The sequence below is a fragment of the Coleofasciculus sp. FACHB-542 genome (genome assembly GCF_014695825.1).
Lineage (GTDB): Bacteria > Cyanobacteriota > Cyanobacteriia > Cyanobacteriales > FACHB-T130 > FACHB-T130.
Window position 1 is genome coordinate 57,672 of the sequence record NZ_JACJPB010000057.1, and the last position, 115,343, is coordinate 173,014.

The window sequence follows — 115,343 nt, forward strand, 5'->3', positions numbered from 1 at the left end:
CTCGACGAATACCCGCCGATCTCCTCTTTGCCCTCCCTGACCACCGAGGGATTGAGCGATCGCGGCGTCGTTTCGCTCCCGCCTTGCCTTTTGGTAGGGTGCAGCGGCTCTGAGCGTCGCATCAACGGCAATTCGCCGCACCTTGCCTTTCGGCAACATTGGCTTGACGTAGCGCCCTCGATCTTCTGAAATGATCAGACTGCGACTGCCCGACTTGCCGTGACGTTGCGCCATCTGAGCAAAGTAAAGCACGGTGGGGTCGAGGATGACACCCTCTGGATCGAAGACAAATTCTTCTGGAATACTCGACTGATCCTCCTGGGGTTCTTCCGGTTCCTCTTCATCCTTCTCATCCGGCTCATCTTGCTCTTGCTGAGATTCATCTTGGGGCGGTGGCGGTGGGGGCGGCGGCGGCGGCGTTTCTTCTGGTGGCGTCTGCACAACTGTAGCGCGGGGCACGATAACTAATTCCACTGCACGGCGCAAGTCTTCCGCCGTCACGTTAGTGCGCCCCTCTAAAGCAGCCGCAGCCTTGGCAACTCGCACCGCAAAGAGTTCGGCTCGATGTCCCTGCACTCCGCCTCGAATTGCTTCATCAACTAGATAAGCAATTTGCTCGCGGGTGATGCGAACATCCTTCAGCCATTCCCGCGCTAAGACGATCTGAGTTTTCAGGTTGTCGATGTCTTCGGTATACTGTTCTAGAAATTTTTCTGGGGATTTAGCGTAGGCGAGAGCTTGTTCTACTGCTTGCACTCGTTCATCTAAGCCGAGTACACCATCAGCGGAAAGCGCGATCGCAATTCTATCGAGCAAATGTTCTCGCAGTGGCCCTTCTTCCGGGTTGTAAGTGGCAATAAATAAAGGCTTACAAGGATGCTGAAAGCTAATCCCTTCCCGCTCAATCTGGTTGCGTCCTTCCGATAAAACAGTCAACAGTTGGTTAGCAATTTGCTCATCAAGTAGATTAATTTCGTCTACATAGAGGACACCCCGGTGTGCTGTCGCCAGTAACCCAGGCTGAAATATCGTGTCTCCCTGTTTAACGGATTGCTCGACATCCACAGAACCCAGCAGTCGATCTTCTGTGATTCCCAAAGGAATTTGCACAAATGGAGCCGGAATCACCTGTGCGTCAATCGGGGCATCTGGCTGGGCATTCGCTTCTGCCAATAGTTTGTCATCCCACTCGCTGGGAGAATCAGGATCGCAATTGCTAATCGATCCTTTGACGACTTCAATCGGGGGCAGGAGAGAGTGCAAGGCGCGTGCCATGACCGATTTAGCAGTCCCGCGACGACCCGCGATCGCTACCCCTCCCAGTCCGGGATCAATTGCTGCCAATAGCAGCGCCATTTTTATTGCTTCTTGCCCCACAACAGCAGCGAGGGGGAAGGCGGGGTTAGCTACAGATGCAGGCATATTTTTAAAGCGATGCAAGTCCAACTTTTCAGCATAACGCAAAGTTTGTCGCCTTCAACTAAGCCCCCGCTTCAAATCAACCTAATTAATCTTGACATCCAAGTTTTTCCAATGCTAGATTTAAACCATACATTGCAGACAGTACAAAAATCTCGCATTAATGAAGTTTTGAATGCTGTCTCAGGTACACGGTTTTTTAGTTTCCTACTGAGCGTCTAGTCAACCATTTGGCTGAACAGTATGTCCGGTCAAGTGGTTGACTGCACGCTCAGCAGGAAGTTTAAAATTCTGTACCTGAGACTGCAACTTCAATACTTCTCAGGCAAAAGAGTTGATTCAGGCTATTAACTTAGTCGGGGTTTATTATTATCTTTTTTAAATCCCTTACCTCGGCTTTTTTCTAAGGCTAGATGCGCGGTTTGTTGATGCTGTCCATTCAACCCGTATTTTGGACGTATCAAAATGAAAAGTATTCTTGGATCTTCACAAACAAAAATCAACAAGCAGAAACCGTTAGTTTCAATTTACTGGGATTCTCAAAACGTCTATTTAACAGAAGAAGAAGCAAAGTCATTGGTGGCTTTTGCCAAGTTGAAAGGACGTTTAATTAGCCAAAAAATCTACTATAATTCAGGCTGCAAAAGCCAAGTTCCTACCAAAGTAGCTCTAAAAAGCATTGGGTTTATCTTTGTTGATGTTCCTTGTCCTTTGAAAAACAGTGCTGACAATCAATTGATAGCTCACTGTATTAAAGATATGAACAGCAAAAATGCTCCTGATGTGGCTATCATTGTATCAGGAGATGGTGATTTTGAGGATTTAGTTTTGAATTTAAAAAAGTTGAGCAAAAAAGCGATAGTTATTGCTCAACGAGGAAATGTGAAGCAAAGTCTCAAAATTGCTGCTGATGAATTTAAATTTGTAGACGAACTACCTAACTTAGTTAGCAACAAGGCAGGGCTTCAGAAAGATGATAAATTGCCTTATATCACCTACAATGATGCTGTTAACTGCTTTATTGAAGCTATCAAAACTGCGATTCAAGAAGGTAAGAGTACAACATATTCCATCATTGCAAACCTGATGTGTCAAAGTCAGCGGTTTCCTAACTATAAAGGGGTTTCTACGATTCATAAACCTGATGGAACGAAATTTTCAAGCTTCAAAAAATTTGTTGCTGCTGTCGTAAAACAGGGCAAAATAAAATTGCAAAATGAAGAAATGTTGTTAGTATAGTTAAGCAGATTGCTAAAAGCTAGATAATCAAGCGATCGCTACTTATCAAAAACTCGGTTTGATATAGAAACCGGGTTTATCCAAAAACCGCTATTGAGCGGTTTTTTCGTGTTCACCTAGTTAATAGCCATCAATGACTTGTACTGATATTTCCATGCAATTAATTTACCCAAAACCAGGAGAAATAAAAATGGAATTTCCAAATTTTCAGAATGAAAAACTCTTGCTTCATGCGCTTACACACCGTTCTTATGCCAATGAAAATCCCGGAGAGTGCGAAAACAACGAACGTCTAGAATTTTTGGGTGACGCTTTGCTAACTTTCTTAAGTGGCGAATATCTCTATCGTCGTCACCCACAAATGGGAGAAGACCAAATGACTCGTAGGCGTTCCGCGCTGGTAGATGAAAAGCAGCTAGCAAAGTTCGCTACCGAGATAAATTTAAACTTCAAAATGCGGTTAGGTCAAGGTGCCATTCGTGAGGGAGGCTACTATAATCCAAATTTACTCAGCAGCACCTTTGAAGCCGTCGTCGGCGCTTATTATCTAGATAACAATTTAGATGTTGAGAAAGTCCGCGATTTTGTAGAACCACTATTTGATTCCGTTCCGGAGGATATTGTAGTGTCTCTCTCCAAGGTGGACTCGAAAAATCGGTTTCAACAATGGGTGCAAGCAAATCCTGACCTTGGCTCAACACCACCGAAATATGTCACCAAACAAGCAGGCGGAACACCCCACGCCCCAGAGTTCATCGCCACAGTGCTTGTGGGCGACAAAGCCTACGGGGAAGGTAAAGGACGCAGCAAAAAAGATGCTGAGAAAGCTGCTGCTGAAGATGCACTGTCCAAACTGAAAAAACGAGGGCTGGTGTAAGCCGGAATTCGGAGAAACTCTAACTTTCGGGTCTTTTAACTTCTTGACAAGGCGCTGCAAACTCAAAGATACAGTGGTAGCGCAGACTAGAAGTTAAGTTATGAAGCCAAAAGATATAGTAGGACTCCTTAAAGACACATTTGCAGAGTGGCAAGAAGATAAGGCATCGCGGTTAGCGGCGGCGCTGGCGTATTACACCGTATTTTCTCTGGCACCGCTAGTTATTATTGCGATCGCGATCGCGGCTTTGGTATTTGGACAAGAAGCCGCTGAGGGGGGAATTGTTACGCAACTTCGAGAATTGCTAGGCAAGCAGGGTGCTGAAGCTGTCCAAGAGATGATCCAAAATTCTCGCAAGGCAGAGGAAGGCACAATTGCCACTCTGATTAGCGTTGGTCTCCTCCTGTTCGGTGCCTCCGGCGTTTTTGGTCAGCTGCAAGATTCACTCAACACCATCTGGGAAGTCGCCCCCAAGCCTGGACGCGGCATCAAAGGCTTTATCAAAGACCGATTTTTGTCCTTTGCAATGGTACTGGGCATCGGCTTTTTGCTCTTAGTTTCGTTGATCTTGAGTGCCGGCTTGACATCAGTAGGCGACTATTTGGGTCACTTGATACCCGGTTTGCCCTTCCTGCAAGCCCTAAACTTTTTCATCTCCTTCGGCGTCGTGACGGTGCTGTTCGCGCTGATGTTTAGAATTTTGCCAGATGCCAAAATTGCCTGGGGTGACGTGTGGATCGGTGCCGCCATTACCTCTTTACTATTTACCATTGGTAAGTACTTACTGGGGTTGTATCTAGGCAATGGCAGTGTCGGCTCAACCTACGGCGCAGCTGGCTCATTTGTAGTGCTGCTGTTGTGGGTAAATTATTCCGCCCAGATTCTCTTTTTCGGTGCCGAATTTACTCAAGTCTACGCCAACAAGTACGGCTCTCGAATTGTCCCCTCTAAGAATGCCGTACCCCTTAGTGAAGAAGCGAGGGCAAAGCAGGGAATACCGCGCACTGACGACATCAAAGCCGCTGCCGCACAAGACCAAGGCGATCGCTCCTCTGGAACCTCTACCAGCACCATACAACGGGTAGATCCGCCAAAGTCCAGACACCCGATGGTAACAGTCCTCGCCTTAATGATTGGCGTTTACCAAGGCTTTGCATCTCTAGTGGGAGCCAAGGGGAAGAAGAACAAACAAAAATGATGTATTCTGAGGAATTTTGCAGAGATTTATTAGGTGAGTTTTCTTAGGGCGCAGAGGCTATCAATATATGTTTTGGTTTGTTACAAGTTTCTCATAAGTATTGACTTTCTTAGGCAAGATAGCAGTAAAGGCAGAAACAACTTTAGCTTGTGCCTTGTCCACCCCTTACGGAAATGGTAACGGAAGATGCAAAAGGCTAGCCTTCCGTTCTTTGCAATATAGATTTTTTTATACTTGTGGCAGTCCTTTTAGCCCTTGCATTTACTGACGCTGACCTTTAGGGTAAAGTCTTAATGTACGAAAAGCGAGGTTTTTGCGCTCTAGAAGACAACTCGATTTACTGGTTTGCCGCCATAAACCACTTCTTCCTTGCCTAAAAAACAAGAAGATAAGACAATAATAAGTCTCTTTAATAAAGGATTAAATTTATGAGTTCTTCGGAAGAAAATTCCATCAATTATATAGAATTGGAATCCGCTCAAACAAATCCAATTCAGTCTAAAAGTGATTCCTCGCTTCCTAGTGTAAATGGGACAGAAAGTGGAAATCTCGATAAAGTCAGAGATATTCTTTTTGGGAATCAGACGCGAGAATACGAAAAAAGGTTTGCTCGTTTGGAAGAACGTTTAGTGAAAGAATCCACTAACTTACGCGATGACACGAGAAAACGTTTAGATAATATTGAAAACTACCTCCGAAAAGAACTTGAATCTATAACTGACCGATTAAAAACTGAGCAATCAGAACGAGACGAATCAGTAAAAGGGCTTTCTCAGGAATTAAAAAACTTGATTGGTTCTTTGGAAAAGAAGATCGCGCAACTAGATGAACAAACTACAACGAAAGAGCGAGAGTTACGTCAGCAGATTTTAGAGCAATCTAAAAATTTGGACGATGAGATTAGGCAAAAATATGAAGAACTTTTGGCTGCGCTTGAACGAGAAGCCCAAGAACTTCGTAAGGATAAAACAGACCGTTCAACTCTGGCATCTCTGTTTGCAGAACTAGCAATGAGACTTAACACTCAACCGGGAATTTCTCGAAATGAATAATTTTTCTACAAAAGAGATTTTTAAGGGGGGAATCCAAAATTATCCGTCCATAGACTACTAAATCGCTCTAGCTCCCTCATCTGATGTCGGCATAATAATTTAGTTGTGAATAGGGGGATTTGAGCAATGGCTGACTCTTCTACCCATGATTTATCTAGCAATACTCCAGAAAATAATCTTTCAACGAACGAGGATCTCTCAGAACTTCGGAGTTTGCTTCTTGGTTTTGAGCAAAGCGAACTTGATAAACTGCATGAGCGACTAAATAATCCCAATATTCATGCAGAGGATATCAGCCAACTGCTTCCAGAGGCGATTATCCTACGGACAATGCGAGATAAGCAGCTAAGCGAAGCAATCGTGCCAACGGTTGAAGAAGCGATTCATTTATCGGTCACAAAAGACCTGAATATCCTGTCAGAGGCGATTTTCCCCGTAATCGGCCCTGCCACGCGCAAAGCGATCGCTACAGCTCTGGAAACTACAGTCCAGTCCCTCAATCAAACTGTTGAACACAGCTTGTCTCCACAAGGCTTTAAGTGGAGATTGGAAGCTTTACAGACAGGAAAATCATTTGCCGAAGTTGTTCTTCTCCGCACTCTTCTCTATCGAGTTGAACAAGTTTTTTTGATTCATAAAAAAACTGGATTGTTACTTCAGCACGTAGTAGCGCCAAACGTAGCCGCTCAGGATGCAGACTTAGTTTCAGCGATGTTAACAGCGATCCGGGATTTTGTCCAAGACTCTTTTAGCGTACAAACCGGCGATTCCCTAGAAACGTTGCAGTTTGGCGAACTCACTATCTGGATTGAACCTGGTCCGCAGGCAATATTAGCAGGGATTATCCGGGGAAATGCACCCAAAGAATTTAAGTTAGTTTTCCAAGAAGTAATAGAAAAAATTCACCTCAAATACGACCAAAAATTTAATTCGTTTGAGGGAGATACTGCTCCCTTTGAAGGCAGCACGCTTTATCTTGAAGATTGCTTTCAGGCCCAGTATCAACCCAAAAAGACAAAACCTTCTCCTGTTCTATGGATTTTATTAAGCTCTATATTAATAGCTTTGGGTAGCTGGTTCTTTTTTGACTTCACAGAGAAACAGCGATGGACAGCGTATTTGGAAAAATTAAATGCCCAGCCAGGAATGACCGTAGTTACTTCCGAGAAACGTCGGGGAAAATATTTTATTTCCGGAATTCGAGATCCTTTGGCGGCAGATCCAATCAAGATCATGAAAGAATCAAATATTAATCCCAAAATAGTTATTAGCCGCTGGGAGCCTTACTTATCTTTTTATCCAAAATTTACTGAAATTAGAGCGAAAAACTTGCTTCAACCTCCGGCAACTGTATCTTTAATCGTTGATGAAAAGGGCACTCTTCGTGCTGAAGGTTCTGCTCCTTATCAATGGATTATTGAAACCAGAAAACTGGTGCGAGCAATTCCCGGAATTAATAAATTTGACGAAAAAAACCTTATTGAGATGGAACTTAAAGAACTTGAGCTTAGTGAAACCAAGATCGAAAAGCAGTTACTCTTTTTTACAGAGGGAAGTACACAACTTGAACCTGACCAGGAGATCATGATAGAGAACCTTATAAAAGAAGTTAAAAAACTTACAAATGCCGCGCCTTATTTAGGTAAAAATGTCCAAATTGAAATTTTAGGACACGCTAACAAAATAGGCTCAGAGCAGAGAAATATGATCCTAAGCCAAGGGCGTGCCGATGCCATCCTTTCTACTCTAGTTTCGCAAGGAATAAAGAAAACCAATCTTTCTGCGGTGGGTGTAGGCACAAAAGAAATTTTGGATAAAGAAACGACCCAACAGGATCGATCATTGAATCGCAGCGTCTCTTTCAAGGTAAAAATAACTGATACCTCCGGGAGAGAAATAACTCAGTAATGATCCAGAAAAAAATGTGTATGGTGGGTGCATTCGCCACCGGAAAAACGAGTTTAGTCTCACGTTTTGTTAAAAGTATTTACTCTGATACTTATCAAACAACTGTTGGAGTAAAAATTGATAAAAAATCACTCAATATTGGAGGGAAAGAATTAAATCTCATTCTTTGGGATCTTTATGGAGAAGACGAATTTCAAAAAGTTCGGATGTCCTACCTGCGGGGTTCGTCAGGCTATTTCCTGGTAGCTGATGGAACCCGCCGTACTACCTTAGATAAAGCTTTTACACTTCAAAAAAGAGTAGAAGATACGATTGGCACCCTTCCCTTCATTTTGGTACTCAACAAATGGGATTTGACGGAGGAATGGGATATTGATGATACGGCAATGGACGAAATAGTAGAAAGAGGTTGGCTAGTCGTTAAAAGCAGCGCAAAAACAGGTTTAGGTGTAGAAGAAGCTTTTCTAACGCTTGCGAAGAAAATGATAGAGGCATAGATGCTTGACCTCCCTTCGCCAATTCTGAATTATATTCACACTTTGGCTGTTGAAAATCGTTCTCCAGCCTATCTCCTGGTAGAAAAAGATGGTCGCTTGTCAGATTGGGGTGGGAAACTGGAAGCCTATGGAGTGAATGATTTGCAAAAAGGAGAATATATCGGGAAACAAGTCTTTTTTCTAGAAGGTCTTTTTCCCCTGAACGGTTCTCCTATTTGTATCCCTTGCATGAAAACGGAATATGGACTTTCCGCAGATGTCCATCTTGTACCTGGAGAAGAGAGAGACTGGGTATTGCTATTAGATGCAACTTTGGAAGAAAGCCAGCACCGTCTGATGCAACAACAAGGAAACGAATTGAACCTTTTGCGAGAGGAACACTGGAAAATATTAAATCAATATTTTGGAAAGGACATTACCCAATTGCCACAAGCAGTTCTAACCTTTCAAGACAGAGGAGAACGACGGGATGTTACTATTCTTTCCATCCATATTTGTGGACTCACTTCTTACAGTGAAAACAACCCTCCTGAAGTAGTTTTTAAAACATTAAATCTATGTATTCCTATTATGATGCAGATACTTATTGATGAAGCTGGGATAGTCAATAAAATAACTGGAGATGTAATAACGGCTTTCTTCGGGGTTATTGCCTCAACGGGATGTCCTAAAAATCAGGCAATAAAAGCTGCACGAGACATAATTGAGGCCATTGCAGAGATAGGTGAAGCGAGGAAAGGCGAGCTTGGTTTAACTCTCGAAATCGCTATTGGTATCGCTTCGGGACCCGTTACTTTCGGTATTTTGGGTAGCAAAGGTAGCAGAATGTTCACTGCTATTGGCTACTATGTTAATTTAGCAGCTTGCTTGGAAAGTCAGGCACGTCCCAGCGAGATTCTCATCGACGAAAATACATTTCAAGAGCTTGATGAGATGAAAAAATATTTTTTAGAAAGTTTCCTTCTATTAAAAGGAATTGTTGAACCTATACGAACTTATTCTTGCCTGGTGAAATGATGAATGAATCGATTACGGACGACCTTTTTGCTGCCCTTAATGTTGTAGTTTTAGAACGTCTGGATAATGGCTATTTTGCAATAGTTGGTACAAAACCAGATTGGTTTAATTATTTCTATGTAGATATTACGCAGGAACCAGATAGATTAAATTTGGGTCAGCAATTTCCTTTTCTAGACAATTTTCTCATTGATGCTGAAGATTTCTGGGCGACAAAGGGTACAGAACCTCTAAGATCGGGGCTTTGGACAGAGATAAATGTATTGGGAAACGAATGCCATCTAGAGGCATCAGCGGTTTGCCTGAAAGATAAGAAAATACTCTTGATTGAGTGTTTGGGAATTGCTTATGAAGAGAAACAGTCTCTGATCCAGAAAGCTAGACAAAATAATCTAACTTATCAACATCTTATTAAAGAAATACAAAAAAAAGAAATTTTACTTCACTGCTTTGTACACGACATAGCAGGACAACTAACGGGACTTAACTGCTGCTTTGCACTTCTTGCTTTAGACAATCTGACACCCAAAGGCAGAGAACGTCTAGAAATTGGGAGGAAGCAATGTACCAAGCAAGAGATGTTGATTCAGGAAATATTGAAGGCATTTTCTGCCGAGGTAAAATCACTAGAGGCTTTTTCACTCGATCCTGCTCACGCTCCAGATGCAATGATTTGTGCAGTGGAAGTGGTGGATGCTTTATTACCAACTTTTACATTCCATAAAATGCAGTTGCAATTGGCTGCTGACATTAATAGCTCGAAAGATTGGAAGGTAGTTGGGGAAAACTCGCGTTTGGAGAGAGTTCTTTTTAACTTAGTAGAAAATGCTCTTAGACATAGTCCATCTGGTTCTACTGTGACAGTTAATCTCAAAGAAGATGGAGAATTTATTTTGGTGAGTGTGGACGATGAGGGTTTTGGTGTACCGCCGGAGCTTTCAAAAAATTTGTTTCAAAAATTTTCTCAAGGTACAGAGAAAGTTGGAAAAGCCGGTTTAGGACTTTATTTTTGCCGGATTACGGTTGAACGCTGGGGTGGCAGTATTGGTTATTCACCCCGTAGCGAACGAGGTTCTCGATTTTGGTTTCGGCTTCCTAGACCCATTGTGCAGCCATAGATTTTGATTTTAACTCTCTACAAATTTTCTGTTCGGAGAAGCTGGATGGTTTATTGCTATGAACCGCGAACTATCAAGAGCCTACGTTTATTTACACCTACTTACGTAGTATGGGTGATGGTAAAAAGCGATCGCTCTTAGTTTTTTGCATTCAAAGTGATTTCAATCTGGCAGCAATATCGTAAAATCTGAGTAAGATCGTGCGGGAGAAAGCGTAAAATGGACAGTCGAGTGTACGAATTTGACCAGACGCAGAACCAGCTGATTCGGGATCTTGCTCAGAAAATGCGCTTTGTTAGCTACTTTCTGATCGCTTTAGGGGTGCTTCTGGTTATAGATGGGATTGTCAGTATCGCAAAAGGTGAAATTGGCGGCATTATCACTGGCGTTGTTCAAATCTTCATTGGTTTATGGACAAGTAAAGCAGCCTCTTCTTTCCAGCTTATTGTCGATACTCAGGGAAGCGATATGGAAAATTTGATTGGTGCCCTAGGGGAACTTAGAAAACTTTATACGCTCCAATACTGGCTGATATTGATAGCGGTCTTCTTTGTTGCTGTTGCACTAATTATGACAGTGATTTTTGGAACATTCCAAGTCACTCGATGACAGACGGTTGAGCGTTTCTTGGGATGGGAAATAAGTTCAGAAATAGGCAATATATCGCTTTTTTCACCTATTTTTGAATCTTTAATTCTTAATTCCTCGCTCGCCATAGCGCAGTAGCCTTTCCAAAGTTGCCAAACGGTTATCCCAAACTTGAATTTGGTAGGGCTGCTCTATACCTTCCCGTTTCATCCATTGATTGAACTGAAATTTAAAAGCCTGGAGTGAAATTTTCGCCTTTGCCAGGTTATTCGCAGAAGGATTCGCAGCCAGCTGATTGAGCGTATTTGAGAGAGTCTCTGATTGTTTGCGCCATTCCGAGAGTGCTGGTTCCTTAATCCCAAACTGGTTAGTTTCTAAAAGAAAATCCCATTCTTTTTGGAGTGCCGCGTAACGAGTCGCAGCGGCTAGGAAAGGTTGGCGATAAGGCAGCGGTTCTGTGGATGATTTTATTTCCCTCCCCTGAGTGCGGCGGAAGATTCCTTGCAGATTTTCGTTGAGATTTTCGGCGGCAAATAGAGCGTAACCGCTGGCAGGAAAATTCCGCAGCGCTTGTATTTGATCGATTGCCACAACATCTGGCAGATTCAGTAAACGAATCGAGGGCAAAACTAGAGTTGAACCCAGTAGAGCCTGAGTAAGTAAAGGCTGTGCCAAACTCTGGAGTTTGTTAGTATCTAAAGCGTAAGTCATCGGCACCAGCAAATCTACATCTCCGCGCTGCGCCCAGACTTCCCAATGTTGTTGTAGTTTTTGCAAGCGCTCAGTTTCAGGAAAAGGAAACACTGCCGCTGACACAATCAGGTTCGGTTTTAAGGCGCGTAGGCTTTTCGATGCATCTGCTACAAAACTGTTAATGGCATTGGTGCGAAATTGCGTCCACTTTTGCCATAAATTGCGGTCTTTCGGCGAAATCTTTGCCGGATCGACCCCGTGTAACTGCTGAAATTGCTGACGAGCCGCTGTACCGTAGCCAAAAGCATAACCCGCACGGGGATCTTGAAAAGGATAGCGAATGTAATCGAACTGAATGCCATCCACTTGATAGTTTGTGGCAATTTCCCCCAACATCTGTATTAAGTAGCGCCGTACCTCCGGATTCGCCGGATCGAGAAACGTTTTTCCCGAACCCAAGTGGAATAAACGCCCCCGGTTATCGTAGCCTGCCCAGGTGGGATGCAGATCGAGTACCGGGCCGGGATACTCTTTCGGAAGCTTGACTAAGGTGTTATGACGCTGGTTGCCGACGGCGAAAATCCACACCCAGGCGTGCAACTCCATGCCGCGCTCATGAGCGAGTTTGACTGCGCTAGCTAGGGGGTCCCAGCCGCGTACCAAGGGATTCTGAATCTGAGCGACGCGACTGGGATAAATGGGATATCCCGCATTGACTGTTTCAAAAAAGACCGTGTTAAACCCTGACGCTGCTAGTCGGTCGAAAATTTTTGCTAATTTTTGCTCCGAACCAGCGCTGACAATGGTACCCCGATCTAACCACATCGCCCGAATTTCTGACTGTCCTTGGGGTCGGTCGGTGGGATAGTTGTCCCAGAGAGTTCGTCGCGCCTGGAGCCATTGCTGTCGGGCAGCGCTGTAGTCTTTTTGGTCAACTAGCTGAAGAAATTTTTGCAACCCTGTCCGGGCAGTTTTGAGTGCTGATTCCTGATTAGAGCGTGAAGAAGTTTGAGCGATGAGCTTGGTTTGGGTTGAGGAATTATTTCCGTTTGCCGTTCCCACCTTGTTCGTGGCGTTGGCAGTTAACATTGCACTCTCAAAGCGTCCGATGAGCGCTTCCAACTCCTGGCGCATGGCGGTTGCTTGTCCGCTTGTGATGAGCTGGGAGCTTGGTTTTACTTCGAGTCCAGGTGGAGCCACTAAACCATCGGCGTTGACGTCTGCGGCTTGGGTTGCTGGGGCAGGAGGGAAAAGGATAGGGGTTCCCGACTGGGTGCGGGAAGCGGCAGGCGTCCGATCTGCCGCAGTCCCTTGAGAAACGGAATTCGTTGAATTTGGCTGCCCGTTTGGCGGGCGTGGTGTGGCAGCCGCAGTGGTTCCGGCTGGGGAGGAACACTGCTGGGGCGCATTGGTTGGTGCATTTTTGGCTGTTCTCACTCCCCCGTAGCGGTTCAGGGATGCCCGCAACCATGCGCTATCCAGGTTTGGGCTAGAGGCAGTATCGACGCCCCAACGCCAGCCCAGAAAGACCGAGCGATCGGTGGTTACGACCGCCGGTGGATTCTCAACCGACTTCCAGACAGCAGCGGTTTGACTGGTCAATCCAGCGGGAATGATTACACCCCCCTGGGCGGTTCCGGCAAGTCCGTTCTGTTGCACCCAACCCTGATTTTTAGCGGGTGCGGGTGCCAAGGTGGAGGGGCTTTGTAAACCGAATCCCCAGTAAGCGCCAAAGAGCGATCGCAATTGCGATCGCACATTCGCTTGGGAAAGCGTGCCTAAAGGCCCAGTAGCGATCGCTCGCCCGCCTTTCCCCATCCATTCTTGGATTGCTTGTACCTGTACGGCACTGAGGGTTTCAACATTTGGTAAAAATAAAACCTGCGTCCCGGCTAAATCTGCCGCCTGCCGGACTTGTTGTAAATCCACCACACAGTAGGCAACACCACTTAGTCCCAGGCGGGTTGTAATCCCCTCCCATTGGTTGGCATTGTCCTGGGTTTTCACGACTCCCAGTACACCCGGTGCAGCACTGGCAGGAAAAGAACTAAAAAATAAACAGGAAAAATTTACAACTAAAAATACCCAATTCCAAGCCTGAGATTTTTCCTTTCCCTGGCGTTCCCGCTTCAAACCAAAACCACTCCTCAACACAAGCTGCTCCTGAAATAGCTGTTAGCGATTAGCTTTTCATCCTTAGCCATCAGTTATCAGTCATTACCCACAAACTAACGACTCATGACGAATCACCAATGACTTCTTTTAACAGCCAAGGGCTAATCGCTCATTCTAAGCAACGACCTCAGTTAGTCGCAACAAACTAATGACGAATGGCTAAGGACAAATCACAATGACCTTTTGACAGCGAACCGCTGGTTCTAAGCAACGACTTCGTTCACTGGAAAGCGGTCAATTAGATGAATTGCCCGATAGGCATTGCGCTGTAACGAATCTGAAATGTGAGGCACATGAGGAATTTGAGATAAGAAATCCACCGTCCGTCGCAATACTCGGACGACATCCCCTTCATCTAAGCTGGTGTTAGAGCAGAGTTGATCCCATTGAACCCCTAACGCCCACTGTTCCACCAAACCTGTTAAGTCATATTCCATCCAGACTGGTAGCGCTACGCGATACCGCCGCTGTAGTTGGAAGAGGTTGCGCCGCAAGCCCCGCAAACCTCCCAAAGCTTCGTCCATCTCAGCCGGTGCATCGTAGTGCGTCCAGCTATCCGGTCGCATCGTTTCGGTCACAAAGGAGGCACAAGCAGCGGCTAAGTGGTGGGGATCTAACTCGTCGAGTTTACCCGACATCAGGGCTAAAGCCATCCACAGCTCGTTGTCACCCCGAATCGCAGCAGCGGCTTCTCCTAGGGGTGTCGGCATCACGCCCTCTAACCCGCCCATGCGTTGCAAAATTTCAATCAAGTCCATAAATTCTTCCCAGTGGCGTGCCAGGCTGTCTTGGAACAAGCTCTGAAGCTGGGAAATTTGGTCTAGTAATCCCTCTCGGCGCTGCTGGCGCTTGAGGAGGGCGGCGGGATTGCCCCATTGATGGGCAGGGTGATTTTGCAGTTGCGCTTCCACTGCGGCTACTTGCTGCTGTTGCGCGACCACTTCTGGGGCGGTATCTTCTTCGAGATCCGCGTCCGGACGACCGCAAGCGTCGTTCCGACAAGCCCAGCCAATTTGACGGGCAATGACCTCTGTGGATTCGGTGCCCTTTTTGCAATGACCGGGTTTTATCGGCATTTCCGGCGGGGGCTGTACGGATTTAACATTGGACACGCGGGGTAATTGGCTGCAAGCGACGACATCGGCAGCAGTGACTACATACCAGCGGTTATCTGCACCTAAGCAAATTAGGTAGGGCGATTGACCGGAACCGCGTGTTTTGGTGACTAAGACAGCGGGTACAGGAGAAGACACCGGAATGTGTTTCCCTTTTAAACTCAGCAGCGTACCGGGTTCTACAGAAGCGATCGCCATCGCAATTTCCCGCGATCGCTCGGCTTCGGCTTGGGTTTGTAAAATTTTCAGTAATCGGCGTTCTTCTCTAAGACGTTCCTGAAGCTTTTCATACTGTTGCAAGCTCTTATCGTCTACTGATGCCAGATCCGCTTCGATTTTTGCCAGTTCCTCGGATAAGTCAGCGATCGCTTTCCGAGTGGGTTCGAGATGCACGGTTGCCAAATACTGTCCGAAGCTGCGTTCTACTAACTCTCTCGCTTCTTCCAGACTATGAGTTTGCAGCAAGTTCAAAACCATGCCGTAGCTGGGTGTAAACTGGCTCACCAGTGGGTCAGGCCCGTTGGTTGCCAAATAAGCCGCTTCCTTTGAGCCTTCAAAAGGCGTCTGCAAGGTCACTACATGACCCGTGGTGTCCATCCCCCGGCGTCCGGCGCGACCCGACATTTGCATAAATTCGCTGGGCGTCAGCAGTCGGTGTCCCCGGTCGGTGCGTTTGGAAAGGCTAGAAACTACGGTTGTTCGTGCAGGCATATTAATCCCCGCAGCTAAGGTTTCGGTGGCAAATACCACTTTTACCAAGCCCTCTTGAAACAGTTCTTCGACCAAACCTTTCCATGCTGGTAAAATTCCGGCGTGGTGAGAGGAAATCCCGCGCAGCAACGGTTCAACCCCGCCGCTACGGGCTGCTTCTGGATTGTGGGCTAAAAATGCTTCAACTTTCTGTTTTAAAAGTTTTGCTTCTTGTTCGTTTACCAGCGTCACTTCCCGCAATTCATCCACCGCCTTGTCACAACCCCGGCGGCTGAAGATAAAGTATATCGCTGGCAACATATCCCGTTTCCAGAGATGGCTCAGGACATAAACTAAACTTGGGCTATCTTGCTTTTTGCCTTTTTCTTTAGTTTGCGGGCGCTTGGGCTTGAGTCGCGGATTTATTTTTTTTTGCGAGTCATCAAGGAGGGGAAACAGTCCTTTGGGATTGCAGAAATGAAACTGCAAGGGAACGGGACGAAAATCGGAGTAAATCAGCTTGGTGGGGCCATGAACCCGATTTAACCAGTCGGTGAGTTGATCGCTGTTGGCGACCGTTGCCGAAAGCGCCACCAACTGTATTTCGTGGGGACAATAAATAATGGATTCTTCCCAAACCGTGCCCCGCTGTCGGTCGTTCATATAGTGGCATTCATCCAACACCACGGCTTCTACACCCGTGAGGGAGGTGCCGACTTCGCCGATGCGGGTGCCATAGAGCATATTCCGGAAAATTTCCGTGGTCATCACTAAGACTGGAGCATCCCGGTTGATGGACGTATCGCCGGTCAATAACCCTACCCGGTCAGCCCCAAAGCGATCGCGGAAGTCCCGTAATTTCTGGTTTGATAGCGCTTTCAGGGGTGTAGTGTAAAATACCCGCTTTCCGCGACTCAGGGCGCGGTAAATGGCGTATTCCCCAATCAGCGTTTTTCCCGACCCGGTAGGGGCACACACAACGACCGAGCAATCGGCATTTAACGCAGCGATCGCTTCCTGCTGAAACCGATCCAGTTCAAAGGGAAATAAGGTCTTGAGGTCTAGCTCTGGTATGGTAGTGGGCACGGTACGGTCAAATAGTTCCATTAAAAAATTGCAAACAGAATTCAGCCAAATCTCGCCATCAACTGTCTTCTTGTGCTTCCTTTAATTCTAAAGGACTTCCCAGGAATAAATTATCTTAACAATGGCTCTAGGGACGCGGTATTCAATGGCTCCCAATGATGGCACATCGCTATTTTTTTAGGGAATTCCTTTCAGTGCAAATTAGCACCCAATCGGCGGGATGCACCAGATTACCGAATTATCGATTTCGATAATGACGCTTGCCCTGAGAATCGTGACGCTATTTGCTTTTCTAGGTGCCCTTTCCCGAAGCTAGTCTCTCAAGTCACTTGAAACCGCTTTACGAAACTTCAAGTTTATTCGTAGCGGCAGAATAATAGAGCAATTGTCACTATAATAAATAATATAGCTAAAATTCATGGAAAATCTCGCTCGAAAAGCCTGAATTATCGCCAATACCTGTCTGTTTCTATTTAAATCTTTCTTCTGCTTTCTCTGGCAAATTTGACGCTTTTTAAATATTTTCTGAAAAGCCTCTCAATCGCGATCTAAGTTAGCCTTTTCCATCGTCGGCAATTCCTACATCTTCTGATGAAAAGGAACTATAGGGTAGAGGATGTAACGAGCGATACAGTGATTGGCAGCAGAGCTACGGCTATGCGAAATTGCGATCGCTCAAAAAGATGAAATCTAAAATCATCCTTTTGGCGGATAGATAAAAGCTGCGTTTAATCCTGACCCAGGCAACTGGAATGGGAAGAAATGGGTATCCACTTCTCAAAAAAGGCAGAAGTCGGATTCAAGATGATAGGCAAGAATTTTTATCGGTACTGATTCAGCAGTCAATTTGCCGTGTTGGGTTTCGTACCTCACCCCTCCACGCCCCCAACCGACAAAATGACACCGACAAAATGACATAGTTGAATTCGGTTCTCCTACTAACTGAATTGGTTTTCTAGTACCCAGTCCGAATGGGCGGGTTCCAAACCCCCCCAAACAGCCCTCAGTCCCTTATTTATCCTTCCTAAACGTCGGTGCCACAAGCCAACGGACACTACCCTGCCAGCATGACGGTGACGGATACCGCTCACCGAAAAATTTCCGATGGAAACCGGATCATCTATCAGCGATTGAAACAGGCGCTGAGTCTTGGTTTGCGTCGCCAAATTTTTGTGGCGGTATGCGACGACCTCACCCTGAGAAATCGTCTGGCTGCCCGATTACACGCAGAATTGGCGATTTCGGAAGACGGAAGAAGAAACAAGTCCAATCGCACTCATTCGTCTTTCCTGCCGAATCCTGGCTCCTTCCAAGGCTACCCCCGACTGGTTAGCCTGAACTTAAACTTGAGCCAGCCGCATCCCATCGCTCAGATCAATCGCTGGTTAGCCAAACACCCACCCCCTGACAACAACCCACCCGGATTTCAAATTTTGGGGGTGGAACTATTAACCAAGCAGCCAGCAACGGTACAGGGATTATTTCTGCGCTCTCTCAGGGGTATTGAGCGCAGTTTGCCGCGCTTAGAATCTAGCTTGTTGCTGTGGATGCCTCGCCCTTGGTTCCGGGCGATTCAGCAGTCGGCACCTGAGTTTTGGCGGTGTCACACCGGCTTATTTGAGTTTGAAGGGGAACCCACGCCTGTATCAGAAGAGACGTGGTATCCGTCTCTACAATTCTCAGCGCCCCGCGAACAAGCTGCTGAGCAAGAGACGGCTGTACCTCAAGAAAATCTGTGGCACATTCTGAACCGCGACTTCGCGAAATATAGCGAAACCCGTTCGGAAAATCCAGTTTCAGGCAATGATTCTGGTAAGGAAGAGGTAGAAGCGACGCCTCCGGGAGACGAATCTCAGCATCCGGCGACAAGTTCGCCAACTGATGCTTCTCCCCTACAGGAATCAGAAGAAAAGAGCGATGAATCAGCATTCATTCATCCTTCCCAATCTGAAGCCCCTCATCAGGCGATCGAGAATTTGCTTCAGGTGCAATCGTTGCAGGAAATTGCTCAATTACAGCAGCAATCCTGTCCGCCAGAGGCACTTGCTGAAGCTTATCTGAGGCTGGGGAATCATTACCGCGATCTGATTGAACTCGAACAATCAAATACCTCGCAAGAAAACCTGATCGTTGCCATCCAAGCTTACGAACAGGCATTGAGTTGGCTAGAGGCAGATTCGCCGCTGGTACCCGATACCCTCAATGACTTGGGCAATCTCTACTGGATGCTAGCTCGCTATCCAAGCAAAGTCGAGGAGATGCTTGTCTATCTGGAGCAAGGGATTCAAGCGTATCAAACCGCTTTAACCACCTTCAATCCCGATGAAGCGCCCCACACCTATGCCATGATTCAAAATAATTTGGGGGCAGCATACGGGGAAGTGGCTCGTTATCGAGATGCTGCCGAGAACTTGCAATACTCGATTGGCGCTTATCAGGAAGCTTTGCGCTATCGTCCTTCCCAGATGGAGCCGCTCAAATATGCGGCGACGCACAATAATTTGGGTACGGCTTACTGGCATTTAGCGCAGCAGCAGCAGCCGGTGACAAACTTGCAACAAGCGATCGCATCTTATACAGAAGCGCTGTTGTATTACAATCCGGAGCAAGAGTCGCTTAGCTGGGCAATGCTGCAAAACAACATCGGCACCGCCTACTGGAATCTCGCCCAGTACGAACAACCCGCAACCTATTTAAAACTTGCTATCGACGCTTACTTGAATGGACTAAAATATCGGACGCCAGATGTAGTCCCGGCAGCTTGCGCGGCGACGCAGAATAATTTGGGTACGGCTTACTGGCATTTGGCAAGCCAGGTAGAAACTAAGGTGGAGGCGCGACAGGAATATTTGCAGTCGTGTATTACAGCCTATGAAACTGCGATCGCGCTTGTCCACCGGCTGAGCCAAAACACGCCCCCAGTGCCGGTTACGTTTGATGCCTCTGCCACCTACAATAATTTGGGGCTGGCTCACTACCAGATGGCGACGGATAAGCAGTTCGCTTTGGCTCAGGGTTCCCTGTTAGAGCATCTAGAGGCAGCGTTACACAACCATTTACAAGCGTTGCGGGGCTTTAGCGCTCAACCCGATGCCTACGAATCCACTTTGTCTTATGTTGTGCAGACAATCCGGGCGTTTTTCCGCGAACGTGGCTTACAAGGTCAAAATCTCGCCCTTTCCAAGGTTCCAGGTAAGCTGTTGCCAGAATTACTGCGGCGGTTGTAATTTTCCAATGCACTGAATCAATCTGCTTGTGTAGAAATCGCAATCCATTTGAGCTGTGAGACGTTAGCCCTTCAGATCCTCGACTTCAAGAGAAGTCGGGGATTTCTTCTTTGGAAATCATTTAGCAGTGCTAGAGCTTGGAATCTAAAGCAAAATCGCGATCTTGCTAACGAAAAATTATTTTCATTTATTCCAAGATATTGAAGAAAATGAAGCTTTCCCAGACTCCTGCTACACTATTGTGGGGAATGAAGCTATGAAAATTTTCTGGAGGCTGAATTAGTTACTGACTTGTTAATAATGACTTTCAAAAGTTTTAATGAGTTATTAATTGCCTAAAGCTAATTGAAACCATTTTTATGAATGGTGGAAGCCAGTTTATTCTTCTTAGCGGGGGCACTGCCATGCCGTGTCCCTAGCGCTCCCTCCATCAATTTGCCGTCACCCAATATCCCTAAATCTATACCGTGCAGAACATACCTCAAGATGATTCACCGAATGTTCCTGTCCAAAGAAATTGGTATTTAGTGACATTAACTCAGGTGTCGAAGCGTGAATTATTTTGCAAGCAAATCTTACACGCGATAGAACAAGAGAAACTACAAGATGTGATTTTAAGAGTGGAAATGCCAAAAGAATCTGTATATCAGAATTTGGTATTGCTGGAAACGACGAGTTTCAAAGCTCTACGCGATCGCTTGCGACAGCTAGACTACGATCCCAAAATTTCGCCTAAACCCTTAACTTCCGAGCAAGTTAACCGGATGTTGGGCTTATAAAAAAGCAGTAGGGGCAGGAAAACAATCCTGCCCCTACGTTTATGGATTAGCGGAGAAAATCGGTAACTTTAACGACCGGAAACGGCTAAAGCGCCAGCGATCGCGGAAACGATTCCAGACACAGTTGCCGTACCAAACAGCCACCAAGCGGCAGAGGCAGCAGCTTTGCGAGTTTCTTCTGCCTGCCGCTGCGCTTGATACTTCACTTCGTCTAAGCGGCGTTGCGCTTCCTGTTGGAGGCGATCCACCCGTTGCAGGACGCTGTTGCGTGCGCCTTCAATTTGATCGACGAGCCGGTTAGCATCTTCCTCGGAGATGTCCTCGCGGGAAGACATGATGGCAACCAGAGTATTGCGATCGAAATGGGAGAGGCGATCGCGCAACGCATCAAACCCAGCTTGCGGATCGTCAAACAACTTGCGAACATCTTTCTTGATGCTGTCATAGTTGAGTTCTGGGCGATCCAGCGAGTTGAGGTAGTTGCGAATTTGAGCAAAAATCCCGTCAATCGTCTGTTGAATTCGCCGTTGAATGCTGCGAATTTGCTCCACAAATTGATCGCGTACCGAGAGGACTTGATCCACAATTCGGGCAGCTTCTTCCTCAGAGATATCCTGCCGTTGCGACAGCAGAGAGATCATCGTGTCGCGGTCGATGTGAGATAGGCGATCGGTCAGACTCTCAACTCCGGTGCGCGGATCGTGCAGCAACAACTGCAAATCGCGCTTAATTGCTTCTGGGTTGAGTTCGTCTTTGCCAGTATTCCGCAGGTAGTCTTGTAGCGTGCTTTGGAAATCTTGGATTTGTGCCTGCGTCCGGGTGGCAAGGCGACGAGGCGCTCTGACGATGTTTTTGATCGTACCCTGCACCTGATCGATGACCTGATTTACTTGCTCTTCGCTTAGGTCTTGCCGTTGACTCAGTAGCTTCACCAGGGTATCGCGGTCTACTTGAGATAGCCGTTGCCGCAGTGCCGTCGCACCTTCTCTGGGATCGGAGAGCAGCCTGGTCAAATCCCGCTGGATGCCTTCGGGATTCAGTTCGTCTTTACCAGTGTTCCGCAGGTAATCTGCTAGAGCCGTGCTGGTTTTGTCTACCTGCTCTTTGGCTTTATCTACGACCATTTGCGGTGCTTGGACAACGCTGCTCCAAGAATGTTGCACCTGATCGATGATTTGATTTACCTGGTCCTCGCTCAAGTCTTGTCGCTGACTCAGTAGCTGAACTAAGGTATCGCGGTCAAAGCGAGAAGCTCTCGACCGAAGAGCCCACATTCCTGCCTGCGGGTCGTTCAGGAGAGTTTTGATATCTCGCTGGATGCCTTCAGGATTCAGTTCGTCTTTGCCAGTGTTCCGCAGATAGGACTCTAAATTGACCCACACTGCCTCGGTTTCCGATTGAATTCGGTCTCGGAGGGCTTGGGATTCGATCAGCACCCGATCGCGTGATTGTTCTAAATTCGTAGCGATCGCGTCAGCTTCTGTCTCGCCGATGTCTTCGCGTCCCCGCAGCAATTGCATCAAGGCATAGCGATCGTACAAAGCAAGACGACGCTCAAGGGTGTCATGGTCGGCATCTGCGTCTTCTAGCACCTTTTTGAAATTGTCGTTAACGCCTTCTGCGCTCAGTTCTGTCTTGGGTGCTGTTCGGATATAATCTTCAACTCGGCGGCGCAGGTCTTGCGTCCTTTCTTCTTCTTCAGCCGCCCGCACTGTCACCAAAACTTCTTGCCGGATGCCTTCCAATTGATCGGAAATGTCGTTGATTTTGTCTTGGGTAAAGACGCCCCGTTGTTGCAACAGGTTGGCAAAATATGACTTGTCTAGTTGCTCCAATTCCCGGCGAATTGTCCCCGGATCTCCTTGGGGGTCGTAGATGACTTCTTTGAATTCCCGGTTAAGTCCTGGTCGGGTAATCTGCCAGGAGTACGTGTTGAGCAGGTAGTTGTCTACATCTGCTCGAATGGTGCTGTAGGGGAGTTCTGGTTTAACTCCTGCTTGAGTCGCTAGTTTGTCGGTTTGCTCGGTTACTTTGTCTTTAGCTTTAGAAAGGGAACTTAAGATGGTTTGCACATCTAAATCTGAGAGATCCGTGCGTCCCATTGCTAATCCCATGAGGGTCGTTAAACCCTGTTGAACGCTTAGCTGAATTGGACCAGGAGCTGCGTCGTCGGCTGCTTTTTGATCGGCTTTTTTAGAGTCGCGCGTCTCTGCAATCAGCTGGTCGAGTTTGGCGTTGATATCATCTGACTTCACTTGACCCGGTTGTGCAGACTTGAGATAGTTGAGCAGTTCGCCCATCCGATCGGTTTGTTGTTCTCGCGATCCCACGGCTTGCCGCCATACGCCTTCGAGTTGGTCTACGATGCGGTTAAGGTCTCGTTTCGAGAGGTCTGTGCGATCGCTTACCAAATTTACAAATGTTTGGCGGTCGATGTTGCGAAGATTATCGGTGTTAGCGATCGCTTTTAGTTGCGGGTCACTCAGCAATCTTTCAAATTCACCCCGAATCTTTTGTATATCGAGTTCAGGGGGACGCAAGGACCCTAAATAATCCTCCAGCGTCTCGCGGATGCTGGCAGGATCGATTCCCGATCCCAGTTCTCGCCGCACGGCTGCTGCTGCTGCCTCTGCGGTTGACACAACTTGATTATTTACAGCTTGTGCGCCGATTGCTGCGGTTGCTGTGCCGACAATTGCTTGGAAGCCGCTGGTTGCAGTATTAACAACTGAACCCACTAACGATCCCACTGTCGTTGAACTTACCCAGAATAGCAGGCAGAAGTAGGTTGCCCAAATTACCAGACCGATAATGGCACCCAAGCCGCCACTGCTAATCAAGCTCAGTTTCACTGCCAGGAAACACGCGATCGCTAACGCAATGGTGACTGTCACCAGCGTCCAAATTCCGACTGCTGTCCCTATTTTGCGAATTGTCCCTCCCAAACTTCCAGATTCATCCCGATCGGAATCTGAATCTGATTGATGACCCAAGTAAGAGATCCCGGCGGCGACTGAGAGGTTGGTTAACAATAATTGCAACGCAAAAGCTAACACTATCCCAGAAATCAGCGCTACAAAAAATTGAGGCCCTGAAAAGACAAGTGCCGCTTCTTCTGGAGTATTCACCGTTGGATCGACTGGTGTAACTTGAGCGAGCCAAAATAGGGTTTTGTACATTCCCATGAGTATTCCCGTACTCTCAAACATGATATTTTCTTCCTCAAAGCAAATCCCGCGCAAATTATAAATTAAGGTATGTTGAGTGGTCAAAATCTGCAAAAAAGACCACACTCTGAAACACCCGTTTGTCAAAAAAACGAGTGATTATCTTTCTGGTTTCTTTGTACTCATCTACTTAAGTAGTTACTCTGTATGTATCGCCTAACTCCTCTCTGTACGCCAGAATCGTCGAATCGGTCACTACAAAGCATCCTCCTGAGGTCTGAAATGTATACCTGTGGCAGGATGGAGAGAGTAAGGGAGTAAGCCGCGAGCAATAAAACTACATTTGCAGACCTTTTCCTAAAACACGCTGCTGCTTCTTTCCCTAAGCACCATTATCTAGGCGATCTGCTCCGAAACCATGACGTACAGTTTAACTTAAGGAGTGGAGCAATAACCTTTAATGAAAGTTTATCTTCTATCCAAATTTTAGGAACTGAATCAGAAGCTAGAGATACTTAGCTCAGGGCTTAGACTGAACGAATAAAATAATATATCAGATGCTTTTATGCAAGCCCCTATCGGTGTAAAATCGTTAAATATCTGAGAAAACACCAGGAATTCATTGTTACAGGATTGTTTCTGATTCGTGAAGTAACCGCCCATTTTCTGAGATTTTTTTGAGAGAAGGTGCAAACGGAGCTTGCAAAAGTAACAGGTATTCTCCATATCTTTAGAACTATAATGCTTGATTCATTCTTATCATAAATATCAAATTTAAATGCAATATGGTCATTAAGTAGAATTCCCTTAAAAGGTATAACTTAATTTTTAAGCTAATTATCCAATATTGCCAGCACCTATATTATCAGTTATTTCGATTTGGTAATTTTAGTAGATGTATTGAAATTTTCAATTGTATTTGTAAATAAAGATTTAACTCTTGTTAGTTTTGATGTTTATAAACGTCAAAATTAACTGATAACCTTGGAACTTAACGAACATTTTAATATCAAAGGAATAATTTTATATTCCTTGAAGTGAAAGCTGGTGAGGGGTAATACGGTTTGGTTAGAAAAAGAACGTGAAAAAGTGCTATGTCTCTATATCTATAGCGTTTCTCAGATGGCTGGAACATATTGTGGTTCTCACGTTCGGTAGCAGATTTTTGATTGCCATTCCCGTGTCGATGTATCTCATAGCAATTCTCTGTAAAGATGCGCTTAATAATAGAGCTTCCGTGGCAGGCGAGCGGGTGAAGTGGAGTGAGGACTTTGTGGGAGGCATCTTGATGGCAAGCTGTTGACGAGCGCATCGGACTAGTTAGTGCTTGCCAGCCTGTTTTCAACGCTTGCCTTTGCTCGTTTGCGATCGCTCTTGACACGCAAAACACTATCTATTTATTAAGCGCATCTTTAAAAAGAATTGGTATCACCTCTTTTTTCCTCAGCCCTTTTTTCCTCACCTCTCAGTCCTCAGTCCTCACCTCTCAGCCCTCAGTCATCTCTCCTCCCTTCTCTTACCAAGGGTTGCCAATCAACGTGAAAGCTGCCCAGTAGAAAGGATGCTCAAGACTTCTATTTCCCAGTCCAGCCATTGAGGGTGGCAAGGGAAAGCTGCCATTGAGGGTGCGGAGTTGACCTCCCTCTAAGCGCACTTTGCCCTTGAGCATTGCCACCTGTGCCTGACGCACCGCCTCCGCCTTGATGGGCGCTTTTTTCAATTGTTCGTAGAACTCTGTCATCAACCCCAAAGTCCCTTCATCGCTGACGTACCAGAGACTCGCTAGAGCTGACTTAACGCCTGCCTGCACTGATAACCCGGCAAAGCCTAATTCTGCCTGTTCATCTCCCAAGGCTGTGCGACAGGCACTTAGCACCAGCAATTCTACAGGAGGGTCATTCCAACCTAACTCCCGCAGCTGATCCAATCTCAGCTTGGTGTCCCACAGCTGAATATAGGAATTGCTTGGTTCTCCTGACTTAAATTCCCCATGCGTGCCTAGGTGAACAATTCCGAAAGGTTCTTGCTGACGCTGCGCCTTAAGATTTTTCAGAGTGAAGGCATCGTTGAGGAAAGATTTACCCGACCATAGGGAAGAGGCGATAATGGACAATTCCACGGGCACGGCGGGTAAGGGGTTTTGGTTAGTAAATTTGGCTGCTCCCATTGCCAGGACTTGGGTTTTTTTAATATCCCGGTAACGAGTATCGGTTAGGCTGAGACTCGGCATGAGTCCGACGCTGTATTTTTCCACTAGGAATTGTTGACCGTCATGGAGGGCAGCAACCGGAAGACTCCGCAACCCTGTATCCATGAGGAAAACCAAATTATCGATCTTGCTAGCTTCTAAATCAGCTTTTACGGGTGCTATCAACCACTTATAGAGTTGTTGGGAAGAATTGAGGTAACGGTTTGTTTTAAGCGGCTTAGTGATTTCTGAGCGAAATTCCTGGGCGACTTTGAGAACTTGACGGCGTGTTACCCCTGTGACTCTCCTGCGAATTGGTGGCTTTTTAGCTGTCACAATGACGAGTTCGAGTTGGTCGTTATCCTGCGGTAGGGGATTGTTTGACGATTGAGCTGGAAGTTGAGCTAGCTGATTTAGGGCTAATCCCTGAGAGTTGAATTGCCAAAGAATATCTAATTGTGGCGCGGGATAAGGGAGTTGACTTTTATCTGCTGCTGTTCCTGGTGTAACTGTTGCAGGCACAAAAGCAACATAAATGAGTGCCGGTTTCACTCCAGTTGCTTTCTCAATTTCGTTAAGAATTTCACGCGCCTCATCCAAGGTTTTTAGGGGAAGATCGGGAGCGAGTCCCAAATATTGCTGGAATTGCCGTGTAAACTCTTGGTCGATTTGAGCAACAACCGGATCGATTTCAACTGAGGCAAGATTTCTTGTTGCCGGTATTCGTGTCAGCGGCGTCTCCTGCGGTGGTGATAATTCGCTAGAAAGTGGCGTTGGGGAAGGTGTGGGCGTGGGGATTGGCGTGGGGATTGGCGTGGGGATTGGCGTAGGAATTGGTGTGGGGATTGGAGTTGGAATTGGCGTGGGAATTGGTGTGGGGATTGGCTCAGCTACATTGATGGTGAGCTGTTGCGGGGCGGAGAAGGAAACGCGATCGCTCGCACTAATTGTAAAGGCATTGAGCAAACCAGTCGCACCCGTAGGCGGTGTGTAAACTAAAACATCGCTCAACGACAAAATGGTTCCCGGTACGATGACGGTACCATCTTGTTTGGTCAGCGTTCCCCCATTAATGGCATCAATGCGTATTGAGGTAAAATCGCTATTTGCATCGGTTATAGATGGATTTAAACTCGCAACAGTGAATGTAATCGACTGATTTTGTTGAGTATCCGTTAGCAGAGTATTTGCGGTCAAAGTCGGTGCTTGGTTAATAAAGGTTATCTGAATACCATCGGCACTAGGATTACCCACCTCAAAGGTATTGTTATTGGGAATCAGAGTATCGATAGATGGAATGGTTTGTGCAGGAGAAATCAGCTCCCCATTCCCACTACTTCCACCCGTATCAATCGCTCCCGCCGTACCGTTGTTAGTCGCATCGCCGACGATAAATTGAAAGTTATCTTGCCCCCCATCATGTTGGATGATAACAGAGCCTCCTTTATTCACTCCACTGGTGAGGATAGTTGTCGGAGAGGCAAGACCCAAAATTGTACTCTTTCCCTTAACGACTCCTAGGGAAGCTATTGTGACATTGCCACCAATGAGAGAGCCATCTAGCCCATCTCCTGCTTCTTGGATAGCTTGGGTATTTATCGTATTAAAGGTAATATTGCCATCTGTTGTTAAGGTAACAAACCCGCCTAATGCATTAGTAACCAGATCGGAAAAATCTGGATCGGGAGGGGGGGGATTAACAGTAGCAGAGGAATTAATGTTGCCGGCGATTATATCGTCCTTAGCTGTGAATTTGACCGCACCCCCTGTAGCAACGATGGGGTCAGTAGCAGAGGAATCAATATCGCCGGTTTGAATACTACCTTGGGCATCTAAGGTAACTGAGCCGCCTATCGCATCGAATAAAGCGGCACCACCACTTGTTTGGCTAACAACAGCAGAGGAATTAATGGCATCTGTTTTAAGATTGCCTCCAGATGTTATCTTGACGTCACCCCCTGTAGCTGCTGGATTATCTCCAAGGAAAAATATGTCAGCTTTTGCAAAAGAATTAATTGTGCCTGTAGTGATGTTACTGCCAGCTTCTAAAGTGACTGCGCCGCCTGTAGATTGAAAATAAGAGGTGGAGGAGGAATTGATATCGCCATTAACTGTAATTGTGCCGGTGTTAGTAGTTAAACTCACCAGACCACCATCATTATTATTATTAGAGGAAGTAATATCACCTGTAAGAATGTTCCCATTAGTGGCATCCAGGATGATACTTCCACTGTTCGCGTATAAGTTAGAGGTGTCTAGATTGCCGGTAGCGATCGCGCCGTTGCTACTGGTAAGTTGGATATTGCCACTATTGGTATTGATATTTCCAACATTGATACTTGCTCCTGAAATCGAGATATCTTTTCCATTAGTCTGAATGGTGTTCGCCGTATTTTGCATCACAAAAGATCCAACACCATCTTTATTAGCATCCGCAGTAAAAGTAATTGACGTGCCAGACGCGTCGTACAAGGGTTGGAAGTTCAGAACGCCGTCACTTGTAAGATTATTTATGGTGATGTTGTCAGTCGCTTCCAAAATCACCTTGCCATAAGTAATTGCTCCCTCCAGTTCGGTTTCCGAGATCGTCAAATTTTCACCAAGGCTGTCACTAACAAGGATTTGACTATCTCCTACACCGAATTGACCGGAGGGCGGTGTAGGAGCACTTTTATCCGTTATCGTGATATTGAGTGGATCGAGTAGTAAAGTTCCCGCCTTACCTTGTGGCGCAAGCGTATCCACCTTCCCTTTGAAAGTTAAGCTTTCCTTGCCCGAAACTTCCACAAATCCGCCATTGCCGGAATTATTGCCACCACGGGCACTAATATTGCCGTAAAATTCAGTTGCCTTGTCAGACCAAACGATCGCACGACCCCCATTACCGTTGTTCTTGCTATCGACATCGATCGAAGAATCTGGACTGACATAAGTTCTAGAGGCATTCGGTACCGTCCCCTTTCCTTGATAATCGCCGCCAATTAGCACCGTTCCACCGCCAAGACTGCCGGAAGCGTTGATATTGGCACTCACCAAACCTACTTTGTCACCCAGAACTTGGACTTTACCGCCAGTCTGCCCAGATGCGTCAAGGTTTCCAGCTACAATCGCAGTCCCTGTATCGGTAGGGATGGCAACGCCAGATCCCGTGAGTACCACTTGACCTTTGTTATTAACGGTGAGTTTAGTGGCATTCCCAATTTTTCCGCCCGTCAGCAGCTGCGGTACGGATTGAGGATTAGGGATGGGGGATTGGGAATTAAAATTCTGAGTCGCTACCTCCAAACTGAGTATGTTTCCGGGTTGACTAATCTGCACGGATTTTCCGCCGGGAACCGCTGCCACGGTAATATTTCCTTCCGGTGCCAAAAGTTGCCCGGTATTAACGATAGTGCCACCGAGTAAGGTGAGATTTTTCCCCTGTCCTACTGCTAAGTTTCCAGCGTTAACGATGGCACCCGGTTGAGGAGTCGTGAAAGCAAAAGTGCTGGGATTTCCTTCTAAAGCGGCATAATTATTGTTACCAATCGCATTAAACCAATTATTGCCAAAGCCGATACTGTTGGCGGTGGTGGCAGTGAAAGATGCAGGCACATTTAGACTAGCGTTGTTGCCAAAGACAATTCCGGCTGGATTCATCAAAAATAAGTTGGAATTGCCGCCAGTTACTTGAATTAAGCCATTAATGACGGAGACATCTCCACCCACAACTCGACCGAGAATATTCTGAATGCTGGGGGTGGTTAAGAAGTTGGCAATCCCACCTTGATTGAGATCGAATTGGTTAAAGCTGTGGAAGAGATTCTCGCCTTGGCTTGATAGCTTACCGCCGGTGATGTCGAAGCGATCGCCATTGACGTTGACAAGGGTACCAGTGCCATCAGCAGCCGGAATGATGGGTTGTGCCAATGCTTTTTCTAAGCTGATGACTCCTGCTAGAGGCAAGGCTGCCATCACTAGGCTAACTTTTCTCACTAAGGGTTTCATAATTGCTCTCTCTTCCAGATATTAAGAAATATTGAACAACCAATCGCAGTTCTGCTTTGCCGAAGTCACTACGTTTTTGTTTACACGGGTTGTTCCTTTAACCAATCGCTAACTGTGATGTACTTTCTGGACAGTTATTATACTGTTGTTATAACTTATCTCAACCAGGATTGTCTTCAGGAACTAAAAACAACCAAGTCTAAGAAAAAAGTTTTTTTAGAAGAATTTGATGAGACTTATGGATGAATTTAATTTTATCGGAAAATACTGACACAAAAGCGTCTATCCCCACCTTAGTATTTTGAAAGGAATTTTCTGCGAAAATAAAATCATAATCGTCAAAAATGATCGTGCCGCCAACTTTAACAAGCGCCCAAGTTAAAACTGCATCTTCCAGAACATCGCTGGCTAGGTGGGAGCCATCAATGTAAACTAAATCATAAAAACCCAAGGGTAACAAACGCAATATTTGTTGAGATTTACCTACTATTTTTCGTACCTTTTCCGCTGCACCCGTACGATTTATATTAAAGTCAAATCGCTCTTCTATAGAGCTTAGATAGTCACAATCATATCTTTGATGTTCTAAGCTACCTGCAAAGGTATCTATACAGGTAATTTGGCTAGAACTATCTATTAAAATATTTTCTAAAAACCAGCAAGTAGATCGCCCCTCCCAACTGCCTATTTCTAAAATATTTAATCCAGGTATTTTAGATAAAGGTTTAAGATGCTCATTCAAAATATCAAGGTTGCGGCTAAACCAGTCTGTAGAAAATTGATAACCTTTCAATATTGTCTCAATTTGATAACGAGCTTTTGAAAATTCAGGCTTGATTGTTAAGAGTTTACGGTAATAGCTCATTGCCTCGGCAACTCTACCCTTTTGCTGGAAAATCATGCCTAAATCGTAGTAGGCTTCAGGAAAGTCAGGTTTAACTTCCAGCGCTTTCTGATAACAAGCGATCGCTTGTTCAATCTGTTCTTGCATCCACAATCTTGCTCCCATTTTAAAATAGGCTTCAGCTAAGAGGTTTTGCAATCCCTGGTAGTTACTTATATACCCTTGAACAGAGAAAATTTGAGCAGATGTCTGCAAATCGGCGATTGCTTCTGGATAGTTACCCAATTTAGAATGGGCATTCCCCCGGTTATTGTAGGCGGCGGCAAAGTTAGGATTAAGCTGCAATGCCAGAGTATAATCGTCAATTGCTCCTTGAGTATCTCCTAAATCGAAGCGTGCGACACCTCGATTAGTGTAAGCTTCAGGAAAATTAGGATTGATATTCAGCGCCTGAGTGTAATCCTCAATTGCTTTTTGCCCATCGCCAAGTCTGGAGCAAGTATTACCCCGATTGTAATAAGCAACAGCATCATAGGGATTGAGATGCAAGATTTTGCTATATTCCTCGAAAGCTTTTTGATGGTAGATTTGCCAAATTCTCTGTACTGTTAAATGCCTTTCCTGGTGGTGATGTCTGTAAGTTTGGGCTTCGTGCTGTCTCCAGATAATCACTTGTTCAGCAACAGAAATCCCGGTTTGACCAGAGAGGAATAAGCTTAAAAATAAAGTGCCAGTTGAGAGATATTCGGTTTGCACTAGGTTGAAGATGCGGGGCAAGTCTTGTACCCAGTCTCCAATCTTGAGGCTGAAGCAGGGAGGGCAGAATTTTAAATTAGCGATCGCTTCTCGAAATAATTCATTTCCCTGGGCTTGATAAATTGGGGAAGGCACATCCTTGAACTGCCCGATAACCGCTGTATAAGGTAATGCTAAGGATGCATTGAGAAAGCTTGGTAAACTCTCTAGCGCCTCATCATCCCCATCTAGAATAAATACTTGTTTTACATTTTCTCTTTTTGCATCAGCCAGAGCCTGTATCAGCGTAGAAGCTGGCCCTTTATGCTCTAGTCGTCTAATTTGGCATCTATTTTTAACAGCAGCCAAATTAGGAAAAATATTGCTTCCATCATCGTATACAACAATATCAAAATCTCCCTGAATCGAACGGATAGCCCGTTCTAGATAGGGATAGCTAGGATCGTAATATCGAATAATGATCCGTGTCATCGCCGTCAACTTAAGAATACAGAACAGTGTTCATCCCACACCAGTCGCTCAAAATTTCCCTAGTCTGAGTCATGATGCTTTCGTTGCCACACTCCAAGTAATTTTCGTGTATCTGTCATAAGGAGTAGGGAAGCCCTGCCCTTACTGGCATCGGAAGACTCTAGAGATTGTGAAATTTAATTGTCTCCAATGATACTTTGCAACTTTTGGCAGTAATCTGGGATCTTCAGCCCAGAGTCTTTGCAGCACCTAGTGATGTTGTAGGCGATCGCGCATCAAGAGGGCGATCTGCTCACATCTGCGACTCTAATTGTTGTAACTAATTGGAAAATTCAGAAAATTCTATCAATCGCGCCATTTTCCGGCTGATAACCTTAAGCAGTAGGCTCTCTGGGGTTCTCTCTGTCTTAGGTCTTCTTGCTTATTTGTTAATATTTTGTTACAAACAAGAGAGTAAGCACTCTTATGGACGCGAAACATTATGTTAGGCGGCCTTACTGGTTTCACAAACAATACTGGCACTGATTGGGGAGAACGCCTCCTCAATACAGTCGCTAGCAAGACTATTCGCCACATGTTTACCCAGAGTGAGTCTGTGGAAGTTGCTGTTCGCTGCTATCCCTCCAGCAAGCTTTTGCAGGGCAGTATTGACAGCTTCAAAATGAGCGGTAGTGGTCTTGTGATTCGCCGCGAGTTTCGCACCGAGGAGATGTCGTTTGAGACAGACGCCGTCTCGATTGACTTCAGTTGTGTAATGCAAGGTCAGATTCGCCTTAAGCAACCCACCCAGGCAGTTGTACAGGTGACGCTAACCCAGGCAGATATTAACCAATCCTTTCAGGCAGAACTGGTGCAGAAGCGCCTGCAAGATATTTCCACACCAGCTTTGACAGATTTATCTGGCGGTCAGTCCGTTTCCTTTACCGAAGTCCAAGTACAGCTGCTGCCCGAAAACCAAGTGCAAATTTTTGCAAAGGCAGATTTGGGCGAAAAAGGATTGGTGCCACTCAGCATGAAATCAACCTTAAGCGTGGAACGGCGGCGTCGCATTCGGTTTAAAGATCCCCAATTTCAACCAGAGGCGGTTCCAGAAGAATCACGGGAAATTTCTCAGACCTTGACATCGGCGTTTGCGGAAATTTTAGATAACATGGTCGATTTGGATCGCTTTAATCTCGACGGCGTAACCATGCGAATTAACCGCTTGGAAACCCAAGGAGATAAGCTAATTTTCAGTGGCTATGCCCAAATCGAGCGCGTTCCCAATAACCCTTGATTTTAGTCAATCGTCATCGGTTAGTAGGCAATCGCAGGGTCAGAACCGCGTTAAAAGGAAAAGGGATAAGGAGCGGTGGTTGAACACCCCTTTTCTATCCTTAATTCGTAAAGGTCAGCGATCGCACAACTGTGTCTTAACCTCTCAGCCTTAGGATAACAGTAGTGTTATCTGGGAGATATCTTGTGACTGCTGGAACCTCACCCCCGCAGCTTCAGAGAGAGTTAGGGGTTTTGGGTGCCACGATGATGGGTTTGGGTTCGATCGTAGGCACGGGCGTGTTTGTCAGCATCGGCATTGCCGCCGGAATCGCAGGACCGGCGGTAATTTTGGCGATCGCGATTGGAGCCGTTGTGGCAACCTGCAACGGTCTCAATAGTGCCCAGTTAGCAGCGAATCACGCCGTCAGCGGTGGCAGCTACGAATATGGCTACAAGTATCTCAATCCGAGTCTGGGTTTTACCGCAGGCTGGATGTTTCTCTTGGCAAAAACTGCTTCAGCAGCAACGGCAGCTTTAGGTTTTGCTGGCTACTTGCTGAATGCGACGGGTTTGTATGGGCGGGGATTTCTGATTCCCACGGCGCTAGCTGCGGCGATTTTAATGACTTTAATTGTTTTGAGCGGGATTCGCCGCTCTAATCGCGTCAATATTGCCATCGTGTCGGTGTCGCTGCTCTCTTTAATTTTCTTTGTCCTTATCTGTTTACCCCGCGCCACAGAGATTGGTACAGAAAATCTCACGCCATTTTTCAAAGGTTCTCCGGCGACGGTACTCCAAGCCAGTGCGCTGATGTTTGTGGCTTACACGGGTTATGGAAGGATTGCCACGTTGGGCGAGGAAGCACGGGAACCCCGGAAGACAATTCCAATCGCGATGATTGTTAGCCTGGGGGTGACAATGCTGCTTTACATGGCAGTGGCAACGGTTGGCATTGGGGCGGTCGGGACAGAAATTTTGGGCAAAGCAACCCAGGCACAGGCAGCACCCCTCGAGGTGGCAGTTCGCAGCGTTGCCGGTTCAAGAGGTGCGGCGATTTTATCAATTGGTGCGATCGCGGCGATGCTGGGGGTACTATTAAACTTGATTTTGGGTTTGTCCCGCGTGCTGCTGGCGATGGGAAGACGCCGGGATATGCCCAGAATTTTGGCACGGCTAAATCGGCAAGGAACGACACCCGATTTAGCGGTGGTCGTGGTAGGAATTGCGATCGCCCTTTTAGTTCTGCTTGGCAATGTCAAAACGACTTGGTCATTCAGTGCCTTTAACGTCTTGATTTACTACGCAATTACTAATCTGGCAGCATTAAAAATGCCAGATTCAGAACGGCTCTATCCCAAATGGATAGCCTGGGCAGGTCTAGGATCTTGCCTGTTCCTGGCTTTCTGGGTAGAGCCGCAAATCTGGCAAATGGGTCTGGGATTAATTGTCGCTGGTCTAATCTGGCACCAAGTCAGGCAAAGAGTTAGGGAGTTATGAGTTAATAACTCATAACTCCCTAACTCAAAACTTTTCCTAGCGACCAACACCGATGTATTGGAAACCGGCGCTTTCTATTTCCTTCCGGTTGAGGAAGTTACGACCATCAATCATCACCGCGTTGTTCATCAGCTTAGACATTTTGCTGTAGTCTAGGGTCTGGAACTGCTGCCAGTCTGTCACCAACACAAGGGCGTCACAGCCATCAGCCAGCCGTTCGGGATCGGTTTCCACCATCACGCCGGTTAACCCATGACGCATCCCAGTTGAAGAAACAATTGGATCGTAGGCTTTCACTTTCGCCCCCAGCCGGTTGAGTTGCTCGATGAGATTGAGCGCTGGAGCATCGCGCATATCATCGGTATCGGGTTTGAAAGTCAGACCTAGCAATCCCACCGTTTTGCCTTTGAGGATTTTTAGCGCCTGTTGCAGTTTTTCGATCGCAATCACGCGCTGGCGCTGGTTGACACTCACAGCAGATTTGAGCAGTTGAGCTTCATAGCCGTAGTCGTCCGCGGTATGAATCAAAGCCGAGACATCTTTCGGGAAGCAGGAACCACCCCAGCCAATCCCAGCTTGCAAGAACTTGTTCCCAATCCGAGAATCCAAACCGATGCCCTTAGCGACTTGGGTAACATCAGCACCCACGCGATCGCAAATATTGGCAACTTCGTTGATAAAGCTGATTTTGGTTGCGAGGAAGGCATTCGCGGCGTACTTAATCATCTCAGCAGAGTTGATGTCTGTCACCACGACGGGCACTTGCGGTAAGGATTTGTCTTCTGCCACCTGGCGCTCGACAATGGGAGCATAGAGTTCCTGCATCATGGTGATCGCTTTCGGATTGGTGCTACCCAGCACAATCCGATCCGGGTTAAAGGTGTCGTAAACCGCTGAACCTTCGCGCAAAAATTCTGGATTGCTAACAACATCAAACTGAGGAGTTGTTTCTAGTGTCAACTCCTCGGTAACAACGCCACCAGCTCCCACTAGGGACTTTTGGCGTTCCAGAACGCCATCAAGTACAATCATCCGCACCCAGTCCCCAGAACCAATTGGCACTGTGGATTTATTCACAATGACTTTGTAACCACCGTCAAGATGAGCGCCAATTCCACGGGCAACGGCTTCAACATATCTGGTATCGCTTTCACCATTTGCCAAAGCGGGCGTCCCTACTGCGATGAACAAAATTTCTCCATGAGCCACTCCAGCACCCAAATCGGTAGTGAACTCAAGATGCCCCGACTGGGAAGCCGATTGCATAATTTCTGACAGTCCTGGCTCATAAATCGGGGACTGTCCCGCCTTCATCAACTTGACTTTTTCTTCGTTATTGTCAACGCAGATGACATGATGTCCAATATGAGCAAGACTGGCACCCGTGACCAAGCCAACATATCCAGTGCCAATTACGCAAACACGCATAGGAGTAAACCTCAAAAAAATTGGAATGACAGTTCTGGGGGTACGATTCTGTTGGGTAGTCCTTTGTTAAAAGTCATTGATAATTAACTTTTGACAAAGGACTCTAATTCACGAATCGCTGGGGATGCGATTCTCCGGCAGAGAAGCTAAGCGATCGCGAAAATCTTCTATAGTCAGTTGTAACCCTTCTTGCAAGGGTATTGTTGGCTCCCAATCCAGCCAAGTCTTTGCCCGCGTGATATCCGGACGCCGTCGGCGAGGATCGTCTTCTGGCAGTGGCTCAAGCTTAATCTTCGAGTCTGGGTTCACCATCTTTTGGACAGCCTCAGCCAGCTCTAAAATCGTATATTCATCGGGATTCCCTAAATTAATCGGTCCCGTATGCTCGCCATTCATCAGCCGCATCAGCCCTTCCACTAGGTCTGAAACGTAGCAGAAACTTCGGGTTTGCGAACCATCACCATAAACGGTTAGGGCGGTACCCCGCAGAGCTTGCACTACAAAGTTGCTAACCACTCGACCGTCATTTTCTAACATTCGAGGGCCGTAGGTGTTGAAGATTCGCGCGACTCGAATTTCTACATGATTCTGGCGATAATAGTCAAACGCCAGTGTTTCTGCAATTCGCTTGCCTTCGTCATAGCAGGAGCGAATTCCTATCGTATTGACATTACCGCGATATTCTTCAGTCTGGGGGTGGATTTCAGGATCGCCGTACACTTCTGAGGTGGAAGCCAAGAGTAATCTCGCCTTCACCCGCTTTGCCAGTCCTAACATATTCAGTGTACCCAGGACATTCGTTTTCACGGTCTTTACTGGGTTGAACTGGTAGTGTACTGGAGAGGCGGGGCAAGCTAGGTGATAAATTTGCTCCACTTCCAAGCGTATCGGTTCGGTGATGTCGTGACGGATGAGTTCAAAATATGGATTATCCAGCCACTTCAGGATGTTGCGTTTGTGTCCGGTATAGAAGTTATCGAGGCAAATGACTTCATGCCCTTGCGTCATTAGCCGGTCGATCAGATGGGAACCGATAAAACCAGCACCACCTGTGACTAAAATTCTCATCTGGCAATTGAGTCTTTTAAGAGTTGGAATCCATCTTAGACTAACCTTGCCATGCGACGGTGTCCAGATGTACCTGCATTTTCAATAAATCTATAAAGATATCGATGAAGATATCGTAAAGATTAGCGATCGCTCCTCGGCATTCATTTCTTCGCCTCAAGTTCGTTCCTTTCCCACTCTCAGCCTGGAATAGTACCCTATGTAAGACGCCAAGCTATGAAAATACGCTGGATTTCCAAGCTAAGCTTAAAAATCCAGCGTAAGTCTCAATTCAGTAGTCTCAATCCAAGCGCTACTCTTGATCCAGGCGCAACACTGCCATGAAAGCTGATTGCGGTACATCAACCGTCCCAATCGACTTCATGCGCTTCTTCCCTTTAGCCTGCTTCTGCAACAACTTTTTCTTTCGAGAAATATCACCGCCGTAGCACTTGGCAAGCACATCTTTTCTCAAAGCGGGGATATGTTCGCTGGCGACAATCTTACTGCCAATCGCGGCTTGAATCGGAATCTTGAACTGATGCCTGGGAATCAGTTCCTTCAACTTTTCTGTCAAACCACGTCCTACGTTGTAAGCCTTATCCCGATGCACAATCATCGCCAAGGCATCAACGGGGTCGTTGTTGATTAAAATATCTAGCTTAACCAGGGGATTTTCCTGATAGCCAATCAAATGATATTCCATACTGGCATAGCCGCGAGTTCTGGACTTCATTTGGTCAAAAAAGTCCGTCACCACTTCCGCCAGGGGTAACTCATAAGTCAGCGTGGTTCGCCCCTGCGTTAAATACTTCATATCTTTGAAGACACCACGCCGATTTTGACATAACTCCATCAAAGTCCCTACATAGACTTCTGGGGTAATCATGTCTACCTTGACATAAGGCTCCTCTATTTTTTCCCGTTCGTTCGGCGGCGGTAGGTGGCTGGGATTATCAATGTAAACTTCCTCTCCCTTATTGGTGATCACACGATAGACCACCGAAGGAGCGGTGATAATCAAATCTAAATCGTATTCCCGCTCTAGACGCTCTTGGACGATCTCCATGTGCAGCAAGCCCAAGAAGCCGCAGCGGAAGCCAAACCCCATCGCGCTGGACGTTTCCGGCTCGTAGTTCAACGCCGCATCATTTAATTTCAGTTTTTCCAGGGCTTCCCGTAAGTCTGGGTATTGGTCAGCATCGGTGGGGAACAAGCCGCAAAAGACCATCGGCTTCGCTTCGGTGTAACCGGGCAATGCCTCGCTAGCAGGGGCATTCGCTAGGGTAATGGTGTCTCCTACGCGAGCATCTTCCACCGCTTTAATTGCCGCTCCTAGGTAGCCCACTTCTCCGGCGTGCAGTTCGTTTACCGGCTTCTGAGTCGGGGAAAGGATACCCAATTCGTCAATTTCATATTCTTTGCCGGTCGCCATCAGACGAACGCGATCGCCTTTTTTGACCGTACCATCCATCACCCGGAAGTATACAATTACACCCCGATAGCTGTCATAGTAACTATCAAAAATTAAAGCTCTCAGCGGTTGGGACACCGTATCTATCGGCGGCGGGACTAAGTGAACGATCGACTCCAGGATCTCGTCAATCCCAAGCCCTTCTTTTGCAGAAGCGAGAATTGCACCGCTACAATCCAGTCCGATAATTTCTTCAATTTCTCCCTTTACCCGATCTGGCTCAGCTCCAGGGAGATCGATTTTATTTAATACTGGAATAATTTCCAGATTATTCTCAAGGGCAAGATAAACATTGGCAAGCGTTTGCGCTTCCACCCCTTGAGAGGCATCCACTACCAAGAGTGCGCCTTCGCAAGCAGCCAGAGAACGCGACACCTCGTAGGAAAAATCTACGTGACCAGGTGTATCAATTAGATTTAGAACGTACTGTTGACCATCCTTGGCGGTATAGTTCATTCGGGCAGCTTGCAGCTTAATCGTAATGCCGCGCTCCCGTTCTAAATCCATATTGTCCAGGAACTGTTCCTTCATCTGCCGATCTTGCACCGTGCCCGTAAACTGCAAGAGGCGATCCGCCAGAGTGGATTTTCCGTGGTCAATGTGGGCAATGATCGAGAAATTACGAATGCGAGAAACAGGTACGTCAGTCATAGCCAAACAAAAAGGCACGAACGGCAATTGAAAAGTTTAGCGGACTTCAAATATTGTAATGTTTCCGATGCCCAGGCAGTTAGGACAGCCGCAGATATGTCCTAACTGTCAACGTGAAACAATTCTTTAACTTTGAGTAGGACAGTTACCGCCTTCGATGACTATACAGTAGAAAATCTGCGCGGTTTACCTAAATCAGAGACAGCGATAAAAATAGATGCAGGACTGAGGACTGAGGGTTGAGTAGGGAGGACAGAGGACTGAGAGTTGAGGAAGGAGGACTGAGGGTTGAGGAAGGAGGACTGAGTAACTGTCAAACAGTCAGTCAAGCGAAGCGATAACCATTTAATTTGGCACGGGAGGGTGATGAGAACACAGCAAAAGGTATTGTGAATCTAAAGACTTAAAAAGAAATCTTGTGTATTCAAGTAGATTAGGGCACATTGGAATTAAATCCATGCAAAAACTGCTCTGATGAAAAACCTTTAAAAAAAGGGTAATTTTCTGATGAGAGAACGACTTCTCTACCGAAAAGTGGCAATGCTTCAGGAGCAGCCGCCCTCACCAGAAAATAGAGCGCTATTGCCAACTAGCAGTTAGCGCCCAGAGAATGTCAGAATGCATACTAGGGATCGGAATTGCAAAATTTTGTTGCCCATTAGGATAGGAGCGGCATTCTACTGACTGCGTTGCTTGCATCAGCAGTTAGCATGGAAAGACGGCGCATCCTCTTCCGCGTTGGTTTTGCTTGGAAATGTCATCACTGCACTGATATGAACGATCGGGCCAGATATTCTCAGGGTTCAGCCGAAAAGGTGGAAATTTCTATCCACCTTGATTCTGAACTGTTAGCACAAATTAAGCACCTGACCAACGATCCGAGTAAGGTCATTGAGACGGCAATTCGGCAGTGGCTTAGAGGTGAACGAGATCGAGATGATGAACTGACTCGGAACCTAGAGAGGAATCCGCCCGTGCCTCCAAGAGGGGAATGGAACGATTAATGCAAAATAAAGAACACTCTAGATGTAGACTTTAGCCGCAGGGCAAGTCTTTTGAGGTTGTATCTATCACAGAAAACGGCTGGTAATCATTAGCTTCTTCTCCTTTTGCAGTTTACAGGTATACTCTGATGGCGGCTCCTGTTAATGTCTCACTGCCAACTTTCGAGTCAACTGTGTCAAGTCCAGATCAGTACCAAAAACTGCTGAGTCAGATTGCTAGGAATATCCGTCGCACGCTCGATCTAGATACCATTTGGCAGCAAACGGTTAGAGGGCTAGGAGAAGCGCTTAACGTTAGTCGCTGCATCATCTGCAACTACGAAAGTTCTAAGCCCAAAGTGCAGGTGGTGGCGGAGTATTGCCAGGAGACGTTTCGGTCGATGCTGGGACAACAGTTACAGCTTGCCGAGCAACCCTATCTAAGGCAAGCACTGGAGACACAAGGCGAGCCAGTTGTGGTAGAACAGGCTGGGGTGAATGCGTTTGGGCAACAATCGGTATTAGTCGTTTCTACCTGCTATCAAAACCAGCCAAATGGCGTCATCGCTTTGCAACAGTGCGATCGCACTCGGCGATGGAACGATGCCGAAGTTGAGTTAGTTAGAGAACTGGCAGATCAGGTGGGAACCGCGATCGCTCACGCCACCCTGTATAAAGAATTAGAAGAAGCCCGCGAACAAGCAGAAGAAGCTTCTCGCCTTAAATCAGAGTTTCTGGCAAATACTTCCCACGAACTTCGGACACCGCTAAACGGCATGATTGGCTCCCTGAAGCTGATCCTAGATGGGACGGTAGACGAGCCAGAAGAGCAACTGGATTTTATCCAAGATGCTTACCGTTCAGCTTTACATCTCCTCAACCTGATCAATGACATTCTCGATGTCGCCAAAATTGAAGCAGGCAAAATGGAGCTGGAACTGGGACAGGTGAAGCTGGAAGAACTATTCGGGGATGTCGAGGAATTTACCCAGAATCAGGCGCAGCAGAAAAACCTGAGCTTATGCATTCAAATGCCATCTACCTACGATGAAATTATCCTGTATGGCAACTACCAGCGGCTGCTCCAGGTGATGTTAAACCTGATAGGGAATGCAATCAAATTTACCCATGAAGGCGGCGTCACGGTCAGTGCCGAGGTCAGTAAAAAGAAACTTAAGTTTGGAGGACAGGAATGTCCAGGCGTCGTGAAAGTCCAAGTCGCCGATACGGGGATTGGTGTCTCCCTTGACAAGCAAGACAAACTATTTCAATCATTTAGCCAGGTGGATGGCTCTCGCACTAGACAGTACGGTGGTACCGGATTGGGATTGGCAATATCTCAAAGGCTGGTAGAAGCAATGGGTGGGGTCGTAAACTTCTACAGTATGGGCGAAGGTCTGGGTTCAACAGTTACGTTCACCGTGCCTCTGTATCAAGAGCCGGTAATGATTTCAACACAACAGACAGGTTCGATGGATTGTTAATGTAGGTGCCACTTTCGGGGATTGATGAAATTGGGTTGAGTTGGCTCTACCAGTTGAAAGCACAAACAAGCTGCTTGCTGGTAGTTTCAGGCTCTACGATGAAATTTTGAGAAAGCAAGCACGCCAACATCGCCTGCGAGGTCAACAGGATTCTATGACTGAGCCAATTTCCGAACCGTACCAAAACTTTGAACCAAATTGCTAACAGGAGCGATCGCACACTCAATCTAAAAGCGATTTTCAGCAAACGGTTGAAAGTTTGGGAAAAGAATTGGACATAAGCCGGTGCCTTAGTTTCAATTGTTCGGTAAAGTGAATGGATCTCACACAACTCCCGATGCGGGGACGAGACTCGGACTAACAATCTCTCAAAAACTGCTTGAAGCAATGGCTGGCAATATTCATGTTCATCGTTACGGCGAAGGACTCGGCTCAACAGTCATGGTCACTGTACCCCTGTATCAAGCTTCAGTGATGATGACTACGCCACAGACGGGTTCAATAGGGCTATTAATCTAGGTGGGTACAGCGACGCTATCGGATTTTTCTGCTAACCCCAGTTTTCAGCGAATTGTGTCGCCAAAGCGTGTCACTACTCTGCAAACATTTTTACACTAGGAAAGAAGTTGATTAAAGTAAGAGTCTATGACTGAGCAAGCAAATGCTCGTGACTTGTTTCGGGCTGCCTACGAAAACCGCTACACCTGGGATACTAATTTCCCAGGATATAGTGCTGATGTAGAACTCAAGCAAGGTGATGAAGTCTACAAAGGCAAAATTCGCATCAACAGCGACATGACTGTTGAAGTTACCGGCATCGAAGACGAAACGGTGCAAGAGAGCATCTATACTCAGCTCAGGGATATTGTCACCCACCGCAAGCGGGGGTCTTTTGACAAAGCTCACGGCAAGAACGAATTTAACCTGGGGGAAACGGACGCCAGCGGCGCTACGGAAATTCTGGTTAAAGGCGATGCGATGGGATCTAACTACAAAATCCGAGGCACTGAAATTTGCCAGGTGAGTCGGGTAATGGGTCGAATGGCATTTGTCATCGATACCGCTGAAAGTTTAGACACCGGAGAAGGCTACGCCGCCAGTCGCTACGATGTTGTCTTCCGGAATCCTCAGACAGGTGAATTGCTCAGAGAAATGCAATTTGAGGATACCTTCGAGAAAGTCGGCGATTACTACGTGATGACCAAGCAGGTAATTCACGCGAATGAGCAAGGTCAAAAAACGACCACCGAGTTCAACTACGCGAACGTCAAGTTACTGGAACCAGCAGCGGTATAGGCGGTCCGCGTTACGATACCCTCTCGGCTGTCCCCAGTGTTCTCCATTTTCGCGATGAGTTTTTATCTCTGCGTGAACTAGGATCAACATAGCAGCAATAGAAAGAAAGATTCGATAAGGTAAACTAACCATGTCACAAACACTGGCACTGACTTCAGAAAACGTCGAACAAGTTTTGGATGAACTGCGCCCTTACCTAATGTCCGATGGTGGTAACGTTGAGCTGGTAGACATCGACGGTCCAGTCGTGAAGCTACGCCTCCAAGGAGCCTGCGGATCTTGCCCTAGTTCAGCAATGACGCTGAGAATGGGAATTGAGCGCCGCTTGCGTGAATTTATCCCCGAAATTGCCGAAGTTGAGCAAGTCCTTTAAAGGCAAAAGGTAAAAGGCAAAAGATTTTTTCTGATTTCTTTTGCCTTTTTAGTTTAATTGAACCAGTCTTTTCAAAGCCAAAGGCAAAAGAAATAGAACAGATATTTCTTTTGCCTTTTTAGTTTCTACTATTTACTTTCCCTATGCCCCATCCTCTCTATATCTCTTTCATCTGGCATCAACATCAACCTCTGTACAAAAGCCGCGCAGTCAATCAGTATCGTTTACCGTGGGTGCGGCTGCATGGGACGAAAGATTACCTAGATTTAGTGCTGCTGCTGGCTCGTTATCCGAAGCTGCATCAAACGGTTAATCTCGTGCCATCTTTGATTTTGCAGTTAGAGGATTATGTTGCTGGCACGGCGATGGACCCGTACTTAGCAGCAGCTTTGACGCCGGAACAGCAACTGAGTGATGAACAAAAAAGATTTATTATTGAGCATTTTTTTGATGCCAATCACCATACTTTAATTGACCCTCATCCTCGCTACGGAGAACTGTACGGGCAACGTCAAGAAAAGGGGGAAGAATGGTGTTGGACAAATTGGAATCCGCAAGATTACAGCGATTTGCTCGCTTGGCATAATCTGGCGTGGATCGATCCTTTGTTTTGGGACGATCCAGAGATTGAGGGCTGGTTGAAGCAGGGAAGAAACTTTACTTTAAGCGATCGCCAGCGAATTTTCTCTAAACAACGAGAAATCTTGAGTCGCATCATTCCGCAGCACCGGCAGATGCAAGAAGCAGGGCAACTGGAAGTATCGACAACGCCCTACACGCACCCAATTTTGCCCTTACTGAACGATACCAACTCCGGTCGGGTGGCGGTGCCCAACATGACCTTGCCGAAGCAGCGCTTCCAGTGGGCTGAAGATATCCCCAGACATCTCCAAAAAGCTTGGGATATGTATAAAGATCGGTTTGGGCAAGAACCGCGTGGTTTGTGGCCGTCAGAACAATCGGTTAGCCCCGAAATTTTGCCTTATATCGCCAAGCAGGGATATAAGTGGATCTGCTCCGATGAAGCCGTCTTAGGTTGGTCTAAGAAGCAATTTTTCCATCGCGACGGCGCGGGGAATGTCTACGAACCCGAATTACTGTATCAACCTTATCGGCTGCAAACCGAGTTCGGCGACTTAGCGATCGTGTTTCGGGATCACCGATTATCAGATTTAATTGGCTTTACTTATGGAGCGATGGAACCGCGCCGCGCCGCCACCGACTTAGTCGGGCATTTGGAAGCGATCGCTCGCACCCTGAAACACCGCCAGAAAGGAGGCGGTACAGCCCTAGAACAACCGTGGCTGGTCAACATTGCCCTTGATGGCGAAAACTGTTGGGAACACTACCATCTGGATGGTAAGCCCTTCTTAGAAGCTCTTTATCAAACGCTGAGCGACCACTCAGAGCTGAAATTGGTCACGGTTTCGGAATTTCTAGACCAGTTCCCTCCCAAGGCAACCATCCCCGCCGAGCAGCTGCACAGCGGCTCTTGGGTCGATGGCAGCTTTACAACTTGGATTGGCGATCCCGCCAAAAATCGCGCCTGGGATCTCTTAGAAGATGCGCGGAAAGTCTTGGCTAGCCATCCAGAAGCAACCGAGGAAAACAATCCAGAAGTTTGGGAAGCTTTGTACGCCGCAGAAGGTTCCGATTGGTTCTGGTGGTTTGGCGAAGGTCATTCCTCAAACCAAGATGCCATGTTCGACCAGCTGTTCCGGGAACACCTGTGTGCGATTTACCAAGCTTTAAATGAGCCGATCCCGTCGAACTTGCGCCAACCCGTAGAAGCTCACGAAGCGCGGGGAGACCATCGACCCCAAGGCTTTATTCATCCCACCATCGATGGACTGGGTGACGAACAGGATTGGGATCGCGCTGGTCGGATTGATGTGGGCGGATCGCGGGGTACGATGCACAAGAGCAGTGCCATTCAGCGTCTTTGGTACGGCGTGGATCACCTTAACTTCTATCTACGGCTGGACTTCCAGACCGGCATTCAACCGGGTAAAGGCTGTCCGCCTGAGTTGCATTTGCTGTGGTTCTATCCCAACCAAACAATGCACAATAGCCCCATTCCGCTGGAAAATTTACCTGACGAAGCGCCACTGAACTATCTGTTCCACCACCATTTAGGGATTAACTTACTGACTCACACGATTGAGTTTGAGGAGGCTGGGGAACATCTCAAGTGGCATCCTCGGTTTAGCCGCGCTCAAGTGGGTTTAAATAAGTGTTTGGAAGTGGCAGTTCCTTGGGCAGATTTGCAAATCGGTCCAGATTTTCCGCTGCGGATGGTAGCTATCTTAGCGGATGGCGAACGGTTTAGTAGCTATGTGCCTGAAAATGCCTTGATTCCGATTGATGTTCCTTAAGAATTCAATCGCAAAAATCAGGGATTTTTGTAAAATCCCTGATTTTTCTAACTTTGATACCGCATAACTGTCCAAACATTTCCACTAATTAGGGTATCTAGTTGGAAAATGTGAAAACTTGATTTGAGAGGCTGTGAGATTTCTTGCCAAGGAACAATCGTAAAGCCAAGTTGCGAATAAAATCGTACTAATTTAGGCTTACAGACTAAATAGAGGGGGTGGGTCGCTTCTTGAACAAGACGCTTCACTAGATAGGAACCCAGGTGCTGGCTGCGCCAAACAGGTTTCACAAATAAGTAATACAGCATAGAGTGCGTACTGTAACCGTTTATTTCACCGCAAGCTACTAAGCTTCCATTACATTCAATGACCCAGAACCGCGACCAATTGACAAAAGCATAGGTAAAAATTGAGAAGAAAAATAGAATAAAGGAAGCTGCTAAACAAAGAGTAACAATAAAAAGAAGTGCAAGGATAAGAAACAAAAGAATTCCGAGCAAGAAATTAGAAGCAAGAATTTTGATAATTTGTATGATTGCTAGCATGAAAAAAGTCAAGGCAATCAAAATTAGGAAATTGAAAGATAAAACTCTCAGATCAAATTTTAAAGCCTCAGATTTTGTAAATTCTAATAATAATTGCTGAATTAACCATTTTTCTTCCGCACGGGCTGGTCGGAGAACACACCCTGGTGGCAATGAAGGAGGTAGGTCAGCCATTAGTCCATTTTGTTGCAGCAGTGAACATCAAAGTCTGCGGCGATGAGGGCAATATTAGCAGTATGGGAGCCGTTGTCGTGTTTAAATTAACTGGAAATTTAGAAGCGATCGCTAACTATCCCTACTCATCTATCGGGGTTGGGTGTTACCGTCACCCGACGATCGACTTCATCAATCGTTATTGATGCCAACCCAAACTGCTCAATCACCCACGCATTGGTCGTTAGGTGGGTGCTAATCTCCGCCACTCGGTATTGACTCGTCGAGTCAGCTAAAGCCGCTGGCAATAGCAACTGATCCCCCAGGTGTACATCGACGGGTGCGCCAGTGTTATGAAAATCCAGCAACTCCTGACAAGCCATATCGGCAACTTTATCGGCTGGCAGTCCCAGACGTCCCAAAGCACCAAAGAAAGCCTTGCTATTCTCGTACTCAGCGGTGAGGAAAATCCCCGCCCCCGGTGCGATACCCCTTTCCCGTAAGGGTTGGACAGTGGCTTTGAGATCTGCCTGATGCAACACATTCTCGGCGCGGCTAGCCATCCGTTGGGGAATGTGGGAAGGAAGTTGTGTCACCACAGCAATCCCCCGCACCTGCTGAAATTCTCCAGGTTCCAGAAGGCTAATCCCTCGCAATGGTTGGATTTCCCTGTTCTTACCCCTAACGCCCCTACCGCTAACGCGAAGTTCCACTTCTCCTTGGCCTTGGGGATACCACCCCCAACTGCGTATCCTCACCTCAGCTTCCACTCCCATCTGACGTAACAGAGGCAAGTAGACTTGCTCGATGTAGGTATAAGCGGGACTATAGGCGACATGGGTGCCGCCGCGCAGCGTCACCTGCGATTCTCCCTGCGCGATCGCTAAAGGCAGCAAAATTGTCTGCAAAACCAAAGTGACAGCACCCGCCGAACCGCCTTCTTGTGCTTCGGTGACATCAAACGTGTATTTTCCCGGTTGGATTGAATCACCCGGAATAAACTCTAAAGCCGTTGAACCTAACGTATCCCCCTGCACTTTCGCTCCGCAGATGGCAGCAGCGGCACGCACAGCCGTTAAGTGTTGGGCAGCGAGTCCGGGCTTTTTGCGTCCCGCCCGAACCCGCCCGATTCGGATCGGATGACCTGCGATCGCCGCCAGGCTGAGGGAAGTCCGTAAAACCTGTCCGCCGCCTTCTCCGTAGGAACCGTCGATGTAAATCATGAGTAAAAGGATGCTTCAAACGTATTATGAAGGAAGTGACCAGATTTTAACGGCGCGGCATGGGAACAGTTTGGGAATTAGATTTTTATTCGCGTCCAATTTTGGACGAACAACAGAAAAAGATTTGGGAATTATTGGTGTGCGAAAGTCCGTTGGATATCCGCACCAAACCTGAGTCCCTGTTTCGTTACGCCGAGTTTTGCCCCAATAGCACGGTAAATTCGATCTGGCTGCGAACGACGTTGGAAGAAGCGATCGCTAGAGCAGCTGAACCTCCTCAAAAAATCCGCTTCTTCCGCCGCCCGATGACCAAAATGATTGTGAAAGCCTGCGATGAGTTGGGCATTTCCGCTCAGCTGAGCCGTCGAACTTTTACACTGTATCGGTGGCTGCAAGAGCGGATGCAGGACGTTTATCCCCAGCAACCAGGCTACCAAGGAGTTGCCCCGAATCCCTCTGTCCAATACCAACCCCAGCCGCCCCAACCTTTACCGGATGCGCTGGTTGGGCAAAAGTGGGCATTTGTAACCTTGTCAGCGGAAGCCTTTGAGGAAATGCACGAGTGGGACATCGGCTTTCGAGAAGCTTTTCCACTTATTGGATTAGGAGATTTCGCGCCTTTGCCACCGGAGACGCAGATTCCAGGGGTGGTGATTTTCTCTCCCAGAGCAGTACCGATGGCTGGCTGGATGTCGGGAATTGAACCGGCGTTCCTGAAATTTAATCGGAACACACCGCCTAGATTGCTTTTAGAGACGGGTGAGAGTAATAGCTGGATTTTGGCAAGTATCAAAGATTCAAAAACTTTGACGGAAGCCGAAAACTTTGAGGACGCCAAGCGAAAAGCTGGGATGTTGCATTTTTTAGCGATTCAGTCCGATCCGCAATCAGAATCCTTTGCGGGTTTTTGGCTAATGCAAGAATTGCCTCTAAGTTAAATTGATTCCAAAGTAAATCTTTCGGTTTCGCAACCAGACTGGGAGAATAGAAGACAAAGACATAAAAAAAGGCTCTCAGACAAGCATAAAAGTCGGAGTAAAAGCGCGGATGTTGAGACTGAGCGACAGAATTTTGCACTTTTGACTTTGACTTTATGAGGGCGTCTTGGCGGTTCCATCAATAAATTCCACGGTCAGAATATGGGTTTTAACGATTTACCACAAGAGACGCTAGCAGAGCAGTTATTGGAGTTAGCCACTCGTTCTGGAGCCGAGGAAGCGGAGGTTTATCAAGCGCGATCGCTTTCTCGCCCAGTTTTTTTTGAAGCCAACCGGCTCAAACAACTGGAAAGTGCCCAATCAGAAGGGACGGCGTTGCGGCTGTGGCGAGAAGGGCGTCCGGGTTTAGCCGTTGCTTATGGCCCTGTGGAACCGCAAGCACTGGTAGATCGAGCGATCGCTTTGTCGGCACTCAACGGAGTGGAAACCGTGGAATTGACTGAGGGACGGGCATCTAAGTATCCCGACTTGGGCGAGTTTATGCCCGTCGAGGAGCTGATATTAATGGGCAAAGAAGCGATCGCCCTCGTCCGAGATGCCTACCCAGAAGTCCTCTGCACCGCTCAATGGGAATGCGAAGCAGAAACGACGCGCCTTGTCAACACCAAAGGATTGGATTGTCGCTATACCGATACGACCCTCAGCTGTTATCTGGCAGCCGAATGGGTACGGGGGGATGATTTCTTGAGCGTTGGCGATGGACAAACCCAGCGGGATAGCCTCGATCCGGTCGCCTTGGCAAACCAAATTTTGCAGCGGTTAGCGTGGGCGAAAGAAAACATTTCACCCCCCATCGGTCGCGTGCCCGTGTTATTTACCGCCAAAGCAGCGGATATGCTTTGGGGAACCCTCTCAGCTGCACTGAATGGGAAACGAACCCTTGAGGGGGCTTCGCCGTGGAGCGATCGCTTGGGCGAACCCGTGACTTCAAAAGCCCTCACCATTACCCAAAACCCAGAATCTGGGCCGTTTAGCTGTCCTTTTGATGATGAAGGCACGGTCACGCGGAATCTGGAATTTATCAAAGACGGCATTTTGCAGCTGTTTTATACCGACCGCACGACCGGACGCCAGCTGGGTAGCGGGACTACTGGAAACGGGTTTCGTCCCGGTTTAGGTAGTTACCCGACACCGGGGCTATTTAATTTGCTGATTCATCCGGGAACTGGGGATCTGCTGAGCTTAATGCAGCAGATGGGTGATGGGCTGGTAGTAGATCAGATGCTGGGAGGCGGTTCTGGGATTTCGGGGGACTTCTCGATTAACGTTGACCTGGGCTACCGGATCAAGAACGGTCAGGTGGTCGGCAGGGTAAAAGATACGATGGTGGCAGGTAACGTATACGCAGCCCTCAAGCAGCTAGTGGCATTGGGAGGCGACGCCGAGTGGAATGGTTCGGTCTATACCCCATCTCTGATTGTGGAAGGGCTGTCTGTCACCGGCAAAATGCTGAGTTAATCCGAATCGAAGACTGGCTAATTGCCCGTTAGCCGTTAGCCATTAGCCATTAGCCATGAAATGAGTTGAGGGCAAAATGTTGAATGACTTATGAATTATTTGAGAGTGTTAAGTTCTCAAGTTTTGTCTTTACACTCAAGACTCAAATTTCCCAAATCCAAGGTCAAAGCTTTCTTACAACCCAGACGGCGTTTAGCGATCGCTGAAGCTTGTCTAATTGGGTTAGTATCGGGACTCGCCGCAGTTCTGTTCAAAGTCGGCGTCGGGACCTTGGGTGCATGGCGAGTTCATGCTTCCCACTTTCTCCCTGCATGGTTCGCATTACCCGCCATTGGTTTATCCTTTGGACTCCTCTCCGGCTTCCTAGTCGAACGTCTGGCACCAGAAGCAGCGGGGAGCGGCATTCCTTTTGTTAAAGCTGCCCTTTCTCAATTCCCCATCGCCCTGAATTTACGAGTTGCCCTCGTGAAGTTAGCCAGCAGCATTATTGCTCTGGGTTCCGGACTCACCTTGGGGCGTCAAGGGCCAACCGTGCATATCGGTGCAGCCGTTGCTGCTCAATTCAGCCACTGGGTTCCTACTTCGCCCGACCATCGCCGCCAGATGATTGCCGCTGGTGCGGGTGCTGGGTTAGCGGCTGGTTTCAATGCACCGATTGCCGGTGTGCTGTTTATTGTCGAAGAACTCCTCCAAGATTTATCCGACCTCACCTTGGGCACAGCCATTCTCGCATCCTTTATCGGTGCGGTTGTGTCGCGGCTGCTGGGCGGTCGTAGCCTTGACCTCAACCTCGATATTAGCCAATCTCAGACTAGCTTTTTTGCCCAAGAGATTCCTTTTTACCTGTTGTTAGGAGCCTTGGCTGGGGTGCTGGGGGCAATGTTTGGGAAAGGAATTTTTACTTCCCTCGCCTTCTATCGCCGCCTCAAACTTTCTCTACCGCTGCGAATTGGGCTGGCTGGATTAATTTCTGGTATCGTGACCGCCCTTCTCCCCTCAACATTTCGAGACAACACCGGGCTGCGAGAGTCCCTGCTGGCAGGTGGAGTGAGCTGGGAAATGGCAGCGATCGCTTTTGTGGCTCAGTATATACTGACGCTTGTCGCCTGTGGTTCTGGTGCCCCTGGCGGGTTATTCGCGCCTTCCCTGATTCTGGGGTCTGGGCTTGGCTATCTGGTCGGGTTCGTGCAGGAGGTAACCTTGGCAGTGGGTTCACCGACCACCTACGCCCTGGCTGGCATGGGGGCATTTTTTAGTGCCGTCTCCAAAGCGCCCATCACCGCTATTGTCATCGTTTTTGAAATGACAATGGACTTCAATCTTGTTCTGCCGCTGATGATTGGGTCTGTTGTTGCTTACCTGGTGTCGGAAAAGATAGTCAGGGGGTCGCTCTACGATCGCCTGCTGAAGTGGAATGGGATTGAACTAGAGAAAAAGCCAACTACCGATGGACTCTTATCGATGCTGAAGGCGGCAGACGTGATGCAGCGCCGAGTCGAAACCTTAACCAGCAATATGACCCTTGATGAAGCCGTGCAAGCCTTCTCTCGCTCCCATCATCGCGGCTTTCCGGTTGTGTATAAGGAGAAACTGGTTGGGATTATTACCCAAACTGACCTTGCTGGAATTGCCCAACGGGGATTACCAGGGAATGCCCCTTTGAGCAAAATCATGACGCCGAAGCCGATGGCGGTAAACCCTACCGACTCCTTGGGTGATGTTCTCTATTTACTCAATCGCTATCAACTCAGTCGGTTGCCAGTGACGGAAGGGCGCAAGCTGATTGGGATTATTACCCGTGCTGATATTATTCGGGCGCAAGCAGATAAGCTGAACGGTCAATCGGTGAATATTGGCCCGCGTCCGGAGCCTTCTTACTGTGTTTATCAAACTCGTTCTCCGGCAGTGGGAAGCGGACGAATGCTCGTTACCATCGCCAACCCGCAAACTGCACCTGCATTGTTGCAGATGGCAGCGGCAATTGCCCGCGATCGCAACTACGAAATCGAATGTCTTCAGGTTATCTCGGTTCCCCGCAACAGTGCCCCTGCTCAAACGCCCGTCAGCACTACCAAAAGTCGTCGGCTGCTCCGTCATGCCGAAAAACTGGGGCAAGATTGGCAAATTCCCGTCCACACTCAGATCCGCGTGTCTCATGATGTTGCTCCAGCCATTCTGGAAACCATTAACGAGCGTCACATTAATTTGCTGCTGATGGGCTGGAAAGGCACCAGCATCACGCCCGGTCGAGTTTTTGGCGATGTGGTAGACACGATCATCCGGCAGGCTCCCTGCGAGGTGGTGCTGGTGAAAATGGGCGAAGAGACTCCAGGTGTAGAAGAGCCGAGAAGCAGAGGCATCAGGGCGCATATCGCTGCCAATTCTCCCCGGCCCCCCCGAATCCTGGCACCCCGGCATCGCATCGGGGCACACTCACCCACCGTGTCCCTCTGCTTCAATCGCTGGCTGGTTCCGATTGCTGGTGGTCCTAACGCCCAGCAAGCTTTGCAACTCCTACCCGCTTTGATGTGTCTGAGTAAGACACCCGCAATTGAGCTAGCCCAAGTTTTCCATCCTTCCACCCTCTTGCCGGACACCGCCATGTTAGAAAAATCAGCCTTGTTCCTCAGCCGCCAACTGAGTGCAAGCGTGACGGCGATTCCCCTTCGTTCCAGTTCTGTCTCGGATGCCGTGATCGATCTAGCGCAAGCTGACGCCTGCGATGTGGTGATATTGGGTGCTAGTCGGGAAGGGCTATTACAGCAGGTGATGAAGGGAAATATCCCCGAAGCGATCGCGCGTGGCGTGAAAAGCACCGTGATTTTGGTAAGAAGCGCCCAGTAAAAAATTAAACAGAAGAATTATTCATTTCTGGTTAATTTCTGATTTTGACTTGCCCCTCACGGATTTGCACCACAGGTCGATTCGCCATCCGCAACAAGCGTTCGTCGTGCGTTGTCACCATCACAGTCGCACCGAAGGCGTTGAGTTTCTGGAGAATTCTCAGCACCGATGCCGAGTTATCCGCATCGAGATTTCCAGTGGGTTCATCTGCCAGTAACAGCGGCGGCGTTCCGACAATGGCGCGAGCAAGACTGACGCGCTGTTGCTCTCCACCAGAGAGTTCTTCAGGAAAACAATCCGCTTTATGCTGCAACCCGACTAATTTCAGCGTTGGAGGAAGGCGGCGCTCAATTTCCTTGCGCGTGAAGCCTTGCGCCCACAGTACAAAAGCAATATTTTCCGTTACTGTCCGGCGGGGGATGAGTTTGTAGTCTTGAAAAACAACGCCGATGCGCCGCCGCAGCAAAGACAGGCGATGACCCCGCAACTGCGCCACGTTGCAGTTATCGACCATGACCTCGCCATCCGTGGGGCGTTCTTCCCCATACAACAGCTTTAAGAGTGTTGATTTACCAGAACCAGAAGGCCCGGTAACAAACAAGAAATCCCCTCGCTTAACTTCCAAATTCACATCCAATAACCCACGGCTGCCATTGGAATAAATTTTTGTCACTTCCCGCAATTTCACCATGACTGCTGAGGAGGCTGAGTAATTGGCGTCCCGTGCGTCACTCCGGCGATCTTTGCCAATGCTGGGATGAGCAGAAGCTGTGGTCATATAAAAGTTATCAGTGCGTAATGCTAAGGGCTAATAGCTAATCGCTCATCGTTCATGGCAACTTCAATGAACAATTAACAATTCAAAACTCATAACTTTTTACCACAGCTCGCAAGGCAAATTGCGGTAAAGCCATCATTCTTCGCCAGCGCCAGGGTTCTTGATACAAGCGATAAAGCCATTCCAGATGATTATCCCGCAACCAAGCGGGTGCCCTGGATTTAATTCCAGCCCAAATATCAAAGCTACCGCCGACACCAATCCAAATCGATTCGGGACACAGGTGTCGGTTTTGGGCAATCCATAATTCCTGACGGGGAACGCCTAAACCCACGAATATCAGACGGGGTTGAAGAGTTTGCAGGGTTGTCTTAAATTCTGGTTCTGCTTCGGGTAAGAGGTAGCCGTGTTGACTCCCAGCGATCGCAATTCCCGGCACTCGTTCCTCCCAAACCGCAGCTGCTGCTTGCGCGACTCCCGGTGCCCCACCATAGAAAAAAATCGGGCAAAGCTTCCCCATTTGCCCAGCTTCCTGTAAAAGTGACTCTGCCAACTCAATTCCCGGACAGCGTCTCAGGCGTCTACCCTTTAACCGCAAATAAAGGACAACCCCAGCTCCATCCGGAATCACCAGTTCAGCCTGCTGGATGATCCCCGCAAGGCTGGGGTTGTCTTCTGCCTGAATCGCCATTTCCGCATTTAGCGTAACGACATGACCGCCTACCTTCTCATGCAGGCGCGAGATTAGCCACTTAGAATAGTCTTCTAACAGATGAACGGGCACTCCCAGGACGGGAAAATGTTCGGGTTTCTCCAATAGCATCGAATTTTGGTAAGGCTTTACACCAGCCATAGCAGCTCTGTCGTTTCAAGACTATGAACGCTAACTTATTCGCTGTATTGTAGAGTATTCCCGAACTTTGGTACAGAATCGGGAAACAGAATTTTTTTATATTTGCAGATCGTATTTTCTCTTCAGATAGCTCTCTTAAGAGAGCCATCTGCGTATAACTCCAGCGGCACCAGTTCAGTTTTTCCGTTTACATTAACCTTTGAGTAGACGATTCTCACAAAGGGAGCTTTATTTTGGTTGTAGCGATAAGACATATTAAACCTCCGCGTGAACCTTGATTTTCAGAATTTTTTAGTTGATTTTATTCCAATGTCTTCTCTTTAGACTTACTTTTTTGCTACACTGATTCGCTTGAAAGCTCCAGAAGAGAATAGTAAGCTTTCTAATGATTGTTTTGTAAAAACTTGGACTGTGTAGAACTATATTTGTATCGTCTAAAGCCATCTAAATTAAGGGTAAATCCACAGGAATTGCCTGTCATTAACCCTTGGAATTAAGTCTGTAGATACACATAAACTGAATTACTTTAAGTGAATACTTCTTGAGATAGAGATCGGTGACAAGGGAAGTAATCTCTGTTCTCCCATGCTCATGTCAATAACTTCTGCCCAGTCGTCACGTACCAAGCGTTGAGAAAGCCGCCGAATCATCGCAGCATCGGCGACGCCATCAATCTCTAGTAAATCCAAATGCTCAGGATGTAACCAACTCCAAAAAACGATTCCCAGGCTCTACTTTAACGATGCTAGCCAGTAAAAAAACCAAATTCCGATTAGGTTGGCAGCGAGATCGGACAAGGTGGAGGAACGAAGCGGTGAGAGGGCTTGCAGACTCTCATCAAATAAGGCAAAGATACTAATCAGAATTGGTGATAGTGGTAGGCTTATGGAACGAGACCAAATATTAATCACCCGGTTCCCTAAAGCTTTCTGACCTAAGTAACTGGCAAACCCTAATAAAATGAAATGTCCAATTGTGTCATAAAAAGGAATGGCAGAAATTTTGACTGGCACAATTCCTAAATAAGCAGAAACAAAAATTGTCAGTAAAATTACGAAATAAAGAATAAAACCTAGAACCCAACGCTGATTTGATTTCATACCCATTGCTCCCTGAGGCGCGTGTCACCCCTCAGCGTAAGTTTAGAAAATCTGTTTGCTTTCAATTAAAATAATTTCAATAAATTTAACTGGTTATATTTAATAACAAATTACACAACTATACTGCGATTTGTTTATGGAACTAAAGAAGATTCTTCTTCAAATACGTCCATTAAAACAGATTTTTTAGGGTGGTAGGCGGTCAAGTAGAGACGCGCTTAACCGCGTCTCTACAACCCATCCATTTTGGCTGACAAATTTGGCTGACAAGTTAGTGCATTAAACAGCGTTAAGCGTGGCGGTTGACTTCTTGTTGGAGCCACGGATCGACCGGCTGTCCATCTTTGCGGCGCAACTCAATCTGAATAGCGATCGCTTCTTTGGCTCCCGGCGGCGCGGGTTGCTGATGGAAGAGAATATCATATTCGGCTGGATCGTGATTGCGCTCTCGCAGCCAATCCTGCACCTTCACTGGGGCGAAGATAGATTGCCCGTCTTGGAACATCCGGGTAATCTGCATCTGTAACGTGTAAGGATTTAAGCGACCCATAAAGTTTTGCCTTTCTAAACAGCGATATCTATAAACTTCTAGCTCACACTAGCAGTTTTTCTGTTTTTCTGCCGATGAGTAGATAAGTCATCATTTCTCCCTTTCCTTTCACCTGGATTGCACCCCGCTCTTCCCATTGATATTTGTCCTGTAAAAGCTGGTAAGTAGCGGCGGTAACTTGAATAGAACCAGTTACTCCGTGGGATTCCATGCGACTGGCAGTATTAACCGTATCTCCCCATAAATCATAGATAAACTTTTTCAAACCAATGACTCCAGCAACAACCGGGCCAGTGTTAATGCCAATTCGGATGTTGAACTCTTCGCCATTCACTGCATTGAATCGGTCAATTGCCTTTTGCATATCTAACGCCATTTCGGCAATAGCTTCTGCATGATCCGTGCGAAGGATAGGTAAACCACCAACCACCATATAGGCATCCCCAATTGTCTTAATTTTTTCCAACCCATGTTGTTCTGCGAGTTGGTCAAAAGCTGAGAATATTTGATTGAGCAAGTTGACCAGTTCTACAGGGGATGTATGAGCAGCCATCTGGGTAAAACCAACGATATCTGCAAATAGAACTGTGACTTCGGCAAAGTTATCAGCAATGATAGTATGTTGTTCTTTTTGTAAACGGTCAGCGATCGCCTGGGGCAAAATGTTGTGTAGCAGTCTCTCCGCCTTCTTCTGCTCCGCTTTTAGTTCTTTTAACGATGACTCTAAAGTTTCTAACATCCAGTTAATTGTCCGAGCCAGGAGCGACAATTCATCTCTGCCAGCAATTAAGACGCGCATTGACAGATCGCCTTTAGTACCAATGCTCCGAACCTCCGTACTGAGATAAGCTAGCCGAGACAGAAGCAATTTTTCTAACAGAAATAAAGTTGCCCCGGTAAACGCGATCCCCACGACCAAAGTAGATATACCCAGCGACACTACCAGATAAGTCAGAAGAAGTTGGCTTTGTTGATAAAATTCTTTGGGCATATCAACTCGCACCAGCATTACGGGTTTGCCGTCAATGTCCCGCAGTAGGGTATATCCCACCATCCCGCTATTGCTGAGCGATCGCACCAAAATCGAAGAAGAACTATCGGACATTTTTGACAAAGCCGGAAGCACCGATTTGAAGTCGTCAGGTAGTTGCGGATCGTTTGCCAAGTACGCAGTGATAGGTAAATGGGTCAACTCGCTCAAAGCCTTGACTTTTTCAGTATTCAGGTAACGCCCTAAGATCAGCGTTCCCCGGCTAGGCCCTTCACCCTGGCTATTGAGAATTGGCCCTGCGGTGATCGCCATTGGCCCTTGGGGCAACAGAACGATGCCAACATAGTGGTCAAGTCGTTCAGAGTTCTTTAGCAGGCTTGTGTTAGCCGCTAAGTATGCCTGGATTTCCTTCGGAGTGGGGATTGCTTTGCGCTGCTTCAGGTTGAAGCTTTGACTAAAAACCAGCTGACCAGAGGAATTGATAAATAGGATTAAGTCGGATCTGAGCGATCGCAAGGAAATATCATTCAGATTGCGATCGATATAGCGGCGGTTGCCATCCTTGATGAAGTTATAGGTGTCATCCCACATCGCCCATTGGTCGTTTAGAACGCTGAACTCACTCAGGTAGTTAGAGAAGGCATCCTGAACTCGTTGAACGTTCCGGTAAGCCTCCCGTTCGTACAATTTGGCAAAGCCTCTCAGCAGGATGGTTGACGAGGTGACATACAAAACCCCTATCAAACTTACGACGGTAACGCCAATCGTCAGCAGTGTTTTCTCGCGTAGTTTCATGCCCCTGAATGAGCGGTCAGCGATGCTGTTACTGACACGCTACACCTAAAAGTAACTTAAACCAGAGGAAATTTGTAAGCTAAGACTGGCTCAAGGCTGAGTGCAACTGAGTTTGACCCCCACATTCTGCCCTCAAAGTGTTTCTGTGCTACCGCCTCGATGCAACGCAAAGGTGACTGGATGACTAAATAGACACAAAAGCCCTATAGCGCCAAGTACGACAGCAGTCCTAGAACGCCTATAGATAGGGTTGTGTCCAGAATCAGATTGTGGGCTTTAGCTGTGAGTAGAGGGGTATGGTGCGTAGCTGTCCGTTCTTGTCCTGGTAGTCGAGACTGAAGCCACCTAAGTGGATTTTGCAATCAGGTAAATTGTTGATTTGTCGGGTGGTAGTGGTAAGACTGAGGTCTAATCAAAGGAAGCGATCGCATCTACTGTCATCTAACAAAGACGCGATCGCTTCCTTCTATTCGCCTAAACCAGACTTTAACTGAGTTCTAGCACTTTCTAAGGCTTCTTTCAGCTTGCTGGGATCGCGTCCGCCAGCTTGCGCTAAGTTGGGACGCCCGCCGCCGCCGCCGCCGCAGATTTTAGCGATCGCGCCAATGAATTTCCCAGCTTGCAACCCTTTTTTGTTGACTTCCGGGCTAAAATGTGCAACCAAACTTACTTTATCTGCTTCGGGAATTGATGCCAAGAATACGGCACCATTCCCCAATTTTTGCAGTAATCTTTCAGCCGCATTTTTTAGGGATTCGGCGTCAACATCGCCCAATTCGGCAACTAAAATTTTGAAATCGCCCACTGTTTCAGCAGTGCTGAGTAACTGGTCAGATTTCGCGAAGGCGAGTTCTGCCTTTAATGTTTCTAGCTGCTTTTGGGATGCTTTTAATTCGTTCTGGATGTTAGTAATTCTGTCGGGAAGTTCTTCGGGTTTGACTTTAAAGCGATCGCTCAAATCTTTAACTACTTTCTCCCGGACATTCAAGTATTCCAGAACCGCTGGTCCTGCCACTGCTTCGATCCGCCGCACCCCGGAAGCAACACCCGCCTCGGAGACTATCTTAAATAGCCCGATTTCAGCAGTATTGTGAACGTGAGTACCGCCGCACAATTCCATCGAAACGCCTGGGACATCTAGTACCCGCACTTCATCGCCGTATTTTTCGCCAAACATCGCGATCGCGCCTTTCGCTTTGGCTTCCGCGATTGGCAGGATTTCGGTTTCGGCGGGATGTGCTTCCGCGATCCAAGTATTGATTTGCTCTTCGATTTGTTGTATTTGTTCGGATGTCACGGGACGAGGACAGTTGAAGTCAAATCGCAGCCGATCGAAGGCGACCAAAGAACCCGCCTGAGTAATCGATTCATCGACAAATTTCCTCAATGCCGCTTGCAGCAGGTGCGTTGCTGTATGATGCGCTTGCACGCGACGGCGACAAGACAAGTCAATTTGGGCAGTTACAGCATCTTCTACCCGCAGCGTACCGCGTTCGATGCGACCGAAATGGACGAAGAAATCGGATTCCTTCTTAACGTCTTCAACTCGCACCAAAACGGAATCGCCGGAGATATAACCGCGATCGCCAATTTGTCCGCCCGATTCTGCGTAGAATGGCGTCTTATTCAGGACAATCTGCACTTGTGTTCCCGCTTCCGCCGCTTCGACAGATTTGCCTTCTACAAGAATCACTTCTACTTGCGATTGGCTGGAAGGTTGGGTATAACCCAGAAACTCGGTGCTATGAATGTGTTCGGCTAGCTTATCTAGGGAACCTTGGACGGTGAGATCGATGGTTTCGTGAGCGGATTGCGATCGCGTTTGCTGTTCCTCCATTGCCGCATTGAAGCCTGACTCGTCTACCGTTAGTCCTTCTTCCTCTGCAACTTCCTGAGTGAGTTCTACAGGGAAGCCGTAGGTGTCATAGAGAGTAAAGGCGTCTCGCCCGTCAATCTGAGTTTTACCTTCCTGCTTCACCCGCTGAATAATTTCGTCCAACAGTTTCTCGCCTCGTTCCAGTGTCTTGAGGAAGCGAGATTCTTCTCGTTGCAGTTCCGCTTTGATTTGTGCTTCTCGCACACGGACAATCGGATAAGCGGACTCGGAAAGCGCGATCGCAGTCTCCGCCACTTGCGGCGTAAATTCCCCTTGAATGCCAATCAGTCGTCCGTGACGCACCACGCGCCGAATCAAGCGCCGCAGTACATAGCCCCGCCCAATATTGGATGCGCGAATTTCATCGGCAATCATGTGGACGACGGAACGGACGTGATCCCCAATTACCTTCAGGGAAACTTTCGTCTTCTCGTCGCTGCTAGCGTAATCAATTCCGGCGATTTCAGATGCAGTTTTGACGATCGGGAAAATCAGGTCAGTTTCGTAATTGTTGGGTACCTGCTGGAGGATTTGCGCCATCCGTTCCAGTCCCATCCCCGTGTCGATGTTCTTATTTTGCAGCGGCGTTAGGTTGCCTTCTGCATCCCGGTTGTATTGCATGAACACCAGGTTGTAGAACTCGATGAACCGGGTGTCATCTTCTAAATCAATCTTGTCATCACCGCGTTCTGGGTGGAAATCATAGTAAATTTCCGAACAAGGACCGCAAGGACCAGTGGGACCAGATACCCAGAAATTATCTGCTTCTCCCATGCGTTGGATTCTGGCTTCGGGAACGCCAATTTTATCCCGCCAAATCGTATAAGCTTCCTCATCTTCCCGGAAGACACTGACGACAAGGCGTTCTGGGGGTAAACCAAAAACTTGTGTTGACAGTTCCCAACCCCACGCGATCGCTTGTTCTTTGAAATAATCCCCAAAACTGAAATTACCCAACATCTCAAAAAAGGTGTGGTGTCGGGCAGTCCGTCCGACATTCTCAATATCATTGGTGCGGATGCACTTTTGAGAAGTCGTGGCACGCTTGAACTCAGGCGATCGCTGTCCTAGAAATATCGGCTTAAAAGGCAGCATCCCGGCGATCGTTAGCAGTACGGTGGGATCTTCTGGCACTAAGGAAGCACTCGGCAAAATTTGATGTCCTCGCTGGGCATAGAAGTCGAGGAATTTTTGCCGAATTTCGCTACCGCTAAGGAACTGGGAGGAAGAAGACATGGGAATTTACAAGGGCTTGGTATCGGTCAACTTTATCTATTTTTACATTTGTTTATGCCTTGTTGTAGCCCTTCTCGTTCAGGCATTGCAAGGCAGGGGAATTGTTTCTCTTTACTAACGCTTATTTGCTGTATTTAAAGACTTGTCAAGTTTGGTAAAATCAGGGATTTTGTCTGGAAATGGGGTGCTAATTTAATAGTGGACACCAGGAAGTTTAGAAAAACAAGGAGGCAAATGAAAAACGGAATGGGAAACATAGACGCGGTGTCCCCGGTCTGTTACCCAAGTGCAGCAAGAACCAACCAAGCATAGACTGTAGTGGTAAAAAGCACTGGAGGGGCAAAAAGCCAAGCTGGTGCAAAGCCAAACCAAAGTCTGGGAAGACTGGACTATGCTGGAAAACTAAAGATAAAGGTGAAGCTGCCAAACTTGTCCACCCTAGTTGTTGAAGTTCATTTTTTGAGAAAACCAATCCTTTCGATCTAACGGGCTTAGTCGCACTCGACTAAGCCCAAAAATGTTTTTAGGGGACTTTTTATCGAGGATGCGAACTGACAAGTCAGCGCTAGACTAACGCGATCGCGCCCGAATGCGAAATCTGCATTATCGCTCAGCAGGCTGATTTATCCAGCACTGTGACAACGGTAAAATAAAGGCTTCTCGAATCGCATCCTTGCAAACTTAATTGACTTGAATTGAATTTATGGCACTCCAACTAAAAGTTCCCACTATCGCCTGTAATGGCTGTGCAGAAACAATTACCGACACGATCCATACGATGGAACCCGACGCCAAGGTGGACGTGGATGTAAAAGCCAAGACGGTGACAGTGGAAGCTCAAGCTTCTGAAGAAACAATCAAACAAGCGATCGTGGCGGCAGGTCACACGATTGAAGGTTATCAATAACCATACTCTGCATTATTAGGGTTAATTTTGAGCCAGTTGGGTAATCACCTAACTGGCTTTTGTCTGGTTACTGACTTCGTAGTGAATCAACAGACAAGAGATGAATCGGCTGCAAAAAGGCGCGATCGCGTAGCGTCTCCAAAGGAGAATCGCTCTGTTCTTGACAAATGGGGATGCGATCGCGCGCTTTACGCTTCCTTTCTCAAGAGTGGTAACAAATACCAATTATCTGCCAGCATAAAGAAGAATCTGCTCGCAGGTTGTTCAAGCATTTGGGTAGTGTGGCAGTTTTATGAAGATTTTGTAAAATTCTCTACCGCCAACGGAATACCCATCTCTAATACTTGTAGCAAACTGAGAATGTAACAGAGTGTGTCGGTGCCAACGATCGGGTTAGAGTTTGGTAGTGCTACCCGGTTCAATGGCATAGCAGCCAGAAGCCTCGTATAGCGGCATCCGCTAGAGCGATCGCTTCTTCTGCCCTACAATCTACACGCTCATCCAGTCTAGGGTCATCTATCCATTCGTCTCCTTCGTTGCTCCATAAAAACTCTAGTGGTAGAAATTCTCACGTTTCGTCAACAGGGAAAGAGCCTTGATTCTTCCGGAATACCTACGCTAATGGATGCTTTTGTTCTAGTTGTTGGAACTGATGCATTTCTGGCAACATTTTTGACGCGAATCGCTGCTTTAGTCGGTGGCGCAGTTGAAGCTGCCTCCCAGCTAGATGAAGTCATGCCGCTGCTGGAAAAGAAACTGCCCCATATCTTAATTTTGCAGGCAAGTCTGGAGGGCAGTTTGGAATTCTGTTATCAGCTCAAACAACACAACCAATTAGCGGGGATTTACTGCATCTTGATAGAAGACCGACCGGAACTTGCCCGCGAACAAACACTTTCCGATCGACACCGGAAGTGGGCACTCATGGCAGAAGCTTTGGAAAAAGGAGCAGATGCTTACTTGCAAATTGCCCCAGTCAGAAGAAGGAGTGCTGCCCTTGCACAAGAGGAGATCGGGTTGCAGGACCGCTTACTGGCAGCGCAAATTCAGATGGGATTACGCAAGGTGCAAAACTATCGTCAATTGATGCGAACCAATGATTTATTGTCAACAATGGCACTATCTGACCCGCTGACGGAACTGAATAATCGTCGCGCCTTGGAATGGGAATTGCCCCGACAGATTCAAAATGCTCGGAGTCGCTCAATTCCGCTGAGTTTAGTAATGTTGGATGTAGACTATTTCAAGTCTATTAATGACACCTACGGGCATCTGATCGGCGATCGCGTCCTGCAACTACTCTCCGCTCGTCTGCAACACAACCTGCGATTTCAAGACACTCTCTTCCGCTACGGAGGTGAGGAATTTGTTGTAATTCTCAGCCACACAGATGTTCAAGAGGCTCCAGTGGTAGCCCACCGTCTGTGTCGCCTGATCTGCGAACAACCCTTCAGAATTAATCCCACTCTGTCACTCACAATTACGATCAGTTTGGGGACAGGCACCCTGAATGCGACGGACGATATTAAAGGAGTAAACTTGCTACAACGTGCTGACCAAAACCTTCTGCAAGCCAAATCTGATGGTCGCAATCGAGTTGTTAGTGAATAATTGCGAATTGCGGAAAAGGTAGAAATTCTCCCCCTCAATTTTTACCTGTTAAAAACAACGAGAAGTGTATTGGAAATTACTACTTATTTGGGCTGAAAAGAGTATACTTAAATAATAGAAATTCGCATAAAACTTTTATTAAAGCTTATTTCTTCCTTATCAAAGTTAGTATATCAAAAAAAGTAGGTCAAGTCTAGGATACAGAGCCAAAAACTTCCCATTAATTCTATAAATTGGTAATTGATTAATGACTACTAATTAGGAACGACTAACTTCTAACAGTATGTTGCTGAAGCACCTGATAGCACTCCTCAACTGAAGCACGTTCTTCCATCGTCGCTACCAGGGCTTCGTAGGCGGGATAGTTTTCCTCAATCAGAGTACGTGCTTGCAGCGCACTGGCACGCTCTTTCTGTTGAGCGCCGCTTTCCTGCCGTCCTAACTGTGTCAGCGCCTCTCTAATTTTTTGCCGGTCTTCTGCGCCTCCCTCGGCGCTACCGTATGCCAAAATCTCGGCGGCGATGCCTGCCATCCAGACGGTGCAGAATCGATCCAGGATGACTTGCATCTCCCAAGGGGTTGTCATTTCTTGCTGCAATTTTTGGGTATCAAATATCACCCCACCTTGCCCAGGATTTCCTTGTCTAACGGTTTCCCAGGCGCTGAGCGTGTAGCCAGTGATGGGAATTTCGAGTAAGTAGGCGACGAGGAAATGACCGGCTTCATGCCGCAATACGCGATCGCGGTATTTGGAGTCAGCACCTGCAAACAACTCCAAAAGGATTGCGATCCCTTTGCCTTGGAAGCTGAGGGTGTCTAGGGTTGCCAGTCCCAGAATGCTAATCGTTGCGATCGCGGGGATTGTCGGTGATATGTTCAACATTGGCCCCAACAAGCTAGAAAGCGTCATTGCAAAGACGCCAATGGCAATTAGATTTAGGGCAGTTTGTTGCATGATATTGAAGTCTAAGGTAGATGAATTAAAAATTAAAACTGGTGCTTTAAATTTTGCATTTTTAATTTTTAATTACTGGCTAGGGTGAAGTATTGGGGTTGGGATTGGTCGGCGACACGACAGAGCGATCGCCCGATGGCTGCGCCCCACCTCCGAATTGTTTGGCTTTATAAAATGTTTCCAGACTATCGCGATCGCCCACATAGCGCCAGTGCCACGGTTCATAACTAACGCCTTGGGGATTGTTGCGGGGAAACGATATCTCAAAGCTATAGTAAGGAGCGTTCTTCTGAAGCCACTTAAAAGCCGCAGTCTTCTCAAAGTTAGGACTGAGATTCGTTGCGGGGACTCTTCCATCACCCACATCTATCGCGTACCCAGTATGATGTTCGCTGTGACCGGGAGGCGCACTCACTTTTGCCCGTTCGGCAGCTGACTGCCCCCGCTGCGCCTTGGTGTCAAAATATAAATGCTGCTGCTCGGTAATCGAGCGAAATCCTGAAATTGGCACGATGATAACGCCGGAAGCTCGCGCCGCTGCTACCATCGCTATATATTGTCTGGCGGCAGTTTTACGCATTTTCAAGCGACCATCCGCTGTAATCGCCTCAAGTTCGGATTGGGGTGCCTCTTGGTAAGGAAAGTGTCCAAAGAGGGTATTGGCTTCTGGTGTAGCGGAAGGCGTTTGAATGCCTGGAATCTGATTTTGGACAGGCGTTGATGCATCCGATTCGGATACAGGACGGGGGACTAAGATACCGATAATCAGCGCGATCGCTCCCAATCCCAACAAACCGCCAAACAGGAGAATCGGCTGCCACTGTCGCTGGCGTCGTCCGAGGTACGGCGTATCCCGCAACGCCTCCGGAATATCGTCTATCGGCAGTGCCGACTTGGGTGGTTTTTCAGGCATACCCGCGTTTTCCAAAAGAGCCACTCCTGTTGTTTTTGTGGTTAGTTATCAATTCTTAGATATCCAACAACGGCACTGAGACTCAACACCTAACTTTACAAGTATTTTAGACTGAGCGAATATCAACAGCCGCCGTGTATTCCCAGATGCCTCGTCATCAACCCTGATGCTTAACATGAATAGAGGCTGACATATCGTACAGGTGTCAGTCTAAACCTTCTGCTGACAACCCATGAGACGATGCCTAATATAGGAATTCAACTGCTGGAACTCTATTTCCGGCTAGGTGGTGGCATTTTGCTGGGATGGGTTTTGGGTCGCCAACTGCCCAAAGTAGTTCCCACCTATTTAGGGAAGTTTCTCTTTTGGATTGGAGTCCCGCTTGGCATTGTGGCGTTTCTGCGTCACGCTGACTTATCTGGGCCAATTTGGATTGCACCCGTCGCCGCTTGGGTGGCAATTTTGGTGGGAGCCGGATTGGCCTGGTTTTGGATAGGAAGGCAAGCCTCGCAATTCCCTAAAAAAGCTTGGAGTAAATCTACTCAAGGAAGTTTTCTATTAGCCTCAATGGTCGGGAACACCGGCTACTTGGGTTATCCCGTCACCCTCGCTCTCGTCGGGCAGCAGTACTTTGGGTGGGCGCTATTTTATGACCTGATGGGCACCACGCTGGGAGCCTACGGCTTGGGCGTTGTCTTGGCGGCTCGTTTTGGGGTTGGGGCAGAAAAGGGCGTCTTCCCGTCCCTACAGGCAGTGCTGATCAATCCAGCGCTGTGGAGTTTTGGCTTTGGACTGGGTTTTCGCAACTTCCCACTGCCCGAACCCGCTGAACAATTGCTGCAAATGATTGCTTGGAGTGGAGTGGCACTGGCTTTGGTGCTAATCGGTATGCGCCTCAGCCAGCTTTCTTCCTGGGGTAGCCTCCCTTCGGCATCTGTGAGCTTGGGGATTAAAATGCTGCTAGTTCCGCTGGTACTGGGCGTTGGGGTTGGGCTGCTGGGTGTGAGTGGGGCACCCCATCTAGTCATTGTTTTACAGATGGCAATGCCTCCAGCGTTTGCCACCCTCATTTTGGCGGAAACCTACAATCTCGACCGAAATTTAACCGTGACGGCGCTGGTTGTCGGGACGATAGGACTCCTATTGACTCTGCCGGTTTGGTTGGTGTTATTTGGTCGCTGAAACAGCAGCATAGCTTTTCGCTAACTCTGAGGGATCGACCTGTTCGTATTTTTCAAAGGGTTGGTGAATCCAGGGGTTTTCTGGGAGATAGTCCACATAGTAGTCAGGCGCGATAATAGAGCAAGCTTTGTACCAGATGACAGCAGTACAAATCTGCTCGACATCAGCAGCATAATGATGTTTCAGCCAAGGGATGGCTTCCCGGAGGGTGATGCCAGAATCCACTAAGTCATCCACCAGGAGAATGCGGCTACCCAGATGCGGGGAAGTCATCGTGAGGTCGCGGGCGAAGGCAAGCGAACCTCGAAAGCGATCGCCTGTGCCGCCGTAAGAAGTGGCAGCTAAAATTGCCAACGGTTTGTGGTAAATTCGCGATAAAATATCACCCACCCGTAGACCGCCCCTGGCAAGGCAGACAATCTGGTTAAACTCCCAGCCGGATTGATATATGATTGCCGCCAACTGTTCGATTTTTTGGTGGTACTCTGACCATGACACGTAAAGCTCTGGCATAACAGGCACAATTGAACAGGTTTAGAGAACAGTACAAATGCTATAGAACAAATGCTATAAAATTCCCGCTCTTGGGAGACAGATGCGATACTTTTTTGAAATTTTCAATCCCCCTGCCATCAGCCAACTGCCATGAGTGATTCCTCTTCTGAGCATTCCCCCGCGACACCCGACAGCGAAAAGCTAAAGTTAAGTACGAAACTGGCTTATGGTGCCGGTGATGTAGGTGCTGCGATCACCGCAAATATTGGGGTGTTTTATACCGCCTATTTTCTGACCGATGTCGCCGGAATCGCCGCTGGACTAGCGACTTGGATTCTCCTGATTGGCAAGGTTTGGGATGCGGTGAACGATCCGGTTGTCGGGGTGCTTAGCGACAGAACAAACTCGCCACGCTGGGGGCGTCGGCTTCCCTGGATGTTATATGGGGCGATTCCGTTTGGAATCACGTTCTTTTTGCAGTGGCTAGTTCCTCGATTTAGCGCCAATGACTCTGCAAATCAATGGGGATTGTTCTGGTATTACATAGTCATTTCGATTTTGTTTAATTCGTTTTACACCGCTGTTAATTTACCCTACACCGCCCTAACTCCAGAACTGACTCAGGACTACAACGAACGCACGAATCTCAACAGCTATCGGTTTGCTTTCTCGATTGGGGGAAGTATCGTATCTGTGATTGTGTTCGGAATCATCGCCGCTTTGATTCCTAATGACCGCATCCAGCAATATTTGGTGATGGGCGTCGTTTGTGCAATCTTGTCGGTCTTACCGATTTATTGGTGTATTTGGGGGACACGCGATCGCATTTTGGCAAGGGCGGCACAAAATCCCACCTTTGAGCAACCTGTTTCCCTCCCAATTTTGCAACAAGTGCGGATTGTTTTGAGCAATCGCCCTTTTTTATATGTTGTTGGAATTTATCTATGTTCCTGGTTAGCTGTCCAGGTCACAGCAGCTATCATTCCTTATTTTGTTCTCAGTTGGATGCGCTTAAGCGATGCAGTCGTTGCCCAAGTCATTCTAGCGGTGCAGGGAACAGCATTGTTAATGCTGTTTATCTGGAGTAAGCTTAGCCAGCGATACGGTAAAAAAGCCGTATATTTTATGGGAATGAGCGTGTGGATTATTGCCCAGGCGGGATTGTTTTTCTTACAGCCCGGTCAAATTGCTTTCATGTACGTGTTAGGAGTGATGGCAGGTTTTGGCGTTTCTACAGCTTATTTGATCCCGTGGTCGATGCTGCCAGATGTGATTGAATTAGATGAACTAAAAACCGGACAGCGGCGGGAAGGGATTTTTTACAGCTTCATGGTGTTCTTGCAAAAAGTCAGTTTAGCTGTTGCCGTGGCTTTAGTCTTGAAAAGCCTGGAGTGGAATCAATACATTCGGTCTACCCCAGAGAACTTAGCCCCGATTCAACCGGATTCTGCACTTTTAGCGATTCGCATCGCCATCGGACCTCTACCAACAATTGCCCTAATTTGTGGATTAATCCTGGCATACTTTTATCCTCTGACTCGTGAGGTTCATGCCGATATCTTACTGAAACTGAAAGAACGGAAATTAAAGGCTCGATAGCTCTTATCAATGAACTTTTCGGTTTGAATGGGTGGGTTAAAAATTCACCTATTCAAAAAAGTTTTTTTTGAATATTATGGACTTTATTGATTTTTTTTGGTAAACTGAATTTGATAAGAAGAACTGACTAGTAATATTTTTTTGAAATATATTTTCATTATTTAAGAATACCTTTTCAACGCATAGCTAGTAGTTGTTTGCAATACATTCTTCAAAAAAATTTTTTTTAAAGTTTTGAATCATTGCATAGAATACCAGCATCATTCATTTAGCTAATCGCTAATTTAAGCATAAGAATCGCTACAAGACGTCCAAAATCAAGCCAATCAATCTTTTAAGAAAAAAACAAATGGGGAAAAGGTAAAATTTTATTTACCCTTTCCCTAAAGGATTTCTTACCGGCACGAACTTATTTAAGCAGTTGTAAAGTAGAAATTAACCCATCCGGGTATTTCTCAAGCGCCTTTTGTTTGGCAACCTTGTGATCTACATCCAGAAAATACTCACCGCTATCTGCCTCAATCGCGATAAACCAGTCAGGATAATCCTTCATCAATTGGGGACTAACTTGTTCAAAAATTGCGCGACAACGCTTAATAAAAGTGGGAATACCGGCGGGTGCTTTTCCAGTCATTGGTTGCCCGGTTCCGAAGAAAACGCGGGATTCCTTCTTAACCAAAGACTCAATTACATCGGCATCGGTTGGCAATGCTGCTGTAAGAACTTCGCTGCCTGATTGGGTGACTAGAACATCATCTTCTATGCGAATCCCGCGCACATCCTGAAACTGAGAGAGGCGATCCCAATTCACCACATCCTGATATTTTGCTCGAAAATTGGGGTTATTTAAAATTGTCGGAACTTGATAAAATCCTGGTTCAATGGTGACTAACATTCCAGCGCGTAAGGGGCGATCGAGCCGCAGGTAAGCTAAACCAAAGCGATCGCTCCGAATTCTCCCCTCTTCATACCCCGCCAAATCGCCCAAATCTTCCATATCGTGGACATCCAAACCCACCAAATGACCGATTCCGTGAGGGAAAAATAGGGCATGAGCATCCATTTCTACCAAATCTTCAGCACTACCTCGCAGAATGCCTAAATCCACCAACCCTTGGGCGATCGCAGTCGCTGCCAGTAGATGAATCTCCCGATACTCCACATCCGGGCGGATTTTGGCAATACAAGCATCGTGAGCCGCCAAAACCAAATTATAGATTTCTCTTTGGGTAGAAGAGAACCTACCCGATACAGGCCAAGTGCGCGTGACATCTGCTGCCCAGCCCATTGATGTTTCAGCGCCCACATCCGCCAGCAGCAAGTTTCCCGATTGCAGGGGGTGCCAATACTGCTGATTGTGGAGAACCTCCCCGTGAACCGTGACGATACTGGGGTAAGCGCAGCTCATATTCTGTGAGATGATGACACTCTCCATTGCCGCACGCACTCCTGCCTCCAACTTGGCGCTGGATGTGGCAGCCATTCCCGCTAAGTGAGCGTCCACGGTGACAGATGCAGCTTGTCGTAATTCTGCCAAAGCACCTGCATCGTGGCTGAGTCGCAAAAATATAATGGCTCGTGCTAACTCCCCATCAATTCCCTGAGATGCATTTGCGGATGCGATCGCTCGTTGCATTATCTGAGCTTGTTGCTGTCCAGTCGCGGCATCCTGCACGGAGATAGTCGCAGCATCGGCTGAGCGTAACGCCAATTCTGCCATCGAAAATGCCGCATCCGCGCCAATCGCCTGGGCAATTTCCTCACGTTTCGGCATTTCTCCATGCCAGAGGGCACTGGCAGGAGACTCATCATCCATAAACAATTCTAATTTCCCAGCTTCGAGTCGGATCGCCGTATTTTCCAGAGGTACCCCCGCAAAATAGAGGAAATGACTGCTGGCGCGAAATGGGAAAGTATTGGCTGGATAATTTCGGGAACTACTACGCCCAGACCAGAGAATAACTGGAAAATCAATTAACTCGGCAAGTCGTTGCCGCCGGTGAAGCAGAGTAGCGGCAAACGTGCGATTTCTCTGAAGTTGCATCATAGCGAGTAGCGGCAGTTTATGGCTTTTCCCTTTTGTATTTAAGTTTAACCTGAGCTAAAAAGCCATTACCCATTGGCTATAGACCGCCTCAAGATAATTGAGGGCGTATCCCGTAATGCCGATAGCGCCAATAATCATGCAGGATTTTGCCGTGATCGAAGCATAAATCCGTGGGAATTCGCCAAGATTCAAAAATACCAACCGCCTTGGCATCATCAGCAGCTTGAGGTTCGCCCGTTGCCGTTGCGATAAACACAACGCTCATCGTGTGACTTCGCGGATCGCGGCTGGGATCGGAATACACCTGGAATTGTTCAATTAACTCCACCTGTAAGCTAATTTCTTCCTGCGCTTCACGCCGCGCCGCCGCTTCTGCTTTCTCCCCGTAATCAATAAACCCACCCGGAATTGCCCAACCATAAGGTGGATTTTGGCGTTCAATTAATACAATCGGTCGATGCGGTCGATCGATCAGTTCAATAATGATATCGACAGTCGGAGCAGGGTTTCGGTAAGTCATTCTGAATATATTGCCCCCCAATGAGCGGGATCGAGGGAAAAAAGGCTGAATTTATTCTGCCGCGATCGCTGTCATTTATGACGGTTGAATTACCGAATGCAACCCGCCCTAGGAGTGAGTGTCAAACTTCTGCGTACCGTGATAATGTCAAATCGTTTGCATCCTCTCCATCAGGTTATTTATGCCGTTTCCTAGATCTAGTGGCATTTTGCTACACCCCACTTGTTTTCCTAGCCGGTTTGGCATCGGCGATCTCGGTTTAGAAGCTTATCGCTTTATTGATTTTTTGGTGGAGAGTTCCCAGCAATTTTGGCAGGTTTTGCCATTAGGACCAACCGGCTATGGCAATTCTCCCTATATGTGCTATTCAGCATTGGCGGGAAATCCCTTACTGATTAGTCCTGAGAAGCTGCGCGACGAGGGGTTACTTACCGAGGATGATTTTTCTGGATTGCCAGAATTTTCCCTAGACAGGGTGGATTTTGAGCGGGCGATCCAGACCAAAATGCCTTTGCTCGCTAAAGCCTGCGAAAACTTTAAAAACCAGGCATCAACCTTACAGCAAAAGGAATTTGCAAGTTTTTGCAAGGCGGCTCATTGGCTTGATGACTATGCCTTATTTATGGCGATCCGGGAAGCTCAGGGACACGCTAGTTGGTATAACTGGGAACCGGAAATTGCTAAACGCCAACCGGAAGCCTTAGAACAGTGGCGGCAGCGGCTGAATGATGAGATTTATTACCACAAATACTTGCAGTTTGAGTTTTTCCGGCAATGGACTCAACTGAAAAGCTATGCCAACTTGGGCAGTATTGAGATTATTGGCGATATTCCAATTTATGTGGCTCACGATAGTGCCGATGTCTGGTCGCATCCAGATATCTTTTGCTTGGACGAACAGACGGGGGAACCGGCGCTGATGGCTGGAGTTCCACCGGACTACTTCAGCGCCACAGGCCAGTTGTGGGGCAATCCAGTCTATAACTGGGAAAAGTTGCAGCAGCAAAACTTTAAGTGGTGGATACAGCGCTTTGAATCTTTGTTAGATTACATTGACATTATTCGGATTGACCACTTCCGAGGTTTCCAAGCCTACTGGGCAGTTAAGCAGGGCGAAACGACTGCTATGAATGGGGAGTGGATTGAGGCTCCTGGAGAAGCTTTCTTTAAGCTACTGAACGACAAATTAGGCAAGCTTCCTATCCTGGCAGAGGATTTGGGCGTGATTACCCCAGAGGTAGAGGCGCTGCGAGATAAGTTTGAATTTCCGGGGATGAAGATTTTACAGTTTGCCTTTGGTTCGGATTCTGGCAACGGCTTTTTGCCTTTTAACTATCCGCGCAACTGTGTGGTTTACACCGGCACCCATGATAATGACACCACGGTAGGCTGGTTCTATCAACTTTCAGACTATGAAAGGGAGAATCTCCTGCGTTATGTGGGTTGCATCAGTTCCGACGGCATCCACTGGGATGCGATCCGGCTGGCGATGGCTTCGGTGGCAAATCAGGCAATTATTCCTTTTCAGGATCTTTTGGGATTGGGGGGCGATGCCCGAATGAATTTTCCCGGCAAAGCAGAGGGAAATTGGGAGTGGCGGTATCGACCTGAAGCCGTGAACCAAGAGATCGGCTATCGTCTCAAAACTCTAACTGAAACTTTCGGTCGCGCCCCAATTAAGAATCAGGACTGAGGGGTGAGGGGTGAGCAGTGAGGACTGAGGACTGAGGACTGAGGGAGCGGGGTTGAGTGTTGAGGACTGAGGGGTGAGGACTTGGGCGATCGCTTGCGTCACTGGTGTATATCGCGTGTCTTTGAAGAAAAACGCGATCGCGTCTCGACCCTCACAGTTCTCAGCACTCATTAAGACCCAGGAGGATTAGCGGCAAAGGTTACTTCTCGAACTTTACCGGGGGCACCCAGTTTCTTTGCCTTTTCATCATTAAAAGCGACTAGGATACCACCCGCATTACCAGCTTTTACAATCAGTGTCTCCTCTGCAACCCAGATGCGCTGAGTGCCTTGGGGGAGCGTTCCCTCAAACTGCGTCTTGCCATCCACCACTACCCGAATCCATGATGGGGTTTTGACGGTTACGCCAACCCGTACCGGCTTACCCGTTTGACTGGTATTGCTGCTGAATACTGCTGGGGTAAACGGCCCTAGTTTTTCTTGCAAGTCTGTATTGGCTGCATTAGCTTTGGCGAGAGACTCTCTAGGCGATCGCTCTTGAGTCCCGCCCTTTCCTACTTCTAAAGCCGGACGATTCACCACGTAAGACAGACCGTTCACTGCACCAATCACCAGAAACACATAGATCAAGTAAAGGTGAATCGGTCGCAGCTGAGCTGATGGCAAATAATACCGCCAGGTCGGCTTAATGAGCTGGAAAATCGGCCCACTGGGAAAAGTGTCAGAATACTCTACCCCATCTAATCCCAGTGCATCAGCATACCGCTTGATAAACCCTTGAATATAGACGGGTTCAGGCAAGATTTCGCGCCTACCTTCCTCAATTGCCTTGAGCAGACGAACTTGAATCCTGGTTTTGTCGCCAACTTCCTCTAGGGACAGAGATTGTTCCTCACGCACCTGGCGGAGGCGAGACCCCAGTTCTTTTAGCTTCTCAATTTGTTGCTGTTGAAGATGAAGTGGATTCTCCTTCATACACGGCGCTCCTTGATGTCTGCTGGCACTTCTATTGATGTTAGATTGACTTGGTTTTGTAGAAAACTGATTTCAAAATCTTCAAGAAAACGATAAGTACCAGGGAACATAGGCTCCCCTGTTCGTTTTAAACAAATGGGACCAATCGCGGCACGGTGTAGATGAATGACGGGATAGCCCAGTTGCTCGGCAATGCGTCGAATTTGTCGGTTTCTCCCTTCTGTAAGAATCACTTCCAAGCAGGTTTGAGAACCCCGCACATCCAAAACGCGAACTTGAGCAGGCAATGTCTTTTTCCCTGACAGTAGAATACCCTGACGCCAGGATTTTAGTACCTCTTCTGGGGGATGACCCTGAATCCAAACTTGGTAAGTTTTAGGAAGATGATATCGCGGATGGGTCAAGCGTAGCGTCATTTCACCGTCATTTGTGACCAATAACGCGCCGGTGGATTCGGCATCTAGACGTCCAACTGGATGCAATCCCTGACCTTCTCGGAGTGCAGGAGGCAGTAAATCAAGAATCGTGCGGCGCTTTTGAGGATCGCGGCACGTAGAAACTACCCCAGCAGGTTTGTAAAGCAAGATATAGAGCATTTGAGGACGATGAGCTGGGAGTACAAGTTTGCCATCAACTTCAATCCGGTCTTGTTCTGGATTTGCTGTTTGCCCCAGATGCACAACAGTACCATTGACCCGCACGCGCCCTGCTTCAATCATTTTTTCAGCTTGGCGGCGGGAGGCAATACCCCATTGGGAAAGAATTTTTTGTAGCCTTTCGGCCATAGGCGAAATCGAGCGACGAATGAATAAAGGTTAGGGCTTAGCTTGTTGAGGCAGTGCCTCGGCTAGACTATTAGGGATTTTTGATCTTAGATTTAGGATTTTGAAGGAATCGCCAGTCTAAAACCCAAAATTGACCTCTAATTAGACTATGTACAAATATTACAGGAAGAAAGCCATTGACATCTAAGCAAGGGAGCAGGATTATCAGCACAACATTATCACCAGCGTTGCGGCTGTGGTTGCGATCGCAAGTTTCGCAAGTTGAAAACCTCCAGTTTAAAATTTCCGGAGGCGATCGCCAAATCCTTACAGGTTATATCCCTCAAGTTTTTATTGCCGCCAACCATGCAGTGTATCAAGGACTGCATCTGTCACGCATTCAGTTAACCGGAGAAAACATTCGCATCAACCTGGGTCAAGTTCTTAGAGGTAAACCTTTACGCCTTCTCGAACCCATCCCCGTTTCCGGTGAGCTAATACTAGAGGAGACAGACCTTAAGGCATCTCTCCAAGCACCCTTATTCGCCACTGCTTTAACTGATTTACTGGGGACACTACTCCAAGCAGTTCCAACGCACCCAGCTGACATCTTAAAAGACCAGCAAATCAGTTGGCAACAGATTACCATCGATCCGGAATGTTTGAAACTCAGCGGCACTTTAACAGACCCATCGGGTAAAGCCACACCTCTAGTGCTGCGGACAGGTCTAAAGTTAGCTAGCCCTCACGAACTGCTTCTAGAGTCCCCCTGTATCGAGACGCAAAAGGAACTGCTCCGAGGTAATTTGGATGAATTCAAGATAGATTTAGGCTCAGAAGTAGATATTCAGGAATTAACTGTGATTCTGGGTCAGTTAGTTTGTCGCGGACGGATTAATGTCATTCCAGCCGAATAAAAATAGGACTTAGGAGTTAGGACTGAGGGCTGAGGACTGAGGAGTTAGGACGGAGGGTTGGCTAGGACTGAGGTCCACAAAAGAGGCAGATAAAAGAGATTTTCACCATTAAGCTTTGCTTACTAATTGCCCCAATCGTGTAGAAAGACTTTTCTAGCGGGGTAATAAAGGTAACAAGAGCGTGACGAAATAATACACCAGGGGAGCGGTAAACACGTAACTATCAGCCCGATCTAAAATGCCGCCGTGACCCGGAATCAGTTGCCCTGAGTCCTTTACCCCAGCATCTCGCTTCATCATCGACTCCGTTAAGTCTCCCAGCAAGCTCGCAATCCCAACCAGCAGCCCTAAAGCCAAGCCACTGAACTGCCAACTGGGCCAATTCAGATACCAAGCTCCAGCAATTGCCACTACCACACTGCCAAGAACCCCAAATACAGCTCCTTCGACAGTCTTTTTGGGGCTAATCTCAGAAAGGCGCGTGCGACCAAAGAATTTACCAAAGATGTAAGCACCGATATCAGCAGCCCAAATACAGAGGAAGGCCAAAAGCGTTGCCGTCAAACCTTGGGGCAAAGTGCTAAGTTCGTGCCAGGAAGCGGGCAAATAGCCATTCAATGGCTCTGCAATCGCGATCGCGGGAGCGAGTCCGACGCGCAGGCGCACCCAGTAGCTGGGCAGATAGCCGCCGTAGAACAACCCCAATATAGAGGCGGAAATATCGGCAATTGTGGCAAGCTTGGGCTGAAACAGAAGATAGAAACAAATCAACGTTCCTGCCAGGGGAAACATGGCATCTGTCAAGGCTGGTGCCAGAGACGCTGTGATTAACAGAACTTGGCTCACTACCAGAGTAGTTTTGCCAGCGGGTGCCATGCCCTTGGCTCGCGCCATCTGAAAATACTCTAACTGACCGAGATAGACGATGATGCACAGACCAACTGTAAAGAACCATCCTCCAAAAAAGAGCATAAGGAGGGCAACAGCGATCGCAACTATTCCACTAAAAATACGAGACCAAGGCATAAGATGCGCTCTTGAGACCGCAACAACGAAGTTAATCTAGTCTTAATAAGATTAAGAATTACTTTTGCACACTTTAACCGATCTAAAACAGATTTAGGCAATTGGTGCCGTTAATTTAGAATAAAGCCAACGCTTTTTTTCAGCATCCTGCTCATTTCTCCTGACACCGTTCGTCAATCCCGACAAAAAATAAATTTCTTGATGGTACGCATCTTAACGGGAATTTTTGTGTTCTCAATCGTCAAGAATGCTGCTCTAGCCTTTAGAATTAAGATTTTCAATCCAGTTTCTCGCCACTCAAGATAAAAATTGGATTGACTGCGGCAAATATCTGATGGGTGCCTCGCGTTTCCAAACGATTGACGGCAGATTGAACCACCTCGATATTTCGAGCTTGTAATTCGGCGAAGCCTTCGGAAACGGCATAGAGACTTTCTAGATTAGCCGCCGTTGCAACCACCCTACCTTGCGGTTCTAAGTATTGCCAAACGACCTTGAGAATATCCTTGATGGGTTGTCCGCCTTCGATGCAAACCCGATGGGGGGGAACGGGTAAGTCTTTTAGGCACTCTGGGGCGCTTCCTTCAACGACTTCGACATTACGAACCCCAAAGCGATCGCAGTTACGGCGAATCAAACTTGCCACTTCCTCATCGCGTTCTACGGCAATAATTCGACCTTTCGGACACAATAAGCCGGTTTCTACGGGGATCGTGCCGGTTCCCGCGCCAATATCCCACAACACAGAATCGGGTTTGAGTCTGAGTAAGGAAATCAACAGCAACCGCACCTCGCGCTTGCTGAGGGGAATACCGGGCAACCGCTCGAAGAGGTCATCTGGGATACCAGGAGTTACGTAGGGCCACATAGAAAGTTTTAAGTTTTGAGTAGTAGAGACGCGATCGCTCGCGTCTGAAGTTTTGAGTAGTAGAGACGCGAGCGATCGCGTCTAAGTTTTGAGTTTAAGCCTGTCTCCAATTAGCGAACAACCTTTAACGTTTTGAGGGTCGGATCGCTACAACCCGTAATACTTCCACCCAAGGCGAGAATCTGTTGCAGGTAATCCAAGGCGGAGGGAGCGATCGCTTCCCCTGGCATCAACACGGGAATTCCGGGTGGATAGGGACAAATAAGTTCGGCGCTGATGCGTTCTACAGTCTTTTCCACCGGCAACGTTTGGGTTTGGGAAAAAAATGCTTGACGGGGAGAGATGGAAGGATGAAGCACGAAGGATGAAGGATGAATCTGGAGAAATTCAGCTTTCCACCGGGTGAAGACATCCAGGTATGGGGCTATTGATGTGGTGGGCGATCGCTCCTGCACTAAAATTCGGAGTGCCGATACCATCTGCACAATATCAGATGGAGTGTTTCCCAAACTGATGATAAAAGTCAAACTGTGCAGCGATGGTAACTCAGCAGTCACGCCTAGCTGTTGATGGAGAATTTCATCCGCTTCAAATCCCGTCCAACCTAAGTCAGAAACCTTAACACTCAGCCGCGTTTTGTCAAGGGCAACAAAACCCGGTGTTTTAGCAGTTTTTAACACGGATAACCCAGAAATTTGGCTAATTTGGGTAATCGCTTCCTCAGCTAACTGTAAGGTTTTCGCCATTAGCGCTTCCCCGTGCAATGCCATTTGCTGACGCGCTGCATCCAGCGAAGCCAGCAACAAATAGCTGGGGCTGGTAGATTGTACCAGTTGTAAAGCTTTGCTCAAGCGATCGCAATTAACTCGATTGCCTTGGACGTGCAGCATGGATGCCTGGGTGAGTGCCCCCAGTACCTTGTGGGTGGATTGTACCGTTAAGTCGGCTCCAGCGGCGAGGGCAGAAGTGGGCAAATCTGGATGAAAGGCAAAATGGGCACCGTGAGCTTCGTCTACGAGCAAAGGGATACCGTGCTGATGAGCAATTTGCGCGATCGCTCTGATATCCCCGCAAACGCCATAGTAAGTCGGGTAAACCATCATCACCGCCTTGGCGTCCGGATGCTGCTTCAGGGCGTCTGCCACTCCCGATGAGGTGATGCTGTGGGCAATATTTAGCTCCAGGTCGTATTCTGGATTCACAAAAATCGGAATCGCACCCGAAAGGATTAAGCCGTGGATTGCCGAGGAATGAATATTCCGAGGCAGAATAATTTTGTCTCCCTCGCTACAAGTGGCTAAAATTGCCGCCATTAATCCACAAGTCGAACCATTGACCAAAAACCAAGTGCGTTCTGCCCCAAACGCCGCCGCTGCCAGTTCCTGGGCTTCTTGGATCACGCCTTCTGGGGCAAACAAGTTATCCAACTCCGGTAATTCTGGTAAATCTGCTGGAAACACGGCGGTTCCGAGCAAATCCGCTAACCGTTGGGAAATTCCTTGCCCCCGCTTGTGTCCGGGCGTGTAAAAGGGTGCATGATGCTTCTTGGCGCACGCTTGAAGGGCGTCCACTAATGGGGTAGTTGTTTGAGACCCTGGGATAAAATCCATGCTGGAAATTTTTCTAAAATCGGTGATATCCGGAAGCTAAGCGGGGGAGAAAATCCGAGCGCTTTTTGCCTTTGCCGGTTTAGGATAGATCGTTTCTGCCCAACAATTTCGTAGGGGCAGTTCAACTTGCATCGAAAAGCGATCGCAGACGAGTTAATGCGTTCTCAATACCTGCTACAGTAATGAGTTTGGATGCGGTTGGATGAATCTTCAAGTGTAAGTGTTACGGAATGTCGTTATTCCGGGGGATGTCATTGTTATGCGTTCTTACCTATTTTGATAGGGTTAAATTGTTCAATGCGATCGCCATGATTAATCCCAGTCCTAATCCTATCCCCCAACCAAGCATCCCCAGCCCGATCCCCGGCTCGGAGCCTAATCCGATTCCTGGATCGCCGCCAGAAGTACCAGAACCCGTACCGGGACCTGTACCAGAACCCATTCCCTCACCTGTGCCAGAGCCAGTGCCAGCCCCCGTTCCCCAGCCGATTCCCTCACCTGTGCCAGAGCCAGTGCCAGCGCCCATTCCCCAGCCGGTTCCAGGTCCGATTCCTCAACCGATTCCTGAACCTATCTAATTGATTCTACCCAGTTTTACCTCTTGAACTAAGATGCTTAGAGCCGGAATTGTCGGACTTCCCAACGTCGGAAAATCTACCTTATTTAACGCCTTGGTTGCCAATGCCAAGGCTGAAGCTGCCAATTTCCCTTTTTGCACCATCGAACCCAATGTTGGTGTCGTGTCGGTGCCAGATGAACGGTTAAACGCCCTGGCTAATATTTCCAGTTCGGCGCAAATTATCCCGACACGGGTTGAGTTTGTGGATATTGCTGGTTTAGTGAAAGGTGCTAGTCAGGGGGAAGGACTGGGTAATCAATTTTTGTCCCACATTCGAGAAGTTGATGCCATTGTTCATGTAGTGCGATGTTTCGAGAATGATGACATTATCCACGTTGCCGGATCTGTTGATCCAGCGCGAGATATTGACATTATTAATTTAGAGCTGGCTTTATCAGATTTATCCCAAGTGGAGCGACGAATTGAGCGCACTCGCAAAGCTGCCCGTACTAGCAAAGAAGGACAGATTGAACTCGCTGCGCTAGAAAAATTGAGCGCTTTATTAAATGAGGGCAAACCAGCGCGGCGGGCCAACTTAAATGAAGAAGAAGCTGAAGCGCTCAAGGGATTAGGATTGCTCACAGGTAAACCAATTATTTATGCTGCCAACGTCTCTGAGGACGATTTGGCAACCGGCAATAAATATGTAGAACAAGTGCGGGAAATTGCGACTCAAGAAAACGCCCAAGTCGTCATTGTTTCTGCCCAAGTGGAAGCAGAATTAGTTGAATTGCCAGAAGAAGATAAAGCTGAATTTCTGGGTTCTCTTGGAGTGGAAGAAGGCGGATTAAAATCTCTGATTCGCGCCACTTACGAACTTTTAGGCTTGCGTACCTACTTTACAACTGGTCCTAAAGAAACTCGCGCTTGGACAATTCACGCCGGAATGACAGCACCCCAAGCAGCAGGCGTCATTCACTCTGATTTTGAGCGCGGTTTTATTCGGGCGGAGACAGTTGCCTACCAAGATTTAGTAACAACTGGTTCCATGAATGCTGCGAAGGAAAAAGGCTTAGTCCGTAGTGAAGGGAAGGAATATATTGTCAAAGAAGGCGATGTAATGCTGTTCCGGTTTAATGTGTAGATTAGCATTATCAACTTCATTATCGATAAGTGGCTTGACGCATTTTAGCCCCCTCTCTGATTTTGTGTAGAAATGTCGTTTTATCGCGTTTCTAAAAACCCGGTTTCTTATAGAAATCGGGTTTTTCAGTATTTGTACTGAAACCGCAAAAGCAGCTAGTGCGATAGACTTTGATGAAGTTTGCTGCTAGCTTAGCGGTGCAAGGATGGTGAGAAATGCTGGAATGGCTCTTTGGAGATTTTATTAAAAAATTAGAACGTGCTTCTAAAGGCGTTTCACAGGATTTTGTGAAATCGGCAGGGAAAGAAATAGGTGAATTGTTTGATGAAAAACTATATCCTTTAGCTGACAAGCTTGATTACATAGCTCAAAACCGAATCAAACAAGCCAAAAATGAAATGGAGGAATTAGAAACTAAGACGATAGGTGATATTGAATCCCTACTCAACCAGAGTGATAAAAAAGTAAAGGATGCTTTAGAAAACATTAATCAAGTGCGAGTAGAAGCGCTTAGAGATGTAAGAGAAACTATCGGAATAACTGACAACTATTTAGAAAATCGAATTAACCAAATTTCCTTAGTAGTAATGGAATCCTTGAAGTTAGGTAGTCAATTTTCTCCCAGAGAGATTAATAACAAGTTAATCGCACCAATGTTGGTAGAGGTTAATTTGCTAGAAGAAAAATTATTTAAAGATGCTAATCAGCTTGTAGATAAGATAGAGGAAGCGATAGATGGAAAGCTTGAACAGATTCGGAATGAGTTAAAAAAGCATTTAGCTCATACTTTACCGAATCCTTTTGATAAATGTAGACAGAGGCTCAAAATTGGATTGAAGCCGGGTGCTAGGCTTTCGGATATTGAACTTTATGAACTAAGCGAATGCTATGAATTGAGCAAGTTGAATGAGAAAAGTTCTATTGACGAGGTACTGAAGATTTATGGGCAACTTCAACACAATGCAGCGATGATGGCTGCTTTAGTAAAAAAATCTCCGGAGTTGAAAAGGATAGCTATTCAAGATTGGCTTAAATATGGCGTACTTTGTGAGTTTTGGCGTGGAACAATCAAGACTTATGATTCTACCGAACCTCTTTTGCTAAAGCCTGAGAAGTCGCAGCGATTCTTGACAGATAAAGAGGATACATAAAGTAAGAAAGAGGTTTTTTATGAGTAAAGCTGGTGCTGGTGACTGGAAAACGCCGCTGGGGTACTACGAAAGAGCGATCGCAGAACTAGAACGAACACGCGAACAGTTTCAGGCAGAAATACAGATATTAAAAGAGCTTCAGGCGTCTCAGGAAGGTTTGAAAGCAGAGTTTCAGACAGAAATACAAACCTTGAAAAGTGAAATTCAAAATTCTAAGCAAGCATTAGAAGCTACTAAAGCAGAACTTCAGGCTACTAAAGCAGAACTTCAAAATACCAATAAACGCTTCGATAATCTAGCAAAAGAAGTAACAAAAGCCCAGACAATAGCTGAATATGCTTACGTTAAATCTAACGAAGCTGAAACAACCGCTAATCGGGCTAATTCTGAAATTGAGTCTGTTAAAGCAAATATTGAAAATGGCACAATTATTGCTCATAAGGCAATAATGCTACAAGGTAAAGACGACCAGCACTGGATGAGATTTTGCAAACTCGACAGTGTAAATAATCATTGCTTTCAAGTATGGAAAAGTAATGATGATACATGGCATAAAATTTCAGGATTAGGAGTAGATTATCGGAAACTTGAACAGCTATTAGCAGCAGGGAACTGGCGAGAGGCAGATGAGGAAACTTTTAATAAAATGTTGGAAGTAGCAGGGAGAGAAAAAGAAGGCTGTCTGAGAAACGAAGATATTGATAAATTTTTCTGCGAAGATCTTCACACCATTGATCAACTGTGGGTTAAATACAGTAATGGGCATTTTGGTTTGAGTGTGCAAAATCATATTTATAAAAACTTGGGCGGAACTATAAAATACGATTCAAAAATTTGGCAAGATTTTGGCGATCGCGTCGGCTGGCGTGCAAATAACCAATCGCTTTGGTACAGGTACGTAAATTTTTCAACCGCAGCACCTTCTGGCCATCTCCCTGCAAGGATATGGGATGATTGGGGCGGAGGTGGGGTAGGTTCATTTTATTCTCTTGCTTCGAAACTTTTAAGTTGTAATATCTAGAGGGTTGCCACTTAGTTATACACACTAAAATCTTGCCGCTGAAGTGAATTGAGTAGCCTAGGTTACTAATATTAATTACTATTAGGAAAATTTGGTTATGAATAAAGCTGGTGCTGGTGACTGGAAAACGCCGCTTGGTTACTACGAAAGAGCGATCGCAGAACTAGAACGAACACGCGAACAGTTTCATGCAGAAATACAAATATTAAAAGAGCTTCAGGCGTCTCAGGAAAATCTAAAAAAAGAACTTCAGGCTGCTCAAACAGAAATAAAAGTTTGTAAGACAGAAATTAAAACTCTGAAAGATGAGATTCAATCTATTAAAGCAGAGCCTCTGGCAACAAAAGCAGAACTTCAGGCTACCAATAAACGCTTAGAGGATTCAGTAAAAATAGCTGAATATGCTCACAAGGAATATAAGACTGCTCAAGACACCGCTAATGCGGCTTATACGGAAATAAAATCTGTTAAAGCAGATATTGAAAATGGTTCAATTGTTGCTCAGAAAGCCTTAATGTTACAAGGTAAAGATGACAACCATTGGATGAGATTTTGCAAACTTGATAGCATCAATCATCATTGTTTACAGGTATGGAAAGTTGATGATAATACATGGCATAATGATATTCGAGTCAAGGCTGCAACATTTTTACGAGCCAGAGATGACAAGCATTGGATGGGATGTCATCGAGTTGATAGTCAAAACAATGATGTTTTTGATATCTGGAAAGACCAAAGATGGCACTCCAATAGCCGAGTCCAGGTAGCGACTAGGTTGAGGTAGAGGTTGACTCAACAGAGCGATCGCAATTAAATCCTCTTCTGAGCATCCTTAGCATTTTGGCAGTTCAAAATTTAATCTTGCTGATGAGCAAATTGGTAAGCACCGACGAAGGAAAGGGTGTCGCTTGCTCTTGCGAGTTTGCTTTGCCAGGGGTTAACATCGAAGCATTCATCCATAATCTACTGAGTTACTAGCTCTATGAAGCGCAGAAAGTTGCTTCAGTATTCGGCGTTAGGTAGTGCATCCTTTTTAGGAAACCTGATTTTACTCAGTCAAAATCAGCCAGATATTATTGCTACAAGCATGAGCAATAAGCGACTCTACGAATGGATTTTTTTATATTGGATGCCTTATGATAACGACCTCTCAAAGTTTGGCCGTTCTATTATGGATATGCTTGCCAAAAGTGTGAATAGCGATAATATTCTTGTAGCGATACAATCTGATTTTAGCGGAGCTAAAAAAATTTTAAGAAACATCCTTACTAAAGGAAATATTTCTACTCAAAGCTTAAATACAGCAAACAGCGCCAGTGAAGAAGCTTTTTCTGAATATCTTAATTGGGCTAAGTCGCAATTTCAAGCTAAAAAATGGGCAATTGTATTCTTAGGACATGGGGGTCGTTTAGAATGAAATTAGCCCAGATGAACACCCTGAACCAGGCTTGAATTTAAAAACTCAGTGGATGAATATCCAAAAATTAAGCGGTCTGATCGCAAATTTTAATCAGCAAGTAGGCAAGCGGGTAGAGTTAGTTTTCTTTCAAAATTGCAATAAAGGAACTATTGAAGCCAACTATACTTTTCGAGATACAGCGAAATATACTCTTTCTTCCCAATTACTGCTAGGTGTTCCCAATTATTATTACGAGCAATTATTTAATTTTTTGGGGCGTCAACCAGAAATTAGTGGAGGACAGCTAGCAGAAAAGATTATGGAGTTTGAATCTAGCGATATGTACCATAGCTATACCGCTATCAATAATCGTGCTATCACGCAACTATCTGCAAAAATTAATCCGCTTATTGATGCAGTTCTGGCAGCTAATATAAAAAATATAAATTTGAGCAACCTGACAACTTATAAGTATATGGGCGAACGGTTTGTCGATGTTGTCTCATTTTTTCAAACTATCACCAATCAGTCAGGCGCAAATCAAAATAGATACAATGAATTCGTTGATTTTTTAAATAATTCAATCATTTATAAAGTAAAACGAAATGGTACATTATTTCGCCCTATTCCAGAATATGAAAATTTTTCGGGGCTTGGTATCTTTTTCCCGGAAAGCAAGCAGGAGCTGGAAAAATACCGCGATTTCCAGGCTTTTGAGGACTTGAAACTTCTGAAACTTTTCGACGCAATTATCGTTAGCTGATTAGTTCAGGAAGGTGGACAGTGCCCGCCCTTCCTGAACCAATTAATCTTGTTGATGAGCAAATTGATAAGCACCAACGAAGGAAAGCGCGATCGCCATCACCGCTAAAATCGGCACCGAGTACCAGGGAAACTGCGACATTGGCAAGTAAGCTGCGGCGCGTAAGCCAATACTGGTATAAGTCAGGGGCAACAGATAGACAACTATCTTGAGGGCAGCCGGCAGAGTGGCGGGATCGAAGAATGTTGCTCCTAAAAACGACATGGGGATGATTACAAAATTATTGTAAAGACCAACCGCTTCGAGCGATCGCACGCTTAAACCGACAATCACACCCAACCCAGCAAACACCGCGCAATTCAGCACGACCAGCAGCAGAAACAAAGGGTTCAAAAAACTCCAAACCTTGCCAGTAAAGAGTACCGCCACTAAAATCACCGAACCCGCCGTCATTAATCCCCGCACCACACCAGCTAGCATTTTTCCTAAGTGCAAAGCGAGAGGATGCACTGGTACCAGCAGCATTTCTTCAAAAGTTTTCGAGAACAAGCGATCGCCACAGATGGAAAATGTCGTGCCGGTGAAACTAATCACCATCGACGATAGCGCTACCATCCCCGGCAAAATGAATTCCAGATAGTTATTGTAATTACCGCTAATCCCCACACCAGGCTTGATAGAGCTACCCAACCCCAATCCAAACGCCAGAATGTAAATCAGAGGCGATATTAGCCCAGACGCCGCCACCTGCACAATTCGGACACGTAAATCTAACCAATCCCCCCAAAAAACGGTGAGACTATCGGCAATCAGAGTTTGAAACTGGGAGCTTTTTAAGGTTTTGCCCAGATGTAGCGACGTTTGTGATTTCACAGATGCAAGCCAACAACAGAGAACTGCTTAATTTTTACTTTACATTTAATCCAGTCCCCACCTAGCTTGGGACAGAAGCCAAGCAGAGGCGAGGAGGCAATGAGATTTCGCTCCCCTGCACCTCTGTACCGCCGCACCCCTGCCCCTCCTACACTCGTCAGTCGAAGGCAAAATCAGTCACAATAAATCAACGACTACCTTCCCGTGCAACAGATGGAGGCTGGAGGCGAGCGCTGTGCTGCAAAGATTTCTAATCATTCTTGTAATACTTGTACCTTTGGTCATTGCCTATCTGGTTAATGAAAAACGGAAAGCCAAAATTAAACAAATTAAAAATAATAGTGTTGTTTTGGTGAAAGGTGCAGAACAGAAGTACCCCAGCTTACCTCTGAAAAACTATGGAATTCCGCTGATGGTTAGGCGTCAGAATAGAGTCCAAGTTGTCTTTCCCAGGCTGACGCCTGAAGGGGATGTTGAATATATTTATTCCTGGCATCCCCTCAATGATGTGGAGGTGATCGAGCAGAACTCTAAAACGAACGATCCAAAGCTGACTACCATCAAAGAACTAGCTCCCATCATTCACGAACACTGGCAATTAGAGCCAGAAATGTCCGTACTTGAGGAGCAATATCGTAAAATTAATGACTTAGCTGATTTAGTCTCTACCTCTGATGTGTATTCTGTCCAAGTAGCTACCTATGAGAAAGCTTTACTTGAGGTTGAAAAGCTGTTAAGGAAAGCCGAACAGTTACAAAAAATATATGTTCGTTTAATTAGAGAGGCTTTAATTGGAGTTAAGGTAGCTGAGTACAATCCCGATCAGCTTATCGTCTCACATCTGGCTTTTGAGTTGCAGTATCAACGAATGAAAGAAGAATATCAACATCTCAAAGATGTCGCCCATGCCTACTCCCAATTGTTGAATGAAAGTAGAAACTTAGCCAGCGAGGAGTAAGCACTGGGGAGGCAAAGCAGCTACAGTTGCAAGAAATCTTGTAGAGACGCGATGCATCGCTTCTGGTAGCTGGGGAAACTGTAGTTTCAAACTCTTCGATGCCTCTTTGCCCCTTTCCCTTCCTCTTTCCCCTTCTCTTCCCTTCCGCCTAGCGGCACAATCTATAGCCATACTGGGAGAAAGGAGAGCAGTTTGATTACTCCCTGTCCAGTAGGCGTGAAATTACCTAAGCGACGATGAAACGTAAATCTAGATACCCTGCCGATACTCCCTATAGTGCCCCTAAATCCGCTAAATCATCCCCTTTCAATTACACTTCCATCGCTTTGATCGGCGGCGTCTTCGTTCTGGGAATCGGGGTAGGGATTGGCTTTAGCTCTACGGCGACGTTTAGCCCAGAAAACGTCGCATCGCGTGATTTCATTGACCGCGCTGCGCCGAATCCTGAGCTTTGCGTGCAGTTTGGAGCCAGCGCGATGGTGATGGATACTCGCGTCTATGTAACCCTAAATCCCTTTAACGTTTACGTTTCGCAGCCCAATATGCGACCGGGTTGTGTTTTGCGTAGTAACAACTGGTCTATTTTGGAACAAAGAAAGCTGGTAACAGCGGATCAGGTGCGGGATTGCAAGAACCGGATGAACACCTTTGGCTATACCGGCAGTTTGGACGGGCAACCAGATATCCGCTGCATCTATCAGAATGATGGTGCCCAGAATTTCTTCCTGAATCAGCCAGGAGCAGGCGCACCGCCACCAGAAACAAATAATTTCTAAGGGGAATGGCTAATGGCTAATCGGTAATCGGGATTGGTAATCGGGATTTGTTCGTTCCAATAACCCATTACCGATCGCCTTTGTTTGCCATTAGCAACTCACTTTACCGCCAATCTTCGCTGAGCTGAACTTGCAGTATTTGATTCGGTTGAATAATAGCGGTTTGAGGAGCTGTCAGATAGGTGGTGGCAGCACCGGCGGCAGCGCCTCCCAACAAACCGACGCCTGAAAAGCCTCCTAATAGAATTAAGGCTAAAGCGCCAATGGCAGAATTCCGGACAACTCGGTTCTGTGAAACTTGACGGTTGCCGTCTAGGGAGTCTGATTGGGCGAGAAGGGGAAAATTGCGTCCACCCAGGCTAATCGCTTGGGTAATGAAGCGACTGCCGCGTCGGTCGATCTCAAAGCGTCCAATCACCTGCGTACCAACTGGGGCGATAAGTTTACCAGTGCGATCGCGTATTTCTTCCTCTAGCAGCAACACTTCCTGGCGCGAGACACCATCTCGCAGTGTTAAAACCTTGTCGCCCGGATAACGCAGGCTCAGCGGAGTGCCAGAAGGCAGCAGAATGTCTGGATTTAGAGATGCCGTTGGCGCTTGTATCGGTGCCGATGTGGAGCTGGAAGGATCGGGCACAACCGTCGCCGTCTTAGGTAGGGGCGGCACGACAACCATTGGAGAGGCGGTGGTTCTCGGTGCGGCGGTTGTCGGTGTGGCAGGTATAGACATGGGCACAGACGCACCCGCTTCTAGAGAAGGTACTGGGGCTACTCTGGTTCTCCTTGCAGGCACTGGGGGGGGATTTTCCTCCATTGGCAACGGTTGACCAAATTCAACCACTCTGGTGGCAGAGGAAGACTGAGGCTGTCTCACGGGTACTGGTGGTGCTGTAGCGATCGCGCCAGAAAGAGGAGGTACGCTCACCAACACAGGATTATTCGTCGCAATTCTCCCTGGAGGAACCGTTGGCGGCGCTAAATTGGGTAGCGTACTTGAGTTAGTCAGAGACGGCACGCTCACGACACCCGGTGTTGGTTTCTCTGGGAAGATAGGGGGAGGCAGGGACGGAGAAACCCCGCTCCTGCTGGGAGGCACTACTTCTGGAGCGAGAACGTCAGCAATCAGGGGACGCAATACCCAGCGATTCCCAGGTTCTACTTGCAATTGCACTTGTTGGGGGGATAAAACTACCTCTGGTGCGAGATCCAGCACTATTCGGGTAATGCCAGCCTCGAACTGAGAGACTCGAATTTGGCGGATTGGGCCAGAGTAACTTTGTTGAGTTTCCACCGTTCCCACTTGAGTATTGGGTAAATCCAGAACAATCCGAGACGGTTGAGCCAGAAGAAAATAACGCGGCGTCGTTCCCTCATCCAGAGTGATTTCTAACTGATTCAGCGCTGGGTCAAATCGCCAATTTGTTAACCGGGCAGCGATCGCTTTTAACTCCATGCCGCTCCCTATAATCGCGATCGCGCCAACCAAACTAAGCGTTTTCAATCTACTCATAAAAAGTCGAAATCCCAGTATCAATTTTTCTCCCCACATCGCAATTGACTGAAATAACGTTCCAGATACAACAATTGTCTCCGTAATTTCAGCGATCTACATCACAAATAAAATGGATTTATATCACCAAATCATCACATAAAAGATCACACTTCAAACGCGAGTGCTATCACCCAGTAATTTCTCGGATGGTTTCATACTACGAGTATTGGCTAACTAAACTCTGAGACGTCCCATGTTCCTAAGCCGTGACAATGTGCCAATTGATGCTTCTAGCTGGGTGGAGCGGTGGAAAAAAGTCCAGAGAAAGCTTGTCAAGCGAACGATGCAGTTGCAGCAAGCCAATCGAGAACTAGCGCAGCAAATCACCGAGCGTCGGCAGGTGGAAGAGGCTTTGCAGCAAGCAGAGGAAAAGTATCGGAGTATTTTTGAAAACGCTGTCGAGGGGATATTCCAGACAACTCCGGACGGGCGTTACATTAGCGTCAATCCAGCACTGGCAAGGATTTACGGCTACGCTTCACCAGAGGAACTAATTGCCCATCTGACGGACATCAAGCGCCAGCTGTATGTAGATCCCAATCGGCGTGACGAATTTCTGTATTTACTGCAAGAACACGGTTCGGTGAGTGGGTTTGAGTCTCAGGTTTATCGAAAAGACGGCAGCATCATCTGGATTTCGGAAAATGCACGGGCGGTACGCCAAGAGCTGCGATCTGCAAAGCAATACGAAACGGTAAGCAGCTATAGTGTGGCATACACTAAGGACGAGCAGTGCTTCGGTCATACATTATGCGATCGCGCGGCTGCCTTACTCTACTGCGAAGGCTTCGTCACCGACATTACCGAACGAAAATCTGCTGAAGCAGCCTTAAAAGCATCGGCAGTAGAATTCAAACAACAAGCGAACCATCTGCAATTAGCTCTGTGCGAACTTCAACAAACCCAGACGCTTCTGATCCAAAGTGAAAAGATGTCTAGTCTAGGGCAGTTAGTTGCTGGGGTTGCCCACGAAATCAACAACCCAGTCAACTTTGTTTGCGGCAATCTGGTTCATGCGAATCAATATGCCCAAGATTTGCTAAATCTCCTACATCTTTATGGCAAACATTATCCCCAGCCAGTGCCTGAGATTGAAGAGGAAGCTGAGGCAATCGATCTGGATTTTTTAATTTCGGATTTCCCCAAAACCTTATCCTCCATGCAAATCGGGGCTGACCGCATTCAGCAAATTGTCCAGTCCCTGCGAAACTTCTCGCGGATTGACGAAGCCCAGATGAAGGCAGTTGATATCCACGAAGGCATTGACAGCACGCTACTAATTCTCCACAGCCGCTTGAAATCCAGAGGAGTCAATACAGGGATTGCCATTCTCAAAGAATACGGCGATTTGCCATCCATAGAGTGTTACGCCGGACTCCTCAACCAAGTATTTATGAATCTCATTTCTAATGCGATTGATGCCCTGGAGGAGACAGAGGCGCGAAGAGGCAGCGCACAGGAAATGCTACACTCTTCCTTGCTCAGCTCTTCCCCAGCTCCCCTGCCTTGTATTCGGATTCGTACCGATGTCCTCGACAACGGAAAAGCAAGTATCCGGATTATCGACAATGGCCCCGGAATGAGCGAAGAAATACGCACTAGAATTTTTGAACCTTTCTTTACGACAAAGCCCACTGGTAAAGGCACGGGGCTGGGTTTGTCAATCAGCTATCAAATCATCGTTGAGAGACACGGCGGCGTTTTGAAGTGTAATTCAGCACCAGAGCAGGGAACCGAGTTCGTCATCGAAATTCCGATTCGGCAGTAAATTCAGAAACTTCAGGAATAAGTGTCTTTTGGCAGGTTACTACCGTCTAGTTTCGCGCCCGTCAGGTAAGCCCCCCAAAAGTTTGCTCCGTCCAAGTTTGCCCCGCTCAAGTCTGCTTCTGTCAAATCTGCCATTTTCAAGTTTGCCCCGCTCAAATTGGCACCCCTGAGATTTGCCCGAAACAAATTCGCTCCACTAAGATTCGCCCCGCTCAAATTTGCTCCACTGAGATTGGCTGTGCCTAAACTTGCCTCCATTAAAGAGGTTTGGCTCAGGTTAGCTCCACTCAAGTCAGTTTCGCTGAGCGATCCCTCCTGGAAGTTCGCTAGACTCAGATTTACGCCTTTAAGATCGGTTCCAATTAAGTCTGCACCTTTAAAATCTCGTTCTCCCGCCGCATATCGCTCCAGCAGTTCATCCTTCTCAACGATCATCCACTCCTCCTTTTCTGGTCGGTTAATGTAGCTTGGCGCAACTGCTGAAATTTTTGGTAGTGGTAAATCTGTAGCGCTCGGTTGGGTTCTGAGGCAGCAAAAGAGTTTTTTCATTCAAAACTCAGACGCGAAGTGACAAGTCAGCGCTAGGCTAACGCCTCGCTTCGCTGTTTTCATGCCCAAAGGGCTGTACGCTATCGCTGCAAGTCTTTTCCAACTTAAAACTTTTTACCACTTACCCAAAAACTGTTATTCCCATATCAATTAGGATTGCTATATTAGCCCTCAGCATAATACGGTTACGTTGGAGTGCAACACTTCTTATGGCGGTAAATGACAGCACAATTAAGCTCGATCAGTTTTTAAAGTGGGTAGGGATGGCGCAGACGGGTGGGCAAGCTAAGCTTTTGATTCAACAGGGTTTTGTTCTAGTCAACGGCACCCTGGAAACCCGGCGAGGACGACAGTTAGTTTCCGGCGATCGCGTAACGGTGGGGAAACGAACTGTTGAGGTTGAGTTGAACAATGTCGAGTCCTAGCAACTTAGAAATTTGTTCCTTTTAACAGATGTCGTCGGATTGCGTTGACGTAAGCAAAGACTGGGAATTGATAATACTCAACAACAACATCTACGACAAAAGCAAGATGAGCTAAAAAGGTTAACCCAATCCAAAGAGTAGGCACCCAAGATAAGGGAGTACCGGGTATTGGGGGGAAAAAGTAGGTAGACAAGGCAACAAGGGTAGTCGGTAATAAGACTAAGGCAACTGCTGCCAACCCAACACCCCAACCCAACTCATTCCCCTTACGATGGGCACCTTGCCAAGTTCGACCATTCCAGCGCCAAGTTATTGGTGATGCGCTATCTGCCATTTTCACAGATTGTTGAATCGGATCGGCAGTGAAAATATGATTGCAAAAGTTACAAGCCCATGCCTCCATTAACGGCATTGCTGCAATCTCACCGTGCCGACAAACTGGACAAGTGTAAACGCCGTCCAACCTAAAATTGTTGTCTGGATTTATTGAATGAAACATCCGCTTAACAAGTATGAAAATTAATCAAGGCTTTCTTTGAATTATAATAACAACCAAATATTTGCGGTTTAATCGTTGGAGTGATTTATGATTAAATCTAGACAATTTATATAAAAAAAAGACTGAAAATTTTTAATATTTATGCAGAAAAAGATTGGTGGATAGATAAAAGTTTAATCTTATCGTTGTTGCTGAAGCAGTGATTCAAGAAAGTTTGATGGGTTTACAGTGGCTGAAAATGCTGCGGTTAGTGGCTGATTTTATAGCTGGAGTGGTGACGCTGAGGTAGCGAAGCGATCGCTAGTCCTCCTCAAAAATTGCCCCTCGCTGCTTAAGATCGAGCTTCATTGCCTCAGAAAGCCCCAAAACTCCTTCAAACAAAGCATCCTCCACATTTGCACCCTTGAGATCGGCACGCTTAAGCTCAGCCTCTTTGAAATTTGCGCCGCTCAAGTTAGCACCGCTTAAATCAGCATCGCTGAGATTGGCAGCCGTCAGGGAGGCATTCGTCAAATTGGCATTGGGAAGGTATGCACTGGTTAAATTTGCACCGCTAAGGTCGGCACTGGTTAAATTGGCACGGGGCATTTTAGTCCGCAAATCTGCTTGAGTAAGGTTCGCGTGCAACAGATGAGCATCTCGCAGATTCGCATTACAAAGGCAGGCATGGGAAAGGTTGGCACCGCTTAAGTTGGCACGGCTCAAGTCGGCAAAGGTGAGATCGGCATTGCTGAGATTGGTATGATTGAGGTCAGCGTTGCGGAGGTTGGCGCTGCGAAGGTTAACACCACTCAAGTCGGCTTCAGCAAAATCCTCAGATGGATTGATGCCCAGCATCTTCGCGCCGCTGATGAAGTCATCTGCCTTGGCTGCTGCCAACAGTTCCCGTATGATTGTCAGATACTGCTGCTGGTAATCGCGAGCCGCCTGCAAGTCTCCGAGGGCGGTGTAAGCAAGTCGGAGATTTTTAAGCGCCTGTCCTTCCCCTCGAACGTCTTGTAATTCTTTGGCGATGGCTTTTGACTGGTGAAAGCAGAGAATCGCTTTTATATGTTCTTCCAAAGAATGATAAGCCGCCCCCAAATTCGAGAGCGTTTGCACCTCACCTGGACGATCTTGGAGTTCCCGCACAATCGCTAACCGTTGTTGCTGGTACTCAATCGCTTTTGTATCCTCACCGAGAATGTAGTAAGCATTTCCCAGATTTCCCAGCGCATTTGCCTCGCCGCGCCTGTCTTGGATACGTTGAGCGATCGCTAAGTGCTGTTGATAGAATGCGATCGCCTGAGGTAAATCTCCTAAAGCCTTATACGCAGCCCCCAAATTGCCTAAAGCCGCTCCCTCAACGATACTCGCTTCGCTGCCTCGACATAGGCTAAGTGCCTGTTGCCAAGACTGCATTGCCTCTTGTAGAGATGTAAGAATCTTTGTTTCTACATACGTCTGATATTGCTCAATTCCTTGTTTCAGTAGTCGGTTCGCTTCGTCGATCATCACCGCAATGTACAGATGAAGTAAAGCTTTTCGAGGCTCAAACTTTTCGCTCCCCGGCATCCTCTTCACTCCCGAATCCTCTCCTACAAGGCAGGAACAAAGATTAAATTTTTTTAGGCTGGAGAGGGGCTGGCTCCCCTTCCTAGTTAGGGAAGGGGCTGAGGGTTAGGTTTTTTTGAGTCCACTGAGAACCGCTAGCAGCAGAGATTTTCTCAGGCTTTTGAAGCCATGCGCTCCGCACAGGTTCCAGTCAAACAAGCTCGAGCCAAAGTTACACCAGTCAAGTTAACACTATCTAACTCAGCGCAGAGCAAATTTGCTCCTGTCAAATTTGCTCCGGCAAGATTTGCACCCCGCAAGTCTGCTTCTTCTAGATTTGCTTCGCTAAGCAAAGCGCCACGTAAATCCGCTTGGCTTAAGTCTGCACCTTGCAGATTGGCACCGCTCAAGTTTACACCCCGCAAGTCAGCGCTCCGCAAATCCACGCCTTGCAAGTTGACACTCATTAAGTTGGCACCGCTCAAGAAAGCACCAGCAAAAGACGCTTGAGTGAGCTTGGTTCCCATCAAGTTAGCGCCTCGCAGATTTGCCCCGCGCAAGTCAGCACCGCATAAGTCAGCTTGCATCAAGTTAGCGCCCAGCAGGTTTGCCCGCAAGTCAGCGCCTACAAGTTGCGCTTCGATTAAATTTGCACCATCAAGACGGGCGCGTTCCAAGTTGGAGCCACTAAAATTTGTGCCGACGAGGTTAGCACCGGCGAGATTGATACCTCGCAAATCTACTCCTGAAAAATCTTCATCTTCTAAATCTGTACCTGGCAGTTGCTTGAGTTTGCCGGAGCGAATTGCTTCAATGTCCATTTGCTAATTGCTAATTGCTAATTGAAGGATTGCTAATGAGGAAAAAAGTTTTAAGTTGTAAAAGGCTTGCGGTTATCGCGTCTGAGTATGGCATTAAAAAGCTCTCTTTTCACTCAAAACTCATAACTCATCACTTTCATTACCCATTGCCCATTAAGGAAGGTTGCACTGCTGTACCGGCATAGAGATTTGCATCCAAGAGCCACATTCCCGCTGTCACTTTGCTTGGCGTGACAGGTAGAGTCAAACCCTGTTGCATCCCCATGACGAGGAGTGAGAGCGTTTCAACCAATTTGGGATCGAAGCGATCGCCCTGTTGTTGCCGACACTCTTCTAAAGCTTTGGATAAATTCTCTTCGCTGTCGGGATTGGCATTTCTTGCTTGCGCCAGTCGCCACTGAAAGTCTGAGACTAATTCCAAAATTCTCGATTCCAAGGGAATTTCATCACCCGCTAACCCGGCTGGCTCACCCGTCCCGTTCCACCACTCGGTTTGGTGAGTGACGATTTGGGCAACTGCCCGCAGTTGTGACATTCTTCTCAATACTTGCGCTCCTGGCACCAACGGACAAGTCAGCGCACAACTCGGTGCCTCTTCGTCGTAGCGACTCGACTTAGCCGCAGCCAATACACTTTCCGCCCCCTGCAACGGATCGATGCGGTGCAGCAACCCGGCAAGGCGCAGGCGTTTCATCTGCCAAGCGGGTAAATCGAGCATTTGCCCGATCATTTCGGAGAACGCTACCACTTCTGCTGCTGCCATTGGGTTAGTGACATCTGCCATATCCATGAGTTGCGCCATCCGCAAGAATGCCTGGATTTCGTTGGAAACTAAGTTCCGATCCAGCGCTTGTTGGCGAGATCCGGCGGGGATGTCTAGATTGGTGCCGGTTGATATATCTTCTTGCCCATGCTGGAGATACTCCACTACGGAAGACACCACTGCACCGAGATTGTGAGGGGTTCCTAAGGAGGGCTGCATGGACTCCTTGCAGGCGATGAGTTTTTTCTCTAGTTCCGGGTTGTAGCGACCAATATGGGCGATCGCTATATCCACCGTTTCTTTCACCAACTCTGGCTCAAACGTCCACAGCCCATAGAATTTGCGCTCCAAGTCAGACGCGGGTAGCCCTGCTGCACCATAATCTTCTTCCGAAAGCTCTTGACACAGCACCATCGCCGTGTATGTCGGCGAAAAGATGATTAAGTGCCACTCTTGGGCAACCGGGTCGGAGGGATCTAAGCCCACTAAATCCACGTTTGGGCGTTGGCTAGTTGGGTGTTCGGTAAACCCCGAATCTGACGCCGCCATAATCGCGATCTGACCTGCTTTCTGTGCGATGTCTCCATAGCGATCGGCTTCTTGCAGATACCATTTGCCTCTTTGAAAAGCGGCAATGGTCAAGGGAGAACTGTCCTCCGTTAAGATGTGGTCTTCTAGCGCATGGCACAGGGCAACGAGGGTGTTTTTGTAGTACACCCCAAATCGAATTGGTCTTTTACTCGATCTGTGGGCAACTTCTAGCTGTTGCAGAATGGAGCCTTCTAACATAATTTTGGTTTTATTAAATGAACCGCAAAGACGCAAAGAGCAAGGGAAGAAGAGCAATGCAGGCTAGGGTGGGCAATCGCTACTTAGCTATTTATGAAGCTAAGATACCGTAACTAGGTGTTTTTCTTTTGGCTGAATCGGTGCCGCAAGGGCTTCTTCTAAGTCGGCACAACCAAGTTTTTCCTCTAGGATTCTCATCACTTCTCGCCCGAAATCGTTGGGGTTTTGTTGCCATGCTTGCAGGCAAACTTCCCCAAAGAATGAGCCGAGGGGTTCTGGATTCCAAAGTAATTTTTTGGCTGTCCACGGCATAATGCTCATGGGATTGTATCCGGGTTTAAGGACATTCTGCTCGAAGGCATATTCTTCTAAATGAGTATGGGGTTGTAAGCCAATAAAGAAGATTGCCGGCTCGACTTTATCTGCACCAAAGATCCGCTCTAGTTCCCGGTGGTAGGCAATGGTTTGGCGAATCGTTTCATGGGTTTCGTCGATTACATTAAATGAGTAATTGACGGAAACTAAATCGTTGAAACCTGCTGCTTTTAAGTCGCGGCAATTTTCTAAGACGGTTCGCAGGTTATAGCCCATCCGCATCTTCCGCACAAGTTCTTGAGAACCACTGGTGATGCCGATTTCAAAGTAGTTCATGCCGGTTTTTGCCATCAAGTCGCATAACTCAGGCGTTAAATTGTCTGCCCGAATATAAGCTGCCCAATGGATATCTTTCATCCCAGCGTCGAGGATTTTCTGCAATAGCTCAACGGCGTCATCGATAAATTTCCGAGCTGGGATAAACTGAGCATCAGTAAACCAGAAGTTACGAATCCCTCGGTCATAAAGTTGTTGCATCTCTGCGACAACTTCATCGGCTGGGTTAATCCGTACCTGCTTGCCCTCAATCACTGTATAAATGCAGTAACAACAGTTGTGGGGACAACCGCGCTTTGTCTGCACGCCGACGTAGAAATCTTCGTCTTGCAGATAATATTGAAACTCAGGCCAAATCGTTTCGATGTAGTCGTAATTGCAGGCAGTTTTTTCGATATTCGTGGGACGTTCGTGGATCATGCGATCGCGTGGCGTTGTCTCTCCCACCACATAGCATCGTTCATCCCGAAAATCCTGCCCTCGCAGCATTTTCTCCAGCAGCGCTTCGCCTTCACCCACCGAAACAACTGTCCCGGATGGCAGACTCTTACCGAGTTGTTCGTAAAATACGCTCACAGCACCACCACCGACAACGGCTTTGGCTTCTGGATGATATTTTTGAGCGCATTTGAGTCCCCGTTTGATTAATCCCAGGTTGCGCCACAGTTCGGTGTAGTATGCCGTGGTGACGCGCAACCCTCCCAGTGCCCCGCGCAATTTCAGCAGCGGATTTTTGGCGTAGTAAAACTCAAAGGCGTGCTGGAGTGGGTTGCCACCTCTGCCGCCCACGGGCGCATAAATCTGAATATCGCGCCAGGAAAATACTAGGAGTGTAGGTTTAAACTCATCGACACATTTATCCAACGCCCCAGTGAAATCCAGAGGCGGCACGGTTCCTAAGTCAAAGATCCGCTGTTCGACTTCTGGGAATTGCTTGTGTACGTGATCGGATAAGTAAACCACTCCGATCGGGAAAATCGGGTTGCAGGGGAGACGGACGTAGAGAATTCGATTATTCATCGTGTCTTTTTGTATCTAAATTTACTACTACTGAGATGGAAAGCGACAAATGCGATCGCTTTCTCAAAAATTATTCTGGCTATGACTTGCTCTCAGGATTCGAGCCATGTTTGGTATCTTTAGCGACTAGATGTGAATCCGCCATTGACCCGCAGGCATTACTGGCGACAGCAGCACCTCTGTATCTATAAATGAAATGATTCTGAAAGGTCTTTATATAACTTTACGATAACATTGACTATCCTCAGTCTTGCCCTGATTTTGGTTCTGGAGCCAAAAAAGAAAGCCGAACACTGCAAAATCGATCTCTAGTGGCAGCCGGTTCTCAACAACAAGTCAAAATTCAGCACCAATTCATTGCTTATCCTGGAAAAACCTTGGCTTCGCTTGCATTTTCATCTGGCAATGCTGGCATGAGACGTGAGGGAGGTATTTTTACCGGGAGTCATAGTGCGAGTCGGAAGCTTAAGCACGGAAAATTGCCGTTACAATCGCCAGTAGCAAAAATTACTAAAACGGGAATTTTTTCCTCTAACTTTGGGGGGATATCTCACCAGAATATTCAGTTGGTATTCGTGTTTACAACAAGCCGGGATCGCCGAATGTTAGCTTAGTTATGGTAATCCTAGGCAGTGGCGCAAAGCTCCTCAGCAGTTATGGCTCAAATACTCGATCCCCTTCCTTCTGGTAACAGCGATCGCATTCTGTGCTGCTACGTTAATGCTACAAGCCACATTCAAATTGCTCGGATCTCTAACGTTCCGAACTGGTACTTTGAGCGCGTTGTCTTTCCAGGACAACGCTTAGTGTTTGAAGCAATGCCCGAAGCGAATCTGGAAATTCATACAGGGATGATGGCAAGTGCCATCCTCTCAGATACCATTCCCTGCGATCGCTTGTGTATCAGTGAAGGCAATGATTCTGAGTCAAATACAATCGACCTACACGATCAAGAAAACAACGATAATACCCGAAAGCTTGAAATCCAGAAAAAGAGAAATTTAGAAACCGTAGAATCTTTAACAACCGCTTATATTGGCTAGTTTTGCTGAAAAAATTCAGTAATTTCAGGGTTGTCATAAGCGACAGCTCTTTTTTATAGGATTTTTAGCGATTAGCGATTAGCTTTTAGGGAAATTAACTGGTTAATTCTCGTATACGTAGATAGACAAATTCTTTTTTCTCAGCGATCTAGCAGTCCTATTATGATTCGTAAAAGCGAGATCCTAGGGCACCTCTTCCGAAGTCGGGGAGCTGAAGGGCTGGTATCTCTCCGCTAAAAGTAGGATTGCTATTGCACCAAGCGAACAGCTTAAGATGAAAAGTAGATGCTGCTGTAGCTGAATGTAAATAAGTAACGAGTGAATCTACCTTCTTTTCTCTGGCTCTGGAAAATTGCTGCATGGTCGATGGGCTTGTCGATATTAGCCTACCTATTGCTGGGAGTTACTGGCAGTTGGATGTTTGCGGCTCGTCAGCAAAGAAGTTCGCAACCGCGATGGTTGCGTCTTTTTCACTACGCCACTGGCGCAATTCTCGTGGCTCTCGTCTTGCTGCTGCTCGCCATTGGGATTGTCGGCACGTTAGGTCATTATGGCAGCCTCGCTCATTCGGCGCACTGGATTGCCGGTTGGGCTGTGGTGGTATTAGTGTTGCTCTCAGCGGGAAGTGCAATTCTGATTAATCCCAACCGGGCTTGGGCGCGTTCAGTTCATATTGCGACCAATCTAGTGTTATTCGTGGGATTAGCTTGGGTTTCGTTAACCGGCTGGAGCGTGGTACAAAAGTATTTACCCTAGATTTAACCTTACTAGGATGGTCACAGACTAAAGTCTATGCTGTTTAGATAACCATCTTTCTTCGCAAAGCTGGTGAGCATGGATGGGAAACCCCCGCCGCTACAGAGCTTTTTCACGGAGCAGGCTGGAAATCCGTCGGTGGGGTGAGTGGCACTAACCGAAAATTCGTGAAAATACACAAAGTTATTTCCTTAAGCGAACAGCTTAGGGTTTTTGACTCGACTAAGATGAATTAAAGTAAGCCTTTACCGCTGAGCGATGCGCGATCAAATAATCCCAGGCGTGATTTTCGTAGTAGCTCTTGCTATTTTTTTAGGCGGTATCGTGGGCGTGCGCTTCCCCCTCGGTAGTGAGAGTGCGGGGCAGGTAGTTCCTGCGGGTAGTCAAACGACAACACCATCGCCCTCTCCTACACCGACCACTACGGTTAGCCCAGTTCCAACCGTAACCCCTACGGCAACAACCCCTCCAGTAACGCAACAGCAACAACAACAACAACAACCTGCAACCCGCAGCAATCCTTATACCCCATCGCAGGTAGACCTACCACCCGAAGAAGATCCGGTGCCAGCGTTGTGGTAATCGGCTGTTAGAAATTGCAAAGGAATACAACGTGCGATGGAGTCGCTACACGAGGTTCGTGTAAGCGATCGCATTCCTCTCGCCATAAAGTCGTATCGTCGCCTACAGTAAGACAAGCGCGAACCGACAGGTCGGCGCTTCGCTATCGCCAAGGTTAATACTCATAGAAATATGGGCGGCTTTAATCTCGCGTTCTGCAAGAAAATCAGCCGCTTATGCCTGCAACTTTAATAACGACAAACCTTTTTATAAGACTTTTAAAGTTAATTCTTTATTCTACGATTAGAGTTAAATAGCTTACGACCTATTCTTAACCAAAATCTAATTTTAATTAGTTAGAATTATTTCTATTTGTTTGTTGGCAAAAATTATGCGGCGACGCCATTTTTTTTGGTATTCCCTAATATTAATCACAAGCTGTACCGCAGCAAGTAACCCTAATGATAGAGATTCGCCTTCAAATGCCAGAAATTTCCCTGAAAAGCTCCGATTTACAGTAACCGAGATTCCGAGCCTTGAAGAGTTGCAGCGTAATTATGGGGGATTGCGGACGGCACTAGAGGAGGTACTGGAAACGAAACTTGAGTTTGTTCCCGTTGAAACATACATCGCCGCCGCCGCCGCCTTACAGTCAGATCAGCTGGATCTTGTTCTCACAGGCCCCTCGGAATATGTAATCATGCGTGCTAGGACAAATGCGGTTCCTGTCATCGGCATCACTCGACCAAACTACCATGCAGCTATCTGTGTCTCTGCTAACAGCAAGATCGAGTCAGTAGCACAGTTAAAAGGTAAAAAAATTGCCATGTGGCAGTTAGGCTCAACCAGCGGTTATCTGGGTCCCACCAAGTTTTTGATTGATGCTGGATTAGATCCTAAATCTGACCTAAAAATCCTCATGTTAGGAAGTCAGGGACTACCCGCCTTGAAAAAAGGTGAGGTTGATGCTTGGGGAGGGTCTACTGTTAAGTATGAGAAATTCCTCCAAGATGAAGGCTTATCTGAGAGTGAGTTACCGCTAATCGTGAAAGGGCCGCTTCTCCCCAAGGACTTATTTGTTGCCAGTAGCAAGCTCGATCCTGAATTCGTTAAAGAGATGAGAGATCGCGCAATTAAAAATCAGGACAAACTAATTCAAAGTCTTTTATCCGTCGAGGAAGGTAAGTACAAAGGCTCTCAGATAGTTCCGGCGAATGATGCTGATTACAATATGATTCGCGAGGTCTATAAAGCTATTGGACAAGGTAGTTTTGTTCAATAGCTTTAATCGCTTGATGCGACTATTTTTGGATATTTTTCTTGTTTTTTTAACCTCTAGACTTTCCTCAATGGATCTCAAAAGACATGGGGTTGCAGATAAGCCTAACTTAGATAACCAAGGGAACACCTTGAAATTTTCTACAAACTGGGTAAGACGCTTCATTCCGCGCTTGAGTATAGCCAAAAAAATTGGTTACGGTTATTCCTTGGCTATCGGCATAGCGGTTTTAGGAACAACGATTGGTCTAATTAGCGGAGACTATTACGAAAAGAAGGCTCAAAAGCAGCTAATAATTGCCGAGAAGCAGCAAAATCTCCTCAGTAACTTAGAAAATGCTGTTGGTGAACTGCGAGCGCACCCACAGCGGCTGGTTACTGTACTAGGAGAACCAATTTGGTTTGACTACGAAACTGCTAAGTTTTTTACAAGTGTTAGTCGGAGCCAGAAAATATTATCAGAATTCCACTCTTTTATAGACAGCTACCCCGATAATTTAGCAACAAAGCCTACAGATTTAAAGAATTTATTGAATGGTTATGAAACCAATACCGAATCCTACACTCAGTTAATTAAGTTTCTCTGGCGGCAGATTGATCCAGCTAACTTGAAAACAGAAGAAATTTCGGTAGCGCAGCAAAAGTTCTTGAATTCTATCACAAGCAAAACAGCGACTAATATCATTGTTAGTTTCGACCGATTAGCAGAGAGTTTAACTAGGCTGAAAGAGACAGCAGAATCTCAACAGATAGAAGCAAAAAACAAGCTTGGGCAAGCCGAGACACTAAGGCTGCAAATTATTGTTGGGAGTATGCTGCTGTCAGTGGCGATCGCGGTGGCGTTGGCGATTATTACGGCTCGTGCGATCGCTCGTCCCCTCGAAGCAGTCACTCAAGTTGCCAGAGCCATCACTCAAGAATCTAATTTTGACCTCCGCAGTCCAGTTACCACTGAGGATGAAGTGGGGTCATTAGCAACCTCTATAAATTGCCTAGTGCAGTGGGTCGGAGAATATACCCACGAACTAGAGTTAGCTCGTCAGACACTAGAGGAGCGAGTAGAACAACGAACCGAGGAATTGACACAAGCGCTTCAAGAACTCCAACAAACCCAATCTCAACTCATTCAAACTGAAAAAATGTCCAGTTTGGGAGAGCTAGTTGCAGGTATCGCTCATGAAATTAATAACCCCATCAATTTCATCTACGGTAATCTGGAACACGCTAACGTTTATACGCAAGAACTGCTTAATTTAGTACATCTGTATCGGCAGCAGTACCCTCACCCTACCCCTCTTCTTCAACACGAGCTTGAAGCAATTGACGTGGACTTCCTTACGGAAGATTTTACCAAAATCCTGTCTTCTATGAAGATGGGCACTGAACGTATTCGGCAAATTGTTTTGTCTTTGCGAAACTTCTCCCGGCTAGATGAATCTGAGATGAAACCAGTCGATATCCATGAAGGGATAGAAAACACGTTGTTGATTCTCAATCACCGCCTTAAGCGGGGAATTGAGGTAATCAAAGAGTATGAAGATTTGCCTCTCGTTGAGTGTTACCCAGCTCAACTCAACCAGGTATTTATGAATATTATCAGTAATGCAATTGATGCTTTGGAAGAGACCAAGAGCAAAAATGAGAGACAGGAAGAAGCGGAAGCAATAAACAAGGGATTTCCCATCCAAAATAAAAAAATAATAACCGAAAAATCGCAGATTCTGATTCACACGGAACGGTTCAAGTCTAACTATATTCGGGTAAGAATTCGAGATAATGGTTTTGGAATTCCTTTGCAAATTAAAGACAAGCTGTTTAATCCCTTCTTCACAACGAAGCCGGTAGGTAAAGGCACTGGCTTAGGACTCTCCATCTGCTACCAAATCGTTGAAAAGCACAAGGGGAAAATCGAGGTAATTTCGGAGTTTGGACAAGGAACAGAGTTTGCGATCGCATTGCCTATAAAAACTCACAACTAGCGTTAGCTCTTAAAAGAACTGCTATAGCAATCCGATTTGAGTTGTGAGATGCCAGCGAAAGCGAGATCCTAGGGCAACTCTTCCGAAGTCCGGGATCTCGGTTTCGCTGTGAAGAGCGTATCCCTTTGCTAAGGCTACAAAAAAGGAGGCAGAAGTTTATCTGTTGCAGACAAACAACAAAATAGTATATCGCTTCACGCGCAAACCCCGTCCTCTCTATCGTTGCCTCGCAGATGGATGTTAAATTGTTTAAGATCCTCTGCAAAGACTTTCACAGCTTGCCCCCAAAGAGCGGCTGCTGTCTTGAAAGCAAAGTTTTTTCTAAATAACTTTAGCAGGAGTCCTACGACCCACTCTCCCCCATTGAGATAGAGCAAAGATGAATCGTGCCTTTTCACCCCTCCAACAGTTTCTAATCACTTGGCTGCTCGTTCTGACAAGCGGTTGGGTGACGATTTTGGCTCTGAGATATGTGGGTGAGTTGATTAGCATTTTGCTGACCGCCGGACTGATTGCATTTTTTCTTAACTATGCTGTTGCCGTTTTGCAAACTTTCTTGCCCCGGAGTGTGGCAGCAATCTTAGTTTATTTAATAGCAGGCTTAACTCTGGTACTCATTGGTCTGACTGTAGTACCGCCAGTGTTTAATCAGGGGCGGCAATTGGTGACAAATCTACCTTCGCTCCTAGAGTCTGGACAACAGCAATTAGCCGCCTTCCAAGCTTGGAGTGCCGAACACAATTTACCGTTTGACGTGCGAATTTTGGCTTCTGAGTTGTTGGCACGAGTACAAGCGCAAGCCCAAGCGATCGCTACCAGAGGCTTTGGCTTAGTATTAGGCACTTTTAACTGGTTTTTTGACTTAATTCTAATTCTCGTTATTTCTTTTTATATGCTCATTGATGGTGAGCGAGTTTGGCGGGGACTGACGAGTATTTTCTCATCCAAAATTAAAGATGGTTTGACAGAATCATTGCAACGAAATTTGCAGCGATTTGTGTCGGGTCAGGTGTTATTGGGTGTGTTTATGGCAACGACTCTTTCCCTGGCATTTTGGGCATTGCACGTGCCATTCTTCCTAGTATTTGCAGTTTTTATTGGGTTGATGGAAATCATTCCCTTTATCGGAGCAACTTTAGGAATTGCCACGGTTGTGATTGTGGTAGCGTTTATCAATTGGTTTCAGGCGCTGCAAGTCTTAGCCATAGCGATCGCACTTCAGCAGATAAAAGATAATTTGGTCGCACCCCGAATTATGGGCAATTTGACAGGTCTATCGCCAGTGATTATCTTTGTCTCTCTCCTACTCGGAGCGAAATTGGGGGGATTGTTAGGAGTGATTCTAGCAATTCCCCTAACAGGTGTCGGGAAAAGTCTTGCAGAAATTGTCCTCGATCCCATGCTGCCACCTCAAACCGGATCGTTTTTTCACAACCCCTTTGCGAAGGAAGTCGTTATCACCACAGAGGAGCAAAGGGGAATTCCTAGCAATTAGCAATTCCTTAAATTTCCTTAACCCAAGATTGAATGCGGCTGAGCGCTGTTTCTAACGCAGATACTATCTCAGTCGTTCCTGCAAGTTGGTAGTGGGAGGCGAGTTCCTCCAGCTTTTGGGCATTGCTTCGCATCCCCTCTACTCCGACGTTGGCACTCGCACCTTTGATGTGATGAGCTTCTTTTGCAAGACTATCAAAGTCATTGATAGCGATCGCTCTTTTCACCGATTCCAGATGAGCCTGAACTTCTGTGAAGAACATTTGCAACAGTTCCAACTCAAACTCCGTGCTGCCCTCAGAAAGTTGATGCAGATGTTCCCAATCCACTAAATCTTGTAAAGACGAGAATCGCGTTTCTACATCTTCCTGTGTGGCGACACTCCCACTACTGGGATTTGCATCCTGAAAAATGACTTTCGTCCAATGCTCAATTACCGCAGCTAACTGTTCCCTTGATACTGGCTTACTCAAATAGTCATCCATCCCAGCATCAAGACAGCGTTTGCGGTCTTCTTTCATCGCGTTAGCGGTTAGGGCAATGACAGTGGTACGGCGCGAGCCTTCTCCTTGTCGCCGCCGAATCTCTCGCGTTGCTTCATAACCGTCGAGAATCGGCATCTGACAGTCCATCAGAACTAAGTCATAGGGAATTTTTTCCAATAACTCTACGACTTCCTTCCCATTCGCAGCGACATCGGCTTCATAACCCAAAGTGTTTAGCTGCTTGAGGGCAACTTTTTGATTAATCAGATTGTCCTCAGCCAGCAAAATTCGCAACTTGCTTTGGGGAATTGGAATTCGGGAAGGTTGGGGTGAAAAATTCTTCTCCTCTACTTCTTTGCCTACCTCTTTGCCTCTGTCCCACTGTTCCTCTTGCTTACCCAAGATGGAGACAATGGTATCCAATAAGCGAGATGGCTTGACTGGCTTAATCAAATGGGCAGCAAATCCTGCCTTCGTCGCCCGTTGTGCCTCCCCTCGCTGATCGGCAGAAGTGAGCATAATCAAGGGTAAATTAGCCAGCATGGGATTTCCTTTGATTTGCTCGCCTAAAGTAATGCCATCAACGTTGGGCATTTGCATATCAATCACCGCCACATCATAGGGAATTCCCCACTCCAGAGCTTCTTGCAAAACTCTCATGGCGGCGGCAGCACCATCCGCCTCATCTACTTGCATTCCCCAGTGCGCCGCCTGAGAGCGAACCACTTTGCGGTTCGTGGCATTGTCATCGACCACTAGCAGACGCCGTCCCGCTAGATTGGTAGAAGTTTGGCTGGGTGGTGTTATCCGTTCCGCTTGCTTTTTGAAAGGCACTGTAAACCAAAACTTGCTTCCCTTCCCCGGTTGACTCTCAAAGCCAATTTCTCCTCCCATTAAGGTGACGAGCTGTTTGCAGATGACCAGTCCCAAGCCGGTGCCGCTATATTGGCGCGTGGCAGAGGAGTCTACCTGGGAAAAGGGTTGAAACAATTGGCTCATATTTTCTGGGGTGATGCCAATGCCCGTATCGGTGACAGAGAAGCGAATCGTTACCACGTCCTCTGATTCGCCCTTCCCAAGAGAATTGGAGGCGGTGTCTGATTGTAGTTCTGCCCTCACCACAATTTCACCGGCGTTGGTGAACTTAATGCCATTGCCAATCAGGTTGGTGAGAATTTGCCGCAGACGACCGACATCGCCTTGGAGGTGGGTAGGAACGTTGCGATAGACCAAGGCAGCAATTTCCAGATCCTTGGCATGAGCTTGGGGAGCTAATAAATCTAAGACTTCTTCTACACAAGTAGATAAGTCAAAGTCTAAAACTTCCAGATCCATCTCTCCAGCCTCTAGTTTGGATAAGTCCAAAATCTCATTAATCAGGCACAGCAGGGCATCTCCACTAATGCGAATCGTTTCAACAAAATCCTTTTGCTCTGTAGTCAAGGGCGTGTCTAAAAGCAGCCCAGTCATCCCCAAAACGGCATTCATGGGGGTACGGATTTCGTGGCTCATGTTTGCCAAGAAGGCGCTTTTGGCTTGAGAAGCTGACTCAGCTTGGTGACGGGCGATCTCTAGTTCCTGGCGCTGGAGGGTTTCTTCTTCTAGGAGTTGGGATTGAGCCAGGGCAATGCCGACTTGGTCTGCGAGTTGTTGCAGCAGTTCGACTTCAAAGCTAGACCACTGTCGGGGTGAGGTGCATTGGTGGGCAATCAGCAGTCCCCAAAGTTCGTTTTTCTGCAAGATCGGGATGACTAATTTTGCCTTGACTGCCAAATGCTGCAAAAATTCCCGATGACACGGTGAAATCTCAGCATTTTCTACGTCAGCCACAATCCTGATTTTTCCGTGGCAGTAGTCCTCATGGTAAGCTTCGGGGAAGATTTCCGCACTGAAAGTTTGCCCTAATAAGGCGGGCAGACCAGAAACGACATTTTCGGTGACGATGGTACCCGTTTTATCGGCTGCCAGACGATAAATCACTACGCGATCGCATGCGAGAGATTTTCTGACTTCGGTAACGGTGGTTTGAAGAATTTCTTCGAGTTGTAAGGACTGGCGAATTTTTAGGGTGATTTCGGCAAATAATTGCGATCGCAAGTTCTGCCGCTTTAATTCCTCTTGTGCCTGTTTACGCTCGATCCAGAGGGCAATCCTGTCCGCTGCAAATTCCAGCGATTGGAGAACAGATTCATTGAGGGGTTGACGAGCAAATATTGCCATCACTCCCATCACAGAGCCTTCAATAATCAAGGGATATCCAGCGAAGGCGACCATTCCTTCCCGCACTGCCCATTCTCTGTCCAGAATCTGAGGATCGTCTACAACCGAATTGGTTAGGTAGGGTTGGCGAGTTTGGGCGATTTTGGCGATTTTCAGGGTGGCGATCGGAACGCGGCGATATAAGCCCTCAACCTGCGCGTACATCCCAGCACTGGCTTGCAGTTCCAGCATCCTCTCTTCCCGATTGAGCGTCCAGATCCGCCCAAAGGCTGCGTCCAAATACTTCACCATTGCCTCGGTGCAGCGCTGCAAAATGCTTTGCAGGGTGTCGCTTTGAGTGAGGGCAGAATCCACTTCGGCGCGGAAGTGAGCGAGACGGGCTTGCAGCGCTAATGCTTCTTCTGCTTTTTTGCGATCGGTAATGTCCCGCGTCACTTTGGAGAATCCGCGCAGGTTGCCAGCGTCATCATATAAGGCGGTTACGACAGCGTGCCCCCAAAACCGCGAACCATCCTTCCGGACGCGCCAGCCTTCGGCAACGCTATTCCCTTGAGCGATCGCGATTTCTAGTTCGCTTTGCGCGATCGCTTGTTGATTTTCTCCTGGCTCATAAAAACAAGAAAAATGTTGACCGATGATTTCCTCCGCTCGATATCCCTTAATCCTTTCTGCTCCCGCATTCCAGCTCACAATATATCCCTTGGGGTCGAGCATATAAATTGCATAATCTTTTACCCCTTCTACGACTAAGCGGAAGCATTCTTCGCTTTTTCGCAGAGCCTCCTGCGCCTGCTTGCGACTGGTAATATCTTCGGAAATTCTTAATAAATACTGTGGGTTTCCTTGGGCATCTAAAATCGGTAACTTTTTAGTATGTAATATTCTTAAACCTTTATCTTTTGTCTGTATCCGCTCTTCTGGGATATCTAATATTTTTCCGGTTGCCAGGACTTCTCGATCGGTGGCGGTGAAAAAATCTGCTTCTTCTTTGGTAAACAAGTCATAGTCATTCTTTCCCAGCAACTCTTCAGGGTTACGACCAATTAATTTTTGACCCGCTTTATTGAAACGCACAAAATTAAGTGCTTGGGCATCTTTGACGAAAATAATATGAGGAATATTTTCGACAATTGAGTTCAGAAATGTCTGGGTATTCCGCATTTCTTCTTCATGACGCTTGCGCTCGGTAATGTCATGAGCGACTGCGTAAATCGCTTGCTGTTCGGACAAGGACGTTGCTTTCCACAACAGCCATCGGTAAGAGCCGTCTTTGCAGCGGTAACGATTTTCAAAAGAAATTGTATCTATACCTGTAGAAAGTTGTTGCGCTTGGACAATCGTTGCTTCCCGGTCGTCTGGATGCACAAATTCGATAAACGGTTGGCTTTGCAGTTCCTCATTGGTGAAGCCAAGAGTCTTTGACCATGATGGATTTAGACGTTTAAAATAGCCATCTATCCCGGCAATACACAGCATATCTAGAGACAGGGTGAAGAATTGAAGCTGTTCTTCTTGTGCCTTGTCGCGCTGTTTGATCGCCTGTGCCAATTCACGATTATTCCGCCGCAACTCTAGTTGCGTCATCACCTCCCGACCGAGCGCTTCTAGCGCCAAGCGCTGTTCGGGACTCAAATCTCGCGGTACGGAGTCAATGACACACAGTGTCCCCAGTGCCAAACCTTCTGGCGTCATCAAAGTCGTACCCGCGTAAAACCGGATATTTGGATCGGAAGTCACGAGGGGATTATTGGCAAACCGCTCGTCAGTGGATGCATCGCGGATAACAAATAGGTCGGTTTGCAGGAGAGCATGGGCGCAAAAAGCAATGTCACGAGGAGTTTCCTGAGCCGTGATGCCAACTTTTGATTTAAACCACTGCCGATCCGTATCAACTAAGCTGACGAGGGCAATTGGTGTACCGCAGATGTGTGCAGCCAAAAGCGTCAGATCGTCAAATGCCTGTTCTGCGGCGGTATCAAGGATTTCATACTGCTGTAGCGCTTGAATCCGTTCTGGTTCGTTTTCGGGTAAAGGTGCTTTCATCTACGTTTTTGAAGGGTAGCATTCTAATTTTTACAGGTGTATTCAAAGCAATGCATATTTGTAAAGTTATTCAAATCGAGGGCGATCGCTATATCTCCTGCCTCGTTATGGCTTCCCTAAGAGCGATCGCCCAAATTTTCTGTTAACATCCACAAAAATGCCGATTGCAAGAAACTGCTGGAACGTTCCAGATTGCCTGCTAATGTAAGTAATTATACAGACAATAAATTTCCGCTCATTTAGGCAAGAGTGAAATCATTCATCATTTCTATGACCAAGCAAGAATACCTAAAAATTCTATTAGTTGAAGATAGCCTTGTGAGTCAGACGGTTGTATTTAAACAGTTAAAGAAGTTAGGGTATGAAGCAAATGTTGCTGCTAATGGTCAAGAAGCATTATGGATGAGATCCCAAGGAAAATATGACCTAATCCTCCTCGATTGCCAGATGCCGATACTAGACGGTTATGAAACTGCACAAAGAATTCGTCAATTAGAAGGTGATGCGCGACAGACAATCTTGATTGCAATGACTGCCAACGGCATGAAAGCAAATCGGGAGCGCTGTATAAAGGTCGGCATGGATGATTATCTACTTAAGCCGGTTCGTGAGGAAGAGTTGGCAGCTAAATTAGAAAATTGGATTGAAGTTATTATTAAAAATAAGCAGGCAATCGCATCCTCATCTGCCTCCTCATCTATAGATTTAACAAGTAAAATTATTCCCGTTGACTCCAGTGCTAACCCGGACGAGTCAAGCGTCAATGACTGGGTGGATTTAAATCGCTTAGACGATATAACCTTGGGGGATCTGAAATTGCGAAACGAAATTCTACAAGCCTTTTTAGAAGATACAAAAGTAAACTTATCATCGATAAAATCAGCAACTTTTTCTAAAAATTTTGAAGCGATTGAACATAAAGCCCATCAAATTCGGGGTGCTAGTGCGAATGTTGGCGTCAACAAATTAAAAAATTTAGCCGACCGATTAGAACTTCAGAGCCAACAAAAAAACTTTAAGGAAGTGACTCAATTGGTAATTCAAATAGAAAATCATTTCCAAAAGATTCAATCTTTTTTGTTTGAGATAATTGACTGGGAGAGGGTGGAGGGTGAAACTCCAGTCCTTCTTCACGCCAATCGGTCTGGAGGGACGCAGCTTGGTTCCACGTCAAAAATTTTAATTATTGATGACGATCCTAGCGTTCGGTTAGTCGTCAAAAACTCACTCCAACTTCTAGGTCATGAAGTCATAGTAGCGGCGAATGGTGAAGAGGGATTAAAGAAAGCAAAGCAGCTACACCCTCATCTAATTATTTGTGATTGGATGATGCCAGTCATCAATGGGCTGGAAGTGTGCCGCCAGGTTAAATCCGATCCAGAATTATCTTTGGCATTTTTTATTTTGCTGACGATTCGTGGGGATGTAAAAGACCGGGTGGAGGGTTTAGATACTGGCGCTGATGAGTATCTCCCAAAACCGATTGATATGAGTGAATTACGGGCGCGGGTGGGCGCGGGATTGCGATTGCAGCGGTTAACGCAAGAATTGAGCGAAGCGAATCAGGCACTGCGACAAGCGAATCAGCAATTGACTGCCCGTAATGAATTGCTAGAATCTTTGTCGCTGACCGATCAGTTAACAGGTTTATTAAATCGGCGGGCAATGGATCAGGCATTGCCTCATATGCTGCGGCAAGTCGGCAACCGCGATGCGAATACTCGCTACCGTTATTTGTGTGTATTTCTGATTGATGTGGATCATTTTAAGCGGGTGAACGATACGTATGGTCACACAGTGGGGGATTGTGTGCTGCAAGCGATCGCAGGACGACTACAATCCAATGCACGCCCTAGCAGCCTGTTGTATCGCTATGGCGGTGAAGAATTTGTCTGCATCACCCTGGGACTGAATCTGCACAATGGTTTAGAGTATGGTGAAAGTTTACGCTCTTGCATCGCCGAATGCCCTTTCAAGATTTCTAACGATCTGCTGCTACCCATTACGATTAGTATCGGTGGCGCGATCGCTAGTGCTGTTAATTTAGTTGATTCTCAAGATTTATTACATCAAGCAGATCGAGCGCTTTACAGAGCTAAGCATGAAGGTAGAAATTGCCTACGAATGTTTTCCTCGTGGGAAAATATTGTTGAGATGGGTCACGCTTAAATTAGTTTGGAGTTGCTAATCTTCTCAAGGATGCGATCGGAGCGTTACCGTAATGCTTGCACTTCAGTATTTACCGTTGAGCTTTATTAATAGAAATTTTTAATTTCAGGATAGTGAAAATAACAAATGCAACTATTTTTAAATTAAAACTATATAAACCAATGATTATATTTTATTTGATTTAATTATCAACATTTTTAGAAGATTTTACTTAAAATTACAATCATAAAAATCATAAAACAATGAAATTTAATTTCTGATTCTCGATTGCTTGTCAGTGGCTGTACAGGAAACAAAAAGTCAATAGCAGTGATTCCGAGCCTAGCAGAAGGATGCCCAAAAGTTTAGATTTGCCGCCAGTCATCAGAGTAAAATTAAGATGGTTTAAGAGCCTGACAAGAGAACTTCAGACAAGCGAGGAGTGCTAGTTGCAAGACCGCTGCGCTTACCCCGCATCCGCTTAGCGATGCTGTGAGGAGGGAGGAAATGAAAAATTTCAAACCAGGAAGCGTAGGAGCGATAACCGCAGGCCCCTTTAGCGATTTTCAGGGTGTGGTAGTTAAGTTGCAGCCTGGAGAAAAGATTGTTGTTGAAGTCGAAATATTGGGTCGCAAAGCAGAAATCACCCTAAATCAAGAGCAATTCGAGCTACTGGGTGAAGACCCCCGTCCGCGTTTCCGGGACGAGATTGAAAAAGATATCGACCAGATGCTTCAGGAGGAATTTGATAATTGGTGGCTGAAGCAGTTGGATCGACCAGAGGATGATTTAGTTGCCGAGTGGTCTGCTTTCTGTGCATTTCGTCAAGAATTTGAGGCGAAAGCTGCCGTAAAACGACAGACTTTGCTCAATGCTTTTGAAGCATCTTTTACAGCGATCGCAGAACATGGTGTCTCATGGGCAAAACAACGCTGGGAAACAGAAACAGAACGCTGGACGCCAAACGCCTATCGGCACGAAGAATTCTACAAAGCAGCGCGTCAGCAAATAAAAGAATGTCCTGATGATTCAGGTCATTGGACGGATATCTGGCGACATCTGTGGCAAGCGGCAAATGAACGTTCCTGGAAAGCGGAATATATGGCATGGCGTCAGGAAAATCTGCCGGATGCCGCCACGATTGCGCAGATGCGCTTGGACGCCCGACAAAAAGCGCAAGCGTTGGTGGAACCTGTGCGATCGCTGGTACAACAAACCCACGGCTTGACCTTACCCGACCATGTTTTTGCATTCTGGGCTTTCTGGCTCAGCTTAACTCCGATTGAGCGGCAAGAAATGCACTGGATTGCAACACCTTGCGGTTTGTTTGATTTATTCAGTGAAGAAGGTTTGCAGCGAAAACCCATACCAGAACTTGACCATCGCTTACATTATCGCTATTACCGCGATCCGCCGGAGTTTCTCACTTTGCTGTACGGGGGCGGCGATGGTCTGCATTTTGGTCTTTGGTACGATGACCCCAGAGAACTGCCCACGGGTGTGATGTATTACTGGAACAACGATGGCATTCCCGTCTGTGATGACGGTTGTCAAACATTGCTCCAACAGGTTCGCTTCCAAATCGAAAAAGCGGTCTCTCAGCTGGAATATGACCGCTATGACAACGATTCTCGGCATCGACGAGTTAGACTCTCAGCACTCCGCGATGCGGTGATGGCGTTTGAAACCGCGGAATGCCCTGAAATGGGAAGTCTGTACGAGAAAGCCTACAAGCAACCACCGCTGGGTGCCAGGATTGCGACTGAGGATGGTGCGGGGGTGGCAATTCCCGGCTTCAGCGCCGAAACTTTCCCTCAGCGCGATCTTGAAGTAATTAGAATCGCTATCTTAGGGGATGCACCAATTGTCCAAGACTGGATTGTGGCAGCACTAGAAGCTTGTGCCGAGGGTCAACCGGCTGAGGCGCTGGCATTCGGTCGGGACTTGCACTGGCTTTCCGGCGGGAATCCAGAACGAGAAGAGGCTGCTGCCAAACTGCTGGATGCTGCCTACCGCGCACTCGGTCGAGATGCTTTGGCTGCGATCGCATTGGTCCATTTTCACAAGCGATCGCTCCAGTCAGTGAATATTTATTAGCGATAAAGTTATAGCTACCAGAAATAGTCAGCGATCGCGCATTACGAAGCACGAATTTCTTGCCGTATTGGGTAAAGAACTTTTAAACAATACTCTTGCGTTGATGTCATTTAAAGCCTTTAATTATAGCCCTCAATGACACCTGTAATCAAAGATACTGGACGCTCATTGTGATAAAACAGGAAAATAATCATGTTGAATAAATTCAAACTGGGTACCAAATTCACCTTACTTCTATCGCTAGTTTTTATCTTTGGGATTGTTGTTAGTGGGATTGCTTTGTCTAAGGCACTTCAGCACAGAGCCGAAAATGAAATTATCTCTAAAGGTGTAGTTCTCATGGAGACAATGAACTCACTGAGAGACTATACAAATACTCAGATTAGTCCTCTCTTAGCGCAGAGTGCAGAAGCTCAACCAGAATTTATTCCTGAAACAATTCCTAGCTTTTCTGTAAGAGAAGTTTTTGAAGGTTTACGCCAGAAAGGAGAATATAAAGATTTATTCTACAAAGATGCTACTCTGAATCCTACAAATTTGCTAGATAAAACAGATAACTTTGAAGACAAAATTGTAAACCGCTTTCGCAACGAACCAGAAACGAAAGAAATCTCAGGTTTTCGCTCTTTATTTGGCAAGCAAGTATTTTATGAAGCTTTACCGATTGCGATTGAACAAGAGAGTTGTCTCCGCTGCCATTCGACTCCAGCCGCAGCGCCGAAGAATTTGATAAAAACCTATGGCAGTAAAAACGGTTTTGGTTGGCAATTAAATGAAATTATTGGTGCT

Annotated in this window: 87 protein-coding genes and 2 pseudogenes (2 of these 89 cut by a window edge); 52 read left to right on the forward strand and 37 right to left on the reverse strand. The window is 46.9% G+C overall.

The window, feature by feature from the left end:
* Positions 1-1,422, reverse strand: partial view of a magnesium chelatase ATPase subunit D gene (gene bchD / locus H6F52_RS23560; protein WP_190536912.1) — the 5' portion only. Its footprint begins 642 nt before the window's first position; 1,422 of the gene's 2,064 nt are visible here — the first part of the coding sequence; the start codon lies at positions 1,420-1,422; its stop codon lies beyond the left edge, outside the window.
* Between the two features lie 462 nt (positions 1,423-1,884).
* Here bchD and H6F52_RS23565 point away from each other — a divergent pair, with 462 nt between their 5' ends.
* The 9 genes from H6F52_RS23565 (at position 1,885) to H6F52_RS23605 (ending at position 10,934) form a co-directional block, all read left to right on the forward strand.
* The gene (locus H6F52_RS23565) at positions 1,885-2,658 is read left to right on the forward strand and encodes an NYN domain-containing protein (RefSeq protein WP_190536913.1); all 774 of its coding nucleotides are present in this window, start codon (positions 1,885-1,887) and stop codon (positions 2,656-2,658) included.
* A 190-nt stretch (positions 2,659-2,848) separates the two neighbouring features.
* On the forward strand, positions 2,849-3,535 hold the full coding sequence (gene rnc / locus H6F52_RS23570) for a ribonuclease III (protein WP_190433707.1): 687 nt from the start codon (positions 2,849-2,851) through the stop codon (positions 3,533-3,535).
* A 100-nt stretch (positions 3,536-3,635) separates the two neighbouring features.
* Positions 3,636-4,733: a YihY/virulence factor BrkB family protein gene (locus tag H6F52_RS23575; RefSeq protein ID WP_190411306.1), complete on the forward strand. Its 1,098-nt coding sequence runs from the start codon at positions 3,636-3,638 to the stop codon at positions 4,731-4,733.
* Positions 4,734-5,161: 428 nt separating this feature from the next.
* Positions 5,162-5,785, forward strand: a complete 624-nt coding sequence (locus H6F52_RS23580) for an OmpH family outer membrane protein (RefSeq protein WP_190536914.1) — start codon at positions 5,162-5,164, stop codon at positions 5,783-5,785.
* Between the two features lie 126 nt (positions 5,786-5,911).
* Positions 5,912-7,693 carry an OmpA family protein gene (locus H6F52_RS23585; protein ID WP_190536915.1) on the forward strand — a complete coding sequence of 594 codons (1,782 nt, stop codon included), beginning with the start codon at positions 5,912-5,914 and terminating at the stop codon, positions 7,691-7,693.
* Positions 7,693-8,190 carry a Rab family GTPase gene (locus H6F52_RS23590; protein WP_190411309.1) on the forward strand — a complete coding sequence of 166 codons (498 nt, stop codon included), beginning with the start codon at positions 7,693-7,695 and terminating at the stop codon, positions 8,188-8,190. The genes H6F52_RS23585 and H6F52_RS23590 overlap by 1 nt, the downstream gene beginning before the upstream one ends.
* On the forward strand, positions 8,191-9,207 hold the full coding sequence (locus tag H6F52_RS23595; protein WP_190536916.1) for an adenylate/guanylate cyclase domain-containing protein: 1,017 nt from the start codon (positions 8,191-8,193) through the stop codon (positions 9,205-9,207).
* Positions 9,204-10,325 (forward strand): HAMP domain-containing sensor histidine kinase, encoded by a 1,122-nt coding sequence (locus H6F52_RS23600; protein ID WP_199300698.1) that lies wholly within the window; start codon positions 9,204-9,206, stop codon positions 10,323-10,325. The genes H6F52_RS23595 and H6F52_RS23600 overlap by 4 nt, the downstream gene beginning before the upstream one ends.
* Before the next feature lie 219 nt (positions 10,326-10,544).
* Positions 10,545-10,934 carry a hypothetical protein gene (locus H6F52_RS23605; RefSeq protein WP_190411312.1) on the forward strand — a complete coding sequence of 130 codons (390 nt, stop codon included), beginning with the start codon at positions 10,545-10,547 and terminating at the stop codon, positions 10,932-10,934.
* An 81-nt stretch (positions 10,935-11,015) separates the two neighbouring features.
* On the opposite strand, the gene H6F52_RS23610 is transcribed toward H6F52_RS23605, so the two are convergent.
* Together H6F52_RS23610 and H6F52_RS23615 are read right to left on the reverse strand one after the other, a co-directional pair.
* A complete protein-coding gene (locus H6F52_RS23610) occupies positions 11,016-13,757 on the reverse strand; it encodes a family 10 glycosylhydrolase (protein WP_199300699.1) in 2,742 nt (913 codons plus the stop codon).
* A gap of 227 nt (positions 13,758-13,984) precedes the next feature.
* The gene (locus H6F52_RS23615) at positions 13,985-16,693 is read right to left on the reverse strand and encodes an RNA helicase (RefSeq protein ID WP_190435553.1); all 2,709 of its coding nucleotides are present in this window, start codon (positions 16,691-16,693) and stop codon (positions 13,985-13,987) included.
* Between the two features lie 731 nt (positions 16,694-17,424).
* On the opposite strand from H6F52_RS23615, the gene H6F52_RS23620 reads away from it, so the two are divergent.
* From H6F52_RS23620 to H6F52_RS23630, 3 genes are all read left to right on the forward strand, one after another.
* Entirely contained in the window at positions 17,425-17,592 is a 168-nt protein-coding gene (locus H6F52_RS23620; RefSeq protein WP_190536917.1) for a hypothetical protein, read from the forward strand.
* A 147-nt stretch (positions 17,593-17,739) separates the two neighbouring features.
* A complete protein-coding gene (locus H6F52_RS23625) occupies positions 17,740-19,899 on the forward strand; it encodes a tetratricopeptide repeat protein (RefSeq protein ID WP_190536961.1) in 2,160 nt (719 codons plus the stop codon).
* A gap of 467 nt (positions 19,900-20,366) precedes the next feature.
* A complete protein-coding gene (locus H6F52_RS23630; RefSeq protein ID WP_190411315.1) occupies positions 20,367-20,678 on the forward strand; it encodes a chromosome segregation ATPase in 312 nt (103 codons plus the stop codon).
* A gap of 68 nt (positions 20,679-20,746) precedes the next feature.
* On the opposite strand, the gene H6F52_RS23635 is transcribed toward H6F52_RS23630, so the two are convergent.
* Entirely contained in the window at positions 20,747-23,887 is a 3,141-nt protein-coding gene (locus H6F52_RS23635) for an MFS transporter (protein ID WP_190536962.1), read from the reverse strand.
* Positions 23,888-24,983: 1,096 nt separating this feature from the next.
* On the opposite strand from H6F52_RS23635, the gene H6F52_RS23640 reads away from it, so the two are divergent.
* The gene (locus tag H6F52_RS23640; protein ID WP_190536918.1) at positions 24,984-25,148 is read left to right on the forward strand and encodes a hypothetical protein; all 165 of its coding nucleotides are present in this window, start codon (positions 24,984-24,986) and stop codon (positions 25,146-25,148) included.
* Between the two features lie 213 nt (positions 25,149-25,361).
* On the opposite strand, the gene H6F52_RS23645 is transcribed toward H6F52_RS23640, so the two are convergent.
* Positions 25,362-30,020, reverse strand: a complete 4,659-nt coding sequence (locus H6F52_RS23645; protein ID WP_242034044.1) for a CHAT domain-containing protein — start codon at positions 30,018-30,020, stop codon at positions 25,362-25,364.
* 199 nt (positions 30,021-30,219) lie between these two features.
* Positions 30,220-32,091 (reverse strand): tetratricopeptide repeat protein, encoded by a 1,872-nt coding sequence (locus tag H6F52_RS23650; RefSeq protein WP_190536919.1) that lies wholly within the window; start codon positions 32,089-32,091, stop codon positions 30,220-30,222.
* A 481-nt stretch (positions 32,092-32,572) separates the two neighbouring features.
* Here H6F52_RS23650 and H6F52_RS23655 point away from each other — a divergent pair, with 481 nt between their 5' ends.
* On the forward strand, positions 32,573-33,367 hold the full coding sequence (locus H6F52_RS23655; RefSeq protein ID WP_190411320.1) for a DUF2993 domain-containing protein: 795 nt from the start codon (positions 32,573-32,575) through the stop codon (positions 33,365-33,367).
* A 185-nt stretch (positions 33,368-33,552) separates the two neighbouring features.
* A complete protein-coding gene (locus tag H6F52_RS23660; protein ID WP_190536920.1) occupies positions 33,553-34,845 on the forward strand; it encodes an amino acid permease in 1,293 nt (430 codons plus the stop codon).
* 36 nt (positions 34,846-34,881) lie between these two features.
* Here H6F52_RS23660 and H6F52_RS23665 read toward each other — a convergent pair whose 3' ends face one another.
* From H6F52_RS23665 to lepA, 3 genes are all read right to left on the reverse strand, one after another.
* A complete protein-coding gene (locus H6F52_RS23665; protein WP_190536921.1) occupies positions 34,882-36,273 on the reverse strand; it encodes a UDP-glucose/GDP-mannose dehydrogenase family protein in 1,392 nt (463 codons plus the stop codon).
* A gap of 108 nt (positions 36,274-36,381) precedes the next feature.
* Complete coding sequence (locus H6F52_RS23670) at positions 36,382-37,341, reverse strand: UDP-glucuronic acid decarboxylase family protein (RefSeq protein ID WP_190526465.1); 960 nt, start codon at positions 37,339-37,341, stop codon at positions 36,382-36,384.
* A gap of 292 nt (positions 37,342-37,633) precedes the next feature.
* Positions 37,634-39,445: a translation elongation factor 4 gene (gene lepA, locus H6F52_RS23675; protein ID WP_190411324.1), complete on the reverse strand. Its 1,812-nt coding sequence runs from the start codon at positions 39,443-39,445 to the stop codon at positions 37,634-37,636.
* A 773-nt stretch (positions 39,446-40,218) separates the two neighbouring features.
* Between lepA and H6F52_RS23680 the strand changes: the two genes are divergently transcribed.
* The 6 genes and pseudogenes from H6F52_RS23680 (at position 40,219) to H6F52_RS23705 (ending at position 45,956) form a co-directional block, all read left to right on the forward strand.
* Positions 40,219-40,449, forward strand: a complete 231-nt coding sequence (locus H6F52_RS23680; RefSeq protein WP_190411356.1) for a type II toxin-antitoxin system CcdA family antitoxin — start codon at positions 40,219-40,221, stop codon at positions 40,447-40,449.
* 188 nt (positions 40,450-40,637) lie between these two features.
* A pseudogene (locus H6F52_RS23685) lies at positions 40,638-41,912 on the forward strand (ATP-binding protein); the annotation flags it as partial.
* Between the two features lie 312 nt (positions 41,913-42,224).
* Positions 42,225-42,431: a hypothetical protein gene (locus H6F52_RS23690; RefSeq protein ID WP_190428746.1), complete on the forward strand. Its 207-nt coding sequence runs from the start codon at positions 42,225-42,227 to the stop codon at positions 42,429-42,431.
* A 126-nt stretch (positions 42,432-42,557) separates the two neighbouring features.
* A complete protein-coding gene (locus H6F52_RS23695) occupies positions 42,558-43,208 on the forward strand; it encodes a DUF3386 domain-containing protein (RefSeq protein ID WP_190411327.1) in 651 nt (216 codons plus the stop codon).
* Between the two features lie 130 nt (positions 43,209-43,338).
* Positions 43,339-43,581, forward strand: a complete 243-nt coding sequence (locus tag H6F52_RS23700; protein ID WP_190411328.1) for a NifU family protein — start codon at positions 43,339-43,341, stop codon at positions 43,579-43,581.
* A 143-nt stretch (positions 43,582-43,724) separates the two neighbouring features.
* On the forward strand, positions 43,725-45,956 hold the full coding sequence (locus H6F52_RS23705; protein ID WP_190536922.1) for a glycoside hydrolase: 2,232 nt from the start codon (positions 43,725-43,727) through the stop codon (positions 45,954-45,956).
* A 47-nt stretch (positions 45,957-46,003) separates the two neighbouring features.
* Here the strand turns inward: H6F52_RS23705 and H6F52_RS23710 are convergent, their stop codons facing one another.
* Positions 46,004-46,675, reverse strand: coding sequence for a GNAT family N-acetyltransferase (locus H6F52_RS23710; protein WP_190536923.1), 672 nt, complete (start codon positions 46,673-46,675; stop codon positions 46,004-46,006).
* A gap of 125 nt (positions 46,676-46,800) precedes the next feature.
* Complete coding sequence (rtcA, locus tag H6F52_RS23715; RefSeq protein ID WP_190428751.1) at positions 46,801-47,877, reverse strand: RNA 3'-terminal phosphate cyclase; 1,077 nt, start codon at positions 47,875-47,877, stop codon at positions 46,801-46,803.
* A 59-nt stretch (positions 47,878-47,936) separates the two neighbouring features.
* Here rtcA and H6F52_RS23720 point away from each other — a divergent pair, with 59 nt between their 5' ends.
* The 3 genes from H6F52_RS23720 to H6F52_RS23730 all read left to right on the forward strand — a co-directional run bounded on the left by H6F52_RS23720 (position 47,937) and on the right by H6F52_RS23730 (position 53,177).
* On the forward strand, positions 47,937-48,815 hold the full coding sequence (locus H6F52_RS23720) for a Tab2/Atab2 family RNA-binding protein (RefSeq protein WP_190526457.1): 879 nt from the start codon (positions 47,937-47,939) through the stop codon (positions 48,813-48,815).
* Positions 48,816-49,016: 201 nt separating this feature from the next.
* Entirely contained in the window at positions 49,017-50,333 is a 1,317-nt protein-coding gene (locus H6F52_RS23725; RefSeq protein WP_190436794.1) for a TldD/PmbA family protein, read from the forward strand.
* A 90-nt stretch (positions 50,334-50,423) separates the two neighbouring features.
* The gene (locus H6F52_RS23730; RefSeq protein ID WP_190536924.1) at positions 50,424-53,177 is read left to right on the forward strand and encodes a chloride channel protein; all 2,754 of its coding nucleotides are present in this window, start codon (positions 50,424-50,426) and stop codon (positions 53,175-53,177) included.
* Between the two features lie 31 nt (positions 53,178-53,208).
* On the opposite strand, the gene ftsE is transcribed toward H6F52_RS23730, so the two are convergent.
* The 6 genes from ftsE to alaS all read right to left on the reverse strand — a co-directional run bounded on the left by ftsE (position 53,209) and on the right by alaS (position 61,356).
* Complete coding sequence (gene ftsE / locus H6F52_RS23735; protein ID WP_190411357.1) at positions 53,209-53,868, reverse strand: cell division ATP-binding protein FtsE; 660 nt, start codon at positions 53,866-53,868, stop codon at positions 53,209-53,211.
* 169 nt (positions 53,869-54,037) lie between these two features.
* Positions 54,038-54,778 (reverse strand): WecB/TagA/CpsF family glycosyltransferase, encoded by a 741-nt coding sequence (locus H6F52_RS23740; protein ID WP_190411358.1) that lies wholly within the window; start codon positions 54,776-54,778, stop codon positions 54,038-54,040.
* Positions 54,779-55,539: 761 nt separating this feature from the next.
* Positions 55,540-55,908: a VanZ family protein gene (locus H6F52_RS23745; protein WP_190432312.1), complete on the reverse strand. Its 369-nt coding sequence runs from the start codon at positions 55,906-55,908 to the stop codon at positions 55,540-55,542.
* A gap of 289 nt (positions 55,909-56,197) precedes the next feature.
* Positions 56,198-56,458, reverse strand: a complete 261-nt coding sequence (locus H6F52_RS23750) for a hypothetical protein (RefSeq protein ID WP_190428755.1) — start codon at positions 56,456-56,458, stop codon at positions 56,198-56,200.
* A gap of 43 nt (positions 56,459-56,501) precedes the next feature.
* Positions 56,502-58,244, reverse strand: a complete 1,743-nt coding sequence (locus H6F52_RS23755) for an adenylate/guanylate cyclase domain-containing protein (protein ID WP_190536925.1) — start codon at positions 58,242-58,244, stop codon at positions 56,502-56,504.
* A 466-nt stretch (positions 58,245-58,710) separates the two neighbouring features.
* Positions 58,711-61,356, reverse strand: a complete 2,646-nt coding sequence (alaS, locus tag H6F52_RS23760; RefSeq protein WP_190536926.1) for an alanine--tRNA ligase — start codon at positions 61,354-61,356, stop codon at positions 58,711-58,713.
* A 703-nt stretch (positions 61,357-62,059) separates the two neighbouring features.
* Between alaS and H6F52_RS23765 the strand changes: the two genes are divergently transcribed.
* On the forward strand, positions 62,060-62,263 hold the full coding sequence (locus tag H6F52_RS23765; protein ID WP_190411340.1) for a heavy-metal-associated domain-containing protein: 204 nt from the start codon (positions 62,060-62,062) through the stop codon (positions 62,261-62,263).
* A gap of 621 nt (positions 62,264-62,884) precedes the next feature.
* The gene (locus tag H6F52_RS23770; protein WP_190536927.1) at positions 62,885-63,874 is read left to right on the forward strand and encodes a diguanylate cyclase; all 990 of its coding nucleotides are present in this window, start codon (positions 62,885-62,887) and stop codon (positions 63,872-63,874) included.
* A 268-nt stretch (positions 63,875-64,142) separates the two neighbouring features.
* On the opposite strand, the gene H6F52_RS23775 is transcribed toward H6F52_RS23770, so the two are convergent.
* A complete protein-coding gene (locus H6F52_RS23775) occupies positions 64,143-64,829 on the reverse strand; it encodes an ATP-dependent Zn protease (protein ID WP_190536928.1) in 687 nt (228 codons plus the stop codon).
* Between the two features lie 79 nt (positions 64,830-64,908).
* Positions 64,909-65,742 carry a M15 family metallopeptidase gene (locus tag H6F52_RS23780; protein WP_190536929.1) on the reverse strand — a complete coding sequence of 278 codons (834 nt, stop codon included), beginning with the start codon at positions 65,740-65,742 and terminating at the stop codon, positions 64,909-64,911.
* Between the two features lie 240 nt (positions 65,743-65,982).
* Between H6F52_RS23780 and H6F52_RS23785 the strand changes: the two genes are divergently transcribed.
* Complete coding sequence (locus tag H6F52_RS23785; RefSeq protein ID WP_190536930.1) at positions 65,983-66,924, forward strand: AEC family transporter; 942 nt, start codon at positions 65,983-65,985, stop codon at positions 66,922-66,924.
* Here H6F52_RS23785 and H6F52_RS23790 read toward each other — a convergent pair.
* Positions 66,910-67,437, reverse strand: coding sequence for a phosphoribosyltransferase (locus H6F52_RS23790; protein WP_190536931.1), 528 nt, complete (start codon positions 67,435-67,437; stop codon positions 66,910-66,912). The two genes, H6F52_RS23785 and H6F52_RS23790, sit on opposite strands and share 15 nt — an antisense overlap.
* Positions 67,438-67,569: 132 nt before the next feature.
* On the opposite strand from H6F52_RS23790, the gene H6F52_RS23795 reads away from it, so the two are divergent.
* Entirely contained in the window at positions 67,570-69,018 is a 1,449-nt protein-coding gene (locus tag H6F52_RS23795; RefSeq protein ID WP_190536932.1) for an MFS transporter, read from the forward strand.
* A 673-nt stretch (positions 69,019-69,691) separates the two neighbouring features.
* Here the strand turns inward: H6F52_RS23795 and H6F52_RS23800 are convergent.
* Positions 69,692-71,065, reverse strand: a pseudogene (locus H6F52_RS23800) (aminopeptidase P family protein); the annotation flags it as partial.
* A gap of 88 nt (positions 71,066-71,153) precedes the next feature.
* Positions 71,154-71,585, reverse strand: coding sequence for an NUDIX hydrolase (locus tag H6F52_RS23805; RefSeq protein ID WP_190411757.1), 432 nt, complete (start codon positions 71,583-71,585; stop codon positions 71,154-71,156).
* Positions 71,586-71,766: 181 nt separating this feature from the next.
* Between H6F52_RS23805 and malQ the strand changes: the two genes are divergently transcribed.
* Positions 71,767-73,278, forward strand: a complete 1,512-nt coding sequence (malQ, locus tag H6F52_RS23810) for a 4-alpha-glucanotransferase (protein WP_190411758.1) — start codon at positions 71,767-71,769, stop codon at positions 73,276-73,278.
* On the opposite strand, the gene H6F52_RS23815 is transcribed toward malQ, so the two are convergent.
* The 3 genes from H6F52_RS23815 to H6F52_RS23825 are packed head-to-tail and all read right to left on the reverse strand — an operon-like array spanning position 73,234 to position 75,037.
* Positions 73,234-73,449 (reverse strand): hypothetical protein, encoded by a 216-nt coding sequence (locus tag H6F52_RS23815; RefSeq protein ID WP_190536934.1) that lies wholly within the window; start codon positions 73,447-73,449, stop codon positions 73,234-73,236. The two genes, malQ and H6F52_RS23815, sit on opposite strands and share 45 nt — an antisense overlap.
* On the reverse strand, positions 73,449-74,252 hold the full coding sequence (locus H6F52_RS23820) for a RodZ domain-containing protein (protein ID WP_190411760.1): 804 nt from the start codon (positions 74,250-74,252) through the stop codon (positions 73,449-73,451). Before H6F52_RS23820 ends, H6F52_RS23815 begins: the two co-directional genes overlap by 1 nt.
* Positions 74,249-75,037, reverse strand: a complete 789-nt coding sequence (locus H6F52_RS23825; RefSeq protein ID WP_190411761.1) for a pseudouridine synthase — start codon at positions 75,035-75,037, stop codon at positions 74,249-74,251. The genes H6F52_RS23820 and H6F52_RS23825 overlap by 4 nt, the downstream gene beginning before the upstream one ends.
* Positions 75,038-75,213: 176 nt before the next feature.
* Between H6F52_RS23825 and H6F52_RS23830 the strand changes: the two genes are divergently transcribed.
* Positions 75,214-75,933 (forward strand): DUF2993 domain-containing protein, encoded by a 720-nt coding sequence (locus tag H6F52_RS23830; protein WP_190536935.1) that lies wholly within the window; start codon positions 75,214-75,216, stop codon positions 75,931-75,933.
* Positions 75,934-76,086: 153 nt separating this feature from the next.
* Here H6F52_RS23830 and H6F52_RS23835 read toward each other — a convergent pair whose 3' ends face one another.
* The 3 genes from H6F52_RS23835 to H6F52_RS23845 all read right to left on the reverse strand — a co-directional run bounded on the left by H6F52_RS23835 (position 76,087) and on the right by H6F52_RS23845 (position 79,437).
* Positions 76,087-76,959, reverse strand: a complete 873-nt coding sequence (locus H6F52_RS23835) for a phosphatidate cytidylyltransferase (RefSeq protein ID WP_190411763.1) — start codon at positions 76,957-76,959, stop codon at positions 76,087-76,089.
* A 277-nt stretch (positions 76,960-77,236) separates the two neighbouring features.
* Positions 77,237-77,827, reverse strand: coding sequence for a precorrin-6Y C5,15-methyltransferase subunit CbiT (cbiT, locus tag H6F52_RS23840; RefSeq protein ID WP_190411764.1), 591 nt, complete (start codon positions 77,825-77,827; stop codon positions 77,237-77,239).
* A gap of 110 nt (positions 77,828-77,937) precedes the next feature.
* Positions 77,938-79,437 (reverse strand): aminotransferase class I/II-fold pyridoxal phosphate-dependent enzyme, encoded by a 1,500-nt coding sequence (locus tag H6F52_RS23845; RefSeq protein WP_190536936.1) that lies wholly within the window; start codon positions 79,435-79,437, stop codon positions 77,938-77,940.
* 230 nt (positions 79,438-79,667) lie between these two features.
* On the opposite strand from H6F52_RS23845, the gene H6F52_RS23850 reads away from it, so the two are divergent.
* The 7 genes from H6F52_RS23850 (at position 79,668) to H6F52_RS23880 (ending at position 85,474) form a co-directional block, all read left to right on the forward strand.
* Positions 79,668-80,015 carry a hypothetical protein gene (locus H6F52_RS23850; protein ID WP_190536937.1) on the forward strand — a complete coding sequence of 116 codons (348 nt, stop codon included), beginning with the start codon at positions 79,668-79,670 and terminating at the stop codon, positions 80,013-80,015.
* A 33-nt stretch (positions 80,016-80,048) separates the two neighbouring features.
* Positions 80,049-81,140, forward strand: a complete 1,092-nt coding sequence (ychF, locus tag H6F52_RS23855) for a redox-regulated ATPase YchF (protein WP_190536938.1) — start codon at positions 80,049-80,051, stop codon at positions 81,138-81,140.
* 215 nt (positions 81,141-81,355) lie between these two features.
* Positions 81,356-82,291, forward strand: coding sequence for a hypothetical protein (locus tag H6F52_RS23860; RefSeq protein WP_190536939.1), 936 nt, complete (start codon positions 81,356-81,358; stop codon positions 82,289-82,291).
* A 19-nt stretch (positions 82,292-82,310) separates the two neighbouring features.
* The gene (locus H6F52_RS23865; RefSeq protein WP_190536940.1) at positions 82,311-83,312 is read left to right on the forward strand and encodes a GUN4 domain-containing protein; all 1,002 of its coding nucleotides are present in this window, start codon (positions 82,311-82,313) and stop codon (positions 83,310-83,312) included.
* Between the two features lie 97 nt (positions 83,313-83,409).
* Positions 83,410-84,096: a hypothetical protein gene (locus H6F52_RS23870; protein ID WP_190536941.1), complete on the forward strand. Its 687-nt coding sequence runs from the start codon at positions 83,410-83,412 to the stop codon at positions 84,094-84,096.
* 198 nt (positions 84,097-84,294) lie between these two features.
* Entirely contained in the window at positions 84,295-84,729 is a 435-nt protein-coding gene (locus H6F52_RS26275; RefSeq protein ID WP_190536942.1) for a clostripain-related cysteine peptidase, read from the forward strand.
* A 52-nt stretch (positions 84,730-84,781) separates the two neighbouring features.
* Positions 84,782-85,474 (forward strand): clostripain-related cysteine peptidase, encoded by a 693-nt coding sequence (locus H6F52_RS23880; protein WP_190536943.1) that lies wholly within the window; start codon positions 84,782-84,784, stop codon positions 85,472-85,474.
* Between the two features lie 42 nt (positions 85,475-85,516).
* On the opposite strand, the gene H6F52_RS23885 is transcribed toward H6F52_RS23880, so the two are convergent.
* Positions 85,517-86,347, reverse strand: coding sequence for an ABC transporter permease (locus tag H6F52_RS23885; RefSeq protein ID WP_190434044.1), 831 nt, complete (start codon positions 86,345-86,347; stop codon positions 85,517-85,519).
* Between the two features lie 235 nt (positions 86,348-86,582).
* Here H6F52_RS23885 and H6F52_RS23890 point away from each other — a divergent pair, with 235 nt between their 5' ends.
* Complete coding sequence (locus H6F52_RS23890; protein ID WP_190536944.1) at positions 86,583-87,305, forward strand: hypothetical protein; 723 nt, start codon at positions 86,583-86,585, stop codon at positions 87,303-87,305.
* 236 nt (positions 87,306-87,541) lie between these two features.
* Complete coding sequence (locus H6F52_RS23895; RefSeq protein WP_190434040.1) at positions 87,542-88,081, forward strand: DUF3172 domain-containing protein; 540 nt, start codon at positions 87,542-87,544, stop codon at positions 88,079-88,081.
* 103 nt (positions 88,082-88,184) lie between these two features.
* On the opposite strand, the gene H6F52_RS23900 is transcribed toward H6F52_RS23895, so the two are convergent.
* Complete coding sequence (locus H6F52_RS23900) at positions 88,185-89,591, reverse strand: AMIN domain-containing protein (RefSeq protein WP_190536945.1); 1,407 nt, start codon at positions 89,589-89,591, stop codon at positions 88,185-88,187.
* A gap of 235 nt (positions 89,592-89,826) precedes the next feature.
* Here H6F52_RS23900 and H6F52_RS23905 point away from each other — a divergent pair, with 235 nt between their 5' ends.
* A complete protein-coding gene (locus H6F52_RS23905) occupies positions 89,827-91,401 on the forward strand; it encodes an ATP-binding protein (RefSeq protein ID WP_190536946.1) in 1,575 nt (524 codons plus the stop codon).
* An 11-nt stretch (positions 91,402-91,412) separates the two neighbouring features.
* Here the strand turns inward: H6F52_RS23905 and H6F52_RS23910 are convergent, their stop codons facing one another.
* On the reverse strand, positions 91,413-91,835 hold the full coding sequence (locus H6F52_RS23910; RefSeq protein ID WP_190536964.1) for a pentapeptide repeat-containing protein: 423 nt from the start codon (positions 91,833-91,835) through the stop codon (positions 91,413-91,415).
* A gap of 323 nt (positions 91,836-92,158) precedes the next feature.
* On the opposite strand from H6F52_RS23910, the gene H6F52_RS23915 reads away from it, so the two are divergent.
* On the forward strand, positions 92,159-92,374 hold the full coding sequence (locus H6F52_RS23915) for an RNA-binding S4 domain-containing protein (RefSeq protein ID WP_190429907.1): 216 nt from the start codon (positions 92,159-92,161) through the stop codon (positions 92,372-92,374).
* Between the two features lie 4 nt (positions 92,375-92,378).
* Here H6F52_RS23915 and H6F52_RS23920 read toward each other — a convergent pair whose 3' ends face one another.
* The 5 genes from H6F52_RS23920 to H6F52_RS23940 all read right to left on the reverse strand — a co-directional run bounded on the left by H6F52_RS23920 (position 92,379) and on the right by H6F52_RS23940 (position 98,450).
* Positions 92,379-92,873, reverse strand: coding sequence for a hypothetical protein (locus tag H6F52_RS23920; RefSeq protein WP_190411775.1), 495 nt, complete (start codon positions 92,871-92,873; stop codon positions 92,379-92,381).
* Between the two features lie 300 nt (positions 92,874-93,173).
* On the reverse strand, positions 93,174-94,427 hold the full coding sequence (locus H6F52_RS23925; RefSeq protein WP_242034046.1) for a pentapeptide repeat-containing protein: 1,254 nt from the start codon (positions 94,425-94,427) through the stop codon (positions 93,174-93,176).
* 152 nt (positions 94,428-94,579) lie between these two features.
* Positions 94,580-95,227 carry a pentapeptide repeat-containing protein gene (locus H6F52_RS23930; protein ID WP_190536947.1) on the reverse strand — a complete coding sequence of 216 codons (648 nt, stop codon included), beginning with the start codon at positions 95,225-95,227 and terminating at the stop codon, positions 94,580-94,582.
* Positions 95,228-95,366: 139 nt separating this feature from the next.
* Positions 95,367-96,779 carry a DICT sensory domain-containing protein gene (locus H6F52_RS23935; RefSeq protein ID WP_190536948.1) on the reverse strand — a complete coding sequence of 471 codons (1,413 nt, stop codon included), beginning with the start codon at positions 96,777-96,779 and terminating at the stop codon, positions 95,367-95,369.
* Between the two features lie 99 nt (positions 96,780-96,878).
* Positions 96,879-98,450, reverse strand: a complete 1,572-nt coding sequence (locus H6F52_RS23940; RefSeq protein ID WP_190536949.1) for a photosystem II high light acclimation radical SAM protein — start codon at positions 98,448-98,450, stop codon at positions 96,879-96,881.
* Positions 98,451-98,485: 35 nt separating this feature from the next.
* Here H6F52_RS23940 and H6F52_RS23945 point away from each other — a divergent pair, with 35 nt between their 5' ends.
* From H6F52_RS23945 to H6F52_RS23980, 8 genes are all read left to right on the forward strand, one after another.
* Positions 98,486-98,641 (forward strand): hypothetical protein, encoded by a 156-nt coding sequence (locus H6F52_RS23945; RefSeq protein WP_190536950.1) that lies wholly within the window; start codon positions 98,486-98,488, stop codon positions 98,639-98,641.
* A gap of 120 nt (positions 98,642-98,761) precedes the next feature.
* Positions 98,762-99,064, forward strand: a complete 303-nt coding sequence (locus H6F52_RS23950) for a hypothetical protein (RefSeq protein ID WP_190411779.1) — start codon at positions 98,762-98,764, stop codon at positions 99,062-99,064.
* 42 nt (positions 99,065-99,106) lie between these two features.
* A complete protein-coding gene (locus H6F52_RS23955; protein ID WP_190536951.1) occupies positions 99,107-99,493 on the forward strand; it encodes a DUF1830 domain-containing protein in 387 nt (128 codons plus the stop codon).
* A gap of 318 nt (positions 99,494-99,811) precedes the next feature.
* Entirely contained in the window at positions 99,812-100,249 is a 438-nt protein-coding gene (locus tag H6F52_RS23960) for a DUF4079 family protein (protein WP_190411781.1), read from the forward strand.
* A gap of 258 nt (positions 100,250-100,507) precedes the next feature.
* The gene (locus tag H6F52_RS23965; protein ID WP_190526401.1) at positions 100,508-100,831 is read left to right on the forward strand and encodes a hypothetical protein; all 324 of its coding nucleotides are present in this window, start codon (positions 100,508-100,510) and stop codon (positions 100,829-100,831) included.
* A gap of 355 nt (positions 100,832-101,186) precedes the next feature.
* Positions 101,187-102,092, forward strand: a complete 906-nt coding sequence (locus H6F52_RS23970) for a PhnD/SsuA/transferrin family substrate-binding protein (RefSeq protein ID WP_242034047.1) — start codon at positions 101,187-101,189, stop codon at positions 102,090-102,092.
* 67 nt (positions 102,093-102,159) lie between these two features.
* Positions 102,160-104,067 (forward strand): ATP-binding protein, encoded by a 1,908-nt coding sequence (locus H6F52_RS23975; RefSeq protein WP_190536952.1) that lies wholly within the window; start codon positions 102,160-102,162, stop codon positions 104,065-104,067.
* Positions 104,068-104,446: 379 nt separating this feature from the next.
* Positions 104,447-105,562, forward strand: coding sequence for an AI-2E family transporter (locus tag H6F52_RS23980; protein ID WP_190411785.1), 1,116 nt, complete (start codon positions 104,447-104,449; stop codon positions 105,560-105,562).
* 7 nt (positions 105,563-105,569) lie between these two features.
* Here H6F52_RS23980 and H6F52_RS23985 read toward each other — a convergent pair whose 3' ends face one another.
* Positions 105,570-110,309 (reverse strand): PAS domain S-box protein, encoded by a 4,740-nt coding sequence (locus H6F52_RS23985; RefSeq protein ID WP_190536953.1) that lies wholly within the window; start codon positions 110,307-110,309, stop codon positions 105,570-105,572.
* 270 nt (positions 110,310-110,579) lie between these two features.
* Between H6F52_RS23985 and H6F52_RS23990 the strand changes: the two genes are divergently transcribed.
* The 3 genes from H6F52_RS23990 to H6F52_RS24000 all read left to right on the forward strand — a co-directional run.
* Complete coding sequence (locus tag H6F52_RS23990; RefSeq protein WP_190536954.1) at positions 110,580-112,478, forward strand: response regulator; 1,899 nt, start codon at positions 110,580-110,582, stop codon at positions 112,476-112,478.
* Between the two features lie 486 nt (positions 112,479-112,964).
* The gene (locus tag H6F52_RS23995; protein WP_190536955.1) at positions 112,965-114,554 is read left to right on the forward strand and encodes an ADP-ribosylation family protein; all 1,590 of its coding nucleotides are present in this window, start codon (positions 112,965-112,967) and stop codon (positions 114,552-114,554) included.
* Positions 114,555-114,746: 192 nt separating this feature from the next.
* Positions 114,747-115,343 carry the 5' portion of a DUF3365 domain-containing protein gene (locus H6F52_RS24000; protein WP_190536956.1) on the forward strand. It continues 366 nt past the right edge of the window, so only the first 597 of its 963 coding nucleotides appear in the window; it begins with the start codon at positions 114,747-114,749; the stop codon falls past the right edge of the window.

Bases quoted from the DNA above. Each gene is read 5' to 3' on its own strand.
- H6F52_RS23565 (WP_190536913.1), top strand. From the start codon at position 1,885: ATGAAAAGTATTCTTGGATCTTCACAAACAAAAATCAACAAGCAGAAA.
- rnc (WP_190433707.1), top strand. From the start codon at position 2,849: ATGGAATTTCCAAATTTTCAGAATGAAAAACTCTTGCTTCATGCGCTT.
- H6F52_RS23575 (WP_190411306.1), top strand. From the start codon at position 3,636: ATGAAGCCAAAAGATATAGTAGGACTCCTTAAAGACACATTTGCAGAG.
- H6F52_RS23580 (WP_190536914.1), top strand. From the start codon at position 5,162: ATGAGTTCTTCGGAAGAAAATTCCATCAATTATATAGAATTGGAATCC.
- H6F52_RS23585 (WP_190536915.1), top strand. From the start codon at position 5,912: ATGGCTGACTCTTCTACCCATGATTTATCTAGCAATACTCCAGAAAAT.
- H6F52_RS23590 (WP_190411309.1), top strand. From the start codon at position 7,693: ATGATCCAGAAAAAAATGTGTATGGTGGGTGCATTCGCCACCGGAAAA.
- H6F52_RS23595 (WP_190536916.1), top strand. From the start codon at position 8,191: ATGCTTGACCTCCCTTCGCCAATTCTGAATTATATTCACACTTTGGCT.
- H6F52_RS23600 (WP_199300698.1), top strand. From the start codon at position 9,204: ATGATGAATGAATCGATTACGGACGACCTTTTTGCTGCCCTTAATGTT.
- H6F52_RS23605 (WP_190411312.1), top strand. From the start codon at position 10,545: ATGGACAGTCGAGTGTACGAATTTGACCAGACGCAGAACCAGCTGATT.
- H6F52_RS23615 (WP_190435553.1), bottom strand. From the start codon at position 16,693: ATGGAACTATTTGACCGTACCGTGCCCACTACCATACCAGAGCTAGAC.
- H6F52_RS23620 (WP_190536917.1), top strand. From the start codon at position 17,425: ATGGGAAGAAATGGGTATCCACTTCTCAAAAAAGGCAGAAGTCGGATT.
- H6F52_RS23625 (WP_190536961.1), top strand. From the start codon at position 17,740: ATGACGGTGACGGATACCGCTCACCGAAAAATTTCCGATGGAAACCGG.
- H6F52_RS23635 (WP_190536962.1), bottom strand. From the start codon at position 23,887: ATGTTTGAGAGTACGGGAATACTCATGGGAATGTACAAAACCCTATTT.
- H6F52_RS23645 (WP_242034044.1), bottom strand. From the start codon at position 30,020: ATGAAACCCTTAGTGAGAAAAGTTAGCCTAGTGATGGCAGCCTTGCCT.
- H6F52_RS23650 (WP_190536919.1), bottom strand. From the start codon at position 32,091: ATGACACGGATCATTATTCGATATTACGATCCTAGCTATCCCTATCTA.
- H6F52_RS23655 (WP_190411320.1), top strand. From the start codon at position 32,573: ATGTTAGGCGGCCTTACTGGTTTCACAAACAATACTGGCACTGATTGG.
- H6F52_RS23665 (WP_190536921.1), bottom strand. From the start codon at position 36,273: ATGCGTGTTTGCGTAATTGGCACTGGATATGTTGGCTTGGTCACGGGT.
- H6F52_RS23670 (WP_190526465.1), bottom strand. From the start codon at position 37,341: ATGAGAATTTTAGTCACAGGTGGTGCTGGTTTTATCGGTTCCCATCTG.
- lepA (WP_190411324.1), bottom strand. From the start codon at position 39,445: ATGACTGACGTACCTGTTTCTCGCATTCGTAATTTCTCGATCATTGCC.
- H6F52_RS23680 (WP_190411356.1), top strand. From the start codon at position 40,219: ATGAACGATCGGGCCAGATATTCTCAGGGTTCAGCCGAAAAGGTGGAA.
- H6F52_RS23695 (WP_190411327.1), top strand. From the start codon at position 42,558: ATGACTGAGCAAGCAAATGCTCGTGACTTGTTTCGGGCTGCCTACGAA.
- H6F52_RS23700 (WP_190411328.1), top strand. From the start codon at position 43,339: ATGTCACAAACACTGGCACTGACTTCAGAAAACGTCGAACAAGTTTTG.
- H6F52_RS23705 (WP_190536922.1), top strand. From the start codon at position 43,725: ATGCCCCATCCTCTCTATATCTCTTTCATCTGGCATCAACATCAACCT.
- H6F52_RS23710 (WP_190536923.1), bottom strand. From the start codon at position 46,675: ATGGCTGACCTACCTCCTTCATTGCCACCAGGGTGTGTTCTCCGACCA.
- rtcA (WP_190428751.1), bottom strand. From the start codon at position 47,877: ATGATTTACATCGACGGTTCCTACGGAGAAGGCGGCGGACAGGTTTTA.
- H6F52_RS23720 (WP_190526457.1), top strand. From the start codon at position 47,937: ATGGGAACAGTTTGGGAATTAGATTTTTATTCGCGTCCAATTTTGGAC.
- H6F52_RS23725 (WP_190436794.1), top strand. From the start codon at position 49,017: ATGGGTTTTAACGATTTACCACAAGAGACGCTAGCAGAGCAGTTATTG.
- H6F52_RS23730 (WP_190536924.1), top strand. From the start codon at position 50,424: ATGAATTATTTGAGAGTGTTAAGTTCTCAAGTTTTGTCTTTACACTCA.
- ftsE (WP_190411357.1), bottom strand. From the start codon at position 53,868: ATGGTGAAATTGCGGGAAGTGACAAAAATTTATTCCAATGGCAGCCGT.
- H6F52_RS23740 (WP_190411358.1), bottom strand. From the start codon at position 54,778: ATGCTATTGGAGAAACCCGAACATTTTCCCGTCCTGGGAGTGCCCGTT.
- H6F52_RS23745 (WP_190432312.1), bottom strand. From the start codon at position 55,908: ATGAAATCAAATCAGCGTTGGGTTCTAGGTTTTATTCTTTATTTCGTA.
- H6F52_RS23750 (WP_190428755.1), bottom strand. From the start codon at position 56,458: ATGGGTCGCTTAAATCCTTACACGTTACAGATGCAGATTACCCGGATG.
- H6F52_RS23755 (WP_190536925.1), bottom strand. From the start codon at position 58,244: ATGAAACTACGCGAGAAAACACTGCTGACGATTGGCGTTACCGTCGTA.
- alaS (WP_190536926.1), bottom strand. From the start codon at position 61,356: ATGTCTTCTTCCTCCCAGTTCCTTAGCGGTAGCGAAATTCGGCAAAAA.
- H6F52_RS23765 (WP_190411340.1), top strand. From the start codon at position 62,060: ATGGCACTCCAACTAAAAGTTCCCACTATCGCCTGTAATGGCTGTGCA.
- H6F52_RS23770 (WP_190536927.1), top strand. From the start codon at position 62,885: ATGGATGCTTTTGTTCTAGTTGTTGGAACTGATGCATTTCTGGCAACA.
- H6F52_RS23775 (WP_190536928.1), bottom strand. From the start codon at position 64,829: ATGCAACAAACTGCCCTAAATCTAATTGCCATTGGCGTCTTTGCAATG.
- H6F52_RS23780 (WP_190536929.1), bottom strand. From the start codon at position 65,742: ATGCCTGAAAAACCACCCAAGTCGGCACTGCCGATAGACGATATTCCG.
- H6F52_RS23785 (WP_190536930.1), top strand. From the start codon at position 65,983: ATGCCTAATATAGGAATTCAACTGCTGGAACTCTATTTCCGGCTAGGT.
- H6F52_RS23790 (WP_190536931.1), bottom strand. From the start codon at position 67,437: ATGCCAGAGCTTTACGTGTCATGGTCAGAGTACCACCAAAAAATCGAA.
- H6F52_RS23795 (WP_190536932.1), top strand. From the start codon at position 67,570: ATGAGTGATTCCTCTTCTGAGCATTCCCCCGCGACACCCGACAGCGAA.
- H6F52_RS23805 (WP_190411757.1), bottom strand. From the start codon at position 71,585: ATGACTTACCGAAACCCTGCTCCGACTGTCGATATCATTATTGAACTG.
- malQ (WP_190411758.1), top strand. From the start codon at position 71,767: ATGCCGTTTCCTAGATCTAGTGGCATTTTGCTACACCCCACTTGTTTT.
- H6F52_RS23815 (WP_190536934.1), bottom strand. From the start codon at position 73,449: ATGAGTGCTGAGAACTGTGAGGGTCGAGACGCGATCGCGTTTTTCTTC.
- H6F52_RS23820 (WP_190411760.1), bottom strand. From the start codon at position 74,252: ATGAAGGAGAATCCACTTCATCTTCAACAGCAACAAATTGAGAAGCTA.
- H6F52_RS23825 (WP_190411761.1), bottom strand. From the start codon at position 75,037: ATGGCCGAAAGGCTACAAAAAATTCTTTCCCAATGGGGTATTGCCTCC.
- H6F52_RS23835 (WP_190411763.1), bottom strand. From the start codon at position 76,959: ATGCCTTGGTCTCGTATTTTTAGTGGAATAGTTGCGATCGCTGTTGCC.
- cbiT (WP_190411764.1), bottom strand. From the start codon at position 77,827: ATGTGGCCCTACGTAACTCCTGGTATCCCAGATGACCTCTTCGAGCGG.
- H6F52_RS23845 (WP_190536936.1), bottom strand. From the start codon at position 79,437: ATGGATTTTATCCCAGGGTCTCAAACAACTACCCCATTAGTGGACGCC.
- H6F52_RS23850 (WP_190536937.1), top strand. From the start codon at position 79,668: ATGTCGTTATTCCGGGGGATGTCATTGTTATGCGTTCTTACCTATTTT.
- ychF (WP_190536938.1), top strand. From the start codon at position 80,049: ATGCTTAGAGCCGGAATTGTCGGACTTCCCAACGTCGGAAAATCTACC.
- H6F52_RS23860 (WP_190536939.1), top strand. From the start codon at position 81,356: ATGCTGGAATGGCTCTTTGGAGATTTTATTAAAAAATTAGAACGTGCT.
- H6F52_RS23865 (WP_190536940.1), top strand. From the start codon at position 82,311: ATGAGTAAAGCTGGTGCTGGTGACTGGAAAACGCCGCTGGGGTACTAC.
- H6F52_RS23870 (WP_190536941.1), top strand. From the start codon at position 83,410: ATGAATAAAGCTGGTGCTGGTGACTGGAAAACGCCGCTTGGTTACTAC.
- H6F52_RS26275 (WP_190536942.1), top strand. From the start codon at position 84,295: ATGAAGCGCAGAAAGTTGCTTCAGTATTCGGCGTTAGGTAGTGCATCC.
- H6F52_RS23880 (WP_190536943.1), top strand. From the start codon at position 84,782: ATGAATATCCAAAAATTAAGCGGTCTGATCGCAAATTTTAATCAGCAA.
- H6F52_RS23895 (WP_190434040.1), top strand. From the start codon at position 87,542: ATGAAACGTAAATCTAGATACCCTGCCGATACTCCCTATAGTGCCCCT.
- H6F52_RS23900 (WP_190536945.1), bottom strand. From the start codon at position 89,591: ATGAGTAGATTGAAAACGCTTAGTTTGGTTGGCGCGATCGCGATTATA.
- H6F52_RS23905 (WP_190536946.1), top strand. From the start codon at position 89,827: ATGTTCCTAAGCCGTGACAATGTGCCAATTGATGCTTCTAGCTGGGTG.
- H6F52_RS23910 (WP_190536964.1), bottom strand. From the start codon at position 91,835: ATGATCGTTGAGAAGGATGAACTGCTGGAGCGATATGCGGCGGGAGAA.
- H6F52_RS23915 (WP_190429907.1), top strand. From the start codon at position 92,159: ATGGCGGTAAATGACAGCACAATTAAGCTCGATCAGTTTTTAAAGTGG.
- H6F52_RS23920 (WP_190411775.1), bottom strand. From the start codon at position 92,873: ATGTTTCATTCAATAAATCCAGACAACAATTTTAGGTTGGACGGCGTT.
- H6F52_RS23925 (WP_242034046.1), bottom strand. From the start codon at position 94,427: ATGCCGGGGAGCGAAAAGTTTGAGCCTCGAAAAGCTTTACTTCATCTG.
- H6F52_RS23930 (WP_190536947.1), bottom strand. From the start codon at position 95,227: ATGGACATTGAAGCAATTCGCTCCGGCAAACTCAAGCAACTGCCAGGT.
- H6F52_RS23935 (WP_190536948.1), bottom strand. From the start codon at position 96,779: ATGTTAGAAGGCTCCATTCTGCAACAGCTAGAAGTTGCCCACAGATCG.
- H6F52_RS23940 (WP_190536949.1), bottom strand. From the start codon at position 98,450: ATGAATAATCGAATTCTCTACGTCCGTCTCCCCTGCAACCCGATTTTC.
- H6F52_RS23945 (WP_190536950.1), top strand. From the start codon at position 98,486: ATGGAAAGCGACAAATGCGATCGCTTTCTCAAAAATTATTCTGGCTAT.
- H6F52_RS23955 (WP_190536951.1), top strand. From the start codon at position 99,107: ATGGCTCAAATACTCGATCCCCTTCCTTCTGGTAACAGCGATCGCATT.
- H6F52_RS23965 (WP_190526401.1), top strand. From the start codon at position 100,508: ATGCGCGATCAAATAATCCCAGGCGTGATTTTCGTAGTAGCTCTTGCT.
- H6F52_RS23975 (WP_190536952.1), top strand. From the start codon at position 102,160: ATGGATCTCAAAAGACATGGGGTTGCAGATAAGCCTAACTTAGATAAC.
- H6F52_RS23980 (WP_190411785.1), top strand. From the start codon at position 104,447: ATGAATCGTGCCTTTTCACCCCTCCAACAGTTTCTAATCACTTGGCTG.
- H6F52_RS23985 (WP_190536953.1), bottom strand. From the start codon at position 110,309: ATGAAAGCACCTTTACCCGAAAACGAACCAGAACGGATTCAAGCGCTA.
- H6F52_RS23990 (WP_190536954.1), top strand. From the start codon at position 110,580: ATGACCAAGCAAGAATACCTAAAAATTCTATTAGTTGAAGATAGCCTT.
- H6F52_RS23995 (WP_190536955.1), top strand. From the start codon at position 112,965: ATGAAAAATTTCAAACCAGGAAGCGTAGGAGCGATAACCGCAGGCCCC.